99 protein-coding genes and 1 other RNA gene (1 of these 100 running past the window's edge) are annotated in these 115,343 nt (G+C 59.0%); 36 read left to right on the forward strand and 64 right to left on the reverse strand.

The features are described 5' to 3' along the window. Positions 1-55: 55 nt before the first annotated feature. The 7 genes from glgP to malQ (ABH15_RS10585) form a co-directional block, all read right to left on the reverse strand. Complete coding sequence (glgP, locus tag ABH15_RS10555; protein ID WP_128694366.1) at positions 56-2,305, reverse strand: alpha-glucan family phosphorylase; 2,250 nt, start codon at positions 2,303-2,305, stop codon at positions 56-58. A 105-nt stretch (positions 2,306-2,410) separates the two neighbouring features. After that, a complete protein-coding gene (gene malQ / locus ABH15_RS10560) occupies positions 2,411-3,907 on the reverse strand; it encodes a 4-alpha-glucanotransferase (RefSeq protein WP_128694367.1) in 1,497 nt (498 codons plus the stop codon). A gap of 61 nt (positions 3,908-3,968) precedes the next feature. Continuing rightward, positions 3,969-6,386, reverse strand: a complete 2,418-nt coding sequence (locus tag ABH15_RS10565) for a DUF3536 domain-containing protein (RefSeq protein WP_128694368.1) — start codon at positions 6,384-6,386, stop codon at positions 3,969-3,971. Positions 6,387-6,395: 9 nt separating this feature from the next. Beyond that, positions 6,396-8,276 carry a 1,4-alpha-glucan branching protein GlgB gene (gene glgB, locus ABH15_RS10570; protein ID WP_128694369.1) on the reverse strand — a complete coding sequence of 627 codons (1,881 nt, stop codon included), beginning with the start codon at positions 8,274-8,276 and terminating at the stop codon, positions 6,396-6,398. Beyond that, positions 8,273-9,439 carry a glycosyltransferase family 4 protein gene (locus tag ABH15_RS10575; RefSeq protein ID WP_128694370.1) on the reverse strand — a complete coding sequence of 389 codons (1,167 nt, stop codon included), beginning with the start codon at positions 9,437-9,439 and terminating at the stop codon, positions 8,273-8,275. The genes glgB and ABH15_RS10575 overlap by 4 nt, the downstream gene beginning before the upstream one ends. Further along, on the reverse strand, positions 9,421-10,929 hold the full coding sequence (locus ABH15_RS10580; protein ID WP_128694371.1) for an alpha-amylase: 1,509 nt from the start codon (positions 10,927-10,929) through the stop codon (positions 9,421-9,423). The genes ABH15_RS10575 and ABH15_RS10580 overlap by 19 nt, the downstream gene beginning before the upstream one ends. Before the next feature lie 60 nt (positions 10,930-10,989). Beyond that, positions 10,990-12,489 carry a 4-alpha-glucanotransferase gene (malQ, locus tag ABH15_RS10585; RefSeq protein WP_128694372.1) on the reverse strand — a complete coding sequence of 500 codons (1,500 nt, stop codon included), beginning with the start codon at positions 12,487-12,489 and terminating at the stop codon, positions 10,990-10,992. Between the two features lie 209 nt (positions 12,490-12,698). Here malQ (ABH15_RS10585) and ABH15_RS10590 point away from each other — a divergent pair, with 209 nt between their 5' ends. Continuing rightward, complete coding sequence (locus ABH15_RS10590) at positions 12,699-13,544, forward strand: GNAT family N-acetyltransferase (protein ID WP_128694373.1); 846 nt, start codon at positions 12,699-12,701, stop codon at positions 13,542-13,544. A gap of 67 nt (positions 13,545-13,611) precedes the next feature. Continuing rightward, positions 13,612-15,927, forward strand: a complete 2,316-nt coding sequence (locus ABH15_RS10595) for an Orn/Lys/Arg family decarboxylase (protein ID WP_128694374.1) — start codon at positions 13,612-13,614, stop codon at positions 15,925-15,927. A gap of 467 nt (positions 15,928-16,394) precedes the next feature. On the opposite strand, the gene ABH15_RS10600 is transcribed toward ABH15_RS10595, so the two are convergent. Next, positions 16,395-16,994 (reverse strand): flavodoxin family protein, encoded by a 600-nt coding sequence (locus ABH15_RS10600; RefSeq protein ID WP_128694375.1) that lies wholly within the window; start codon positions 16,992-16,994, stop codon positions 16,395-16,397. A gap of 24 nt (positions 16,995-17,018) precedes the next feature. On the opposite strand from ABH15_RS10600, the gene ABH15_RS10605 reads away from it, so the two are divergent. The 4 genes from ABH15_RS10605 to ABH15_RS10620 all read left to right on the forward strand — a co-directional run bounded on the left by ABH15_RS10605 (position 17,019) and on the right by ABH15_RS10620 (position 20,171). Then, entirely contained in the window at positions 17,019-17,423 is a 405-nt protein-coding gene (locus ABH15_RS10605) for a winged helix-turn-helix transcriptional regulator (RefSeq protein ID WP_277749832.1), read from the forward strand. Positions 17,424-17,578: 155 nt separating this feature from the next. Then, on the forward strand, positions 17,579-17,851 hold the full coding sequence (locus tag ABH15_RS10610; RefSeq protein ID WP_128694376.1) for an ACT domain-containing protein: 273 nt from the start codon (positions 17,579-17,581) through the stop codon (positions 17,849-17,851). Between the two features lie 12 nt (positions 17,852-17,863). Continuing rightward, on the forward strand, positions 17,864-19,228 hold the full coding sequence (locus tag ABH15_RS10615; RefSeq protein WP_128694377.1) for a PFL family protein: 1,365 nt from the start codon (positions 17,864-17,866) through the stop codon (positions 19,226-19,228). 538 nt (positions 19,229-19,766) lie between these two features. Continuing rightward, positions 19,767-20,171, forward strand: a complete 405-nt coding sequence (locus ABH15_RS10620) for a PaaI family thioesterase (RefSeq protein ID WP_128694378.1) — start codon at positions 19,767-19,769, stop codon at positions 20,169-20,171. A gap of 47 nt (positions 20,172-20,218) precedes the next feature. On the opposite strand, the gene gltA is transcribed toward ABH15_RS10620, so the two are convergent. Together gltA and ABH15_RS10630 are read right to left on the reverse strand one after the other, a co-directional pair. Next, positions 20,219-21,562, reverse strand: a complete 1,344-nt coding sequence (gene gltA, locus ABH15_RS10625; protein WP_128694379.1) for an NADPH-dependent glutamate synthase — start codon at positions 21,560-21,562, stop codon at positions 20,219-20,221. Further along, positions 21,555-22,415: a sulfide/dihydroorotate dehydrogenase-like FAD/NAD-binding protein gene (locus tag ABH15_RS10630; protein WP_241648090.1), complete on the reverse strand. Its 861-nt coding sequence runs from the start codon at positions 22,413-22,415 to the stop codon at positions 21,555-21,557. Before ABH15_RS10630 ends, gltA begins: the two co-directional genes overlap by 8 nt. Positions 22,416-22,651: 236 nt before the next feature. Here ABH15_RS10630 and ABH15_RS13700 point away from each other — a divergent pair, with 236 nt between their 5' ends. Next, on the forward strand, positions 22,652-22,819 hold the full coding sequence (locus tag ABH15_RS13700) for a hypothetical protein (protein ID WP_164913736.1): 168 nt from the start codon (positions 22,652-22,654) through the stop codon (positions 22,817-22,819). Beyond that, positions 22,820-23,146, forward strand: coding sequence for a YbjQ family protein (locus tag ABH15_RS10635; protein WP_128694381.1), 327 nt, complete (start codon positions 22,820-22,822; stop codon positions 23,144-23,146). It abuts the gene before it with no gap. 34 nt (positions 23,147-23,180) lie between these two features. On the opposite strand, the gene arcS is transcribed toward ABH15_RS10635, so the two are convergent. The 4 genes from arcS to ABH15_RS10655 all read right to left on the reverse strand — a co-directional run bounded on the left by arcS (position 23,181) and on the right by ABH15_RS10655 (position 27,433). Beyond that, entirely contained in the window at positions 23,181-24,815 is a 1,635-nt protein-coding gene (gene arcS, locus ABH15_RS10640; RefSeq protein WP_128694382.1) for an archaeosine synthase subunit alpha, read from the reverse strand. Continuing rightward, positions 24,802-26,253: a tRNA guanosine(15) transglycosylase TgtA gene (gene tgtA / locus ABH15_RS10645; protein WP_128694383.1), complete on the reverse strand. Its 1,452-nt coding sequence runs from the start codon at positions 26,251-26,253 to the stop codon at positions 24,802-24,804. Before tgtA ends, arcS begins: the two co-directional genes overlap by 14 nt. A gap of 5 nt (positions 26,254-26,258) precedes the next feature. Continuing rightward, positions 26,259-26,825, reverse strand: coding sequence for a TIGR00296 family protein (locus tag ABH15_RS10650; RefSeq protein ID WP_128694384.1), 567 nt, complete (start codon positions 26,823-26,825; stop codon positions 26,259-26,261). A 74-nt stretch (positions 26,826-26,899) separates the two neighbouring features. Then, complete coding sequence (locus ABH15_RS10655; protein ID WP_128694385.1) at positions 26,900-27,433, reverse strand: hypothetical protein; 534 nt, start codon at positions 27,431-27,433, stop codon at positions 26,900-26,902. 111 nt (positions 27,434-27,544) lie between these two features. Here ABH15_RS10655 and rnpB point away from each other — a divergent pair. The 3 genes from rnpB to ABH15_RS10670 all read left to right on the forward strand — a co-directional run bounded on the left by rnpB (position 27,545) and on the right by ABH15_RS10670 (position 30,051). Then, positions 27,545-27,867: RNase P RNA component (gene rnpB / locus ABH15_RS10660), an RNA gene on the forward strand. Between the two features lie 501 nt (positions 27,868-28,368). Further along, positions 28,369-29,484 (forward strand): PAS domain-containing protein, encoded by a 1,116-nt coding sequence (locus ABH15_RS10665; protein ID WP_164913737.1) that lies wholly within the window; start codon positions 28,369-28,371, stop codon positions 29,482-29,484. A 6-nt stretch (positions 29,485-29,490) separates the two neighbouring features. Further along, complete coding sequence (locus tag ABH15_RS10670) at positions 29,491-30,051, forward strand: DUF7504 family protein (protein WP_128694387.1); 561 nt, start codon at positions 29,491-29,493, stop codon at positions 30,049-30,051. Between the two features lie 553 nt (positions 30,052-30,604). Here ABH15_RS10670 and ABH15_RS10675 read toward each other — a convergent pair. Continuing rightward, positions 30,605-30,868 (reverse strand): hypothetical protein, encoded by a 264-nt coding sequence (locus tag ABH15_RS10675; protein ID WP_128694388.1) that lies wholly within the window; start codon positions 30,866-30,868, stop codon positions 30,605-30,607. Between the two features lie 153 nt (positions 30,869-31,021). Between ABH15_RS10675 and ABH15_RS10680 the strand changes: the two genes are divergently transcribed. Further along, positions 31,022-31,576: a CBS domain-containing protein gene (locus ABH15_RS10680; RefSeq protein ID WP_128694389.1), complete on the forward strand. Its 555-nt coding sequence runs from the start codon at positions 31,022-31,024 to the stop codon at positions 31,574-31,576. On the opposite strand, the gene tpiA is transcribed toward ABH15_RS10680, so the two are convergent. Together tpiA and ABH15_RS10690 are read right to left on the reverse strand one after the other, a co-directional pair. Beyond that, entirely contained in the window at positions 31,577-32,245 is a 669-nt protein-coding gene (tpiA, locus tag ABH15_RS10685; RefSeq protein WP_128694390.1) for a triose-phosphate isomerase, read from the reverse strand. Positions 32,246-32,307: 62 nt separating this feature from the next. Beyond that, entirely contained in the window at positions 32,308-34,866 is a 2,559-nt protein-coding gene (locus tag ABH15_RS10690) for a U32 family peptidase (protein WP_128694391.1), read from the reverse strand. A 108-nt stretch (positions 34,867-34,974) separates the two neighbouring features. On the opposite strand from ABH15_RS10690, the gene ABH15_RS10695 reads away from it, so the two are divergent. Then, entirely contained in the window at positions 34,975-35,811 is an 837-nt protein-coding gene (locus ABH15_RS10695; protein WP_128694392.1) for a pyrroline-5-carboxylate reductase family protein, read from the forward strand. 39 nt (positions 35,812-35,850) lie between these two features. Beyond that, complete coding sequence (locus ABH15_RS10700) at positions 35,851-36,480, forward strand: type I 3-dehydroquinate dehydratase (protein WP_128694393.1); 630 nt, start codon at positions 35,851-35,853, stop codon at positions 36,478-36,480. A 1-nt stretch (position 36,481) separates the two neighbouring features. Here the strand turns inward: ABH15_RS10700 and ABH15_RS10705 are convergent, their stop codons facing one another. The 9 genes from ABH15_RS10705 to ABH15_RS10745 form a co-directional block, all read right to left on the reverse strand. After that, complete coding sequence (locus ABH15_RS10705; RefSeq protein WP_128694394.1) at positions 36,482-37,489, reverse strand: chorismate synthase; 1,008 nt, start codon at positions 37,487-37,489, stop codon at positions 36,482-36,484. After that, positions 37,486-38,820 carry a shikimate dehydrogenase gene (gene aroE, locus ABH15_RS10710; RefSeq protein WP_128694395.1) on the reverse strand — a complete coding sequence of 445 codons (1,335 nt, stop codon included), beginning with the start codon at positions 38,818-38,820 and terminating at the stop codon, positions 37,486-37,488. The genes ABH15_RS10705 and aroE overlap by 4 nt, the downstream gene beginning before the upstream one ends. Next, positions 38,817-40,085 carry a 3-phosphoshikimate 1-carboxyvinyltransferase gene (gene aroA, locus ABH15_RS10715; RefSeq protein ID WP_128694396.1) on the reverse strand — a complete coding sequence of 423 codons (1,269 nt, stop codon included), beginning with the start codon at positions 40,083-40,085 and terminating at the stop codon, positions 38,817-38,819. Before aroA ends, aroE begins: the two co-directional genes overlap by 4 nt. After that, entirely contained in the window at positions 40,076-40,873 is a 798-nt protein-coding gene (locus tag ABH15_RS10720) for a prephenate dehydratase (RefSeq protein WP_128694397.1), read from the reverse strand. The genes aroA and ABH15_RS10720 overlap by 10 nt, the downstream gene beginning before the upstream one ends. Next, positions 40,870-41,709, reverse strand: coding sequence for a prephenate dehydrogenase/arogenate dehydrogenase family protein (locus ABH15_RS10725; protein ID WP_338323534.1), 840 nt, complete (start codon positions 41,707-41,709; stop codon positions 40,870-40,872). Before ABH15_RS10725 ends, ABH15_RS10720 begins: the two co-directional genes overlap by 4 nt. Further along, on the reverse strand, positions 41,699-42,685 hold the full coding sequence (locus ABH15_RS10730) for a 3-dehydroquinate synthase II (protein WP_128694398.1): 987 nt from the start codon (positions 42,683-42,685) through the stop codon (positions 41,699-41,701). Before ABH15_RS10730 ends, ABH15_RS10725 begins: the two co-directional genes overlap by 11 nt. Further along, on the reverse strand, positions 42,682-43,467 hold the full coding sequence (locus ABH15_RS10735) for a 2-amino-3,7-dideoxy-D-threo-hept-6-ulosonate synthase (RefSeq protein ID WP_128694399.1): 786 nt from the start codon (positions 43,465-43,467) through the stop codon (positions 42,682-42,684). The genes ABH15_RS10730 and ABH15_RS10735 overlap by 4 nt, the downstream gene beginning before the upstream one ends. 5 nt (positions 43,468-43,472) lie before the next feature. Continuing rightward, on the reverse strand, positions 43,473-44,264 hold the full coding sequence (locus ABH15_RS10740) for a 2-amino-3,7-dideoxy-D-threo-hept-6-ulosonate synthase (protein ID WP_128694400.1): 792 nt from the start codon (positions 44,262-44,264) through the stop codon (positions 43,473-43,475). A 371-nt stretch (positions 44,265-44,635) separates the two neighbouring features. Further along, positions 44,636-45,160: a multiprotein bridging factor aMBF1 gene (locus ABH15_RS10745; RefSeq protein WP_338323535.1), complete on the reverse strand. Its 525-nt coding sequence runs from the start codon at positions 45,158-45,160 to the stop codon at positions 44,636-44,638. 30 nt (positions 45,161-45,190) lie between these two features. Here ABH15_RS10745 and ABH15_RS10750 point away from each other — a divergent pair, with 30 nt between their 5' ends. Then, positions 45,191-46,429, forward strand: coding sequence for a proteasome-activating nucleotidase (locus tag ABH15_RS10750; protein WP_128694402.1), 1,239 nt, complete (start codon positions 45,191-45,193; stop codon positions 46,427-46,429). A 254-nt stretch (positions 46,430-46,683) separates the two neighbouring features. On the opposite strand, the gene ABH15_RS10755 is transcribed toward ABH15_RS10750, so the two are convergent. Beyond that, entirely contained in the window at positions 46,684-47,127 is a 444-nt protein-coding gene (locus tag ABH15_RS10755) for a DUF5804 family protein (protein ID WP_128694403.1), read from the reverse strand. 1 nt (position 47,128) lies between these two features. Beyond that, complete coding sequence (locus tag ABH15_RS10760) at positions 47,129-48,307, reverse strand: proteasome-activating nucleotidase (RefSeq protein ID WP_128694404.1); 1,179 nt, start codon at positions 48,305-48,307, stop codon at positions 47,129-47,131. Between the two features lie 36 nt (positions 48,308-48,343). Here ABH15_RS10760 and ABH15_RS10765 point away from each other — a divergent pair, with 36 nt between their 5' ends. Beyond that, positions 48,344-48,748: a DUF126 domain-containing protein gene (locus ABH15_RS10765; RefSeq protein WP_128694405.1), complete on the forward strand. Its 405-nt coding sequence runs from the start codon at positions 48,344-48,346 to the stop codon at positions 48,746-48,748. A 52-nt stretch (positions 48,749-48,800) separates the two neighbouring features. After that, positions 48,801-49,289 carry a DnaJ domain-containing protein gene (locus ABH15_RS14090; RefSeq protein ID WP_128694406.1) on the forward strand — a complete coding sequence of 163 codons (489 nt, stop codon included), beginning with the start codon at positions 48,801-48,803 and terminating at the stop codon, positions 49,287-49,289. A 2-nt stretch (positions 49,290-49,291) separates the two neighbouring features. Here ABH15_RS14090 and ABH15_RS14110 read toward each other — a convergent pair whose 3' ends face one another. Beyond that, a complete protein-coding gene (locus ABH15_RS14110; RefSeq protein WP_128694407.1) occupies positions 49,292-50,581 on the reverse strand; it encodes a GNAT family N-acetyltransferase in 1,290 nt (429 codons plus the stop codon). 338 nt (positions 50,582-50,919) lie between these two features. On the opposite strand from ABH15_RS14110, the gene ABH15_RS10780 reads away from it, so the two are divergent. The 4 genes from ABH15_RS10780 to ABH15_RS10795 all read left to right on the forward strand — a co-directional run bounded on the left by ABH15_RS10780 (position 50,920) and on the right by ABH15_RS10795 (position 57,690). Continuing rightward, the gene (locus ABH15_RS10780) at positions 50,920-53,202 is read left to right on the forward strand and encodes a response regulator (RefSeq protein ID WP_206633452.1); all 2,283 of its coding nucleotides are present in this window, start codon (positions 50,920-50,922) and stop codon (positions 53,200-53,202) included. A gap of 107 nt (positions 53,203-53,309) precedes the next feature. Beyond that, complete coding sequence (locus tag ABH15_RS10785) at positions 53,310-53,696, forward strand: rubredoxin (RefSeq protein ID WP_128694409.1); 387 nt, start codon at positions 53,310-53,312, stop codon at positions 53,694-53,696. 261 nt (positions 53,697-53,957) lie between these two features. Continuing rightward, positions 53,958-57,158: a tetratricopeptide repeat protein gene (locus tag ABH15_RS10790; RefSeq protein WP_128694410.1), complete on the forward strand. Its 3,201-nt coding sequence runs from the start codon at positions 53,958-53,960 to the stop codon at positions 57,156-57,158. 13 nt (positions 57,159-57,171) lie between these two features. Next, positions 57,172-57,690 carry an FKBP-type peptidyl-prolyl cis-trans isomerase gene (locus ABH15_RS10795; protein WP_206633453.1) on the forward strand — a complete coding sequence of 173 codons (519 nt, stop codon included), beginning with the start codon at positions 57,172-57,174 and terminating at the stop codon, positions 57,688-57,690. A 188-nt stretch (positions 57,691-57,878) separates the two neighbouring features. Here ABH15_RS10795 and ABH15_RS10800 read toward each other — a convergent pair whose 3' ends face one another. The 3 genes from ABH15_RS10800 to ABH15_RS10810 all read right to left on the reverse strand — a co-directional run bounded on the left by ABH15_RS10800 (position 57,879) and on the right by ABH15_RS10810 (position 61,590). Next, on the reverse strand, positions 57,879-59,327 hold the full coding sequence (locus ABH15_RS10800) for a hypothetical protein (protein WP_128694411.1): 1,449 nt from the start codon (positions 59,325-59,327) through the stop codon (positions 57,879-57,881). Positions 59,328-59,340: 13 nt separating this feature from the next. After that, positions 59,341-60,060 carry an ABC transporter ATP-binding protein gene (locus ABH15_RS10805; RefSeq protein ID WP_128694412.1) on the reverse strand — a complete coding sequence of 240 codons (720 nt, stop codon included), beginning with the start codon at positions 60,058-60,060 and terminating at the stop codon, positions 59,341-59,343. Positions 60,061-60,264: 204 nt separating this feature from the next. Further along, entirely contained in the window at positions 60,265-61,590 is a 1,326-nt protein-coding gene (locus ABH15_RS10810) for a hemolysin family protein (RefSeq protein ID WP_128694413.1), read from the reverse strand. Positions 61,591-61,817: 227 nt separating this feature from the next. Here ABH15_RS10810 and ABH15_RS10815 point away from each other — a divergent pair, with 227 nt between their 5' ends. The 6 genes from ABH15_RS10815 to ABH15_RS10840 all read left to right on the forward strand — a co-directional run bounded on the left by ABH15_RS10815 (position 61,818) and on the right by ABH15_RS10840 (position 66,045). Beyond that, positions 61,818-62,312, forward strand: coding sequence for a peroxiredoxin (locus tag ABH15_RS10815; protein WP_174719428.1), 495 nt, complete (start codon positions 61,818-61,820; stop codon positions 62,310-62,312). A 78-nt stretch (positions 62,313-62,390) separates the two neighbouring features. Then, complete coding sequence (locus ABH15_RS10820; protein ID WP_128694414.1) at positions 62,391-62,915, forward strand: DUF6141 family protein; 525 nt, start codon at positions 62,391-62,393, stop codon at positions 62,913-62,915. A gap of 59 nt (positions 62,916-62,974) precedes the next feature. Continuing rightward, a complete protein-coding gene (locus tag ABH15_RS10825; protein WP_128694415.1) occupies positions 62,975-63,592 on the forward strand; it encodes a hypothetical protein in 618 nt (205 codons plus the stop codon). Between the two features lie 31 nt (positions 63,593-63,623). Further along, the gene (locus tag ABH15_RS10830) at positions 63,624-64,448 is read left to right on the forward strand and encodes an N-formylglutamate amidohydrolase (RefSeq protein ID WP_128694766.1); all 825 of its coding nucleotides are present in this window, start codon (positions 63,624-63,626) and stop codon (positions 64,446-64,448) included. A 130-nt stretch (positions 64,449-64,578) separates the two neighbouring features. Further along, positions 64,579-65,832 carry a RecQ family ATP-dependent DNA helicase gene (locus ABH15_RS10835; RefSeq protein WP_128694416.1) on the forward strand — a complete coding sequence of 418 codons (1,254 nt, stop codon included), beginning with the start codon at positions 64,579-64,581 and terminating at the stop codon, positions 65,830-65,832. A gap of 27 nt (positions 65,833-65,859) precedes the next feature. Then, positions 65,860-66,045: a PspC domain-containing protein gene (locus tag ABH15_RS10840; protein ID WP_128694417.1), complete on the forward strand. Its 186-nt coding sequence runs from the start codon at positions 65,860-65,862 to the stop codon at positions 66,043-66,045. 68 nt (positions 66,046-66,113) lie between these two features. Here the strand turns inward: ABH15_RS10840 and uvrB are convergent, their stop codons facing one another. The 6 genes from uvrB to ABH15_RS10870 form a co-directional block, all read right to left on the reverse strand. Further along, the gene (gene uvrB / locus ABH15_RS10845; protein WP_128694418.1) at positions 66,114-68,054 is read right to left on the reverse strand and encodes an excinuclease ABC subunit UvrB; all 1,941 of its coding nucleotides are present in this window, start codon (positions 68,052-68,054) and stop codon (positions 66,114-66,116) included. Continuing rightward, positions 68,051-69,601 carry an excinuclease ABC subunit UvrC gene (uvrC, locus tag ABH15_RS10850; protein ID WP_128694419.1) on the reverse strand — a complete coding sequence of 517 codons (1,551 nt, stop codon included), beginning with the start codon at positions 69,599-69,601 and terminating at the stop codon, positions 68,051-68,053. Before uvrC ends, uvrB begins: the two co-directional genes overlap by 4 nt. Then, positions 69,598-72,405, reverse strand: coding sequence for an excinuclease ABC subunit UvrA (uvrA, locus tag ABH15_RS10855; protein WP_128694420.1), 2,808 nt, complete (start codon positions 72,403-72,405; stop codon positions 69,598-69,600). Before uvrA ends, uvrC begins: the two co-directional genes overlap by 4 nt. Before the next feature lie 198 nt (positions 72,406-72,603). Next, complete coding sequence (locus ABH15_RS10860) at positions 72,604-72,993, reverse strand: PRC-barrel domain-containing protein (RefSeq protein ID WP_128694421.1); 390 nt, start codon at positions 72,991-72,993, stop codon at positions 72,604-72,606. Positions 72,994-73,223: 230 nt separating this feature from the next. Continuing rightward, positions 73,224-73,463 (reverse strand): ChaB family protein, encoded by a 240-nt coding sequence (locus tag ABH15_RS10865; protein ID WP_128694422.1) that lies wholly within the window; start codon positions 73,461-73,463, stop codon positions 73,224-73,226. A gap of 280 nt (positions 73,464-73,743) precedes the next feature. Then, positions 73,744-74,691 carry a PAS domain-containing protein gene (locus tag ABH15_RS10870; protein ID WP_128694423.1) on the reverse strand — a complete coding sequence of 316 codons (948 nt, stop codon included), beginning with the start codon at positions 74,689-74,691 and terminating at the stop codon, positions 73,744-73,746. A 189-nt stretch (positions 74,692-74,880) separates the two neighbouring features. Here ABH15_RS10870 and ABH15_RS10875 point away from each other — a divergent pair, with 189 nt between their 5' ends. After that, positions 74,881-75,651, forward strand: coding sequence for a UbiA family prenyltransferase (locus ABH15_RS10875; protein WP_128694424.1), 771 nt, complete (start codon positions 74,881-74,883; stop codon positions 75,649-75,651). On the opposite strand, the gene ABH15_RS10880 is transcribed toward ABH15_RS10875, so the two are convergent. Continuing rightward, the gene (locus tag ABH15_RS10880) at positions 75,624-76,367 is read right to left on the reverse strand and encodes a helix-turn-helix transcriptional regulator (protein ID WP_128694425.1); all 744 of its coding nucleotides are present in this window, start codon (positions 76,365-76,367) and stop codon (positions 75,624-75,626) included. The genes ABH15_RS10875 and ABH15_RS10880 overlap by 28 nt on opposite strands. A gap of 215 nt (positions 76,368-76,582) precedes the next feature. On the opposite strand from ABH15_RS10880, the gene ABH15_RS10885 reads away from it, so the two are divergent. Both ABH15_RS10885 and ABH15_RS10890 read left to right on the forward strand, forming a co-directional pair. Further along, positions 76,583-77,692, forward strand: coding sequence for a TIGR04013 family B12-binding domain/radical SAM domain-containing protein (locus tag ABH15_RS10885; protein WP_128694426.1), 1,110 nt, complete (start codon positions 76,583-76,585; stop codon positions 77,690-77,692). Between the two features lie 2 nt (positions 77,693-77,694). Next, positions 77,695-78,336, forward strand: a complete 642-nt coding sequence (locus ABH15_RS10890; protein WP_128694427.1) for a metallophosphoesterase family protein — start codon at positions 77,695-77,697, stop codon at positions 78,334-78,336. Here ABH15_RS10890 and cyaB read toward each other — a convergent pair. Then, complete coding sequence (gene cyaB / locus ABH15_RS10895) at positions 78,326-78,853, reverse strand: class IV adenylate cyclase (RefSeq protein ID WP_128694428.1); 528 nt, start codon at positions 78,851-78,853, stop codon at positions 78,326-78,328. The genes ABH15_RS10890 and cyaB overlap by 11 nt on opposite strands. A 44-nt stretch (positions 78,854-78,897) precedes the next feature. Beyond that, positions 78,898-80,364, reverse strand: coding sequence for an AAA family ATPase (locus ABH15_RS10900; RefSeq protein ID WP_128694429.1), 1,467 nt, complete (start codon positions 80,362-80,364; stop codon positions 78,898-78,900). Between the two features lie 302 nt (positions 80,365-80,666). Between ABH15_RS10900 and ABH15_RS10905 the strand changes: the two genes are divergently transcribed. Next, complete coding sequence (locus tag ABH15_RS10905) at positions 80,667-81,392, forward strand: FKBP-type peptidyl-prolyl cis-trans isomerase (RefSeq protein WP_128694430.1); 726 nt, start codon at positions 80,667-80,669, stop codon at positions 81,390-81,392. A gap of 18 nt (positions 81,393-81,410) precedes the next feature. Here the strand turns inward: ABH15_RS10905 and ABH15_RS10910 are convergent, their stop codons facing one another. Next, a complete protein-coding gene (locus ABH15_RS10910; protein WP_128694431.1) occupies positions 81,411-82,436 on the reverse strand; it encodes an mRNA surveillance protein pelota in 1,026 nt (341 codons plus the stop codon). Beyond that, positions 82,433-84,319, reverse strand: coding sequence for a ribosome rescue protein RqcH (gene rqcH / locus ABH15_RS10915; RefSeq protein ID WP_128694432.1), 1,887 nt, complete (start codon positions 84,317-84,319; stop codon positions 82,433-82,435). The genes ABH15_RS10910 and rqcH overlap by 4 nt, the downstream gene beginning before the upstream one ends. 269 nt (positions 84,320-84,588) lie before the next feature. Between rqcH and ABH15_RS10920 the strand changes: the two genes are divergently transcribed. Together ABH15_RS10920 and ABH15_RS10925 are read left to right on the forward strand one after the other, a co-directional pair. Next, entirely contained in the window at positions 84,589-84,951 is a 363-nt protein-coding gene (locus ABH15_RS10920; RefSeq protein WP_128694433.1) for an EMC6-like membrane protein, read from the forward strand. Positions 84,952-84,957: 6 nt separating this feature from the next. Then, positions 84,958-86,730, forward strand: coding sequence for a ribosome biogenesis/translation initiation ATPase RLI (locus ABH15_RS10925; RefSeq protein WP_128694434.1), 1,773 nt, complete (start codon positions 84,958-84,960; stop codon positions 86,728-86,730). A gap of 151 nt (positions 86,731-86,881) precedes the next feature. On the opposite strand, the gene ABH15_RS10930 is transcribed toward ABH15_RS10925, so the two are convergent. From ABH15_RS10930 to ABH15_RS10995, 14 genes are all read right to left on the reverse strand, one after another. After that, the gene (locus ABH15_RS10930; RefSeq protein WP_128694435.1) at positions 86,882-88,441 is read right to left on the reverse strand and encodes a hypothetical protein; all 1,560 of its coding nucleotides are present in this window, start codon (positions 88,439-88,441) and stop codon (positions 86,882-86,884) included. Further along, on the reverse strand, positions 88,426-88,920 hold the full coding sequence (locus ABH15_RS10935) for a chemotaxis protein CheD (protein ID WP_128694436.1): 495 nt from the start codon (positions 88,918-88,920) through the stop codon (positions 88,426-88,428). The genes ABH15_RS10930 and ABH15_RS10935 overlap by 16 nt, the downstream gene beginning before the upstream one ends. An 18-nt stretch (positions 88,921-88,938) precedes the next feature. Next, a complete protein-coding gene (locus ABH15_RS10940; protein ID WP_128694437.1) occupies positions 88,939-89,547 on the reverse strand; it encodes a chemotaxis protein CheC in 609 nt (202 codons plus the stop codon). Between the two features lie 10 nt (positions 89,548-89,557). Beyond that, positions 89,558-91,492, reverse strand: coding sequence for a chemotaxis protein CheA (locus tag ABH15_RS10945; protein ID WP_128694770.1), 1,935 nt, complete (start codon positions 91,490-91,492; stop codon positions 89,558-89,560). 2 nt (positions 91,493-91,494) lie between these two features. Beyond that, entirely contained in the window at positions 91,495-92,520 is a 1,026-nt protein-coding gene (gene cheB / locus ABH15_RS10950) for a chemotaxis-specific protein-glutamate methyltransferase CheB (protein ID WP_128694768.1), read from the reverse strand. 2 nt (positions 92,521-92,522) lie between these two features. Then, positions 92,523-92,885 carry a response regulator gene (locus ABH15_RS10955; RefSeq protein WP_128694438.1) on the reverse strand — a complete coding sequence of 121 codons (363 nt, stop codon included), beginning with the start codon at positions 92,883-92,885 and terminating at the stop codon, positions 92,523-92,525. Between the two features lie 67 nt (positions 92,886-92,952). Then, on the reverse strand, positions 92,953-93,759 hold the full coding sequence (locus ABH15_RS10960) for a CheF family chemotaxis protein (protein WP_128694439.1): 807 nt from the start codon (positions 93,757-93,759) through the stop codon (positions 92,953-92,955). Positions 93,760-93,783: 24 nt separating this feature from the next. Beyond that, on the reverse strand, positions 93,784-94,956 hold the full coding sequence (locus ABH15_RS10965; RefSeq protein ID WP_128694440.1) for a hypothetical protein: 1,173 nt from the start codon (positions 94,954-94,956) through the stop codon (positions 93,784-93,786). Position 94,957: 1 nt separating this feature from the next. Then, positions 94,958-96,556 carry an archaellar assembly protein FlaJ gene (flaJ, locus tag ABH15_RS10970; protein ID WP_128694441.1) on the reverse strand — a complete coding sequence of 533 codons (1,599 nt, stop codon included), beginning with the start codon at positions 96,554-96,556 and terminating at the stop codon, positions 94,958-94,960. 1 nt (position 96,557) lies between these two features. Further along, positions 96,558-98,417 carry a type II/IV secretion system ATPase subunit gene (locus ABH15_RS10975; protein WP_128694442.1) on the reverse strand — a complete coding sequence of 620 codons (1,860 nt, stop codon included), beginning with the start codon at positions 98,415-98,417 and terminating at the stop codon, positions 96,558-96,560. Positions 98,418-98,421: 4 nt separating this feature from the next. Then, positions 98,422-99,168 (reverse strand): ATPase domain-containing protein, encoded by a 747-nt coding sequence (locus tag ABH15_RS10980; RefSeq protein ID WP_241648092.1) that lies wholly within the window; start codon positions 99,166-99,168, stop codon positions 98,422-98,424. 9 nt (positions 99,169-99,177) lie between these two features. Next, entirely contained in the window at positions 99,178-99,639 is a 462-nt protein-coding gene (locus ABH15_RS10985; protein WP_128694443.1) for a flagellar protein FlaF, read from the reverse strand. Between the two features lies 1 nt (position 99,640). Further along, positions 99,641-100,144 (reverse strand): flagellin, encoded by a 504-nt coding sequence (locus ABH15_RS10990; protein ID WP_128694444.1) that lies wholly within the window; start codon positions 100,142-100,144, stop codon positions 99,641-99,643. Between the two features lie 3 nt (positions 100,145-100,147). Continuing rightward, positions 100,148-100,951, reverse strand: coding sequence for a hypothetical protein (locus tag ABH15_RS10995; protein WP_128694445.1), 804 nt, complete (start codon positions 100,949-100,951; stop codon positions 100,148-100,150). Between the two features lie 662 nt (positions 100,952-101,613). Here ABH15_RS10995 and ABH15_RS11000 point away from each other — a divergent pair. Further along, positions 101,614-102,669 carry a polysaccharide deacetylase family protein gene (locus ABH15_RS11000; RefSeq protein ID WP_241648093.1) on the forward strand — a complete coding sequence of 352 codons (1,056 nt, stop codon included), beginning with the start codon at positions 101,614-101,616 and terminating at the stop codon, positions 102,667-102,669. Here the strand turns inward: ABH15_RS11000 and ABH15_RS11005 are convergent. From ABH15_RS11005 to ABH15_RS11015, 3 genes are all read right to left on the reverse strand, one after another. Beyond that, positions 102,661-103,893: a carboxylate--amine ligase gene (locus tag ABH15_RS11005; protein WP_128694446.1), complete on the reverse strand. Its 1,233-nt coding sequence runs from the start codon at positions 103,891-103,893 to the stop codon at positions 102,661-102,663. The genes ABH15_RS11000 and ABH15_RS11005 overlap by 9 nt on opposite strands. Positions 103,894-104,129: 236 nt before the next feature. After that, positions 104,130-104,978, reverse strand: coding sequence for a class I SAM-dependent methyltransferase (locus ABH15_RS11010; protein WP_128694447.1), 849 nt, complete (start codon positions 104,976-104,978; stop codon positions 104,130-104,132). A 94-nt stretch (positions 104,979-105,072) separates the two neighbouring features. Continuing rightward, positions 105,073-105,867 (reverse strand): formyltransferase family protein, encoded by a 795-nt coding sequence (locus ABH15_RS11015; protein WP_128694448.1) that lies wholly within the window; start codon positions 105,865-105,867, stop codon positions 105,073-105,075. A gap of 508 nt (positions 105,868-106,375) precedes the next feature. Between ABH15_RS11015 and ABH15_RS11020 the strand changes: the two genes are divergently transcribed. Beyond that, positions 106,376-107,083 (forward strand): class I SAM-dependent methyltransferase, encoded by a 708-nt coding sequence (locus tag ABH15_RS11020; RefSeq protein ID WP_128694449.1) that lies wholly within the window; start codon positions 106,376-106,378, stop codon positions 107,081-107,083. Positions 107,084-107,290: 207 nt separating this feature from the next. Here the strand turns inward: ABH15_RS11020 and ABH15_RS11025 are convergent, their stop codons facing one another. From ABH15_RS11025 to ABH15_RS11040, 4 genes are all read right to left on the reverse strand, one after another. Beyond that, complete coding sequence (locus tag ABH15_RS11025; RefSeq protein WP_128694450.1) at positions 107,291-108,631, reverse strand: oligosaccharide flippase family protein; 1,341 nt, start codon at positions 108,629-108,631, stop codon at positions 107,291-107,293. 187 nt (positions 108,632-108,818) lie between these two features. Continuing rightward, the gene (locus ABH15_RS11030; protein WP_128694451.1) at positions 108,819-109,988 is read right to left on the reverse strand and encodes a glycosyltransferase family 4 protein; all 1,170 of its coding nucleotides are present in this window, start codon (positions 109,986-109,988) and stop codon (positions 108,819-108,821) included. 4 nt (positions 109,989-109,992) lie between these two features. Beyond that, complete coding sequence (locus tag ABH15_RS11035) at positions 109,993-111,270, reverse strand: glycosyltransferase family 4 protein (RefSeq protein WP_128694452.1); 1,278 nt, start codon at positions 111,268-111,270, stop codon at positions 109,993-109,995. Continuing rightward, a complete protein-coding gene (locus ABH15_RS11040) occupies positions 111,270-112,220 on the reverse strand; it encodes a glycosyltransferase family 2 protein (RefSeq protein WP_128694453.1) in 951 nt (316 codons plus the stop codon). Before ABH15_RS11040 ends, ABH15_RS11035 begins: the two co-directional genes overlap by 1 nt. A 1,203-nt stretch (positions 112,221-113,423) precedes the next feature. Here ABH15_RS11040 and ABH15_RS11045 point away from each other — a divergent pair. Next, a protein-coding gene (locus ABH15_RS11045) for a hypothetical protein (protein WP_128694454.1) crosses the window boundary here: on the forward strand, positions 113,424-115,343 show its 5' portion. The gene runs 12 nt beyond the window's last position; only the first 1,920 of its 1,932 coding nucleotides appear in the window; it begins with the start codon at positions 113,424-113,426; its stop codon lies beyond the right edge, outside the window.

Genomic DNA, 115,343 nt, shown 5'->3' on the forward strand with positions numbered 1-115,343 from the left:
ACGAAAAAAGAGCGGCGGATCTGCCTCCACCAGGAGCGATCCGCCGCTGCCGCCTTCAGTCGGTCTCGCCCGGAAACTCGATCGCGTTCTCCGTGCTACTCCTGCGCTCGAGGTCCCATGCCGCCTTCTTCTCAAGGACTGCAGAGACCGCACGGTAATCGGCTTCGGCAGCCTTCTGGAGGGAGGGGTAGTACTTCCAGACGTACTCCTTGACCATCCGCCGTGCGGAGAACTGCGGACTGTTGCTCGTGATCGACTCCTTCATCATCTTCACCCAGTCGTGGGGGATGCCGTCGATCGAGCGGGAGTAATACCGCGGGATGACCTCTTCTTCGAGGATACGATAAATGGCGCCGGCGTCGACCTCGTCGCGGTTGCACGAGACCGCTTCCCCGCCGAAGGCCCAGCCGTTCCTGCCGTTGTAACCCTCCACCCACCAGCCGTCGAGGATGGAGAGGTTCAGAACGCCGTTTAAGGATGCTTTCATCCCGCTCGTCCCGCTCGCTTCCATCGGCGGCAGCGGATTGTTGAGCCAGACATCGACGCCGTGCACCAGGTACTGCGCCATCTGCTCGCCGTAATCCTCGACAAAGGCGATTCTGCCGCCGAACTCGGGTCTCTGAGCGTACTGGTAGATCTCCTGGAGGATGCGTTTGCCGTCGTTGTCCGAAGGGTGGGCTTTCCCGGCGAAGATTATCTGCACCGGCCTCCACGGATCGGTCAGGATCCGCTTTAACCGCTCGAGATCCTCGAAGATCAGGTTCGCGCGCTTGTAGGTCGAGAACCGCCGGGCAAACCCGATGGTGAGGATGGAGGGGTTTAAGAACGCCCCCTCGGCCACGAGGTTGATCGGCTCGTCCCGCCCTTCGTTCCACTTCACCCGTTTTCGCTCCCGCATCCGGTTGAAGAGCTTTGCCTTCAGCCACTGGTGCAGGTGCCAGATCTCTTCGTCCGGGATCTCGTCGGCGAGCTTCCAGATCGCCGGGTCGTCGTGCACCTCCATCCAGTCCGGGCAGACCGGGCCGATATGCCGGTCGTAGAGCTCCCGCACGCGGGGATTCATCCAGGTGGGGACATGGACGCCGTTTGTCACGTGATCGATCGGAACGCACCCCTCGGGCGCTCCCGGCCAGAGGCACTTCCACATGTCCCGTGCAACCACGCCGTTCATCCGGGAGACCCCGTTATGGTGCGCCGATGTCCGAAGAGCAAGCGCCGTCATATTGAAACCATGCCCGGGATTCTCCGGGTGGAGACCGAGCTGGAAGAAGGTATTCCTGTCGATCCCGAGGGACGGGTAGTAGCTCCCGAAGTAGCGGTCGATCAGGTCGAAGGGGAAGATATCGTGACCTGCCGGAACCGGGGTATGCGTCGTGAAGACCGAGGTGCCCCGCACGTATTCCAGGGCCTGTTCGAAGGACATGCCTATCTCGACCCGCTCTCGGATCCGCTCGAGCAGCGCAAACGCCGGGTGGCCTTCGTTGAGGTGCACCGCCGAGTACTCGATACCGAGCGCGTGCAGCACTTTCCGACCGCCTATCCCGAGGACGATCTCCTGCCGGAGACGCTGTTCCCTATCGCCGATATAGAGCTGCGAAGAGATCGTCCTTGCACCGGGGTCGTTGATCGGGATGTCGGTATCGAGGAGGTAGACGGGGACCCTCCCGACCTGCACCTTCCAGACCGCGACATAGATCGGCGGTTCGATATGCGGCACCTGGACGATGATCTGCTCGCCGCTCTCGTCGAGCACCCGGGTTATGGGAGCGGCCTCACGGTCGAGCGGCTCATTGATGCCGTCCTGCCAGCCGTCGGGACGGATATGCTGGTGGAGGTAGCCTTTCGAGTACATGAACCCGACGGCGACCATGGGGACACCGAGGTCGCTGCACTCCTTGAGGTGATCACCGGCCAGGAATCCAAGCCCTCCCGCATAGAACGGGAGCGAGTGGTGGAGGCCGTACTCGGCGGAGAAGTACGCGATCGTCGGAGCGTCGCTCTCGCCGAACTTCTCAGAGAACCACCCGCCGGTCGCATCCATATACCGGTGGAACCGGTGCATGATGATATCGTAGCGGTGGAGATACTCGGGATGTGCGGCGGCTCTGTCGAGGAACTCCTGCGGGATCTCCCGGAGCATCCTGACCGGGTTGTGGGCGCTCGCCTTCCAGGCCTGCTGATTCAGTTGTTTGAAGAGGAACCGTGCCTCCGGATTCCAGCTCCACCAGAGATTGTATGCAAGATCGACAAGACCTCCGATACGCTCCGGAACGTGTGAAAACTGCTCTCTCTTTGCGTTCTCCATGTCTGCTCTCCCCTGGTTGCACGCACTTCGGTACGCCTATAAATATAATTATACACCTTACAGTATTTTAGTGTAGATCACAGATCAGGGAAAATGCAGCAATTTTCACGCTCTTCCGTAGATGGCCGCCATGGCGGAGAGGCGGTGAGCAAGATCGTCCGATACCTGATCCGCCTTCACCCGCCACTCCCAGTTCCCTTCCGCTATACCCGGCCGGTTCATCCGTGCTTCTGCGCCGAGTCCTAGGAGATCCTGCATCGGGATGACCGCGGTCTCCGCGACCGACATCATGATAAGCCGTATATACTCCCAGTGGACAGCGTCAATCGAAACCTCCCTCCCACTGTAACTGAAGAACGCTCGCCGCTGCTCCTCTGTTGCCTCCTCCTCAAACCATCCCCGCACGGTATTGGTGTCGTGCGTACCCGTGTAGGCGACGGAACAGGGCGGATAATGGTGCGGACTGAACGGACTCCCCGCAGGGTCGCCGAGGAATCCAAAGATAAGAAGACGCATCCCGGGAAGGGAGAACCGCTGCATCAGTTCCCGCACCTCGGCGGTGATGAACCCGAGATCCTCGGCGATGAAAGGGAGGCAGGGGAGTGAACGGAGAAGATGGGTGAAGAAGTCCGCGCCGGGTCCTCCGACCCAGTAACCGTTCTTTGCTGTTTTTTCTGATGCCGGTACTTCCCAGTAACCGACAAAACCGCGGAAGTGATCGATCCTGACCTGGTCGACGAGGGAGAGGGTATGCTCGACCCTCTGTATCCACCAGCGATACCCCTGCGCCCGGAGCGCATCCCAGTCGTAGACGGGGTTGCCCCAGAGCTGGCCGTCAGGGTTGAAATAGTCTCCGGGAACGCCGGCGACGACGGACGGCAACAGGTCGTCTCCCAGCTTGAAGAGTTCCGGGTTCGCCCAGACATCGGCACTATCGTAGGTGACGTAGATGGGGATATCCCCGATGATCTGGATGCCCCGCTGCCGGCAGTACCGCTTCAACCACGACCACTGGCGAAAGGCAACGTACTGCAGGAACCGCTCCCGCTCAATACGGTATCCAAGCCCGGAAACGTTCCGTTCGAGCGCCTCCGGGTCGCGGTCGCGCAGTCCCGGCGCCCACTCGTTCCAGGGGCGCCCGCCGTTCTGCTCTTTGAGCGCAACGAAGAGGGCATAGTCGTCGAGCCAGTAACGGTTCGCATCGCAGAACGCCCCGAAGTGAGCATCCGTCCCGTTCTCCCGGAACCGGGCATAGGCACGGTCAAAGAGTCCGGACTTGTATCCGGCCGTGCCGCGGTAGTCCACCCGGTCTTCGGGAAACGCCGGCCAAGGTTCAATATCGGCCTGATCGAGGAGCCCGACCGCGACGAGCTGTTCCGGGCTGATCAGCAGGGTATTGAACGCAAACGCAGAGAGGCTCTGGTAGGGGGAGTTGCCGCCGATCGCGCTGATAGGATTTATGGGGAGGATCTGCCAGATCGTCTGCCCGGCACGGGCGAGAAAATCCGCAAACCGGTATGCGCGAGGTCCGAGGTCGCCGATGCCATAGGGGGACGGAAGGGACGATATCGGGAGGAGGACGCCGCTCTTCCGGATGGTCATACTTCCACCGCCGGTAGATGGGGCACGGATGCGGCTCTGTCTGCAGACTCTCCATGGTCGGTCATCGGATCTTCACCTTCAGGTATACCCCGAGGCGCTGAAAGGTATTAAGCCATTCCGCGGCAGCGGGGTTTCCCGCGCCCATCCGCTGCTGCATCTCTGCATACTGCTGCCGGTATATCGAGAAGAAGATCTTCTGGCTCTCACGGAGGTCTGGCCTGACCGGGATGCGCTCAACTGCTTCGATATGCTCCACGATGCTCCGAAGCGGCGGAAGATCGCCGGGTCTCCGCGCGAGGTTCGTCAGGCAGACGTCCAGCCGATCCGCCGCCGCCCGGTTCGTCGCCGGACTCTCCGGCCGCACCCCCCACGCCTCCATCGCCGAGAGCACCGCATCAAGGGCCTCTTGGTCGAGCTCCGGTCTGGTGAGCAGCGTGGAGAGATCTGCCTCCAGGATGAATCCGGCGTAGTCGGAAGGCGGCCGCTGTCCGAGTTCGCCGATGCGCGGGAGCAGCGTGCCGTGCTGCCGGGCAGTCCCCCTCGCGGCACGTTCCGCCGCCCGGTGCCGGGAGGCGAGAGTGCGATGCAGTATGGTCGTCTGTTCGTCACGAGTGAGGCTCAGGAGCGGATAGAGTGCATCGCCGAAGAGAGCGGCAAAGGTTGTGTGCACCTGATCATCTCCGCTCTCCCGGAGAGCCTCCGCCGCCTTCCGGAAGAGGCGGGCTGCCGCCTCATCGTCCGTATGCGGCCGTGCGCCGAGGACAAACCGGCCGGAACCGGTGGAGAGAGCGGCGCAGTCGAGCATGATGGTATCAAGGGTCACGGCGGAACGGAGAGAGAACGTCCCTGCCGTAAACCGCCGATCACCGGCCCGACATTCCTCCCCGGCCGTAAACGTGCCGGTATACTCGGCCGGCATATCAGGCAGGTCAGGATCGCCGGAGAGCGTGAGTGCGGCGAAATGAACGGCGACCCTTGATAGATCCATTCGGTACGGCCGGACACAGGCAGCATAGACCTCGGCGCCGTTCGTGAACGTTTCCGAGTTGCTTGGGGCGTTTCGAAGCGGTTCCACATACTCCTCCTCGAGATCAACGCCCGCAATCTCCCGGGCAAGGTGCATCGCCCGCGCCGCATGCCGCATCACCTGCACCGAACCGAGTTCGGAGATGTCGTCGAAGAACCAGCCGCAACTGGTGGCCATCAGCATCGCCTGCCGCTCCATCTCGAGGAGCTGGAGCAGCACTGCCGTCTCTTCCGGCGGAAGGCTTGCCGCTCCATGACGGGCGAGAAACTGCTCGGTATTCGCATCCGACCGATCCCTGATAAGGCTGATATAATCGTCCCGCATCTCCCAGGGGTATCGCACCAGCGAAGCTATCCGACGCAGGTAGATCTCACCGAGCCTTTCGCGGAGTCGAACGGTGGCCTCATAGAGGCCGACCCGCCACTCATGTGTCCCGTCCGGGTATTTCCCGGTGCCGCAGGAACACCCGCTCCGCCACCGCTCGATCCCGTGGATGCAGCTCCAGGAGGTATTCTCGCGGATCTCTACCTCACGAGTGGGCGGGAAACGCTCCAGGTACTCACCGTAGACAGTGAGGTTGGCCCGCCCCACCCGTTCGATCGTCCGGAGGCAGTAGGCGAGCGCCATCTCCGTAAACCGCCGGTGGTGGCCGTAGGTCTCCCCGTCCGTGGCGACGTGAGCGAGGCGGGGGCCCGGCAGGTCGGGGGATACGGCGTTCACCAGCCGTTCGGCGAACCGCTGACCGTCCGTGAGGAGATCGCCGAATGCGATCTCGTGCGAGATGGCACCGTCGTAGAAGAAAAGCGCGATCGACCGGCCCGAGGGGAGGGAGCAGTGGTAGGGCACGGTGGTGTCGAGACTGCCGCCGTCGACCTCCTCCCACTCGCCGCCATCCCGGGACCGGACCCGGTATGCCTGGTGGGGGGCGAGGATGGTGAAACGGATCCCCTCGCCGGCCATGATATCGAGCGTCTCGAGATCGACCGCGGTCTCGGGGAGCCACATCCCTTCCGGTCTCCGGCCGAACCGGGATGCAAAGTCCCGGACTCCCCAGACCACCTGCGTCCTTTTGTCCCTGGTGCCGGCGAGAGGGAGGATCAGGTGATTATAACCCTGGGCGATCGCCGGGCCGTGTCCGCCGAATCGTTCCTGCCCATCCCGGTCGGCGGCGAGAATACTCTCGTAGATATCGGGGCGACGGCGCTCCATCCAGGAGAGCAGCGTCGGGCCGGTGCTGAAACTGATCCGCCCGTAGGTGCTCACGATCTCCGTGATAAGCCCGTCATGATCGAGGATACGGGCGTCGGCGTTCGGAGCATAGCACTCGGCAGCGATGCGCTCGTTCCAGTCGTGATAGGGGTACGCAGACTCCTGCACCTCCACCGTCCCGAGCCACGGGTTCTCCCGGGGAGGCTGGTAGAAGTGACCGTGGATGCAGATATACCGGCTCATGCACCCCTCTCACTCATGCTTGAATATGAGTGTTGCGAGCGGCGGCAGGGTCAGCGCGAGGGAGTGGGGCTGACCGTGAAGGGGACCCGGATCGGCCGCAACACCGCCGAGATTCCCGACCCCGCTTCCTCCGTATACATCGGCGTCGCTGTTCAGCACCTCCCGCCAGAACCCTCCTTCCGGGACACCGATCCGGTAGCCGTACCGGGGCACGGGGGTGGCGTTGCAGACGACGAGGACGGTGCCGGCCGCCGGGCCGCCGGTTCGCAGGTAACTGATGACGCTCTTCTTCACGTCGCTGCAGTCGACCCAGGAGAATCCCTCCGGGTCGGAGTCCCGTTCATACAGTGCGGGTTCTGTCCGGTAGAAACGGTTCAGATCCTGCAGATACTTCCGAAGACCGGCATGGAGGGGGTATGCGAGAAGGTACCACGCAAGACCCGTATCATGGCTCCACTCCTCCCACTGCCCGAGCTCGCTGCCCATGAAGAGGAGTTTCTTGCCAGGGTGGGTGTACATATAGCCGAAGAGGAGGCGGAGGTTCGCAAACCGCTGCCAGGGATCACCGTGCATCTTGCCGATCAGGGAGGACTTTCCGTGGACGACCTCGTCGTGCGAGAGCGGGAGGACGTAGCGCTCGGTGAAGGCATACCAGATACTGAACGTCAGCAGATTATGGTGATACTGCCGGAATATCGGGTCGAGGCCGAGGTAGCGGAGGGTGTCGTGCATCCACCCCATATTCCACTTCAGGTCGAACCCGAGCCCTCCTGCCGGAACCGGGCCGGTGACATGCGGCCAGGAGGTCGCCTCTTCGGCGATGACGAGCGTATCGGGGTAATCCGTCCGTATTGCCTCGTTAAGCCGCCGGAGGAAGTCTATTGCCTCGAGGTTCTCCCTCCCGCCGTAGACGTTCGGCGTCCACTCCCCGGGCTTCCTCGCGTAGTCGAGGTAGAGCATCGAGGAGACGGCATCCACCCGGATCCCGTCGACGTGGTACTTATCGAGCCAGAAGAGGGCGTTACTGATGAGGAATGCACGAACCTCGTGCCTGCCGTGGTTGAAGAGGTTGCTCGTCCACTCCGGGTGAAGCCCCCTGACTTCATGGGCATGCTCGTAGAGGTGCGTACCGTCGAATGAGGCGAGCCCGTACTCGTCGACGGGGAAGTGCGAGGGCACCCAGTCGAGGATGATCCCGATTCCCTCGCGGTGGAGACGATCGATCAGGTACATGAAGTCCTGCGGCGTGCCGTACCTGCCGGTGGGCGCATAGTAGCCCACCGTCTGGTACCCCCACGACGCGTAGAAGGGGTGCTCCATCACCGGGAGAAGCTCAACGTGGGTAAACCCCATCTCCCGGACGTAGCCGGGGAGCTCCTCTGCAAGTTCCCGGTACGTCATGAACCGGTTCGGGTCGTCCTCCGGCCGCCGCCACGACCCGAGGTGCACCTCGTAGATTGAGAGCGGCGCACCGGTCGCGTTGCTATGGTGGCGGGAGCGCATCCAGTCCTCGTCATGCCATGTATATGCAAGATCCCAGACGACCGAGGCCGTCCGGGGCGGTGTCTCCCAGAAGAATGCATACGGGTCACCTTTCTGCACGCACCCGGCAGGGGTGGTTATCGCATACTTATAGAGGGCTCCTTTTCCTACGCCGGGGACGAAACCCTCCCAGATCCCGGACCCGTCCTCCCGGAGCAGAAGAGGATCGGCACCGTCGTTCCAGCCGTTGAAGTCACCGACGACCGAGACGGCCCGGGCGTTCGGTGCCCAGACCGCAAACTCCGTCCCCCTCCGCCCGTCGCTATCGACAGGCCGGGCGCCGAGCCGGGTGTAGAGCCGGTAGTGGTACCCCTGCCTGAAGAGATAGGTGTCGTAAGCACTGATCATGGTGCTTCAGCATCGCTCCGGATTCCGCCTTCAAGCAGCCGGCGATAGAGATCTTCCATGCTGCCCGCGATGGTGTTCCAGTCAAACTCCGCCTCGACCTTCTTCCTCCCGGCCGCACCGAGCGCCCGGACGGTCGCCGGATCCTGGATGACATGCTCGATTCCCCACGCTATCGAATCCGGCCTGACCGGCACTTTGACGCCGTCCGTGAAGTTCTCGATATTCTCGGCAAGCCCGCCGACCTCGGTCGCCACCACACACCGACCGGCACTCCACGCCTCGGTCAGCACGAGGCCGAACGGCTCGTTCCTGCTCGGGATGACGACGACATCCGCTGCGTTCAGGAGGCGCAGGTGGTCGGTATCAGAGATGTAGCCGAGGAACTGCACGGGAAGACCGGCAGCCATCGCCTCGAGGTGCTCGCGCATCTGCCCGGTGCCGGCGATGAGGAACTGAACGTCCCACCTTTTTTCGAGAATGTGCGGTATCGCCTCGATCAGAAGGTCGGGTCCTTTCTGGTAGACGAGCCGTCCGACGAAGAGGACGGTCGGAGCCAGCGGGTGGATGCCGTACTGCTTTTTCACCGCTCCCGGGTCCACATTCATCCGGTAGTGATCGGGATAGATCCCGTTCGGGATGACCGTGACCTTCCACTCGGGAACGTGGTAGAGCCACATGATCTCGGTCTTGGTATGCTTCGAGACGGTCGTGATCGTCTTTGCGATATAACCGGCATACCACTCTTTCGCCGAGACCTCGCCAAACTCCCACCATCCTCCGAACTGGCTGCCGTTTCGCCCATACTCGGTCGAGTGGTAGGAGAGCACCGTCTGCCGGTCTTTCAGGAGGTGCAGCGCTTCGGTGAAATGCCAGTCGTGGAAATGGAGGATATCGAACGGCGGCCGGTCGTGTTCGAGGAACTTTCCGGTCGCCTCGAGGCTCATATTCCGGCAGTAGTCGAGAATATTATCGCCGGTCGGCCGGCAGTAGTGGTAGTGAACGTTGTTTATCTGGCGGTCTTTCCCCTCACCGCGGGTGAAGAAGTGAACCTCGTGCTTCCGTGCGAGTTCCTCCGCAAGGTGCGTCGTCGCAGGCGCAAGACCCCCGACTTTGACCGAGAAGAGCGACTCCCAGCTGAAGAAGGCTATCTTAAGCGATCCCATGATTCCCGTATCCTGTTCTGTATTGCCGTGCGGAGTTCGTCGCGGTTCGTGCAGTCCCGGGCGATTGCGCCAAGCCGCGTATCGCCGATCACATCGGAGATCCACCGGGCAAAGTCGTCGCGCTCCCGGTGGTACGCGATCGCCTCTTCCGGTGCAAATTCGAGCATATCGGAAAGTTCCTGAAGGCTGTATGCGGAGTACCCGGCGGATCTCTCCTTCGAGGAGAAGTGGAAGGCCGCCTCGGGCGGAATCGACCGCAGAGTCCGGGCGGCATCCTTCGAGGCGGCGGCCGGGAGTGATGCCTCTTCAAGGTGCGAGAGGGCGCGCATGAATGCGGTAAAGGAGTCGAACGCCTCCTGCTGGCTGACCTGCCGATACGCTCTTCCGCAGCCCCCCGAATGCATCGTCATTGCATGGAAGTGGTCGGTCGCAGAGAGGCGCCGCCAGATTCGTTTGTCCGGAAGCCACCGACCTGCACACTCAAGGGCGTCGAGCGCCGACTGCTGAAACATATTCTTCTCCCAGATCGAAGATGCGTCGCCCCAGGTCTCGTCGGCAGACCCGGGGGTATCGGCGAGAGCGTCCACCACCACCGACGGGGTGGTCGGGGTGATGCCGTGATCGGCGAGTGCCTCAGGGAGCGAGCGCATGAACTCCTGAAGAGTATGTTCGCGTCCGCCTCTCGTCCGGAAAGCGGCAAGATCGATGGAGAGATGGATACAGTCCCCGGGCGACGATGCGATCCACCCGGCGAAGGTATCGGGGGTGAGCGGGTACCTGTCCCAGCCGGGATGGTGGAGCCGCTCTGTAATATCGTCGGAGAGCGGGCAGTGTTTTACCAGCACCGGAAGGCCGGCGTAGCGATACACAAAGCCCGGGTCCATCCCGGCGGACGTCGCCCCCCTTCCCTCGATATACGCCCCCCGCATACCCGTCGTGCGGAGGCTCGCCGCCATCACGGGGCTAAGCGGAACCCCGGCGGAGTCGAAGATGCGAGGCTTCTCGCCGCCGAGCGTCTCCATCAGTCCGAGGTGCATGCCTACCTGCTCGAGAAACTCGTCCTGATCGGAAAAGAGGCCGACGACACTCTGATAGTAGGTTCCGGCGATGAGTTCGGTCCTGCCGGCCGCGATGCAGTCGCGGAAGAGATCGTATGCCTCCGGCGCCCACCGTTCGAGCTGTTCGACGGTCGTTCCCGAGCAGCTCATGCTGCAAGGGACGCCCCGATCACGCCAGGTCTGCAGGATTTCGAATGCGGGCAGGTATGCCCCGGCGACCAGCTGCAGGAACCGATCCCTCCCGTCCCGGTCGAAAGAGCATTCTTCAGGATCTCCGGAGCGGGGATGAAAATCCGTGTTTACGGGATACGGATGGTGCATCGAAAATACGAAACAGACTCGCGCCACACCCGCCCCGCCGTTCCTCATAGGCATAGTGTTGTACAGCCCCATATTTAAGTTCTCCCCGCCATACACGGGCACAGAATCCATAACAGGCTCCGCTGCCCATCGTTTATGCCTCAATCTCCCCGAAATAAGCGTATCAGGCGATCATACCCGACGGTACACCTCCGCAAGCTCCCGCAGCCACTCAGCAGGTGCTTCTGCACATTTCCCGGCGGTCAACCGCCAGACCCAATTTTTCTCCACCGTTGCCGGGCGGTTCATCCGGGCGGCGTTTCCCATACCGAAGAGATCCTGAACCGGGACGATCGCCACCCGGGCGACCGAGGAGAGTGCCATCCTGACGAACTCGCGATGGACTTCGCGGCCCGGGATACGCCTTCCGAGATACCGGAAGAGAACCTGACGCTCCTCATCCCCGGCCGACTCATCAAACCAGCCCCGCACCGTCTCGTTGTCGTGCGTCCCGGTGTAGACGATGCAGTTTCGGATATGGTTGTGGGGAGCGTGCGGGCTCGTCGCAGGATCGCCGGCGAAGGCGTAGAGGAGAACCCGCATCCCCGGGAACCCGAACCGGTCGAGAACCATCTGGATGGCAGGGGTATTATCCCCGAGATCTTCGGCGATGATAGGGAGGCAGGGGAAGTGCTCGGCCAGACGGTTGAAGAACTCGGCTCCGGGTCCATCGACCCAGTAGCCGTTCTCTGCCGTCTCCTCTTCCGCGGGTACCTCCCAGTAGTCGATAAATCCACGGAAGTGATCGATCCGGGTGAGATCGTACAGGTCAACTGCACGAGCGATACGCCGTACCCACCACGTATAGTCCTGTTCTTTGAGGGCTGCCCAGTCGTAGACGGGGTTGCCCCAGAGCTGGCCGGTCCTGCTGAAACAGTCCGGCGGAACACCGGCGACGACCGTCGGCCGCTTCCGGTCATCGAGTTTGAAGATTCCGGGGTTCTTCCAGACGTCGACGCTGTCGTAAGCGACGTAGATCGGGATGTCGCCTATAAAATGGACTTTCCGATCCGCAGAGTAGCGGCGGAGAGACGCCCACTGCTCGGCGAAGATGCACTGGAGGAAGCTTTCCCGCTCGATCCTCTCTTCGAGCTGCTCTCGCATCCGTTCAAGCGCTTCGGGCTCTCGGTCGCGGAGCGGTGCCGGCCAGTTGCTCCAGGACTTTCCACCGGTATACCCTTTGAGCGCGACGAAGAGAGCATGGTCGCCGAGCCAGTCTCTGTTCTCCCGGCGAAAAGCATCGAAACGATAATCCCCGCCGCTCTCCCGGAACCGCTCGAACGCCGTATCGAAGAGACGGTTGCGGAACCCGGCCGCTTTCGCGTAATCGACGAAATTTGCCGGGAATACCGGGACGGGGTCGAGATCTTCCACGTCGAGGAGCCCGACTGAGACCAGCTCCTCGGGGCTGATGAGCAGAGTATTGAACCCGAACGAGGACGGGCTCGAGTAGGGAGAGTGAGCGCATTCCGGGCTCGTAGGGTTTATCGGGAGGATCTGCCAGTAGCGCTGACCGGTATCGGCAAGAAAATCCGAGAATCTATAGGCGGCAGGCCCAAGGTCGCCGATACCGAACCGGGACGGGAGCGACGTTATGTGCATGAGAATGCCGCTCCCCCGGGTGATGATCATGCTGCACCAGCCCTGCCGTCCCGGCAATCCCGGAGGGGACGGCCGGAGTCCGTGAATGCGATCCTGGAAGAGTGCATGGTATCACACCGGATACTCCCATAGTGCAATAAAGATTCCAGTCGGCACGGCCTCACCCTGCAGGCTGCCGGTGCTGCAATTGAAAAAGCGGATATACCGCTGGACTGAATACTTCATCAGGAGAGAGCTGCATGAGTAAAGAGCTTGTTGTACGGAGGATGGAGCCGCGGGAGGTCGATATCGCAGTTGCCTGGGCGGAGCAGGAAGGGTGGAATCCCGGAATACACGACGCGGAGTGTTTCCACGCCGCCGATCCGCGGGGCTTCTTCCTCGCCGAGCTCGACGGGGAGCCGATAGGATGCATGTCCGCCGTCGTATACAACGATACCTTCGCTTTCGGCGGATTTTATATCATCAAACCGGCTTTCCGCGGCAGGGGCTACGGAAGCCGGCTCTTTGATGCGGCGATGGCGCATGCGGCCGGTCGGAATATCGGCGGGGACGGTGTCGTCGAGATGCAGGAGAAGTACAAAGAGCGGTCGGGGTTCACGCTTGCGTACCGGAACATCCGGTTCGAGGGGATCGGCGGCGGCGGAGAACCGCCCGGCCTCGTCGACGTTGCCGATCTTCCCTTCGAGCAGGTGCTCGCATACGACACGGCGCATTTCCCTGCACCACGGCCGGCGTTCCTCCGGGCGTGGCTCAGCCAGGGGGACAGTATCGGTCGGGCGGTCGTCCGGGACGACGGGACGCTCGCCGGCTACGGCGTCATCAGGACGTGCTTCAACGGCTATAAGATCGGCCCGCTCTTTGCGGATACCCCCGCCGATGCGGAGACGATCTTCCACGGGCTGATGGCGTTCGCGCCCGGGGAGTGCGTCTACTTCGATACGCCGGAGCCGAATACGGCTGCGGTCGATATCGCCCGGAGGCACGGGATGGAGCAGGTCTTCGAGACGGCGCGGATGTATACGCGGTCGGTTCCCGACCTTCCCCTGCACGAGATCTTCGGCGTCACGTCGTTCGAGCTCGGGTGACCTCCCTGCCCCGATAGCAACCCTTATGTAGCCATTCCGGCTACCTCCTCTTCTCCGGAGAGGGACCATGGAGTATTTCGAGGAGTTTCCGATTCTCATCATCGACGACGAGCTGCACTCCGAGACCGCCGAAGGCAGAGCCTCGCGAGAGATCGTCGGAGAACTAAAAAAAGAGGATTTCACCGTCATCGAGGCGCTCACCGCCCGGGACGGCATCCATGCGTTCCTTTCGCACCCGCACGTCAGCTGCATCATCATCGACTGGGACTTAACCCCCGAACAGGGGGACGGGATGCTGACGGCGGCCGACGTCATCACCCTCATCCGTGAGCGGAACCGGAAGATCCCGATCTTCCTCTACACCGAGCGGCTCGCCATCAGCGCGATCCCGCTCGAGGTTATCTCGACGATCGAGGGGTATATCTGGAAGCTCGAGGATACGCCCGACTTCATCGCCGGCCACATCAAACGGGCGGCACGCACCTACCTCTCCGACGTCCTCCCTCCCTTCTTCAAGGCGCTCGTCGAGTATGTCGACGAGTACAAATATTCCTGGCATACGCCGGGGCATATGGGCGGGGTTGCGTTCCTCAAGACCGCGGCCGGCCGGATCTTCTTCAACTTCTTCGGCGAGAATACGCTGCGTGCCGATCTCTCGGTCTCGGTCGCGGAGCTCGGGTCGATCCACGAGCATACCGGCGTCGTCGGCGAGGCTGAGCGACGGGCTTCGGATGTCTTTTCCTCCGACCGCACCTACTTCGTGACGAACGGAACAAGCGGAGCGAACAAGATCGTCTGGCTCGGGACGGTGACGGCGGGCGATATCGTTCTCGTCGACCGGAACTGCCACAAATCGATTATGCACGCGATCATCATGACCGGCGCAATCCCGGTCTACCTCATCCCGTCGCGGAACGAGTACGGCATCATCGGCCCGATCCACGAGAGCGAGTTTCATCTGGAGACGATCCGAAAGAAGATCGCCGCCTGTCCCCTTACGGGCGACCCCTCGAAACACGCGATCCGGCTCGCCGTGATCACGAACTCCACCTACGACGGTCTCTGCTACAATGTCGAAACGATCCACGAGAACCTGAAGGATACCGTCCCATTCATCCACTATGACGAGGCATGGTTTGCGTACGCAAAGTTCCACCCGCTCTATGCCGGGCGATACGGCATGCACCCGGTGGAAGAGGGTGGCCCGACGGTCTTTGCGACGCAGTCGACCCACAAGGTCCTCGCCGCCTTCTCGCAGGGCTCGATGGTGCATATCAGGCAGGGGAGAGAACCGGTCGACCCCGGGCGGTTCAACGAGGCGTTCATGATGTTCACCTCAACCTCCCCGCAGTATATGATCGTCGCGTCGCTCGACGTCGCGACCAAGATGATGGCCGGCCACTCCGGCAAGTTCCTGATCGAGGAGGCGATTGAGGAGGCGATAGTCTTCCGCAAGAAGATGGTGACGGTCGGCGAGGAGATCGCCGCGAGCAGGCGGCCGGTGGAGAGGCTCTGGTGGTTCACCGTCTGGCAGCCGGACTGCATCATGGACGAGGAGGTGACGGTTCCGGTCGCCGAGGCCGCGGAGACGCTCCTTCGGAACACCGGAGGGTGCTGGACGCTCCGACCGGGGGACGAATGGCACGCCTTCGGCGGACTTGAAGAGGATTACATTATGCTCGACCCCATCAAGGTCACCATCCTCACTCCCGGCGTACGCGTGGGAGGAGGTATGGAGGAGTCGGGCATCCCCGCCACAATCGTGACGAAGTACCTCCGGAACCACGGGATCGTCGTCGAAAAGACCGGATACTACTCATTCCTGGTGCTCTTCACCCTCGGCATCACCAAAGGCAAGTCGGGGAGCCTCCTTGCGGAACTCTTCCGGTTCAAGGCGCTCTACGACGACAACCATCCCCTCACCGAGGTTTTCCCCGACCTCGTCCGCGACTATCCTGCCCGCTATACGGAGAAGGGTCTTCGCGATCTCTGCCAGGAGATGCACGAGTACCTGAAGGCCGGGGAGATAACCGGAATCGTCCGAAAGGTCTACGAAAACCTCCCGCAGCCCGAGATGACGCCTGCCGAGGCCTACCGGCACCTCGTCCGGGGCAGGGTAACGGAGGTTCCCGTCCGCTGCCTTGCGGGAAAACCCGTTGCAATGATGGTCGTCCCCTACCCGCCGGGAATCCCGGTCATCATGCCCGGGGAGCGCTGTTCGGCGGAGACGCGGGCGATCGTCGACTACCTCGCTTTCTGCGAGGATTTCGACAACCGCTACCCCGGCTTTGAGAACGAGATGCATGGGATTGTCGTCCGGGAGGAGGAGGGGCGGCGGTCGTACTACGTCACCTGTATCGATACGGACGGCGGCGATCGTTGACCGGGCAGGGCGGTGGGGGGCTCTGTGCGGACGTTCCCCCGGGTAAGGTTCCGATAAAGCGCCTTAGCGATCAGGAGATAATCCGGGGTACGAATCCCTGTATGAACGGATTCCATGAACCCGGAAGTACACTTTGATCCATTAAATCTGGAGGACCGTTCCAACCTTGAATCGACCGCAGCGCTGGTGATTTTCTGGGCGCGTGACCTGTACCGTACCGGCAGTGCAACCCGGTTTTATTCCATCCTCGATCTTTCCGAGAGTGAGCGGACGCGGCATGAGTGCGATGAGGCCTGTCCGTGGTGCGGGCAGGTGACCCTGAACAGGAAATAGTCCATCCGGCACCTTGCGGGCGAATGTACTGCCGCAGCCGGCAGCCCGTGCCAGGATCTCCCCCCCATGCTCATGATGTCCGGGAGCAGATTGTCGGGTTTTTGAAGAGGTATTGCAGGGAATAGTCTCGGAGGTTACCCCGGAAGGTTCATCCCGATGGCGTATGCTTTCTCCGTTAATTCAGGCCGCTCTGAAACCGGCGGCTTTACCCCTTTCTCACAGTCCGTGGCAATCATGATGTCCCTGACAGACATTCCTGTCATTGCCACCCCGCCTGCAAATGAGCGGAGTGCCGTTTCAAAGAGAGTCGGATCAGGCATGTTCTGCACAAAGATAAAGGATACAGGGTAGTGCCCGGAAAACCGAGGTGACAGATCCATTCCGATATACGGCACAAGCCTGTCCAGCCAGGCCTTTGTCATTGCCGGGACATATCCGAAATAAACAGGTGCAGCAATTACAAGGCCGCAGGATGACTCCATCATCCGGTACACCTGCTGCATATCATCCTGTACAATACAGCGGCTGTTGTTCTCCGTTTTGCACTGATGACAACCCCTGCAGTCATGAATCGTCAATTCATCCAAAAAGATTACCTGCGTTGCAATCCCCTGATCACGGAGTGCCCTTTCTGCCTCTTTTAAGAGAAAGTGGGTGCTGCCGTTCCTTCTCGGACTGCCCATAAGAAGCGTGACCGTCTTTTGATTACCGGTATCTGAATTTTTTTGCTCCATTGTTGCAGGAAATCTTGGGTGTACATGGCGAAAAATGGAGCAGTACTTAAAAAGTTTTATAGGATTAAAAAATGTACTAATGGGGAAATGGCCATTAATAGTGAATCAGACGCCCTGCCAATCCATGTTTACATCCGAGTAATTGGCGGTAAATGGAAGCCGGAGATACTCTGGTTCCTGCGTAAAGGACCAGTCCGGTTTGGTGAACTGATGAAGCTGATCCCCGGCATTACACAGGTTACGCTAACGAAGAATCTCCGTGAACTTGAGGCGGACGGTATAGTAATCCGCACTGTTTTCCCGGAGATTCCGCCCCGTGTGGAGTACAGCCTCACGGAGTTCGGAGAGTCGGTATTCCCGGTACTTGATGCGATCAGTGCATGGGGACGGAGGTTTTTCCGGTATAAAAAAGAGATTCCGGAAGAGTGATTATGAGTGGCTCTTCCGTCCGGGGAATAAGATATTACGGTAAAAATCATTGTACTGTTCTGGAACTTTCAGGCGTACTTTATACGGATGTGACACCGCGCAAAACCGTATTAATGCCGGATGAGCGCCAACAATAGTGAGGGATGAACCAGAGCATGAATAAAACCATTGTCACCGTCGTCGGTAAGGACACTGTGGGGATTATAGCACGGGTCTGCACGTATCTTGCGAATAACAATGTAAATGTCGAGGATATTTCGCAGACGATCGTGCAGGGCTATTTCAATATGATGATGATCGTCGATACGAGCGGGTCGGAAAAGCCGTTCGGTGAGATGGTTACCGAGCTCGAAAACCTGGGCGATGAGATCGGTGTGAAGATCCGATGCCAGCGTGAAGATATTTTTACAAAAATGCACCGCATCTGAGGGGGATTTTTCATGATCAATATCCTCGAGGTAAACGAGACGAACAAGATGATCGAGCAGGAGATGCTGGATGTCAGGACGATCACGCTCGGCATCAGCCTTCTTGACTGTTGCGACTCCGACCTCGACACTCTGAACCGCAACATCTATGACAAGATCACCCGGCTGGCAAAGGATCTCGTCTCGACAGGCCGTCAGATCGAGCTCGAATATGGCATCCCTATCGTTAACAAAAGAATCTCCGTAACTCCTATCGCTCTTGTCGGGGGAGGGGCCTGCACGACCCCCGGGGATTTTGTGGAGATTGCAAAGACGCTCGATAAGGCCGCGAGGGACACCCGGGTAAACTTCATCGGCGGCTACTCCGCTCTTGTCTCGAAAGGCATGACTCCTGCCGATGAAAACCTGATTCACTCCATTCCGGCGGCCTTATCCTGCACCGAAGGGGTCTGCAGCTCCGTCAATATCGGCTCGACGAAGACCGGGATCAACATGGATGCCGTAAAACTGATGGGCGAGATCGTCAGAGAAACGGCAGAAGCCACGAGGGAGAACAACTCGATGGGGTGTGCGAAACTGGTCGTCCTCTGCAACGCTCCGGATGATAACCCGTTCATGGCCGGAGCGTTCCACGGGGTTACCGAGGCCGATGCGGCCATCAACCTCGGTGTCAGCGGCCCGGGTGTCGTAAAGCGCGCACTCGAGAGGGTGCGTGGAGAGAACTTCGAGGTGCTCTGCGAGACGGTCAAGAGAACGGCTTTCAAGGTCACCCGTGCAGGGCAGCTTGTCGCCCAGGAGGCATCGGAGAGGCTCGGCATTCCGTTCGGGATCGTCGATCTCTCTCTTGCCCCGACGCCCTCCGTCGGGGACAGCGTCGCCGAGATCCTCGAGGAGATGGGGCTCGAGTCGGTCGGTGCACCGGGAACCACGGCCGCACTTGCCCTCCTCAACGACCAGGTGAAGAAGGGAGGGGTTATGGCGAGTTCCTTTGTCGGCGGGCTTTCGGGTGCATTCATCCCGGTCAGCGAGGACCAGGGGATGATCGATGCAGTGAACCGCGGTGCCCTGACGTTCGATAAGCTCGAGGCGATGACCTGCGTATGCTCGGTCGGCCTCGATATGATCGCAATTCCGGGCGACACACCCGCTTCGACGATATCCGGTATCATCGCGGACGAAGCTGCAATCGGGATGATCAACCAGAAGACGACAGCCGTCCGGCTGATCCCGGTGATAGGAAAAGATGTCGGGGACACCGTCGAGTTCGGCGGCCTCCTGGGCCATGCACCGATCCAGCCGGTAAACAGGTTCGGCTGCGCTGACTTCATAAACCGCGGCGGGCGGATTCCCGCACCGATTCATAGCTTTAAGAACTGATTGCCGGGACGCTGCCGCAACCGTTCCGGCACCCGGGCAGGATCTTTTTTACTCCTGATTCCGGTGGCGACCCGAATATATGCACGGCAGGAATATCCGATACGGAGCTCCGGCAGGGATGCGAAACGCAATAAAGGTCAAGCAAAGCTTAAATACCCGCAATCCGCGGGAGAGCCGCCAGGATCTCGACCCGCACAGAAGCCCTCAGACGGCCGATCTCGGGGCGAGCCAAGGGAGATATCCTCCCGAAAATTACCCTGCCGCATATCGCCGATATATCCCTCCTATCCTGCCGGTTCTCGGGAATCGGAGCGATATCCGCCGGTTAATTCCGATCACCCCGATCTACCCTCCGATGAGGGCACAAAATTCGAAAAAGAACGTCGATCTGCCCTTTGTTCGGGACGGGATGGGGATGCGTTCCCCTCGGCAAGTGGCCATCCGGATCCGTCTGCTCCGTGTGAACCGCTCCCCTGTCATCGGCGCACCGGCACGGACTGACAGCCTTATTACGGCCGCCCGAAAGAGACTACTGCATATGGTCGCACCAGACGATTCGGCACGGTTCTTCGCGGCCGATGCCTTTGCACACCATACCGGGATAGAATGCATGGAGGTCGCACCCGGCAGGGCGGTGGTGAAGATGGAGGTTCGGGACTACCACAGAAACAGCCACGGCACGGTGCACGGCGGGGCGCTCTTCACCCTCGCGGATGCGGCCTTCGCCCTCGCCTCGAACTCCCACGGCATTCCGGCGGCGGCGATCAACGCAGAGATCTCGTACCTCGCGGCCGCACGGGAGGGAACGCTCTACGCCGAGGCGGAAGAGTTCGCCCAAAACCCGAAGATTGCCTCGTACACCGTCAGGATAACGAATGATGCCGGAGAGCGGATCGCCATCTTCCAGGGGATGGTCTACCGGAAGACGCCCCGGAACGTGTGAACCGGCAGACTGCATAGCCGGAGCATGGAAAAAGAAAAGGCGGGGTGTTACTCTTCCCTGAGCATCCGGTTGATAGCGGCGGCGGCCTTCTTCGCCGTGCCCATCGCCTCGATCACCGTCGCTGCTCCGGTGGCGATATCGCCGCCGGCGTAGACGTGGGGGATCGAGGTCTTCCCGTTCTCGTCGACAACGACGTTCCCCTTCCGGGTCCGCTCGAGCCCAGGGATAAGCGAGACGAGGAGCGGGTTCGGGCTCGTCCCGATGGCGATGATGACCATATCGACGTCGAGGGTAAACTCGCTCCCTTTCTCCTCCTGCGGGGAGGGGCGTCCGCTTGCGTCGAGCTTGCACATCGTCATCTTCACGCACTCGATCCCGGTGACGAACTGGTCGCCGATGATCCGGGTCGGGTTCGTGCAGGTGGCGAACTCGATACCCTCTTCCTTTGCGTGGTGCACCTCGGCGAGCCGTGCGGGCATATCCTCCTCACGGCGGCGGTAGATGAGGGTGACCTTCGCACCGAGCCTCCGGGCGACCCGGGCGGCATCCATCGCGACGTTCCCGCCGCCGACGACCGCGACCCGCGCACCGTGCTTCACAGGCGTGTCGAAGACGGGGAACCGGTCGGCGTGCATCAGGTTGACGCGGGTTAAGAACTCGTTCGCCGAGTAGACGCCGGGCAGGTTCTCCCCGGGAATGCCCATGAACGAGGGGAGCCCCGCACCCGTGGCGAGGAAGACCGCATCGTACTTGAGGAGATCGGCAGCGGAGAGGCTCCTCCCGACGAGATAGTTCTTCTTCAGCCCGACACCCATCTCGAGCACCTGGTCGATCTCGGTCTTCACGATCTCTTTCGGCAGGCGGAACGCGGGGATACCGTAGGTGAGAACGCCGCCGGCCTCGTGGAGTGACTCGAAGATAGTCACTGCGTGGCCGGCCCGGGCGAGCTCGGCCGCGGCGGTGATCCCGGCAGGTCCAGACCCGACGACGGCGACCCGCTTACCGGTCGGCTCGGCTTTTTCCGGGGAGACAAGCCCGTTCTGCTGCTCCCAGTCGGCGACGAACCGCTCAAGGGCACCGATCCGGATCGCCGTCTCCTTCTTTCCGAGGATACAGACACCCTCGCACTGGGTCTCCTGCGGGCATACACGGCCGCAGATGGCTGGGAGCATATTCTGCTCCTTCACGATCGCCGCCGCCTTCCTGAAGTTGCCTTCAGCGACCTCGGCGATGAAACCGGGGATATCGATGCAGACGGGACACCCGGCGACGCAGAGCGGCTTTTTGCACTGCAGGCAGCGCTCGGCTTCGGCGATCGCCTCGTCGACGGTCATGCCGAGATCGACTTCCTTGAAGTCGCGGACCCGGACGTCGGCCGCCCGGTCAGCCATGGTGGTGGCCTCCTTCACCGCACCGGCAGGTGTGCTCGGCGAACCGCTCCACCGCCGCCTTCTCCTGATCCGTGTAGATCCGCTGCCGCTGCATCAGCTCGACGAAATCGACCTGGTGGGCGTCGAACTCGGGGCCGTCGACGCAGGCGAACTTCGTCTCGCCGCCGACGGTTACCCGGCACGACCCGCACATCCCGGTGCCGTCGACCATGATGGGGTTTAAGCTGACGAACGTTTTGACGCCGTAGGGAACGGTTGCGGCAGAGGTGACCTTCATCATGATCGCAGGCCCGATGATCCAGACACGGTCGATCGTCCGGTGGTCGAGCTCCCGTTTGAGGACGTCGGCGGCATATCCGTGGAACCCTTTGCTGCCGTCGTCGGTGGTGATGAAGAGTTCGTCGCAGATCTCCCGCATCTCGTCTTCGAGGATGAGGAGCCCGGCGTTCCTCGCCCCGATGATCCCGATAACGTGGTTTCCTGCTTCTTTCAGCTCACGTGCGATGATCGGCAGGCAGGCGATCCCGGCACCCCCGCCGACGACACAAGCGGTGCCGAAGTTCTCAATCTCGCTCGGTTTTCCAAGCGGCCCGACGACATCCGCAAGAGCATCGCCTGCTTTCAGGGTTGCCAGGTGCTGGGTCGTCTTCCCGACTGCCATAAAGACCACCCGTACGGCGTCGCCGTTCACGGCAGAGATGGTGAGGGGTATGCGTTCTCCCTGTTCGTCGATCCGCAGGATCAAAAACTGTCCTGCCCGTGCGTTACGCGCCACCTGTGGGGCGCGTATCCAGAATTCATAGATCCTTTCAGCGATCTCACTCGCCGTATTCACTGTATACAACCGTGTCACTCCTGTTAGTGCCTTGGAATCGTGGGTATTTATTGTGTCTTCTGCCTCTTTACTGCATCTGTCGAAGCATACCCGGGATAGAATCCATAACAAGCATCTCGGAGCCATTTTGTCGCTCTGAACCTGGAACAGAGCCCGGAAATTCGCTGTAGCATCAGGATCCTGTGGGGCGCCATCCGACCTTCACTGCCTCGTATGGAAAAGCCATTATCCGTCCGGAGCACCGATACTACAGTATGAAGAGTCAGGTGAAGTGGGGAGCCGCGCTGATCCTCCTCGGGGTCGTCATCGCGCCCTTTGCTTTTCCCTTTCTCCTCTTCTACGCCGTCCCCCTTATCCTGATCGGAATCGCACTCGTCGTCTTCCGGTCGCGTGAGGATCGGATCGAGCAGATACAGGAGTGAATGAACGTGCTTCTATCAACGACAGAATTCGTGCCGGGTTACGAGACCACCGTCATCGGCGTGGTCTACGGCAACACCGTCAGGTCGAAACATATCGGAAAAGACATCATGTCGGGCTTGAAGAGCATCGTCGGCGGCGAACTCGAGGCATACACCGAGATGCTCAGCGAGTCGAGACTCGAGGCCATCAACCGCATGGTGAACACCGCAAAGGGCATGGGCGCGGACGCCGTGGTCGCTATCCGGTTCACCACCTCCGAGACGATGCCGGGCGCAGCGGAGATGCTCGCCTACGGAACGGCGGTGAAGCTGACTCCGAAGAAATAACTTTTTTAAAAATCGGTAGAGTAAGGGGGCACCCTCACTCGAGCTTGCGCACCTTCCGCGCTTTGACGGCGACGCCGCGCTTCGAGCGGAGCATCTCCCCGGCGCTCATCATCGCCCTTCCCGTGGCAAGAGCGGACTCGCCGACGATCAGCACCTCGTCGCCCTCACGGATAGCCGGGTCGGCATCCGTCACGCCGGGAGCGAGGACGTCCCCCTGCGGCACGAAGTTGTCGATCGCCACCCGGTAGCCCTCCGGGATCAGCTGCCACCCTTCGAAGGTCGGCCGGAAGAGGCCTGTCCCGGGATCGAGGCTGAAGAACTGCTGCTTGCCTTTGAGCACCGAGACCTGTGGGCCTTTACTCCGGACACGGAGGCCTCGCATATCCATATCCGTCCCGAACTGCCACGAGATCGTTCCCCGCACCATATCGGGCAGTATACGCCGCTCTCCCTGGAGCGCCGCATCAAGCGCCCGGAGCGAGGGGGCACTCGTCGGGCGGTCGCTGCAGGTCACTTCGAGCTCGATCCCGAGCGTCTCCGCAGCCATCTCCGCCACCGTGAGCGCTCCGCCCTCGAGGTGCGCGATCACCCGGCGGTAGGCGTGCTTTGCGAGGTAGCGGGCGAGGATATCGGCGATGAATGCGCACTCCTCCCGATCCCAGTACCCGGTCACCGGCACGTCGTAGTGGCCGGCGGGGTAGACGCGTTCGAGCTCCCGCGGCACGAGGCCGAGGGGCGAGGTGACGATCAGCTCGTGGCCGCGGTTCGCCACCGCAGCGATGAACTTCTTATGGCTCTGGGAGAGGCAGTAGGGCTTCCTCGCAGAGCAGGGGAGGAGCACCGCGACGTCGGTCCGCGTAGGGATGAAACGCTCGATGACGCGCTCGGCATACCGCCGCACCTCCGGACGGTTCTGGGACTCGGCAGAGTTCGCCCGCATCGTGATATCCCGTGCGATCGGAAGGTGGCGCTCCATGAAGGCGTAGTTCCGGTCGAGGAACCGCAGAATGCCGACCTGGTTTGCGTCCAGCCGGCAGCGCATCTCCATCAGCTCGCGGAGCTGCCCTGCCTCGATAAACCGCCTGACAAGGGCAATCTCCCGCTCGAGCGCGAGGCGGTTATGCTGTTTGAGGTCGCCTTCCCGGCACCCGACGCAGCCGCAGAGCCCCTCTTCCATCGCCGACGCCGGGAACTCTCCTTCGGGAGTGCAGAAGACGCCCCGGGCGGTCGCAAGATCGACGCCCGTGAAATCGAAGAGATCGAACCCCGAGTAGATGAGTATGGCGGCCGTCGACGGCAGTGCCGCGGCCGGTGCGTACCATGCCGTATCGGGAACGACCTGCTCTTTGAGGGCGACGAGCCACTCGACGTAGTTCCGGGGATTTTGAAGCGCCGTATGCCAGTCCGCCGCCATCACGGCGTCGCCGGAGGATGCGGTATTCTCCGCGGCCGGATGGATGGCGACCGGCTGGCCGGCGCCCACCGCGAGATACCGGCGGACGAACGAAGGGTCGGCGGCGAGAGGCACGTTCGAGAACGCCCGGGCGGCGAGATCGGGGAAGAGAATTTCGGTCTCCACCGCGGCCGGGAGGGAGAGGCCCCGGTCGCCGTCTTCGAAGGTGCTGATTCGCGCAAGGCCGTCCCGCTTCTTCGCTTCATACCTGCTCATCGTACACCTCCGCGCCGGGCACTTCCTCACGGACAACCGTCGCCCAGGCTGCACCGCACCTGACCGTGAACCTGCTCTCGGGGTGGGCGGCCATCAGGCTTCGGATTCCGGCGCACCCGCTCCGCACCATCGCGTCGTCGTACTCCGGTATCTCGCTCTGGCCGACCGGGAAGGTTTCACCGAGTTCCGGAGGGTACGGGCCGAAGGGGGGCTTGAACCCGAGCACCGTATCGAACCCGGGGAGTTCTCTGCCGTCGAAGGAGATGAGCACCCGTTCACCGAGCGTGATACGGGGGATCATCTGGTGGTAGCGGAGCACCTCCGTCCGGAAGCAACTCTCGTCGCCCCGGTAGAAGAACCGGCGCTTTGAGGCTCGGTCCTGCACCTCGAGCTCCGGGGCATGCTTGAGGAGCTCACGGTAGCCGGCAAGAAGCCGCGGGTGACTCCTACACCGCTCGTCGACGAGCTCCCAGAGCGTGCCGTCCTGGATCGCCTGCCGTATCCGGGCGATCTCCGCGAGCGTGACGTAGAGGTTGTGGAGGGCGAGCAGCCGTTCGCGGTCGGGGGACTTTTTGAGCTCCTCGGCAGTGTGCGTCCGGCAGACCCGGCATGCACAGGGGAGTTCCGCAAGTTCGTCCACCTTCAGGCTCCCGTGCGTCGTGATGTAGCGTCCCTCGCGGGCGAAGAGTGCGTATGCCGCCGAGTCGAAGAGGTCGCACCCCATCGCGACGGCGAGTGCGAACATCGAGGGATGGCCGGCGCCGAAGAGGTGGATACAGGTCGCCGGGGAGAGGCCGCGTTTTGCGGCGAGGACGACCTCGACGAGTTCCTTGTAGCGGTAGCTCTCCATCAGCGGGACGACCGCGCCTATCGGGCAGAAGGTAAACCCGAGCTCCTGCACCGCTGCTCCCGCCTCTTCACGAAGGTCGGTGTAGATGCCGCCCTGGACGGGGCCGGCGAGGTGCGCCTCCGGAAAGAGCGCCTGCCCTTCACGGATCCGCTCCATCGTGACCGCAAGTTCCGCCCGTGCGGTCTCGCGATCGGTGCCGGGCGGCGTCGGTATATCAAGGGGGACGACAATATCGCTGCCGATTGCCTGCTGGAACTCGAGAGTATCCCGGTTCGTGACCTCGACCTCGCCGTAGACCGAGAGCTGGAACGAGCCTGAGTCGGTCATGATCACGCCGTCGAAGTCAAGCACGGCATGGAGCCCTTCGGCGAGCGCCCGCTCCCGGAACTCGGTGCTCCTATTGAAGATATAGGCGTTCGTGATCAGCGCCTCGACGCCCATCTCCTGCATCTCGCGGGGCGTCACGAGCGGGAGATGAGGGTTGACGACAGGCAGGAGTGCCGGCGTCCGGATCGTCCTCTCACCGACTTTGAGCTTGCCGATACGTCCTGCAATGTCTTTATGGATGATTTCAAAGCTGATTGCCATTCGAGTTAAACCGCCTGCTCCTCAAATATCTGCCCCTCGAAGGTAAGTACGTTGACATCACCACGCTTCCAGCAGTCAGGATTCAGCCCCGCTTTCTGACAGGTGTGATCGAGGAACTCTCTGCTCTCCCAGTTGTATTCGACCGGCACCTGGGGGAGCAGAAGGCCGCTCGTGCCCATGCCGCTGACGATCAGGCCGTGCTTCCCGATGACGACGTTCGCCGGCCGTTCCGCCGGCGGACAGGTGAGCGGTTCGGGCAGCGTGAGCACGGTCACTTCAAGTTCGAGCTCGGAAAGTTCCCGCCCGGATACCGCCGGGAAACGCGGATCTTCGAGCGCCGCCGAGACCGCGGCCTCGACGATGGCGTCACCGAGGGGGCGGATGGGGTAAGGCAGGCCGATACAGCCGCGTAGCGTTCCCTGCCGCTTGATCGTCACAAACACGCCCCGTTTTTCATCGAAGATCGGCGGGAGCGCCGGGGGCGTATACCGCTCTCTGTTGACTGCATGCTCGATGGCCTTGCGGGCAACCTGCAGAGCGAGTCTTCCTTCTTCCGGAGTCAGCATATCCATCAGAGTGGGTCGTATGCCGTTGAATATGTTAGTCTTTTGCGGAGCCCGTGCGGGCAGGGGAGAGGTGAGGAGCACTAGGCAGAAGAGACGGGTATGGTATGCCGGAGGATCGTCGGACCGGCACCCTCCGGCCGAATGACGAGACTCACCTCCGCATCCCGCACCAGGGGTTCCGGCAGGCCGATCAGGATATCAAACGCCTCGCCGGGTGCGTGGCTGCCGGCGTTCGTCCACTCACCCCGTCCGGGGAGCGGCGTGTCGGTGTAGGAGAGGATGGCGATCCGATCACGGGTCATGACGGTCACGGTCGTCTGCTTGATATCAAGAGGTCGATCGGCCGCTACCGGGACGACCGTCAGTCTGAGGACATCGATCAGGGGAGACGAGGTAGTATGAGGTGTCCCGATCCCGACGACGTCACCAACGATCGCAAGAGACGGACTGCCGACCGGAGAAACCGGACAGGATGCATCGATGCCGCCTGCAAGCGGAGCCGTACTCGCACCGAGAGCCATATACGAAAAGAGAGTAGTGACGGCGATGAACGCCCCGAAGACCAGAGCAAGTTCGAGCTCGGTGCTGGCTTCGGGTGTGCCTCGGAAAGTCATGGTAAAATCAAAACGTAAGACTTTAATACTGATATTTAATAGTTCCGCTACCCTGAAGTAACCCTCACGGTACCGTCACCAATATGTAGCTGGCGCACCAATTGTATAGGGGAGAGGGAGAGGGCGGCCGACGGTGGCACAAACGTGCTGCTGAGGAAAGTCCTCCCACCGACCGGGAACGCAGCCGCATGCAAGTGCGGGTGGCGAGAGTCACGGCAATGGCACAGAAACGACACGGCCCATCGTCAGTAATGAAACGATCGAGCCCTTCGGGGCGATACCTAACTCGTTGAACGTAGCGATGGGATACGATGAAACGGTGAATCCCTGCGGGTGCAAGCCAAAACAGGGCAAATGGATCGCCTGGTATCCGCCCGGGTATGGCGCTTAGCTGAATGCCGCCATGAACAGAAGGAGGCTTACTCCTCCCACTCCTCACACATTCGGTCTCTTCTTATCCGGGATTGCACTGTCCTGTAGCTTCTTTTCCGTACCCCGAGAGCAGCTATAACCCGTCTTGAGGGAATTGTAGACTACCACGCAGAACTTACGGCTGCCGGAAAAGCCGGATCTCAACCCACAGGCTTTCATCCACAACCTGCAAGGGGCTCCCCGGGCATGAGAGGGGAAGGGATCCGGGGTCTATACCGCGTGCGAAACAGGGAAAACTTTCGGCCGTCAGAAAGGAGAATAAGTAAAGCCTAAATAACCCTTCGCCACGATATCTCATGATGTCTCCTGGCCAGAATCGTCAAACAGATGCACCTGCTTCGGCGTATCCATATGTTCTCCTGATCACCGCCGCCCTTGCTATAGTAACTACAATTTTCTGCCTTCAAGCAGGAATCACGAACGTTTTCCCCCACCTCTACTACCTTCCGATAGTGCTTGCTGCCTACTGGTATCCCCGTCGCGGGGTATCTTTTGCTCTCGTGATGGCAGTCACATACTGTGCACTTGTTCTGTTCCTCGGCTATACCGACATTGCTTCGCTTATCACTGCCGTCATCCGTGCCGCTGTATTCATCGGCATTGCCGCAGTTGTCGCATACCTTGCAGGACGGCTCCAGAATGATATGAAAGAATACCGTGCACTCTTCGAGTCTACCGGTACGGCCATGCTGCTCGTCGGGCGTGACGGTATCGTCGCTCGTATCAACGGCGAACTCGTGCGTATGCTGGGATACTCCCGGGATGCAACAGCCGGCACTATCCGGTGGGAAGAACTCGTTGCACCCGATGGGCGGGAAGCGGTCGGTGCACTGCTTGCAACCCGGGATCAGCAAAGCGGCACTGCACCTTCTTCCTTCGAAATGCGGGCTCTTAAGAAGGATGGCACCATCTTCGACGCGATGATGACCGTTGCGCCGGCACCGACCATGGGAGGCTACATCATCTCGTTGGTGGATATCTCGGAGCGAAAACAAGCAGAAGTAGCGCTAAAAGCATCAGAAACACGGCTCCGAACGACTCTGGACAGTCTGCAGGCAGGTGTCGTAATCATTGAGGAGGAGACGCACAGGATAACGGACGTGAATCCGGCAGCCGAAAAGATGATCGGCGCTGCCCGGGAAGAGATCATCGGTCACGTCTGCCACCGGTTCATCTGTCCTGCAGAAGAAGGCTCGTGCCCCATCACCAATCTCGGACAGCGCGTGGATTGTTCCGAACGGGTTGTCGTAAATCTGCAGGGCGAAAAGATCCCTGTCATCAAGACCGTAGCGCAGATGACCATTGATGGACGTGCATATCTCGTCGAGAATTTTGTCGACATCCGTGACCGAAAAGAGGCGGAACAAGCCCTCCTTGCCTATGTAACCGAAGCGGCACTCCGTTTAAAGCAGCCAGTCGAACTGATCCGCGATAACCTTGCAGACATTCTCCAGCAGGTGCATGACGGTGAAACCGCTCGTGAGATTGTAGAGACAGAGATCAAGGTTCAGATCATGAATGCCGACCGGATCGTTGACAACCTCCGTGATCTCGACTGTGCTATCGCGCAGGAGCGGAAGGAGATCCCCGAAGCATTCAGAGCATTCCTGTCCAGGTGAAGAGGAATGACCGTCAACCATATCAGGTTCGAAAATCAGGAGAAGAAGATAATCCTGGCACTCTCTTCCGCAACCAGAATAAAAGAGAATAATATCGCTCTCACCCGGGAGATAACGGAGCAGGGCATCACCGTTATCTACGTCTGCGCAAACATGCCGTCTCAGTATCTCGCGGATCTCTTTGCGAAGCGGGATATTGATATCTCACGAATCGAGTTTATCGACTGCATCACCAAGTATGCAGTGGGCTCTGTCCCGGATACCCAAGCGAGGATCAAATTCATCAGCCACCCGGGCAACCTCACCGATCTCGGCATTGCCGTTACGGACTTGCTGAAGAGGCATTCCGGAGAAGAGAGCCTGGTGTTCATCGATTCCGTTAATGCAATGCTGATCCATACACCATCCGACAGCCTGATAAAATTTGTCCACTTCATCACGAGCAAACTCCGCCTTCTGGAAGTCAAGGGAGTCATCCTCGCAGTGGAAACCGGCCTTGATCCCGTTCTCTTCTCACATCTGACATCATTTACGGACGAAGTGCTCACAATCAGCGATGAGGGCTGAGATCATCCCGGCATTCTTTAGCAGATGACGGCAGATAAGGCGGGTCAGCCAGGGAGAGCGAGTACGCACGGTGTCCGTACCGGAGCGTAACCACCGTGAACGCTTGTGATCCGTCTGAAGGACTGCTCACCGGCATTTCATATCCCGGAGAACTCCGGGTCACACCCGGGAGGCCATCCCCCTGTCGGTGTATCCGGGATCTCCGGCCACCCGGGATAATGCCCCAGATACCCCGGTTCCGGTTGCAGTACAGGATCTCCCGAATCCTGCTCCATGTAAAACGAGCAACTCACGAAACCCGATGATGGAAGAAAAACATCTCTGAAAAGGCCGCAGCTAACCGGGATACGAATTTCGGGCAGGGGATACTCCAAAAATACAGAAGGTCTCTCGAAAGCTTTCACCGCCGTTCGGTATACTGCCGGATGATTACTTCACATGACCGAAGAGGTTCACCCAATGAGATGGTTTCAGCAGAGCCGGAAAGCAGGAGGCTCCGGGGTTTTGTCCCGGCACCGTTCACACCCGCAAAACTGTATTCGCCGGAAGTGTATCACACCTTCCTCACCGGCTTGAGCTCAATCTCGTCGAACGTCGTGACGTGATCGCCGACGACCTGGCCGGCCTCGCCCATCCGGATCAGCACGAAGATCTCGGCGTCTGCATTCTCCATCGAGACGGCGTCGCCGTGCTCGGCCTTGACGACGAATCCTTCGGACTCGAGCTCGCTCCTGACGGCATCCGCCGTTCCGTAGGCAGAGAGTATGTCGTGCACTTTCCGGAGGATTCGCTGCTGGTCTTCTTTGTCAACGGCCATGCCTTCTCCTATGCCCGTGCTCGTATAAATCTTGCGAGGCTCAAAGGCTCGCTGTACCGAGCCGTAGGGAGAGGGGTCGAGAAAAGCATATTCTCGCATCCCATGCATAATGGTGCATAACCTTTAGATATTGAAATTACCATTGCTAATATCATGGACATCCCCACACCGGCGGAACTTCGGGAGAAAAGAACGCATCTTGGGCTGAAACAGGCAGACGTAGCCCGTATGGCGGGAATCAGCCAGTCGATGGTCGCCCGCATCGAGGCGGGCAGCGTCGATCCGAGGGTCAGCACGCTGATCAAGATCGTCAACGTCCTGAAGACCGCAGAGAACTCAGCCATCACGGCCGCGGATCTCATGCATACCCCGGTACAGAGCGTTTCCCCGGCCGAGCCGATCAGCCTCGCCGTGGAGATCATGGGGAAGAACGGGATCTCCCAGCTCCCTGTGATCGAGGACGGCGTGCCGGTGGGATGCATCTCGGAGTCTGCCATCATCAACGCGATGGAAGAAGGCGGCCTCCAGAAGACGCAGAACCACAGTGTCAGAGACTTCATGGAGCCCGGTTTTCCGACCGTTCCGCCGTCCATGCCGATAGAGACGGTCGTCCATATCCTGCAGCAGAACCATGCGGTGATCGTGGCCGATAAAGGAAAGGTGCAGGGTGTGATCACCAAGCACGACCTGATATCGCTGATCGTCTGATCAGAGCAGCGAGACGAGTTCGCGGAGCACCTTCTCGGGGTCGTCCGCCTTGACGACGCTCGATGCCAGCAGAACGCCGTGGGTGCCGAGGTCGAGTGCAATCTTCACGCACTCGCCCGACTGGATCCCGGCTCCGGTCAGCACTTTTACGCCATCGTGTACCTTCCGGACAGCGGCGACCGAGTTTTCGATAATCCCCGGATCTGCCTTCGATACCGAGACCCCGCTCCCGATCAGCTCCGGCGGTTCGATCGCCACGTAGTCGGGGGAAAGAGCTGCCGCGGCGGCGCTGGTCGGGACGTTGTTCGTGCAGACGACCGTCTCGAGCCGGACTCTCTTTGCCGCGGAGACGGCAGCTTCGATATCGGCGAGGGTGAGCCGCCGCTCCGAGTGGTTGATAAGCGTCCCATGGGCACCCGCGAGTTTCACGGCCTCGGGGAGGATGTGGCCGGTACCGGTGCCGGGGCTGATGCCGTCGATATGCTGGGCGTAGACGGGAATGGCGTAGTGGCGGCTGAGCGGGTGGATCTCCATAAACGACGGAGCGATACCGATAGTCACGCCGCTCTCGGCACTCACGGTCTCGGCAGCGGCGGCGATGCGGTGCGCCCGGTCGCCGATGCCCTCCTTGTAGGTCTTCAGGTTGATCAGAATCAGAGGTGACTCCATTTCAATCACTTCTGACTGATAGGGCACTCATTTTAATAAACGATAGCCCCGGGGAGAGGGGGCTACTCCTCTGAGGTGCCCCGGAGGAAGTGACCGGCGGTGATTCCGCCGCACGACCGCTGCTTCACCGCATCTTTCAGGCGTGGAGCGACGCCGCCCGACTCGATAGCTGTCCGGTATAATCCGGCCATCTCCCGTGCATACCGCCCGCCCCTGCCGCGTGCATCGATTACGAACGAATCGAGACCGGCTCCGATCAGGGCGGGCAGGTGATCGATCAGGGACGTCTCGACCGCGTTTGCAAGGTATGTCCTCCCCTCGCCGTCGATTCTGATCGGAAAGATGCGGCGTTTCGTATCCCGGATACCATAGAAAGCATCCCCCGTTTCTGCCCCCGCAACCCGGAGCAGGCGGTCTTCGGTGACCATCGCCTCAAGGTTGCCCTGGACGATGAACCCGAAGAGCATGCCGGAGCCGGTCTGCCGCACTCGTGCGACGAGACCCGCAAGATCGGCGCCCGAGAGTTCCGGCGAGAGCGTGAGGTACCGGAAGAGCGGGCTCATCCCGCCGACCGTCCGGTGATTCCAGATGTTGAGGCCCGCCGCACCGTAGAGCGGGAGATCGGGCACGGCCTCCGCTGCCGCCGCAGCCGCTCCGCTGCCGCTCACCATAACTCCGCCAAGTCCCGCAGCCGCGAGGGAAGGGAGGAGAGGGACGGCCACGTCGAGAAAACCGCGGGGGGTGATAGGCGGCCACTTCCAGATGAGATCAGCCCCTTCGCTCCTGCAGACTGCCGCCGCTTCGGCAAGGAGGGGGAGGAAAACGCCGGAATCTGCCCTGACCTGCGGCTCAAAGAAGACGGCGCCGGCTCCGCCTGCCGCCCCGCCCCGAACCTCGTCGATGGTCGCGGCATAGACGGCGACGGCGGGGTGCCGCGGTTCGTCCGACGGCACGGGATCTGCAGTCAGTGCGGGGAGGAATTCCCGGAGCCGCTCCGCCGCCGCTCGTACCGCTTCATCATCCGGCCTGTACGCGGCGGCGAGGGCTGAAGCGGCATGATCGAGGAACGACCTCCGCAGCCGGTTCAGATCGCCGATGGGAGCAAAGAGCCCGCCCGGATAGTCAAGCCGGAGATTCCGGATCGTAAACACCGTCCCGCCCGTCTTCGTCAGCTGCGCCGCGATCTGGTCCCCGGTAAGCGGGCGGCTCCGCGCCGGCTCCATCGCAGCATCGGATCGCATGCAGAACCGAATCTCCCGCCCATCCGGGGCAACGACCGTCCCCTCGAAGACGGGGACACGCTCCTCCCAGGACACCCGCATATCGAGCGGAAGCGGCGGGAGTTCGCGGGCGATGATGCTCCGGGCGCGCTCTTCGAGTCCCGCCCGCTTTGTCAGGAAGACCCGGGTGCCCCGGCCGACCGGCACCGGAGACGGAAGCAGTATTCGATTGCCCCGGACAGCCGGAGGCGACCGAAGCACCAGCCCCTCGTCACCGCCAGGCCTATCCCGGCAGAATACCAGCCCGTCGCCCGGAGCGGGGATGAAGTCTCCATCGCGGAGCACCGTCGCTTCCCTTCTGCCGGGGTCGTACCCGGTCACCGTCCCGATGAGAAGACCCCGGTTTCCGGGGAGGTCTCTGCCCATGATCGACGCATCGCCGAGGATGTGCCCGGCGGTAAAACCGCGGGAGAAGGCGAGCGCCAGATCCTGCATATCGTCCGGAGAAGGCGACCAGGTCCCGGCGGCAATGGCGTCGAGCGCCTGCCGGTAGATGTTCACAACCGTCGCGACATACTCCGGCGACCGCATCCGCCCCTCGATCTTGAGGGATGCGATCCCGGATGCTACGATGCGGTCGAGGTGCGGGTAGACCGCAAGGTCCCGGGTCGAGAGAAGGTACGTCTCGTCGAGAGGCACCGGGCGGAGATCCACAGGCCTGCCGTACTCGTCTTTCCGGCCGGCAACCAGATCGTACTGCCTTCGGCACGGCTGGGCGCACATTCCACGGTTCCCGCTCCGTCCGCCGATAACCGACGAGAGGAGGCACTGACCGGAGTAGCAGTAGCAGAGAGCACCGTGAATAAAGACCTCAAGCCCGATCCCGTATGCTTCCGCCGCTTCCCGGATCTCCTCAATCTCGGCGAGGGGCATCTCGCGTGCGAGCACGACGCGGGAAAAACCGTGCCCGGCAGCATATGCCACCCCTTCCCGGTTATGGATCGTCATCTGGGTCGATGCGTGGAGCGCAAGATCAGGTGCGAGTTCCCGTGCGAGTTTGGCGACGCCGGCATCCTGCACCAGCACGGCATCGGCACCCATCTCGTAGAGCCAGACAAGGTAGGCGGCGACGTCGGCGAGTTCGGCATCCCGGATCAGCGTATTGACCGTGACGTAGACGGAGACATCCCGGAGGTGAGCGTACTCGATCGCCCGCGCCAGATCCTCCTCGGTGAAGTTCGCCGCATACCGCCGGGCACCAAACCGCGTTCCACTCAGGTAGACGGCATCGGCCCCTGCCGCGACCGCCGCGACGAGCGCGTCGAAAGAGCCTGCGGGGGCAAGGAGCTCAGGGAGCGATCCGATCTGTCGTGGCTTTTTTTGCGAGATCTCCGATATCATAGCTTCTCCGGAAAGTATGCAGGTACGTGTGAGGGGCGGCACTATATGCGTATGCCCGGCCGGAGAGGGGAGCAGGCCTTATGAGGAGAGAGGCTCCAGCTTGTACGTATGCGGAAGGGGCAGCCGCTGGTCGGTATCATCGGCGCAGGGCATATGGGGAGCATGATGGCGGAGAGATTCCTCTCCTCCGGGGTGCTTGAACCCGGCGAGATCGCCGTCGCTTCCCGGTCGCGGAGAGGAACCGACCCGCTCCGGGAACGCTGGCCGGATATCACGGTTCTCCCCGACAATCAAAGCCTCGCACGCCTCTGCAGTGTTATCTTTCTCTGCGTCAGACCACCCGATATCGACACGGTGCTCGGTGAGATCGCCCCGGCGCTCTCCGGGAACGAACATATCGTCTCTATTGCGGCGGGAATACCCCTTGAACACCTGGAGAGACGGTATACCGGCCCGCTCTCGCGTGCTATGCCGAACGCCACCTCCGAGACCGGCCGCGGGATCACGCTCGTCTGCTACGGACGAGAGGTATCGAGAGATGCGGCACTCCGGATAGAGAAACTCCTCTCCGCGCTCGGCAGGGTGATCGAGGTCAGCGAGGAAAATCTCCCCGCCGCCACCGTCGTCTCCGGCTGCGGACCTGCGCTGATTGCGGCGATCATCGATGAACTCGCCGCTGCAGCCAGGCGGCAGAGCAGCCTCTCTTCGGAGGAGGCCGCGATGCTGGCGCGGGAGACGTTCATCGGAACCGCCGTGCTTCTGCAGAAGACAGATATGAGCGCCGCCAGTCTGGTAGAACGGGTGGCGACGCCGGGCGGCATCACCGAGGTGGGTATATCGTCGCTCCGGGAAGACCTCCCGGCAGCCTTCGACCGCATGTTCGAGCGGGCGCGTGCACGAGACGACGCCCTTGCAGCCGATCGGAAGAGCGCTCCCGAAAGATGAACAGGCTTAATACCGAATACCGACTGTATACCTCCAGATATGAAGATCGTCGCCTCCATCAACGATCCCGATATGCTTGACCTGGCCGTTTCGGCAGGTGCGAACTTCATCGAGCTGCGCCTCGACCTGATCGAAGACGATCTTGTGAGTACCATCGAACTGATACGGGCGAGAACAGTCATTCCGATAATCGCCACGCTTCGGAGCAGAGACGAAGGTGGACGGTTTACCGGGGATGCGGATGCGTGGTTCGAGATTGTAGATCCGCTCATCAGGCACGTCGATATCGTCGACGTGGAGGTGAGATACCGGGAACATGCACCGGCCATAAAGACGCACGGCGTGCAGATCATCGCGTCGCACCACCGCCCGGAGATGCCGGACCGGCTCGAGCTCGATGCAATCGAGAGCGACCTCCGAGCGTTCGGGGATATCCCGAAGATCGCCGTCGGCCCGCAGTCGCAGGCCGACGTACTCGCCCTCCTCGCGTTCACCGCTGAAGCGCAAAAACCGATCTGCGTCAGCATCGTGGGGGACAAGTACCGCTATACCCGTGCCCTCCTCCCGCTCTTCGGTTCGGAGTTCGCGTACTGCCATGCCGGAACCCCGACGGCAAAGGGGCAATACCACGTCGAGGAACTCAAGCAGCTCCTCGAGATGCTCCAGTAACTCACTCTTTTCTTGCGGAGAACCCGCGGTACTTCTCCTGCTCAAGGAGAGCGTCGAGGATCACGAGCGCCGTCATGCACTCGGCGACCGGCACGATCCGCACGGCGATGCAGGGGTCGTGACGACCGCCGATCCGTATCTTCCGCTCGTCTCCGCCCGTATCGATCGTCGCCTGCTCCATCTCGATCGAGGGCGTGGGCTTGACGGCGATCCTTGCCACGATCGGCTGACCGGTGCTGATCCCACCGAGGATCCCGCCGGCGTTATTGCCGGCGAACCCGTCAGGGGTGATCGGATCGTTGTTCTCGCTCCCGCGCATCCGTGCTGCGGCGAACCCGGCTCCGATCTCGACGCCCTTCACCGCACCGATGCCCATAAGGGCGGCGGCGATCAGTGCGTCGAGCTTCGCAAAGACCGGATCGCCGAGCCCCGCCGGACACCCGGAGACGACGACCTCCACGATCCCGCCGACGGAGTCACCCTCCTGCCGTGCGGTGCGGATCGCCTCTTCCATCCCTTCGGGAGTGGTCTTTCCGTGGATCTCAGAGATCCGCCCGGCAACACCGATCCCGTAGCGCTCGAGGCATTTTGCCGCAACCGCGCCTGCCGCGACGCGGGAGAGCGTCTCCCGGCCGGAACTCCGTCCGCCTCCCCGGTGGTCGCGGATACCGTACTTCGCGGTGTACGAGTAGTCGGCGTGGCCGGGGCGGAAGATATCGCGGAGCGCGTCGTAGTCGCCGGACTCCTGATTCCGGTTGTAGACGACGAGAGCGATCGGCGTCCCGGTCGTGACGCCCTCGAAGGTGCCGGAGAGGATCTCGACTCTGTCCGCCTCTCTCCTGGGGGAGACCAGGCTGCTCGTCCCCGGCCTCCTCCTGTCGAGGCAGGGTTGGATATCCGCCTCGGTGAGGGCGATACCGGCGGGGCAGCCGTCGATGACGGCGCCGAGCGCCTTTCCGTGGCTTTCGCCGAAGGTCGTTACCCGAAAGTTTCTCCCAAACGTATTCATTGCATCATCTCCCGCACGCACGCCGCGTCAACGGCGATGCCGGTGATCAGGCGGAACTGCGCTGCGGCCTGGTGGACGAACATCTCGGTGCCCGGGATAGTCTCGCAGCCCATCATCCGCGCCTCCCGGATGAGCTTCGTCTCGGGGGGTGTGTAGACGAGGTCGAAGACCGTCATCCCCCGCTCGAGACGGTCTGCCGGAAGAGGGCTCCGCCTCGCATCTTCCATCCCGACCGGGGTCGTGTTGACGACGACGTCGGTGTCCCGCCCCTCGAACTCGTCGAACCCGCCCCACGCGCATCCGAACCGTTCCGCAAGAATCCGGGCTCGCTCGCGGGTCCGGTTCAGCACGGTCACCGCCATGTCGAGATCCCGGAGCGCGTAGACCGTCGCCGCTGCCGCACCTCCCGCACCGAGCACGACCGCTCTCGCACCCCGCCGGTGCTCGAGCGGCATCTTCACGCCGAGCCAGTCGGTGTTGAATCCGTGCAGCCTTCCGCCGCACTGGACAACCGTGTTGACCGCCCCGATTGCGGCGGCATCCGCGTCGACCTCATCGAGGAACGGAATAATATCCTGCTTGAACGGGATGGTGACGGAGAGCCCCCGGACGTCGAGGGCGCGTGCGAGCCTGACGATCGGTTCTACCGTAGGCCACTCGAACCGCGTATAGTAGTAATGTAACCCGTACTCCTCAAAGAGCCTGTTGTAGAGGGCGGGGCTCCTGCTGTGCGAGCAGGGGTTGCCGGCGATGCCGCAGATCCGGGTGAGCGGGTCGCGCTCTCGCACCGCCATAAGGTCCCCCGGAACGCTGAAGCCGCCCGGCATCGCCGGCACTGCGGTGAGCAGGGCGGCAAGCTTCTCGACAGTCTCCCCGACGCTGCATGAGCCGGTATCGATGCAGACATCAGCGCTTGAAAGGTATGCGAGCCGTCTCTCTCGGAGAACCTCGCGTATCTCATCCCGAAGCGGGAGCACCGTGAGCCCCGGCCGGTCGCTGCCCCGGATACGCTCCTCGATGACTGCAGGATCGGCCGTCAGCAGAACAACCGTCCCGTCCCTGCGGAGCATCGCCACGTTCGCCGGGTCGGTGACCGCCCCTCCGCCGGTGCTGACGACACCGTTGAAATTCCGGAGCGACGCGATAACCTCTCTCTCGATACGCCGGAACGCCGTTTCGCCCCGTTGCTCGAAGATCTCCGGGATAGCGATCCCCGCCTTCTCCTCGATCAGGGCATCGGTATCGGCAAACGGAAGGCCGAGGCGGTGAGCAAGCCGCCGTCCGACGGCCGTCTTCCCGGTGCCCCGATACCCGGTCAGGACGATCTTCATAGCAGCCCCGCTCCTCTGAGGGCGTCCCAGAACCCGGGGAACGACTTGCCGACGCACTCCGCATCCCGGATCGTCATCCCCCCGACCCCGAGGCCGAGGACGGCGAAGCTCATGGCAGTCCTGTGATCGTCGACCGGGTTGACCGTCACGCCGTGCAGCGGGGCGGGGGTGATGGTGATCCGGTCGGCGCCGACCGAGACGCCGGCCCCCATCCTCTGCAGGTTCTCTGCCGTGACCCGGACGCGGTCGCTCTCCTTGTACTGCAGGTGCCCGACCCCGGTGATCGTCGTCGGCGTCGCTGCCGTGGCCGCCACGACCGCGAGGGTCTGGACCGTATCAGGCGCGGAGGACATATCGATGGTGATGCCGAAGAGTTCGTCCTCCCGCGTGACGGTCACCGTATCGCCCGATGCCGCAACGAGGCACCCCATCGCTTCGAGCGCGTCGAGGAACCGCCGGTCGCCCTGCACCGACGCGGGGGAGAGGCAGTTTACGCGGACGGTGCCGCCGCAGATCGCTGCAACGGCGAAGAAGTAGGAGGCCGACGAGTAGTCGCCCTCGACGGTGTACTCCCTGCCGGTGTAGCGGGTGCCGCGCCGCACCCGGAACCGCGTATACCCATCCCGCCCGACCGTGGCGCCGAACGCCTCCATGACGTCGACCGTCACGTCGAGGTACGAGCGGGATGCAGGCATCTCCGGGACTTTGAGCTCGACGTCGCCGTCGGCGGAGGGTCCGGCCATCAGGATCGAGGATATGAACTGGCTGCTCATACTCGCATCGACGGCGGCCGTCCCGCCGGAGAAGCGCCCCTCGACCCGTATCGGGGGATAGCCGGATCTCCCGAGGTACGCGACCTCGCCGCCAAGGGCACGGAGCGCCTCGACGAGCGGTCCGAGAGGCCGTTCCAGCATCCGCCGGTTCCCGGTGAGCACCACCGGACGCGGCGAGACGAGGGCTATCGAGGAGAGGAGCCGGAGACTCGTCCCGGAGTTGCCGAGATCGAGCGTGACCGGATCTCCGCCCGGAAGCGCCCCGCCGGTTCCGTCGATGACGATCTCGTTGTCACCCCAGTCGACCGGGACGCCGAGGCTCCGGAGCGCCCGGGCGGTCAGGCGGGTATCCTCGGCGTCGAGCGGGCGGCAGATCCGGCTCCGGCCCGCAGCGAGCGAGGCGGCGATCAGCGCCCGGTGAGTATAGCTCTTCGAGGGCGGAGCAGAGAAGGTAACGTCCACCACGGGACTCCGGGAGATGTTTACGTCCATGCCGGCACCTCCCTTCGGGTGTAGCAGCCGAGCTCTTTGACCACGGTCATCCTTCTGAGGTCTTCCCTCGCCTCCTCCCACCCGGGTGCGAGATCGAAATCGATGAAGAAGACATACTGCCCCATCCCCCGCCGGGAGGGGCGCGACTCGATCCTCGTTAAGTTGATAGAGCGGGAGGCAAAGACCCCGAGAAGGTCATGGAGCAGGCCGGCCCGGTTCGCAGCCGGGTCGACGAGGATGCTGCATCTCGTGCAGCCTGCGTCGTCCCGCGGCGTCGCCGATATCCGGACGAACCGGGTGACGTTCTCGCTGCTGTTCTGCACATCCCGCCGCAGAACCGGGAGCCGGTAGATCTCTGCGGCGCTCAAGGAGACAACGGCTCCCGCATCCTCACGCTCGAGCATGGCAAGCGCACTCGCCGCGTTGCTGCTGGTATGCACGATCCCGACCCCGAGCCGGTCGAGGAAACCGCTGCACTGCTCGTGCGTCTGGGGGTGGGCGTAGATCACAGCAAGGTCGCCGGGATCGCATCGGGCTGCAAAATGGTGGCGGATCGGCATGTACGCTTCCTCGACGATGAAGACGTTGGCATCCTGAAGCCCCCTGAGGGTCGACCCGACACCGCCCGCTTCGCTGTTCTCGATCGGCACGAGGCCGTCCGACTCTCCGGAGGCGACCGCCCCGATGATCTTTCCGATCGTAGGGAGCAGCTCGATATCGTCGCCGTAGAGCCGGAGGGCAAGTTCGTGGCTGAAGGTTCCGGCAGGGCCGAGCGTTAGAACGGTCATCGCGTCACCATATACCTGATAAGATCGTCGGTCTCTTCCGTGGCGGTTTTCCCATAGGAGGCGTAGTGATCGGTGTTCTTCGCGAAGAACTCACGGAAGGCAGCAGGATCGCCCGCTTCCACGATGGTGCGGAGATGCTTTACGGCATCCTCGAACGCTGCCAGTACCTCGGGCACGGCCGGATTTTCCCGGAGCATATCGCCGTAGAGGTCGGCGTCCTGGGCGAGCAGCCGCCCGATCAGACCCATCTGGATCCGGTAGATCGGGCTTGTGAACGCAAGCGACTCCTCAACGTCCACCCCGGTACGCCGGATCGTATCGGCCGCACAGAGGGTTGCAAAGTGCGTCAGCCCCTGGATGACCGCCATCATCCGGTCATGCTCCTCGGGCGTCGCGAATGTCAGTACCGCTCCCTGCTCGCGGAAGACGCCGAGCAGGCGGTCGAGCGCCGCCCCGCCGCACCGTGCGGGAGTGACGATGATCGTCTGGTTTCGGAGCGACTCCGCACCGGGTCCGAACATCGGGTGCAGTCCCACGACAGCGGCTTTCGTGGCGAGCATCGCGCGGACGGGCTCCACCTTCAGCGAGGTGATGTCGCAGAGGATCTGCTCCTCCGTAAGCACCGGGGCAACCTCGCCGATAACCTCTATCGTCCTTCTTATCGGAACCGCGACCATGACCGCGTCCGCTCTCTCCGCCACTTCGCGGTTCGAAAGCGGCGTTTCCGGTCCCGATACAATGACGTCCCATCCGGCGGCAGCAAAGACGGACGCGAAGAACCGTCCCATCTTCCCGGTGCCGCCGATGATCCCTGCCAGCATGCGCTCACTTCTCAAGGATCGTCTCCTTCACCGCGATCCCGAAGTGGCGGCCGCCCTCCGTCGCCGACCCGAGGATCCGGTCGCCCTCTTTGAGGTCGACGACCGAGATCGCACCGCCGTCCTCGGCGACGAGGCGTATCGTCTCGGCGTTCTGGAGGATCAGGCCGACGCGGGCGTCGCCTGACTCGGCCTCGACGAGGAGGAGCGGCCGGCGTTCAATCTTCACCCGCCCGACCACCGCATCGGTCGTCCTGCCGCCGCGTTCCGCGACCGCGACGTGGTCTCCGACCTTCAGGTCGGCGAGGTACGCCGTCTTCCCGCCGGGAAGCATGATGTAGGCATGGACAGCACCGGCGTTGACACGGAACGGCCGGGGTGCCACGTAGGGGTTCTCGAGCGTCTCCGGGTGCACGAGCAGGAAGGCAGAGGAGGTGTTCCCGACGAGCATTCCCTGCCCGTCTGCGAGGAGCGAGCAGGTATCGACGCAGACCCGGTCGCCCATCCCGACCGGCCGGATGCCGGTGACGGTGAAAGGAATGAGGGCGGTGCTCCCCCCGGAGGCGGATACCAGCGATGCGACTTCACGGATGACGGCCGGATCGCGGGTCTTCAGCAGAATTCCCGCAACACCGCGCTCAAGGACGGTCAGCGCGATCTCCGCTTCGGCACGGCTCGTCACGGCCGCGATGATACGATCGGACGCCGCGACCAGATTCTCGAGCGGGATCACCGTCCAGTCCCCGGTGCTGACGATCACGTATCCCTTCCGCGAGAGCCTGACCGCCTCCTCTTCACTCTCCTTGTCCACGATCGCGACCTCGAAGACATCTTCCCCGGGGACAAGGTCGCCGCCCGGGGCGATCGCCGTCGTCCGGGCAAGTTCGCGGAGGTCTTCCGCACGGTCGACCACGAGGGCATCCGCACCGCTCTCGATGGCGGTCGTGGCAAGATCCTTATCCCACGGCCGGATATCGACCCAGAAGATCTTCATCCTTCCATCTCCAGCGCCCGGGCAGGGTCGGTTCCGTCGTGCACCACCCGGCAGATCGCCTGAATGAACTGGCGCGGATTATCGCGCTGGAACGCGTTCCTGCCCATGCAGACACCGGCGGCTCCTGCCGCCACGGCCTCCCGGATGGTCGTCAGTGTCTCGATGTCGCCGCCTTTCTCACCTCCCGCGACCATCACGGGAACCGAGCATGCATCCGTGATCTGGCGGAACGACGCCGCATCCCCGGTGTAGTTCGTCTTGATGAGGTCGGCACCGAGTTCCTCCGCCACCCGGACGCAGTGGCCGAGTGCCGTCGGAGAAGTCGGATCGATCCCTTCGCCGCGGGGGTAGATCATGATGAGGAGCGGCATTCCCCAGCGGTTGCACTCTTTCGAGACCTGCCCTGCGGACTCGATCATCCTTGATTCGTTCGGCGCACCGAGATTGATATGGATCGAGACCGCGTCCGCACCGAGAGCGATCGCCTCCTCGACGGTGCAGACGAGCACCTTGTCGTTCGGGTCGGGGTTCATCGAGGTGCTTGCCGAGAGATGGACGATGAGCCCGATATCCCGGCCGTGCTTCCGGTGGCCGCCCTTGACCATCCCTTTATGCAGGACGATGGCGTTTGCACCCGCTTCGCTGACCTCGGAGACGATCTCCGTCATGTTGCGGAGCCCTTCGATCTGCCCGAGCGTAAACCCGTGATCCATGGGGATGATCACCGATCTGCCCGTATTCCGGTTCATGATTCGTTCAAGCCGTATCTCTTTTCCTATCATCTCTCTCACCCTCTCAGGATCTCAACTGCTTCGTCTGCCCGCTTTCCTTCGTGTACAATGAGCGCCGCGGCCCGCATCAGCTTCTCCGGAGCGGGGTGCTGGAACGCGTTCCTCCCGATGGAGATACCGGCAGCGCCGCCTTCCATCGCCCCCTCGATCAGTTCGAGGATGGCCATATCGTCGGTCTTGGACCCGCCGGCGACGACCACCGGAACCGGGCAGCCCCGCGTGACCTCGCGGAAACTGTCGGGGTCGCCGGTGTAGACGGTCTTGACGATATCAGCGCCGAGCTCCGCCGCCACCCGGGCGGCGAGTTTGACGTGTTCGACGTCGTGCTCGTTCCCGATCTTCGTGCCGCGGGGGTACATCATCGCAAGCAGCGGCATCCCCCACTCCATGCACTCGATCGCCACCCGCCCGAGGTCTTCGAGCATGCGGGCTTCCGAGTTCGCACCGACGTTGATATGCACCGAGACACCGTCCGCTCCCATCTTAAGTGCGTTCGTGACGGTATTGACGAGCACCTTATCGTTCGGGTCAGGCCCGACGGCGGTGCTCGCCGAGAGATGGAGGATGAGCCCGACGTCTCTGCCGTGCCGCCGGTGGCCGTGCAGGGCAAGCCCCATATGCCCGATCACCACGTTTGCCCCGCCCCCCGCCACGAGGTCGATGGTCTTTCCGAGGTCAATCAGCCCCGGGATTGGCCCAACCGTAACACCGTGATCCATCGGTACGATGATGGTCTTTCCGGTATTACGATCCATGATACGTTCCATGCGAATTTCTTTTCCTCTCATAGACAGATACTCCTCATCCGGCACGTCAGCGATTCTGGTGTGAAAACGCTTCAGTTCCGGGGATAATAACTAAAGGTGCTAAAAAAGCGGAAATAACTGCAGACAGGCAGGCACCATCCGGTGGACGAGCGAACCTGCAGAAGAAGTGTGTCGCTTTGACCTGCACGGCGGATAGATCCTTCGCTACCAGTGATAAAAGCATTCACCGGCGAAAAAACATTCACCACGCATTGATAGTATCATATTTCGTCAATCTATAAATAGGTAAGCACGCAGGATGAGAATTGGCGAGGGGAGAAGAGACCGGGACTCGCCCCGGCAGATATCGACGCTGCCCTGCTTTTTCCGGATAAGAACTCTGTTCCTGCCGATCACTTCCGGATCTTCTTAAATGAGATGACATCTCCGACGGTCGTCGCCATCCTGCCGCCGCCGCGTACCTCGGTCTCGTCGGCCGCGGAATCGATCAGCTTGATGCCGAGCGCCCGCTCGAGTTTCCTCCGGACAGCGTCTTCCGGAATCAGATCGCCTTTCTCGATCTTCTTGATCAGGATTTCACGCTCTTTCGTAGCGTGAGCGAGATCCAGCGTCGACCATTCCTTCTCTTCCCGGGCAGCGCGAATCCGCTCGGCGTAATCGTCAACGATCTCGCCCTCAATCAGGTCGAAGACATCCCTCGGCCTTCTTCGGGGTTGCGGCGTCGAGGCTGCCGGCACTCCGGGCCTTCGCACAGGAGCTCCACCTCGCCGTGATTGCTGGATTTCCTTACCATATTTTGCACATTTGATGCATACACAGAGTTCTGCACCTTCAACCTGGACTGTCTTTGACGGTCCGTGGATAGGAGCGCCGCATAATTCACATTGCATAGTTCTCGCAAAGAACTTTATATCCATTTTACCCTATATAATTAATCGAGGAGACCTATGGGAGATATTGCTCGGCAAGCACCAGACAAGGATACCGGTGAAGATCTTTACCAGTACCTTCTTGAACGGATAACCAACCTCGAAAACCGAAATCTGGAGCTGCGGGAGCAGTTCCGGCAGATGGAGTCCGAAAAACGCTATATCGAAACCCAGAAGATCCGGTACGAGCGGGAGCTCCGGAAGCTCAAGAGCGAGATCGAGCAGCTGCGGAGCCCTCCCCTCGTCATCGGAACGGTCACCGATGTCGTAGACAACAACAGGGTCATTGTACGAAGCAGCGCTGGCCCGCGATTCCTCGTCCGCACATCGCAGCTCATCGATCCCGATCTCCTCAAGCCGGGTGTGCGGTGTACCTTAAACCAGCAGTCCCTCGCCATCGTCGACGTCCTCCCCACGAGCTACGACTCGCAGGTCTACGGCATGGAACTCGTAGAGTCCCCTGACGAGCGTTACGAGAGTATCGGCGGCCTGGAACCGCAAATTGTAGAGATCCAGGAAGCAGTCGAGCTCCCGCTCACAAAACCCCATCTCTTCGAGCAGATCGGCATCGCACCGCCGAAGGGCGTCCTCCTCTACGGCCCTCCCGGAACCGGGAAGACACTGCTCGCGCGGGCGGTCGCGCATCAGACAAACGCGCACTTCCTCCGTGTCGTCGGTTCGGAGCTCGTCCAGAAGTACATCGGCGAAGGGGCGCGGCTCGTGCGCGAGCTCTTCGAACTCGCCAAGCAGAAAGCGCCGTCGATCATCTTCATCGACGAGATCGATGCGATCGGTGCGCACCGGAACGACTCGACGACCTCAGGAGACCGCGAGGTGCAGCGGACGCTCATGCAGCTCCTCGCCGAGATGGACGGGTTCGAGAACCGCGGCGACGTCAAGATCATCGGCGCCACGAACCGGATCGATATCCTGGATCGCGCCCTCCTCCGGCCGGGCCGGTTCGACCGGATCATCGAGATTCCACTCCCCGACTTCCACGGACGGCTGTCGATCATGCATATCCACACGAAGGGCATGAACCTCGGCGAGAACGTCGACCTTGCGGAGGTCGCCCGTCTCACCGAAGGAAAGAACGGTGCCGACCTCCGGGCGGTCTGCATGGAGGCGGGTATGTTCGCGATCCGGAGCGAGCATGAAACCGTCACGCAGGACGACTTCATGAAGGCGATCGACAAGCTCTCCCTGGACTTCGACAAGCATCACATCAACACCTCGTACGGTGCGATGTTTGCCTGAAGAACTCCTTTTTCTCTCCCCCATATCTTTCTCCCGCAGCGAAAGTCCGCGAGCCTGTGCAGTCGATAGTCTCCGGCAAAGACGATACCTCCTGACCGCATTCGCCGGCTGAAAACGCCCGCAGAGGCCAGAGCGGCCCGCGTAACGATTATATCCGGATGCATAACATTGATACCGGAGAATAGAGGTTTATTCGGCTGATGCCCCCTCGCGGGCAATTCCGGGACGGCCCCGCCCGGAAGAGGATACGGCTCTCAAAGCCCGGCGTGCTCGCTCTCCGAGCACCAGACCTCGAGGACGTCGTCCATGCCCTCGAAAGCCTCGCCGTAACTCTCCCGGTCTCTGCCGGGATCCATCTTCACCGACTGAACGAGCCGGCCGTCCAGGATACCGTAGAGCAGGCGGTATTCCCAGGGAGCGGCAAGTTTCGTATCCCGCTCGTAGACCTGTTTTGCGAGCTCGAACGAGCAATACGTCTCGTCCGTTAACCGGAAGAGCACCACCTCGACGTAGCGCCTGATATACCAGCGGATCTCCGAGATGATAGAGAGGCTGCTTGCGAGGGACGCCGTCCTGATCAGCACCCCGAACTCGAGGCGCGAGGGGTGATAGAACCGGAGCACCCCCCGGCTGGTCTCGGATTTCAAAAGGGTGGAGTAGAGGTCGACCCCATCGGCCTGAACCAGCAGCACGTCCATATCAGATGTACATCCGGGTATCCTGGGCCTGGGCCTTGTGCTCCTCGCGTTTTACTTTCTTGATCGCAGCGGTGAAATCATCCTGCTCCACCGCTTCCGCGTCGCGGCGGACCGCTATCATACCGGCTTCGCGGGCGACTGCCTGCAGTTCCGCACCGGTGGTCTTCTCGGTCTGGCTGACGATCGCTTCGAGGTCTACATCCTTCATCGTCATCTTCGCCGTGTGGATCTTCAGGATCTCGCGCCGGGAGTCCGCATCGGGAAGAGGCACCTGTATGATCCGGTCGAACCGGCCCGGCCGGAGGAGGGCGGGGTCGAGCATATCGATCCGGTTGGTTGCAGCCATGATCCGCACGTTTCCACGGTTGCCGAACCCGTCCATCTCGGCAAGGAGCTGCATGAGCGTCCGCTGCACCTCTGCGCTTCCACTCGTTCCATCGTGCATCCGCATGCTACCGATCGCATCGATCTCGTCGATGAAGACGATCGATGGTGCACGCTCCCGTGCAAGGATGAAGAGCTCGCGCACGAGCTGTGCTCCTTCACCGATGTACTTATGCACGAGCTCGCTCCCGGACATCCTGATGAACCGGGCATTCGAGTTGTGGGCGACCGCCTTTGCGATCAGGGTCTTCCCGGTTCCGGGCGGGCCGTAGAGGAGGATGCCCTTCGGAGGCTCGACGCCGATCCGCTCGTAGATCTCGGGTTTGGTCAGCGGGTACTCGACCGCCTCGCGAACCTCTTCTATCTCTTCCTTGAGGCCGCCGACCTGCTCGAACGTGACGTCCGGCTGCTCTTCGAGTTCCATGACGCGGATCCGGGAGTCGAAGACGTTCCCGATGATCTTGACGATGGAGAGCGTGTTATTGACGGCAACCTTCGTGCCCGGTTTGAGGGTGCGGTGCAGTTTTTCGTTCACCGACGTGACGTATTCCTGATTGTTGCCCTGCTGCCGGAGATATACTTCACCTTTGTCCAGTACATCGACCACAACGGCAACAAACAGCGGCACACGTTTCAACTGGCCGTTCTCTTTCCGGAGCTGGACGAGTTCCTTCTCGGCCAGCTCGTTCTTGAGTTTGAAATCCAGGAGCTGCGCCTTCAGATCCTGAATCTGGAGTGCGAGCATGTCGTGCTCACTGCCAGGGTTGTTGCCAATGGTTTCGTCCATGGTACTCATATAGTTGTTTCTCCAACCACTTATTACTGTGGTCGCATGATTCTGAAGGGAAGAGCTATTTCAAAAGGGTCGGGCAGGGGAGAGCTCCTCGTCAGCCCTGCGCCGATCTCATTTCTCTCCGGTGTTGATCCGGAAACGGGCATCGTCATCGAGAAAGGCCATCCGCTCGAGGGCGAGAGTGTTGCCGGTCGTGTCCTTGCATTCCCGTACGGGAAGGGATCGACGGTCGGTTCGTACGTCATCTATGCGCTGGCGCAGAACGGCCGGGCTCCTGCTGCTATCATCAATACAGAGGCTGAAGCGATCATCGCCGTCGGGGCAATCATCGCCGGGATTCCCATGATCGACAGCCTCCCCGCGGATCTCTCCGATCTTCCGGGCGGCAGCATCGTGACGGTCGACGGAGACACCGGCGAGCTCGCCTGCGACGATGCCACGTGAGAAGTATCGGGCGAAAGGCTGATACCATCACGGGTGTCACCGAAGGACCACGATGAATACGTACCGGCCGAAGACTGCCGAGACCTACTACGACGTCCTCGGCATCAGCCGTGAAGCGAACGCGGATGAAATCAAAGCCGCATACCGGAGCCTCGCCAAACAGTATCACCCCGATATCAGCACCGCCCCGGGCGCCCAGGAGAGATTCCTGAAGGTTCAGGAGGCATATGACACCCTCTCCGATCCCGAGAAGCGAGCCGAGTATGACAGGCTCCTTGCGGCCGGTACTGCCTATTCCCCATACCGCACTCCGGGCGGGGGTGCGTCCGCCGCATACCGGCAGGCGAAATCCCGGACTTATTACTATCACTACTCTCCGAACGAAGGCTTTTCATCATCAGAAAGACCCGGAGAGGCCACTCCCATAAGCCGATCCTCTCTCGCGCTGATCCTGCTCAGCGGCATCCTGATGATCGTCGTGCTCGTGTTCCGGGTGCTGCTCGGAATCCTCTTTGCCGGAAATAGGAAAAACGAGCGGTGACGTTACGGCATCCGCTTCATCGGACTGACGTTCGAGCCCTCCATGTTGCCGCCCGCAAAGGCGTACCGCTCCCGGATTGTGGGCGGCAGCTCCCGCTCGCTGATGAGCGCAAAGCCGAAGGATGCGTAGAACGAGACGAGATCGTTTGTCGAATGCATGTACAATACGTCGTTCCCACAGGCGGAGACGAGCGCTTCAACGGCCTTCTTCGCGTATCCCCGTCCCCTGAACTCTTCGGGAGTGAAGACACCGTCGACCTCCCTCCCGTCCGGATGCCGCCGGCACCGGGCGAGGCTGACGAGGTTGCCGTCAAGGAAAACGCCGAAGATCCGGTCGGTCTCCTTATTCGCCTTCTGTTGGTGATACCCCTTCCAGATCGCCTCTGCCTTCGGAAACTCCTCCGGTGCAAGTTCACGGGCTTCCACAGCGAGTGACAGAACGGGGTATTTTACAAGAACCGGACGACGGGCTCGTTTTGCCACGTCGGCTACCGTAGTTCCGAGAGGAATATCTCTGAAGTAGTCCTGCTCGCCGTACCGGGAGATGAGGATCAGAGAGGCATCCTCTTCCTCGGCGAGATCGGTGATCTCCTGGCTCGGGTTTCCGAACCGCACGATCGTCCTGACGGAGAGTCCTTCGCGCGCAAGTTCCGCCGCAAGCCCGGAGAGCTTTCTCTCCGCCTCCTCGATCCCCGCGACCAGTTCCTCTTTTGTCTCTGCGCTCCTGATGACATGAACAAGGATAAGTTCCGGGATATCCTCTATTCGTCCGACAAAATCGATCACCATCCGGGAAGGCCTCGAGAAATCGACCGGACAGAGCACCCGTGAGAAGATATTCGTCCGGCACGCCTCCGGAGCCGCGTCCCGGTAGCGGGTGATCAGGATATCGACGGTGCTTCGGCGAAGGACGTCGGATGAGACGCTCCCAAGGAAGTATCCCTGGATGATCCCCTTACCCCGTGCACCGATAACAATCAGCGGAATCTGTTCGCCGGCAGCACGTGAGACAACTGCTCCGGCGATGTCACCGTCCCGGACGATATCGAGGATAACTATCGGCTCAAGGCCGAGCTCCTCCACCCGTTCGCTCTGTATCGCCAGTCGGCGCTCTGCATGCTCCGCAGGCGTCTCGAACGTCTGACCGGAGAGCCATGTCCGCATCGACGCACTCTCCGCATCAAGGGCATGGAGCAGCATCACTTCCCTGACTCCGGGGATCTGTCCAAGGCACTCTACAGTTCTCATCGAGTACTCGGAGAAATCGGTCGGTACCAATACCCTCTCAAACATGATGATCTCCGCACCGGATATCTGTTCATAGGGCGGTTGCTCATTAAAATATACCCATTTCGACCGCCCCGAAGGACGCCCATCCGCGACCGGGGGCAGACCAGCCCACCGCTTCAGCTTCCGCCCTAAAATGCCTTAGATCGACCCTTAAGCGCATTATAACCGGCAACTTCACTGGAGAGCAATAACTACTTAATGCTCAATAACGATAGTATAAAGAATACGTTGATGTGTATATCCGGTTTTTTTTGCGGACGGGCGGGTGATTCCGCCAGATAAACAGAGCGTGACAGATGGTTTTTTTTGGAAATAGGCCTGGAGCAACGATAACGGTATCAGTGCTGCTGGTGGATGACGACCCTTCCCTGCTCGAAGCTACCCGCATCTTCCTTGAGAGGAAAGAAGGTTTCTCCGTCAGATGCGCACTCTCGGCACGAGAAGCGCTCGAGGCTGCCAGGAAGACCCGCTTCGACGTCATCGTCTCCGGTTACGATATGCCGGAGCAAACCGGAATAGAACTGCTTCAGGAACTTCGGACGCGAGGGGACGAGACCCCGTTCATCGTATTCACCGGCAAGGGCAGAGAGCACGTCGCAATCGAAGCCCTCAACAGCGGAGCAGACTTTTATCTTCAGAAGGACGCCGACGTTCCGGCCGTCTTCGCCGAACTCGAGCAGATGCTCCAGAAGGCGGCCCAGCGCGGCTGGACCGAGGCTGCCCTCAAAGCGAGCGAGGAGCGCTACCGTGCCGTCGTCGAGAGCCAGACGGAACTTATCAGCCGGTTCAGCCCCGACTGGATCATCCTCTTCGTTAACGAGGCCTACTGCAGATACTTCGGAAAACAAGGTACTGAGATTATCGGGCACCGGTTCAGGCCGGCGATCCCGAGGGAAGAGCAGGCGCTTGTCCGGGATCACTTCGCCTCGCTCACCCCCGACAATCCCGTCGCCTCCCTCGAACACCGTATAATCATGCCGGATGGAGAGATCCGCTGGCAGCAGTGGAGTGATCGGGCAATCTTCGACTCTCACGACCGGCTTCTCGAGTACCAATCGGTCGGCCGCGACGTGACGGAACGAAAAATCGCAGAGGAGGCACTTCGGCAGTCCGAGGCGCGCCTCTCAAAGATCATCAACCATCTGCCGGAACCGACATTTGCTATCGACAAAAACGCACGGGTCATCGCCTGGAACAGGGCACTTGAGGACCTGACCGGCGTAGCTGCCGGCGAGATGGTCGGTGCAGGCGGGTACGGGTATGCAGTTCCCTTTTATGGGGAGAAGCAGCCGGCACTGGCCGATTATATCCTCAGGCCCGATGCGGCGGCCCTGCAGCGGTACACGTTGATCACGGAGAAAGAGGACGAACTGGCTGCGGAAGTGACATTCCCGCTCCCGCAGTGGAACGGACGTATCTTCTGGATCAAAGCGACACCTCTCTACGACAACAACGGCTCGGTCGTCGGTGCTATCCAGTCAGTCCGCGATGTTACCGAGATGAAGCGGGCAGAGGCCGAGAGAGACCGGTTACTTGACGAGATTGAAAGGCGAAAACGCCTCCTCGATACGATCTTCGACGTGACGCCCGTCCAGTTTTACGTTTACGACAGGGATCTGCGGTACCTCTACGTCTGCTCGAAAGGCGCTGAAGAGCGGAACGTAAAACCGGAAGAGATGATCAGAAAGACCTGGCGTGATCTCGGCATGCCGATAGGGATCATGGAACCGATCGAACGGCAGCTCCGGATTGTACTCTCGACCGGCTCTCACCTGCAGGGAGAGTATACCTATCCGACCGCGAGCGGCGACAAGGAGTACCTGTACGAGCTGACACCGATCTACGGCAGCGACGGGGGGGTCGAAGCGGTGGTCTCGACGGTGATCGATATCACCGAGAGAAAGAAGGCAGAAGAGGCGGTCATGCAGACCAACCGGAAGTTAAACCTCCTCAACAGCGTCACGCGGCACGACGTCCACAATCAGCTCACCATCCTGATCGGTTACCTGCACCTCTCATGCGAGCATACCGACGATCCGCTTCTGCAGGAGTTCATCGGCAAGATGCAGGGGGCGGCAAAGACAATTCACCGCCAGATTGCCTTCACCACCGATTATCAGGATATCGGTGTCCAGTTCCCTGCCTGGCAGAACCTCCCCGACGCCGTCGCCCGTGCAACGGCCTCGCTTGATACGGGAGCGGTCACGATATTCGTAAACGTACGCGGCATCGAGATCTTTGCCGATCCGCTCCTTGAGAAAGTATTCTACAACCTTCTCGACAACGCCACCAGGCACGGCGGCCCTATCACCCGGATCCGCATATACGACAGGATAACCGATTCCGGGCTGAAGATCATATGCGAGGACGACGGAAGCGGGGTGCCTGCGCATAAGAAAGAACAGATCTTCAAGCGGGGTTTTGGGAATAATACCGGGTACGGCTTATTTCTGGCGCGGGAAATCCTCTCCATCACTCATCTTTCGATCGAAGAGACCGGCACGCCCGGGATCGGTGCACGCTTCGAGATCTCTGTCCCGAATGGTTCGTATCGCTCAACCAGCTCGGGCGACGCCTGCATACCGGCACGTCTGCCGGAGCACGACCCCGCCGGGTCTCACTGATACCCACCCTCCCCGACAGCGCTCTTCTGCCGTGCCGGAACAGGACAGGGCCAAGGGTTATGGTATGCGAGTGCATGTATGCCGTGATCCCACGCGAAGGTGACACGATGGAGAAAGTGAAACGGTATCGGTGCAGGATATGCAACTACATCTACTCCCCCGTCCGGGGCGAGCCGCACCGGGGTGTACCCGCCGGCACGGCGTTCGAAGATCTGCCTGACGATTACATCTGCCCGGTCTGCGGGGCGACGGGTAAAGGCCCCGTCGGAAAATGGGGTTTTGTTCCCTGGGAACCGACGAAGTACATCTGTAAGATCTGCGGGTATATCTACGATCAGAAACGAGGTGAGCCCCGCCGGGGCTTTCCGGAAGGCACGGCGTTTGAAGATCTTCCGGAGGATTACACCTGCCCGATCTGCGGTATGGATCCGAGAATATCCGAGTTCTACGGGCCGGTCGGCAAGGCGCAGTTCGACCCGATCCTCGACGTATAAGAGAGGGGTGCGGGTGCCGTCACCCCCGACCCTTTGCTTGCCGGGGCATACTTTTCTTTGCGCCTTTTACAGGACAGCACAGAACCCGGGCTCTCCATCTTCCGGATACCCGTCAAGTGTTACAGCAGGGTTTTTGCAGATCTTCCAGCGGAAAGTACGGTCGGACAGGGAGCTTCATCGCATTGTCGGACAAAGAGAGAGAACTCATTAAGGAGCAGGTGTACCCAAATATAAGCAATCGCTCAGGGGTATGCGAGGCATATGGATATATTCGGCAATATTCTGGGGCAGGGAAAGAATCCAAATCCATGGATCAATAAAGGGAACACTCAGGCGGAAGCGGGCAACTATCTCGAAGCAGCCAAGAGTTATGAGAAAGCCTTAAAGATCGATTCTGAAAACGCACCCGTCTGGTACTCGCTCGGAACGGTGCTCTCCTGCCTCGGGAGGTACGAAGAAGCGGCCGAGTGCCTCAGGAGAGCCGCAGAGAAGAACCCGGAGGATCTCGGGACGCTGCGCACGCTCGGCCACGTCCTCGCGAGGCTCGGCATCTACCAGGAGGCCGCAGACTGTTTCGGCACCGTCGCCCTGCGCGAACCCGCCGACACCGCGGCATGGTATGAGCGCGGGGAGATGCTTGAACGGCTCGCCCGGTACCGGGAAGCAAGAGAGGCTTTTGAACGGGTGCTCGACAGCCACCCCGAGAACACTGTCGCACGCCGTCGGCTTGCCCTGCTGCTCGACCGGCTCGGGGAGTACGGTTCTGCGGCGGAGGAGTACGACCGGCTCGTGAAAGCCGATCCGGACGATATCGATGCGCTCGCGAGACAGGGCGCCGCGCTCGAGCGGTCGGGCGATCATACCGGCGCGGTTGCCTGCTTTGACCGCGTGCTTGAGAAAAAACCGGAGGATACGGATACCCTGTACCTGAAGGCCCGTGCATACGAAGGTGCCGGCCGATTCCGCGAGGCTGCCGGCTGTTACGGTGCGATCACGACTCTCCGCCCCGAAGACGTGCCCGCCTGGTACCAGCGGGGGATCAACCTTACGAGGGATGGCGACTACCGCGAGGCGGCCGCCTGCTTCGACAAGGTCGCCCTGCACGACCCCGACCAGGTCCTGGTTCGCTATACGATGGGGCTTGTCTATGACACCCTCGGCCAGTACGACCGCGCTGTCAAGGCATTCGATCAGGTTCTGAAACACGACCAGACGAAATTCCACGTATGGTACAACCGCGGCATCTCGCTCTTCAGGCTCGGCCACTACGCCGAGGCGGTGCGGTCGTTCGACCGGGTGATGGAGAAGAAACGGGACGGCGGGGTAAGATGGAGCGGAACCGGCAGCGACCTGAGCCTCTTTGACCGCGATGAGGCCGTCGCGTCACAGAAGAGACCCGCGAGCTACGATGCACGGGACCGGGTCATGCTGTACCATCGCGGCGTGGCACTCCTGCATCTCGGCCGCTACGAGGAGGCAGAGGAGAGTTTTGCCCGCCTGCTTGAGATCGAACCCGAAAACATCCGTGTACTGGTGAACAGCGGTGTTGCACACCTCCACCTCGGGCGCTACGAGGCGGCGGATGAGTGTTTCAGGGCCGCCCTTGCAGGCGAGCCGCATAACGCCGTTGCCATGGCGATGCGGGCGGATGCGCTCATGAACCTCGGCAGATACGAGGAGGCTCTCGAGTGCCTCGATCATGTCCTGAAAGAGGACGGCGAGAGCGTGATGGCGCTTCAGGAGCGCGGAACGGCACTGATGCACCGTTCCAGATACCACGAGGCCGTCGAGACCTTCAATGCGCTTCTCCGCATCAATCCGGGCGACGGTGCAGTGCTGAAGAGCAAAGGAAAGGCTCTCCTCCAGCTCGGACGGTATCCGGATGCACTCCTCTGCTTCGAGCAGGTTCTGGAAAAGAGTCCCGACGATCTCGGAAGTCTCCTCGAGATGGGAACGGCGCTCGAGAGGCTCGGCAGATATGAGGATGCTCTCTCCTGCATCGACCGGGTGCTGCAGGTAGATACCGACGATACCGGGACGCTCCTCCGGAAAGCAAGAATCTGCGAAGAGCAGGGACGGCTTTCGGGTGCGTGCGACTGCTACCGACGCCTCTCCGAAGAGTCCCCGTCGGATTCGGGGTACCTGCTGAACCTGGGGATGGTACTTGCAACGCTCGGGCGATTTACCGAAGCATCGGACTGCTTTACGCAGGTCACAAAAGCCGAACCGGACAACCTCTTCGCCCTGCTCCACCGCGGATTCGTGCTGCTGCACCTCGGGGAGTACGCAGAAGCGGCAGAATCGTTCGAGCGGATTGTGCAGGAGAACCCGGGCGACGCCGGTGCAACCTTCGCCCTCGCGACGGCGCTTCACCGGCTCGGCATGGATCAACGCGCCATCGAGTGCTGCGACCGGGTGCTCGCCGCCGATCCGGCGAACGCAGCAGCGTTGAAGATACGTGCCGGCTCGCTCGAACAGCTCGGGAGGCACGAGGAGGCGGCAGCCGGATTCGAGCAGTACCTTGCCGCGACACCGGGCGACCTGCGTGCCCGGATGGCGTACGGCATGGCGCTCGAGAAGGCCGGGAAATACAGCGACGCCATCAAGAGTTACGCACAGGTGCTCCAGGAAGACGATACGAACAATGAAGCCTGGCATATGCTGGCGAACGCGCTCGTCCACATGGGACGCTACGAGGATGCACTCGAGTGTTCGGACAGCATTCTCGAGATCAACGCCGAAGACCGGTCTGCATGGCAGCAGCGGGGCGAGATATACTCCTGGCTCGGCAGGTACGGTGACGCGGAGCAGTGCTACGAGAAGGTGCTCGCCGCCGATCCCGGGGACCTGGCCTCGCGCCGCGGCCTTGCCGATGCGCTCGAAAAAGCGGGGAAGTACAGAGAGGCGCTGGCCGAGTATACGGCAATCCTCGACCAGGAACCGACGAATATCGATATGCTCTACGCTAAGAGCACGGCACTCATCCGCCTCGGTCAGTATGCCGACGCAATAAAGCCGGTCGACAAGATCGTCGTGCTCCAGCCCGAGAGTGCGGCGGCGCTCTTCATGCGGGGGACGGTCCTTGAGAAGATAGGCAGGTTCGACGATGCCCTGAAGAGTTACGAGACCGCGCTCCAGGTCGATCCGGGGAACGCCGTTATCTGGAACGCAAAAGGTATGCTCCTCGATACCTTCGGGAGGTACGCCGATGCAGTGGCGGCATTCGACCGTGCGGCGGCTCTCTGCAGCGACGACGTCAGCATTCTCTTCAATAAAGCGATCGCCCTTGCGCACCTCGGCGAGAACGACGCCGCACTCGGCTGTCTCGACCGGGTGATCGCGGCAAATCCGAATCATGCACAGGCGCTGTACCGCAAAGGCAGGGTCCTCGATCGTCTCGGCAAGTATCGCGAGGCGGCGGACTGTTTCAGTCGTGCCGTCGAGATGAATGGTTATCAGTAGTGGGGTGTTTGGAATGCAGTGGAAGAATCCGGTGACGGCAGCGTTTCTGGTCTGCTGTATGGTTGTGCTCGCAATGGTAAGCGGATGCATGGGGAGCAGCGGGGCGGCGACCGCCAAGAACGGCGATACCGTCAGAGTGGAGTATACCGGGACGTTGGCGAACGGCACCGTCTTCGACAGTTCTGAAGGAAGAACGCCTCTCGAGTTTACTATAGGGACGGGAGCGGTGATTCCGGGTTTTGATGCGGCCGTAACCGGGATGCAGGTCGGGGAGTCGAAGACGGTCACCATACCCGCAGATCAGGCGTACGGCGAATACCGTGAAGACCTGATCCTTAATCTCGACCGGAGCAGGTACCAGAGCTCGACCGCTCCCACGGTCGGGCAGCAGCTGCAGATCAGCACCGCGGACGGCAGGCTGATCAGTGCACGGGTGATCGACGTCAACGAGACGACGATCACCGCCGACGTCAACCATCCGCTTGCCGGGGAAGACCTGACGTTTGCGATCACGTTAGTCGAGATCGCCTGATCCCCTTTCGGGCACTTTTTTTCAGAAGGGTAACGCTGCATATCACCAGCTCAACGCTCTGTCAAGCGGAGATGGCGAATACAGGAGACCGGAGTACGCTGGTGCGCTTACCCGGCTTCGGGGAGAGCCGCTGAAGAGAGCAGCACCGGTGTACGACCCGCAGGGCATTCTATGGAAAGTCATGGCCTTCAGGCCTGAAACTCGACTCTTCCCCACTTCTTATCGATCCGGCCGAGGAGCAGATACGCTGCAATACCGAGCAGAGCAGACAGGCCAAGCTCGGCCAGCAGCATATCGGGAGAGAACGAGAGGACGATAAGCACGATGAGCGCGGGCGCCACGGCCAGCGCGTAGACGGTCATCACTCTGTAGTCGAACATCAGGCTGTTCGTAAAGATACCGGTCATGTACGCCGTCAGCACTCCCGTGTACCCCGAAACCATGAACATGGTGAAGAGGCTGACAGGAAGCAGCGCGAGTTCGCCCCTGGAAAGAGCGATCAAACAGAGGTAGATTACCGATATGACGGTGTTGAGGACGACAAACAGGATGAGCTTCGCCTTGATCACGTCGGTCATGGTGACGGGCAGTATCCGGTAGTTTGCGTTGTTGTCGATGTTGTTCAGCCATCCGTAGACCAGAGACGCGAAGAACCCGATGATGACGGCGTAGAAGACCGTGGTAAACGGCAGGCCGATCACTTCGCCGTCGCTCACGAGGATCATCACGTTCGAGAGCATCCAGAGCAGGCCGGAGAGAAACAAGAGGGGGAAGACGAAGGAGAAGAGCACCGATCCGAGCCCTCCGCTCCGCACAAGATCGATCCACTCTTTGGCCGCCAGCGCGGAGTAGCGCCCGGCCGGCCGGAATCTGTCCCGGACACCGCCAAAGTTGCTTTTGTATCGCTTCTCAACAGGGTGCGGCGTCTCCCGGATGAAGTAGAGCGAGAATGCGGAGAGAACGACAAAGACGGCCAGCGACAGCACAATATCGGACACCGACCCGCCGACGTATGCCCCGACGGTCGGGACGAACCTGCCGATACCTGAGAGTGCGCTCGCCTGCCCGAGAGACGCCGCGTATACCAACCCGGTTATGGCGAATACCATCACGGCAAACAGCACTTTGCTTCGCACGACGACCGTGGAGAGAGCGAAGCTCCCTGAAACGCCGAGCAGGAACGAGAGGATGAACGTCAGCGCCGCCAGGGGGAGATCGACGGAGAGGCCGGTGACGAACGTGGAGGTGTACAGGCCGAAGAGTACGGGCAGCACGTTCATGCAGACGTAGTAGAGAATATCCTTGAAGTAAAAATACGCGAAGACTTTTTTGTTGGATATCGGCAGGGTGCCCGGAATGGTAAGGAGCAGTCTCACGCCCGGCATGCGGCGTTCCAGTATCGTCTCCTGAAAAAGAGCCATGCCGCCGACCAGCATGCCGGAACCGAGGACGCAGACCTGTCCCAGCGTGACGAGCTCGTACGAGGAGAGCGACATGCGCATCGGCATGAGCATCAGTCCCATGAGTCCCGCCAGAACCAGTATAAAGACCGGGTACATGAGGAACGAGCTCCTGAACATGGACGACTGAGCCCGGTATTCCTCTTTGAGCAGCAGCCAGAAGAGGTTCGCGCTCATGGGCATACCCCTCTCATGCGCACTCCTCCTGTACCAGCCTCATGAAGACGTCCTCCAGGCTCTCCCGGGATTTCTTGAGCTCCGAGAGCTTCCCGCATGCTATCAGCCTGCCGTCGTACAGGATACCGGCGCGGTCGCAGAGCTTCTCGGCGATCTCGAGGATGTGGGTAGAGAGGAACACCGTCCCACCTTCTTTTACGTAAGACCGCAGGTAGTCCTTCATGGCGTGCTGCACGATCGGGTCGAGGTCGAGGAACGGCTCGTCGAGGAAGAGCAGCTTCGGCTCGTGTACCAGTGCAGCCGATACGATCACCTTCTTCTTCGTACCTTTGCTGAGATCCTTGCAGAGCACATCCTGTTTCTGTCCGAGATCGAAGAACTCGATCCAGTGATCGATCCGGGACGCATGATCGCTCACATTCCGAATGCTGCAGACCAGGTCCAGGTATTCCCTGACGGTCAGGAAACTCGGTGGATACTCCGACTCCGGCACGATGCCTACCGCCTTTTTAACGCCGATGGGATCCTTCGCAACATCGATGCCCATCACGTTCGCGGTTCCCGAGGTGGGTTCGAGAGATCCTGTCAGTACGCCGATCGTCGTCGACTTGCCCGCGCCGTTCGGCCCGAGGAGGCAGAACGATTCGCCTTCGGCAACCTCAATGCAAAGATCGGAGAGCGCCTCGAGTTTTCCATACTGCTTTGTCAGGTTCTGTGTAACGATCGCCGGCATGAAAGAGATCATGCCCTGTTTTACCTTTAAATGGTAAATAATTAGCCATATGCCCTTACTGTCGAGAGAAAAACAGACATGAGGCATTCCGCAGATCTCTGATCGCGTAATACTCTTCATATTCCTTCCGGAGCAGCCGCACGATCTCTGCAACGCCACGGTTATACTGGCGGCAATTACCGTCGCCCCCTCCGGGATGCGGGGTTACGCTCCACCCTCCTCCGATCCGCTCCGCTCTGCAACAGATTTCACGAGCACCTTATCGACCCGGTATCCGTCCATATCCATCACCTCGAAGCGGAGATCGTGCCACTCGAACGCATCGCCCGTGACCGGGGTCCGTTCAAGGTAGGTCATCACAAACCCGCCGATGGTCTGGTAATACCCGCGCTCCTCCCCGGGAAGCAGTCCGATATCAAAGATATCACGGAACTCCTCGACCGGGAGCATGCCGTCGAGGAGCCACGACCCGTCGGGGCGCTGCACGGCCGCGAGTTCGACCGGCTGCTCCGCAGAGGGGATCTCGCCGACGATCGCCTCCAGAATATCGTGGAGCGTGATCAGCCCCTGAAAACTCCCGTACTCGTCGGTGACAAGGGCGATCTGGGTTCCCAATATTTTAAACTGCTCGAGCACCCGTAATGCCGGGATGCTCTCCGGCACGAAGAGCGGCTCCTCGAGCGTCTGCTTCAGGCCGGGCATCTCTCCCCGTGCCGTGCGTGCCCAGAGATCCCTGACCGAGACGATTCCGATGACGGTATCGAGGTTCTCCCGATATACGGGGAAGTTTGAGTGCCCGCTCTCGATCATCTTCGTCCAGTTCTCCTCCTCCGGATCGTCGATATCAAGGCCGACAACCTCCGGCCGGGGCGTGATGAGCGAACTGACCCTTCTGTCGGCCAGACGGAAGACCCGGTCGACCATATCCTGTTCGGCCTCTTCAAAGACCCCTGCCCGGGTGCCCTGCTCGATCAAAATCCGCACATCCTCCTCGGTCACCTCAGGGCCTGCCGGTTTCCTGGCGCCGAACAGCAGCAGCACCGCCTCAGTCGAGAGACTGAGCAGGCGGACGACAGGTGATGCGACGATCGAGAGGAGGCGCATCGGGCGGGCGACGAGCGAGGCGATCTGCTCGGCGTTGGCGAGTGCCAGGCGTTTCGGGACGAGCTCTCCTATAACCAGCGTCAGATACGTGATGACGAGCACGACGATACCGATGCCGAGCGTCCCGCTGTACGGCGCGGTGATCGGATACCCTTCGAAGAACGACGCGAGCAACCCGGCAAGGGTCGCACCACCGAAGGCGCCTGCGAGAATGCCGATGACCGTGATGCCGATCTGGACGGTGGAGAGAAACGATGTCGGCTCTTCTGCGAGCTCGAGCGCAATTCGGGCATTCGTATCCCCTGCCGCCGCCTGCTGCTGCAACCGGATCTTCCGCGCCGAGACGATGGCGAATTCGCTCATCGAGAAGATGCCATTTGCAAGGATCAACAACAGGATAATGATGATATCGGTGGTGGCAGGCATAGTGTAAGGGACAGTTGCTCTTGCGGGTATTAAGTGTTTATTCAGGCATTCCTCAACCCCCGGCCCGGCGGCTGGATATCCTTCCTCCCGTTTTTGCCGTCGCTCCGGTTCTGCCGGGTGGGTAGACTGAGTACGAAACCCGGATACCCGCGAATGTGCATCGTGCCGCGCCATTCCCAAAGGTATTATAACAATTCCCGGCATGAGGTCTGTGAGGTGGAGATTGGATGGTGGATATCGGAGAACCGGCACCGGACTTTGTACTCACCGATCAGAACGGCGATCGGTTCACTCTCTCGGATTATCAGGGCAGGCGGATCGTTCTTTCATTCCACCCGCTTGCGTGGACGAGCACCTGCACGGGGCAGATGAAAGCACTCGAGGAGCACTGGCAGGAGTTTGACTCCCTTAATACGATCGCCGTCGGAATCAGCGTCGACTCGGTACCCTGCAAGAAGGCGTGGGCACGGGACATAGGGCTTGAGATGACAACCCTGCTTGCCGATTTCTGGCCGCACGGCGCCGTAGCCCAGGAGTATGCTACCTTCGATGCCGAGAGGGGCGTCGCGTACCGTGCAACCATCATCGTCGATGAGTTCCAGCGGATTATGTTTACAAAGCGTTACGCACCGGCGGAGACCCCCGACATAACAGAGGTGATAGCGGCGCTGCGCGAGCAGGAACTTGAACGCATCGAGGACATTCAGGTTCCGAAGATCTGACCCAGCATCGGAGGATGATGAGAGCAGCCTCCCTCGACCTCCCGATGCCCTTATCGCGTCACCGGCCGAGGGTGTATCATGGATACGCGGGAATCACCGAAAACATACTTCTCGGAGGTGCAGCATTTTCGCCAGCCGCTGCTCTGGCTCTTTCTCCTTGCCGTTGCGGTGCTTTCCCTGTATGCCGTCGTATCCCAGATTGTCTTCGGAATACCGTTCGGAACCCGGCCCGCATCGGACGTCCTCCTCGTCGCCATCTGGCTGATCTTCGGTCTCGGGTTCCCCCTCTTCTTCGCCCTCCTCACCCTCACCGTGGAGGTGCGTGCCGACGGCCTCTGGTACCGGTTCTTTCCGCTGCACCTCTCCTTCCACCGGATAGCCTGGGATGAAGTGGCGGAATGTGAGGTGCGTACCTACCGGCCGCTCCTCGAATTCGGCGGCTGGGGTATCCGCTACGGCGGGAGAGATAGAAAGGCATACAACGTCAGCGGAGACCGGGGTGTCGAGTTCCGGCTGAAGAACGGAAAGAGCGTGCTCTTCGGCTCGGCACGACCGGAGGAGTTCGCGGCGGCAGTGCGGACGAGGCTGCAGAAGCGGCACTGACAGCGTCACCCGGGCAGGCGGGCGAAACCCTTATGCCTTTCCTATGAGTTTCAGGAGCTGTGCCTCTGACGCGATCGGGTCTGCTCTTCGCAGCGGTCATTCTTGCCCTGTATGCCGGTATCACCGCAGCTGTGCTGACGTCGCCCTATGGAGATCCGCTCAATGTCATGGTACGGCTCCTTGCCCTCTGGGGCTTCATCGCTCTCTCCATCGCGACGATTCTGACCCCGTTTCTCCGGGATATCCGGCGGGTGTTCGGCAGGCCGTTTCTTGCGGTCCACCATACCTTTGCCGCCGTCGGCATCCTCCTCCCGACGCTCCACCCGGTGGCCGCTGCCATCAACGCGGCAGACCTGGCCGTCTTCATCCCGGTCTTCAGCCCCTGGACTACCTTCTGGGTGCTCGCGGGGAGGCCCGCGCTCTATATCCTCTACATCGCCCTCGCAGGCGTGCTGCTCCGAACGTATATCCGGGAGTACTGGCGGTGGGTGCACGGCCTGATGTACGTCGCGCTCGTCCTCGCCGTCGTTCACGGGAACCTGATCGGGACCGACTTTCAGAGCCCGATCGTGCGATGGACTATCAATACGCTCTTCGTCCTCACCATCGCAACCTTCGTTATCCGGCGGTGGCAGATGATGACGCGGGCGAAGAAGAGAAGACCACAGAGTGCCTGAAGGGTCACCGACCGGGAAGGACGAGTCTCCCATGAAGCGACGCTACCCGTTCCTGCTGTCCATCCCCCACAGAGGGGAAGTGATCCCGCCCGAGGTGCAGGGCCGGACCGCGATCACGAGGAGGGACATCCTCTACACGGGCGACCCCGAGACCCGGCGGCTCTATAACTTCAGGAAGCACGTCGCAGCCTGCAGCACGACCGAGATAGCCCGGCTGATCGTCGACCTCAACCGGGCACCCTACTACGCCCCGTTCATGAGCCCCGACGGCATCATTAAAAGGGTCACTCACGAGGGCGTGCCCGTCTACCGGGAGGGGATGTACCCTGACCGGAGGCTGATCCGGGAGCTTCTCGCGAAGTACTACTACCCCTATCACCGGGATCTCCTGGCGGCGCTGAAGACCGGGAACATCCGGCTCGCGCTCGACTGCCACAGCATGCTCCCGTATCCGCCTCCCATGGCAGGGGGCGAGAAGCGCCCCCGGCCGCTCTTCTGCCTCAGCAACGGAGGAGACCTGCAGGGAAAGCCGACACGGAGCGGCACCGTCACCTGCCCGCCCGCGTGGCTCTCGGCACTCGCCGAAGCATTCCGGGAGGAGTTCCGGGGCGAAGGGGATGTAGCGCTCAACAATCCCTTCCGCGGAGGGTTCATCTCCCAGGCACACTACCGGCATACCGGCGTCCCCTGGATTCAGATCGAGATCAATCGCGGAATCTACGAGAGCGACGGCATCTTCGAGCCTGAACGAGGTTCTGTCGACAAATCCCGGATCCGCGACCTCTCAGGCAGGATCTTCTCGGCGATCGCGTCCTTCTGGAACAGTCTGCCCGATGAAGAAACAGGCACCGATTGAGCGGTCGGGCACTGTGATCCACTGCTCACGTAAAACGCTCTCATGCCCTTTGAAGTCGGAAATTCACCACAAAATACGAGATCCTGCCGGGCAGGAGATACTATGTCGGATGGGGATCAATAATAGAGTGATGGCTCCGATCCGCCTGATCCTCGAGCGATACTTCGGACACCGCGAGTTCCAGCCCTATCAGGAAGAGATCATCGGCGATCTCCTCAAAAAGCGGGACGTCCTTGCGGTGCTGGCAACCGGCGGGGGCAAGTCACTCTGCTACCAGCTGCCAGCCCTCCTCGGTGACGGGACGACGCTCGTCGTCTCGCCGCTCATCGCGCTCATGAAGGATCAGGTGGACGAGCTCCAGGCACGCGGCGTTGCAGCCGAGTCGCTGAACAGCTCGGTCTCTTACACGAAGCTCCGGCAGATCACAACCGATCTTGCGGAGAACCGGATCTCGCTCCTCTATCTCTCCCCGGAGCGGGCGGTGAGCCGGGAATTTTTAAAAGCCATTGCAGACGTCCGGATCTCGCTGATCGCCATCGATGAGGCGCACTGCATCTCCATGTGGGGACACCAGTTCAGACCGGAGTACAGGGATCTCCGCCTCCTGAAAGAGCGATTCCCGGACACACCCGTCGTCGCCCTGACGGCGACCGCGACCCCCGATGTCCGGGAGGATATCATACGGCAACTCAATCTCTGCGACCCGAAGGTCTACGTCGGCACCTTCGACCGCAAAAACCTCCGCTACTCCGTCGAGCGCCGGGGTGCCGACGTCTACTCCCGGATACGGGCGTACCTGCAGCAGCACCCGGGAGAGGCCGGGATCGTCTACTGTGCGACCAGAGACCAGACGGAATCGCTCGCCCGCAGGCTCAAAGAGGACGGATTTTTAGCCCTCCCCTACCATGCGGGCCTCAGCACACGGATGCGGTCCCGGGCACAGGAGCAGTTCCTCGCCGGAGAGATACCGATCATCGCTGCAACAACAGCCTTCGGGATGGGGATCGATAAGCAGGACGTGCGGTTTGTCATGCACGACGGCATGCCCCGCGACCTCGAGGCCTACTACCAGGAGACCGGAAGAGCCGGGCGGGACGGAAAGCCGGGCGACTGTATCCTCTTCTACGACGAAGAGGATGAGCGGCGGATAAGGCAGCTGATCGCCCGCGATTATAGCAGCGAGCTGCAGCGGGAGATTGCACGAAAGAAACTCGATGCATTCTCCGGGTACTGTAAAACGACGGAGTGCCGGCGAAGGTGGATCCTCTCATACTTCGGCGAAGAGAACGGAAAAGAGAGATGTGGTGCCTGCGACAACTGCACCCAAAAAAGGAGAGCGAAAAAAAGCGGTTCCCGTGCCGCACCCCGGGCAGGCATCATTTAATACCGGACCTGACAGAGAGTACTGCTCATGAAGAAGTTGACACGCTCACGAAACGACCGGATGGTTGCCGGCGTCATAGGCGGGCTCGGGGAATACTTCAACGTAGATGCAAACCTCATCCGGGTGTTATGGGTCATCATCACCGTCTTTACGGGTTTCATCCCCGGGATCGTCGCCTACCTCCTCCTCTGGCTCATCCTCCCGCAGGAGTAGAGCGACCCGGCTCCGAAGAGGGGTTTGACGGGATCCCCGCAGCCCTCTCCGGGATATAAACCGCCCGATCACTCGGGGAGAGCGGGAACACCATGCTCCCGCAGTTTTTTGATCGTCTCCCGCACCGCAATAGCCCGTTCGAAGTCGAGCCTCTCCGCGGCCTCCCGCATCTCCGCCTCGAGTTCGATGAGCAGATTCGGGATCTCGCGTTTCGGGATATGCTTGACATCGGTTATCTCGACGACTTTCTCCCGGATCGGTTTTTTGATCGTCTGCGGCGTGATCTTGTGCTTCCGGTTGTAAGCGAGCTGTATCGCACGCCGCCGCTCGGTCTCCGCCATCGCCCGCCGGATGGAATCGGTCACTGTATCGGCGTAGAGGACGACCCGCGAGTTCACGTTCCGGGCGGCTCTGCCGATGATCTGGATCAGGCTCCGGGCATCACGGAGGAACCCTTCCTTATCGGCGTCGAGGATCCCGATGAACCCGACCTCCGGGATATCGAGCCCTTCACGCAGGAGGTTGATCCCGACGAGGACATCGTACCTGCCGAGACGGAGCTGGCGGATGATCTCGGTCCTCTCAAGCGTATCGATCTCGGAGTGGAGGTAGCGGGTCTTGATCCCCTGCGCCGCGAGGTGCTCGCTCAGCTCCTCGGCGAGTCTCTTCGTCAGCGTGGTGAGGAGGATCCGGTCGCCCCGCTCGATCGTCGAGCGGATCTCGCCGATGACGTCCCTGATCTGCCCCTCAATAGGCCGGATCTCAACGGCCGGGTCGACAAGGCCCGTCGGCCGGATGATCTGCTCCGCGACCTTCGATCGCTCGAGCTCGTACTCGCCCGGCGTCGCCGAGACGAAGATGACGGACTGCATATACCGCTGGAACTCGTCGAACTTCAGCGGCCGGTTGTCGAATGCGGACGGGAGCCGAAACCCGTACTCCACGAGCGACTTCTTCCGCGAGTAGTCGCCGTGATACATCGCCCGGAGCTGGGGGAGCGTCTGGTGGCTCTCGTCGATCACCATCAGAAAGTCTTTCGGGAAGTAGTCGAGCAGGCAGTAAGGTTTCTCGCCCGCAGCCCTGCCGTCGAAGTGGCGGGAGTAGTTCTCGATCCCCTTGCAGCTGCCCGTCTCCTCGATCATCTCGAGGTCGTAGAGCGTCCGCTGCTCGAGACGGTGCGCCTCGAGCATGCCGAGGTTCGGGAGCCAGGCATCGAGTTCTGTCCTGATGGATGCGACCGCCCGCATCTTCTCCTGCTCCGGGATGACGAAATGGCGTGCCGGGTAGACGTAGAAGTACTCCATCTGCTCGAGGCGCTGGCCGGTGACGCGGTCGACCTCGCTGATACGGTCGACCTCGTCGCCGAAGAGCTCTATCCGGATGATGTTGTTGAAGTACCCGGGGACGATATCGACGGTATCGCCCTTCACCCGGAACCTGCCGGGCGCGAGCTCGACATCGTTCCTCTCGAACAGGATGTCGACGAGCCTTCGGAGGAGGTCGTCCCGCCGGAGGCGGTCACGCACCTTCACCTCGAACCCCATGTTGTAGAAGTGCTCGGGGTTGCCGAGACCGTAGATGCAGGAGACCGAGGCGACGACGATGACGTCCCTCCGGGAGAGGAGAGACGCCGTCGCCGCAAGCCGCATCTGCTCGATCTTTGGGTTGATCTGGGCATCCTTCTCGATGTACATATCCCTCTTCGGGATGTACGACTCGGGCTGGTAGTAGTCGTAGTAGGAGACGAAGTACTCCACCCGGTTCTCCGGGAAGAAGTCCCGGAACTCGTTGTAGAGCTGGGCGGCGAGCGTCTTGTTATGGGCGATCACCAGCGTAGGCCGCTGCGCTTCTTCAATCACGTTCGCTATCGTAAACGTCTTCCCGGACCCCGTGACGCCGAGCAGCGTCTGGAACTGCTCGCTCCGGGCAAGCCCGGCGGAGAGTTTCCCGATAGCCTCGGGCTGCGAACCTTTCGGGGTAAAGTCGTCGGTGAGGTGAAATTCGGTCATGATACCATCGCCTTCTTCCGGAGCGTCTTATGATACGCCAGTGCGAACCGGTGCGCCTCGTCCCGGATCTCCTGGATGAAGAGGGACGCCTTCTCCCGCCGGTTCAGGGGGAGGGGATCCGACTCTCCGGGCACGTAAATCTCCTCCTCACGCTTGGCGATCCCGATTATCGGGATCACAAGGCCGAGGTTCCCGAGCTCCGCCGTCGCCGCCGAGAGCTGCCCCTTGCCGCCGTCGATGACGATCAGGTCGGGGAGCTCCCTGCCCTCGTCCTTCTGGCGTGCGTACCGCCGCCGCACGACCTCGGCCATCGCCGCGAAGTCGTCGATCCCCTTCACCGAGCGGATCCTGAACCTGCGGTAGTTCCTCTTGTCGGGCCTCCCGTCCCGGAACTGCACCATCGACCCAACCATCGCCGTCCCGGCGAGGTGGGAGATGTCGAAGCACTCGATGACGGTCGGGATCTTCGAAAGGTTGAGGAGCTCCCGGAGCGCCTCGAGTTTTATCCGGTCGCCGAAGAACCCGATCTCGATATTCTTCCGAACAAGGTCGAGGAGTTTCTTCTTCTCTCCCCGCTGTGGAACGGTCGTCCGCACCCGATTCCCCCGCAGGTGCGTAAGGTACCCGGCGATAGATTCGTCGACGGGCTCCGGGAGGATCAGTTCCTTCGGCGGTTCACGCTCCGCGTAGTACCTGGCGAGGAACTCTTCAAGGAATCCCTCGGCGTACTCGAAGACGAACTCGTGCTTCTCGGCGAGCATCCCCGTATGGACGTTAAAGAGCATGAGGTAGACCGTGCCCTCGCTCACGATGTAGTTGATCACGTCCTCGTCATAGGTCTTCTGCCGCTGCACGTTCTGCCGTTCGGTAAGCCGTTCGAGCGCGGCGATCTGGTCGCGAAGCTCGAGCGCTTTTTCGAACTCGTCGCCTGCCGCCCGCTCGGCCATCTCCACCCGCAGGTGCTGGATCAGCCCGACGATGTCCCCTTTCAGCACCGCCTCCGCCCGCCGGACGCGCTCGCCGTACTCCTCTTCCGTAATCTTCCCGATGCACGGAGCGCTGCACGAGCCGATGTGCGACCGGAGGCACGCCCGTTTCGGGAGCTGTCTGCACGACCGCAGGCGGAATGTGGTTTTGAGGAGCCGCAGAACCTCGTCACGCTCCCGGGCGGAGACGAACGGCCCGTAGAACGACCCGGTACCTGTCATCGTCCGGCTGATATGGATACGCGGGAAGGGCTCGTCGGTGACCCGTATATAGGCGTAGCCCTTCGAGTCCTTGAGATCGATGTTGAACTTCGGCCGGTGCTTCTTGATGAGGGTATTTTCGAGGAGGAGCGCCTCGACCTCGGTATCGGTGACGATGAAGTCAACGGAGACGGCGGTTTCCACCATTCGACGTGTCTTTGCGTCGAGATCGCGCTTTTGGAAGTAGCTCGAAACCCTCTTCTTCAGGTTCTTCGCTTTCCCCACGTAGATGACAGCGCCCTCGCTATCCGAGAAGAGGTAGCAGCCGGGGTCCTCCGGAATCCGCGCACGATCGATCATTGTCCTGCAAGAACCTTTCTGAGATACTCTCCAGTATAACTTTCGTCGACGGCTGCGACCGCTTCGGGCGTTCCGGTCGCGACGATCTCGCCTCCGCTTTCACCGCCCTCTGGCCCGAGATCGATAATGTAGTCGGCCGACTTGATGACGTCGAGGTTGTGTTCGATAACGACCATGGTGTTCCCGCGGGCCACGAGGTCGTCGAGGACGGCGATCAGGTTCTTCACGTCATGGAAGTGAAGCCCGGTGGTGGGTTCGTCGAGGAGGTATATCGTCTTCCCGGTTGCCCGTTTCGCAAGCTCGCGGGTCAGTTTGATCCGCTGCGCCTCGCCGCCCGAGAGCGTCGTCGAGCTCTGCCCGAGTTTGATGTAGCCGAGCCCGACCCGCGAGAGCGTCTCGAGTTTGTTCCTGATCGAGGGGATATTCTCAAAGAGCGCCATCGCCTCCTCGACGCTCATGGCAAGGACGTCGGCGATTGATTTCCCGCGGTACCGCACCTCGAGCGTCTCCCGGTTGTACCGTGCTCCCTTGCACTCCTCGCAGTCGATGTAGACGTCGGGGAGGAAGTTCATCTCGATCTTGATGAGCCCTTCGCCCTGGCACGCCTCGCAGCGTCCGCCCTTGACGTTGAAGGAGAACCGACCCGGCTTGTAGCCGCGGACCTTCGCCTCCGTCGTCTCGGCGAAGACCTTCCGGATCTCGTCAAAGACCTTCGTGTAGGTGGCGGGGTTCGACCGGGGCGTCCTCCCTATCGGGCTCTGATCGATGACGATCACCTTGTCGATCTCGTCGTCGAAGGCGAGATCGTCGAACGCGCCCGGCGACTCCCGGGACGCATGGAGCCGCTGCATCAGGGCGCGGTAGAGCGTCTCGTAGACGAGCGTCGACTTCCCGCTCCCCGAGACGCCGGTGACGGCGGTCAGCGCCCCGATAGGGATAGCGACGTCGATATCTTTGAGGTTGTTCTCCCGGCAGCCGCGGAGCCGGATGAACCGGTCGCTCTCCCGGCGCTCCTCCGGCACTTCAATAGCAAGCTCGCCGGCAAGGTACCTCCCGGTCAGGGACTCGGGATCCGCCGCGATCTCTTCGGGCGTGCCTGCGGCGACGATCTCTCCACCGTGGAGCCCGGCTCCCGGCCCCATATCGACGACGTAGTCGGCGCTCCGGATCGTATCCTCGTCGTGCTCGACGACGATCAGGGTATTGCCGAGGTCGCGGAGGCGCCGGAGCGTGTCGAGAAGCTTGTGATTGTCCCGCTGGTGAAGCCCGATCGAGGGCTCGTCGAGGACGTAGAGCACCCCGGTGAGGTTCGAGCCGATCTGGGTCGCAAGCCGTATCCGCTGCGCCTCGCCGCCGGAGAGCGTGCCCGCGCTCCGGGAGAGAGTGAGGTAACCGACCCCGACCGTCTCGAGGAAGGCGAGACGGTCGACGATCTCCTTTAGAACCTGCCGCGCAATCTCGCGCTGGCTCTCGGTGAGATTCAGGGTCCTAAAGAACTCCCCTGCCCGGGTGATCGAGAGAGCAGTGACGTCGACGATGGACATCCCGTCGATCTTGACGGCGAGCACCTTCTCCTTCAGCCGTTTGCCGCCGCACCGGGGGCACGGCGATATCCGCATGAACCGCTCGAGGTCTCTGCGGCGGTACTCCGACTGGGTCTGGTGGTAGAGCCGCTCCGCCTGGGGTGCGAGCCCCTCCCAGGTTCCTGCGTGCGACCAGTGGGCATCTCCGTTCTTCATCTCCATCGAGAACCGGATCCGCTCTGGAGACCCGAACATCAGGGCGTTGTACTGCCGCTCGGTCAGATCCTGTATCGGGGTGAAGACATCGAATCCGAAATGTTTTGCAACGCCGCCGAGATACTGGCTCCGGTAGCCGTCGAGGAAGTTCCGATACAGCGCCACCGCACCGTCGGCGATGGATTTCGTCTTGTCGGGGATGATGAGAACGGGGTCGAACTCCATCTTAATCCCAAGGCCGTTGCACTCCTCGCAGGCGCCGAAGGGGCTGTTGAAGGAGAACATGCGAGGCTGGAGTTCCTCAAACGCGATCCCGCAGAGCGGGCAGGCCATCAGGGAGGAGTAGACCTCTTCGCGCCCGTCCTCGTCGACAGCGATGATGAGCCCCTCAGACTTTGCAAGGGCATTTTCACATGCCTCGACGAGACGGCTCCTATCGGCCGGATCGAGCCGGTCTATGACGATCTCGATATCGTGCTTCCGGTACCGGTCGAGCGTGATCTCATCGTCGGTTCGGTAAAACTCCCCGTTCACCCGCACCCGGGTATACCCTTCCTTGTTGAGATCCTTGAAGAGCTGCTGGTACGTGCCCTTCTTCTGCCGGACGACCGGAGCGAGGATGGTGATCGTGCCGTTCATCCCGAAAGCGATCCGGTCGGCTATTCTCTCCGGCGACTGCGCCTCGATCGGAATCCCGTGGGTCGGGCAGAAAGGCGTCCCGATACGGGCAAACAGAAGCCGCAGGTAATCGTAGATCTCGGTAACGGTTCCGACGGTACTCCGGGGGTTTTTGGAGGTGGTCTTCTGCTCGATGGAGATCGCCGGGGAGAGCCCGTCGATGCTGTCGACGTCCGGTTTGCTCATCAGGCCGAGGAACTGCCGGGCGTATGAGGAGAGCGACTCGACGTACCTCCGCTGCCCTTCAGCGTATATGGTATCGAACGCAAGCGTCGACTTTCCGCTCCCCGAGACGCCGGTGACGACGATCAGGTTGTCACGGGGGAGCTCGACGGTGATATTCCTGAGGTTGTGTTCCCGTGCACCTTTGATGACGATATTCTTCATTCTGCAGCAGTACCATGTTAGCGCCGGGATATAATAGTGGTATTGACGGGGCGCGAAAGTGTACCACATTCACAAAATACGCGAGAATTAAAGAGAATTTAGGAGCGGCACCGGATCTACCCGGGAGGAAACCGGGTCAGAGACCCAGGCGGTTCGGTACTGCGGCCGCCCGGCCTCATAGCATTCACCCGGACAGCTTTAGATCGTCGCTGACTCCCAGTACGGCCTGAATCCGTAGTACTGGTATACCCGCGACAGCCAGCCCAGATCGTGTATTCCCTCCCAGGCATCCCGGTCATAATTCGGGGCGCTCTCAAGCGTCTCCCGGGTGACATCAACAGTGATGGCGTCATCACCCGTCATCCCGGAATACGCTTCCCAGGGAACCGGAATGAACTTCTCGCCGATGCCGAGGATGCCCCCAGTCGAGAGGACGAGAAATGCAACCCGCCCGCTCTCCATATCGAGAATCAGATCATGAACAGTGCCGAGAACCTTCTGATCGGGGTTTTTCACCGTTTTACCGGTGATAACCTTCGATCTGGTGATCTGTGGCCGCATCACCGTTTCCATTTCCATTGCCGTCATATTATCATCACCATGCCTGTCCTATGAAGAGACAGTTACAACCTCCCGGAACATTTAAAAGTATCCCCTGTACGGGTACTCTCACGCAGCATGCACCGGTGCATCTCCGGCTTCACGACATCGGAGAGAGACTCCAAAAGCCGCCGAAAGCGGGAGGAAAACGGGCGGGGCAAGCAACAGCCTGATCTCCATCGCTCTCAGCCTCGGATAGACGTTTTGGGAGAGCGGCTTTACTCCCCTTTCTTCTTCCACTCGCCGGTTCTCGAATCTTTCGCGTACTTCTGCTCGACGGCCGCCCAGGCAACCTTATGAGCGACCGTTTCACGTGACTCATCCGGATTTCTACGCTCATTCGGGTCTGCGTACTGCTCCCAGGCGCTGTTGAACGCCTCCCGATAAATATCCTGTCCATGCTCGGGGAGTTCTTCCTGCACGAGTTTCGGCAGATCGCTGTTCTTCTCATACGGCATCGCATAGCACCTCCATCAGGTCTCGGGGGGATACATCGCCGCAGCGTAAAAAGGTTTCAGGTAGAAGGGGGCAAGCACGTGCCCGGAAGGAGACCAAAGAGCTACGGAGTGAAAAATATGCCGGGAGGGGAAGAGAGGTGTTGTCCCCATCCTGCGAACCACAAAGGACTGACCGGAGTCTGCATGCAGATTAGGAACAGAGTATGGATACCCGGGAGAACGGCCTGTGACTACATACTCCCTCCCGACCGGTCGTGCTTCCGTAGAAACTCCCGACCCTTCATCGACGCAACCCGGCCTCTGTCCGGTTCGGTGATGACCGCATCGATGGCAAGCGCTGCGAGTTGCTCGATATTCTCATCAAAAGATCTCCGATCCTCCTCACCACCCCCTCCGGCGCAGGGGCTGGCAATATGGAGCAGTGTGCCGGATGCCCCGCAGGAGCCACACTACGGGTCTTGAGCTGCACGGGAGAGCCGTCTCTTCCCTGGTATACCAGCGGCATGGATCGGAAGGCGGGAACAGACTCCTCATCCGCGACATCGCCCGGCGAAGAGATCGCCCCGGGGCTCCGGAAGTCGTCGATCGACTCGAGCATCAGGATTCGTTCGAGGAGAGAGCCGGTAATCTCCGACGGCCGATACCCGAGAAGGTGCCGCAGGGAGGGGCTCGCGGCCGTTACCTGCATCTCTGCATCAAGCATGCATACCATATCGCTGCGGTCTGCGGTGAAGAAGGGGGAGCGCCGCTCGCTCTCATGGGGCGCTTCTCCGGACGGCTTTCTGCACGGGACAACCCGGTACTCATCACAACGGGCATATCGGCGACTGCTGCCGAAGAGTTGGAGGCTTGCGTACTCGATCGCGAGATCGGGGGTGTTCTGGTTCTTAATACACGCCCGAACGCTCCGGATCTCTTCGCCGAAGAGCGACGCGGCGATGACCCGTTCCTTGAACATCTCCCCATGCTCGAGTCTCGGCGCAATGCAGAGAGCGACAAAATCGATCGCATTCATCCCAAGGGTATCGATCCTGTTGAAATCAAAGAGCCTCTCCATGCAGCGGTTCATCCATACGACCGTCTGATCCTGATCGATCAGGACGATCCCATCGCCGAGCCGGTCGAGATACCAGAAGAGCAGATGCTCATGCGTGCAATCCGGGCACGGCACTCCGATCGGGATCTCCCGGGAACCCTCCCCGCAAACCGTAGAATGGTGCATATTCATGCCTGCTGCTCCGGCTCAAGCATACTAATCCGGAGATAGCATTTAAAAATAATAAATATAAAACCGTTGCGTATAATAATACTGGATTAATTCAGAGATATTGGAAAAATACAATCGGATAAAGCGATCCAGTACCATTGGATCTTTCTAACCGGATTGGAATATTTTCGGAAACTTGCATGTACCAGTATGCAAGGGTTAAACCTTCTCTATTCGATCCTGATAGTCTCGCTATCAGGAGGCCTGAAAGTACAGTTCGCCTACGAACTCCTTGGCTACGCCGTCCCTCTCAACCAGGTGGCCGCGGCATTCCTGGTGACGTATGCGGCATATGCCTTCGATAGAGGCGTCGACAACAAGGAAGACGAGGAACGCGGAAAATTGTTCAAAAAGGTGCTTCTCTGGTCGGCCATCCTCTGCACCATCGCTTCGCTTATTCTCTTTCCGAACCCCGCTCTCCTCATTCCGTTTCTCATTGCCTATCTCTACGCCAAAGGCATCCGGGGATTCAGACTGAAAGGCGGCGCAGGCGTGAAGAACGCCGTGGTCGCGTTCACGTGGTCTCTGCTGATGGTAATCTTACTCGGAATCTTCTCGATTCCTGCCATGCTACTGTACATGTTCTTCTTTTCAAAAAGTTTCGTGAACACCGTCATCTACGATGTACGGGATATCGAGAACGATGCCCGTGCCGGGATTCAAACCATACCAACACGGCTCAAGAAGCCACAGCTTATCACGCTCCTCGTTACGGTCACCGTCATGGCGCACGGGGCCGTCCTGTATGCCTACTCGTGCGGCCTGCTTGCGAACGTTGACGTCATACTGATAAGCTCGCTCCACAGCATCTTCTATATCCTGCGGTACTGCAACGACTGCGAGATGTTACGAAACACGCTGGTAGACGGGGAGTGGATACTCTACCAGGGTATTCAGATCTTCCGCGACTGTTTCATGTAATGCTCGATAAGAGCATTACCAAACGCTATTGCCCGGGGCGATGTCGAGATGGCATCCCGGGTAAAATCATAGCTTCCCGACTTGTAAAAGAACCCGAGAGAGACGAACCGGTCGGTCACGGCAGCTGCAATCGGCGGCACCTCATCGATGATGTAGAAGTTGATGGTCTCCGATTCGCGAGCAGACGATGGGATCCTCCCGTAGATCTCTTCAGTGACGACGAGAGAGATGGTGTCTATCGAATTGATCATCTGGCCGAAGAAATCGACATAATCGGGGAACATGAGCGGGGATATGCCCCGGATAGACTTCGACTTCCTGATATTTTCAAAGAAGACCTGATGGGGTTTGAGGACATTGGAGGGTTCGGAGGTGATGAGCTCAAAGTCCCCTATCTCGTGCAGGCGCATGAAGAACTCGTCGGGGAACGCGATCGTGTGGTCGGGGAACGCGTTGAAGAGTTTTTCGAGAGCGTTGACGTTATCTTTGAAGGTTTCGAAGATTACCAGGTAGGCATGCCCCCGATCGGTCAGGCAGACATCGCCTCCCCGCACGTCCGCAAACCCCGCCTGCTTGAGGTGGTTGAAGGTGAAAGCAAATGTCGAGGGCGGGATATGCTCCTTGATCTCCTCCTTCGACTCTCCCCTGACGAGGGCGTCCAGTACTTCAATCCTGCGCTCGCTCGCAAAGATCTTCATGAAGTCGATAATCTTCATTATTCTGCATCAGTATGCGTCAACGCCGTACATTAATCTTATTATTCCAGGCAGCCCGAAGGGCGCTCCAATCTGTAGCCCAAATATCATCTGCCGTCAGTGTACGCAACCGTTCCGGGCTGTCCGCACCCCTCTCTCCCCTCACCCAATGCCAGCACTTTTTGGTGAGTCACACCCCATAGTATCGCGAGCATCCAATGGAGGAAGGTACATCCATGAAGGTGAACTGGCGTCATATACCCCCGGCAAACAACTCATACGCGGCCCTCTACGCTGCCTGCGAACTGGCGGGGTACCGTCTCGATCCGGTGAGCGAGCCCTCCGGCGATATCACCTGCTACAGTCTCACCTCCATCTCCGAGCGCACCTACCGGGACGAGATCGCGGACGCGGACTGCATCACCATCGTCGGCGGCCCGCACGCGTCCGCCTGCTACAGTGACGTCGCGGCCTATGCGGATTACGTCATCGTCGGCGAGGGCGAGTATACGCTGCCGCGGCTCATCTCCGCACTCGAGCGGGGGGACGAGATTCCACCCGGTGTCGCCACGAAATCGGGCTATACACCTGCCGACCATACCGTGCTCCTCGATGCCTACCCTCCCTTTACGACGGTCTTCGGCTATACCGAGATCAGCCGCGGGTGCCCGTTCGGCTGCGGCTACTGCCAGACACCGCGGCTCTTCGGCAGGTGCATGCGGCACCGGTCTATCGACGAGATCGCAGCCGCCACCGCCCGGTTCCGGGACGTCCGGCTCGTCACCCCGAACGCCTTTGCCTACGGTTCCGACGGGATCCACCCCCGGTTCGACCGGGTGGAGCGCCTGCTGTCACGCCTGAAGAACCGTATCTACTTCGGTACGTTTCCCGGAGAAGTGCGGCCCGAGTTCGTCACCGACCGATCCCTCGAGCTCGTCGTGCAGTACTGCGCCAATACCCGGCTGCATTTCGGTGCCCAGTCGGGGAGCGACCGGATCCTCCGGCAGATCCGGCGCGGCCATACGGTGGACGACGTTCTCTCCGCCGTCGATTGCTGCAGGGAGCATGCACTCGCCCCGACGGTCGACTTCATCCTCGGGCTTCCCGGAGAGGACGAGGAGGACGAGATCGCGACGGTCGACCTGATACAGTCGGTCACGCGCTCCGGTCAGGCACACGTCCACTACTTCATGCCGCTCCCGGGAACCCCGCTTGCCGCGGCGGAGCCCCACCCGCTGCTGCCGGAAACGCAGAAGATACTCGGTCGCCTCGCGCTTGCAGGGAAAATAACGGGTTCATGGATGGAACATGAGATAAGGTTTTTTAGACAAAGTTCTCATGTATAGACATGATGGATGTGCTACTCCTAGCAGATCTGCACGGTCAATACGGGAAACTCGAGAGTTTCCAGATTTACGACTACGATGCAGTCATCATAGCAGGCGATATCACCAATTTCGGTCCACTTGAGCCTGTAGATTCAGTGCTTTCCAGCATCGAAGTACCGTGTTTTGCAGTCCCGGGGAACTGTGATCCCCGCGAGATCATCGACGTCCTCGAACACTCCGACGCAGTCTGCCTCCACAACTCGTGGATGGCGCTCGGGAAGGTCACCCTTGCCGGCATCGGGGGTTCGAACAAGACGCCGTTCAGCACACCATTTGAACTGAGCGAAGAAGAGATCGGCACGATTATGACACGTCTCGTCGGAGCGATGGAGAAGAACGTTCACAACGTTCTGCTCGCGCATGCTCCGCCGTACGGGGCGCTCGACAGCGTCGGCGACGACCATGTCGGCAGCCAGAGTATCAGAGAACACATGAACCGTTTCGACCTCATATGCTGCGCGCATATCCATGAGGCGCGGGGGGTCACCGATATCGACGGCGTCAAGGTCGTCAACCCAGGCCCTGCCTCAGAGGGATATGGAGCGCTCATCCACTTCGGATCGGAGCCAAAAGATATTAGAATAGAATTGATCACTGTTTAGAGAGGATCATCTCAAGATACGACGTGTGGAGCGGTGGACCCTCTACACCGAGTTCTTTTGCAAGAATATTCACCAGGTCCGCAGCGTTCTCCCCATCCTCTTCTGCAAGCACTTCAATCTCGATGAACGTGCCGAGTTTCTCGACGGCATCGAGGGTGACGGTAGCACCCCGTATCCCGAAGAACTCGCGATCTTTATTCACCTCTGCGGTTGCCACGAACCCGACGCGGCCGAGTATCTCTTCGACGGTAGTACCTGAATCAACCTGCAGGTTGAACTCTTCGCGTGCCTTCGTACCCTTCAGCCGGATCTTCGGGCCTTTGTACGTGACGCTGCACGACCCTTCCGTATACCTGACTCTGAGAGCCTCGTCGGTCTCGCCGAAGTCACGGTGGGGGGCATTGTAATAGACGTCTCGTTCATGCCCCGAACCGCACATCTCTCCCCCGAGCGCAATGAGCCGTGCCCTGACCTCGTCGAGACTCGGGACGGCGTACTTCACTTCCACTTCAAGCACTGCTCAAACACTTCCGTTTACGTCTTCGCCCTCCAGCCATAATATCACGCACCATCCGCCCGGCCTTCCGTGGCACGGAGGATCAGGTGCAGGAGCTCTTCCGCAGCAGCACGGGCGTCGCTGCTTTCCGTCTTTTCTGCCGAGACTACCGCCTGCCGTGCCAGTATACGGGCGGTGTCGTACGCACCGACCTCGTAGTATCGCCGCCCGAGCTCGTGTGAGAGGGCAAGCGCCCGGGCATACTCGCCGGCCGAGAAGAGATGGCGGACAAGAGAGACGAGGGCATGCTGCCGCCCGGGCAGGCGCTCAAGGAAGCGCTCGGTGCAACACGCCGCCCTGCCGTGCAGGAGGAGCCGCTCAGCCTCAGGAACGAGGGACGTGCAGTACTCCCGGATCAGAGGATGCGCAAAGTCGTACCCATGCCTCCCCACGCTCCGAAAGAGCGTGCTCTCCGGAAGCGAGGTCTCGACCTCTGAAAGACTCATCCGCTCCTCCGTGAGCATACACGCGGCGACCGCCGGGTGAAACGGCGGATTGAGAACCGCGAGAGTCTTCGCCCGCCCCTGCTGCAGAGGCTCCGCTTCGGCATAGATGGATGCCGCAGGGTTCCGTAGCTCCGGGAGGAGGACCCGGACGGCCTTCTCGTCCAATGTCAGACCCCGCCACCCGGCCAGGGCGAAGAAGACCATGAGCCCGAGCGGATCGGCGATCGTGTGTGCAAGGAGCTCGGAGACTTCGTCCGGCACCGCACGGTCGAACCGCCGCCGGGCAAGGTCACCGACCCCGGGCGCTTCAAGGCCACCGAGGCGGATCTCCGTCCCCCTCACACCTCTGAGCGCCTCCAGCACCTGCGGGTAGCGGAGACGGTCGCCGGAGTCGCAGGCGAGAACAAGAGCAATGCCCGGCGGACGCTGCCGGATGAGTTCCAGCGTGAGGAGGAGGTCGGGCTCCGGAGCCCACTCCAGGTTATCCAGCAGGAGGACAAACACACCGCCGTTCCTGCTCATCGTCTCCCCGAAGGCCTTGATGGCAGCGGGATACGTAGAGAGCACCCGGTCTGCCGGAACGTCGCCGACGTCCGCAAAGACACCGATGATCTCCTCCCCGACCCGTGCAAGCAGACCGACCGGATCAATGCGTGCAACGTACCGGTCGACGATATCCGAGGCCTGCCGGATCGCCGGGTCGGAGCCTGCGGCGGCAGGGCCGCTCTGCCGGATCGCCGTCAGGATATCACGGTAAACGGAAAAGACCATATCGGTCGTCTCGTAAAACTCCCGGTGCACCGAGAGGTGCTCTTCGCCTCCCGGCAGGGCCGCTCCCGTAGCCCAGTTCAAAAGCGAACTCTTCCCGGATCCTGCCTTTCCCGATATCATCGCCACCTGACCCGCCTCCCGTGCCAGGGAGAGCGTCTCCATAATCCGCACGCGCTCCGGTTCCCGCCCGGCGAAGAGTTCCGGCGGGCACGGCGCGTACGGGCTCCGGGAAAGACCCCTGATAACCGGTTCCATCGTTCGCTCCTCCTTGCGTCCGACCTGTCCTGGCTCTGCACCTACTTCAAGCTGATGCAGAGATGTGGACAGAACAGAACAGGTATCCCGTGAGAGCGCCGGAGCGTGAGCCGGAGAATATCCGGCCGGGATGATGGATTCAGTCGAATAGACCGTTCTGCACGACGCTTCCGGGGATCATGGAATCACCTATAAATACCATTCGCAACAAATGAAATGGAACATCGAAGCAGTGCATGATACCGGACGTATGGTGCACTTGCGGGAATCCGTTTGAACATAGTATCACCAGGGTGAATTGTATGGCAATTGAAGAAGGAAATTTTGTTAAGCTCACCTACACCGGGAGTGTGGGTGACAATGTCTTTGATACCACCTCCGAAGAGACCGCAAAAGAGGAGGGGATGTACAACCCGCAGGCCGAGTACGGCCCCGTCACCATCCGTGTCGGCAGCCACCACGTGATCATCGGCCTCGAGGAAGCCCTGGTCGGCAAGGAAGTCGGTGACGAGGGCGACGTCGAGGTGCCGGCGGAGAAAGCATTCGGTGAGCACGATAAAACCGCCGTCCGGTCGATACAGACCTCCCAGTTCCGGGAGAAGCCGAAAGTGGGGATGCGGATCGAAGTCGAGAACCGCGAAGGTGTTGTCGTCAACGTCATCGGCAAGAGAGCGCTCGTCGATTTCAACCACCCGCTCGCCGGCAAGACACTCACTTACCACTACAAGATCGAAGAGAAGGTCGAGGATGCAAACGAACAGATCCGCGGCCTTATCAAGCTCTACACCGGCAGAACCGACATCGAGTTCTCCGTTACGGACGGCACGGCCGAGTTCCTCCTCCCGCCCGCGATCACCTACGACCGCCGCTGGATGGTCTGGAGAGGCACCCTGATCCGCGAGATCTTCGAGTACATGAAAGATATCAACGAGGTCGTAATGAAGGAAGTCTTCAAGCGGCCCGAGCCGAAAGAGATGCCGCCCGCAGAAGCTATCGTAGAAGCAGAGAGCGAAGAGACCGGGGAGTAACTCCTCACAATCCTTTTTTCACTCGATCTTATACCGCAGGAGCGCAGCAACACCGCCGAGAGCCAGGAGGCGCTGCCCCGGTTCGAACTCGGTGCTCAGCACCACCACCGATGCGTTGACGAACTCGGCACGCTCGATGGCGACGGCGGCGGCCGCGTCACGGAGCAGGGTGTCGATGACAAGGATCGTCTCGACGGCACCGTAGTCGATCGCCTTTTCGACCTCCCCGATACCGTAAGCGACGGCGCCGTCCTTGGCAATCCGTGCCAGCACCTCATCCATCATCCGGACCTCGCGGGCGAGGTGGAGATCGCCTGCGAGCTGGTCGAGAACACCGAGGCCCACAACCTCCTGTACAGCACCGCGGCCGACGCGCCGCGTCTCGACGACGACCATACGGTCGGCACGCTCCGGAGCCTCCCGCCGGAGGAATGCGGCAAAATCATCCTTGACAAAGCCAGGACCTGCGATGATCAAGGGGCCGGTCACATCCCTGACGTACTCGAGGGTCTTTTCGAAGAGTCCCGACCGTGCATCCTGGTCCGCCCCCTTGCTCCGCCCGAGGGTGATGGTGGTGACGGGCTCGGGGCCGAACTGCCGGAGACGGAATATCTCCGCTTCACCCTCCTCCATGCTCACGACGTGCACGACACCATAGATCGATGCCGCAACCGCCCGCTCGACCCGTGCAAGGTCGACCGGCCGCCACTGCTTGATGACCGAGAGCTCGTATCCCGGTTCGACGTTCAGGGTATGGTACATGCCGGCATCCATCCCGCTCTCGATAATACCGGTGATGCGGAGACGGTTTGCGTGGTGGTGAAACTCGACCTTCTCCACCCGCACTCCGAGCCGGACCGGCCGCTTCTCCGCTTTCTCGGGACGGAGTTTATCGCTTGCCGCTTCCACGCTCCGGAACGTCGTCGCAAAGACGAGGTCGCCCGGGGCAATCAGGTGCAGAAGATGCCAGATGTCGTCGAGCGTCTCCGGGAAGAGCCGAATCTCGCCGTAAGAACGCTTGATCTCGAGATATTCCGCCTTCATGCCTCTATGATATCCGATCCGCCCGGCGGCACGAACCCCGCGACCGCTTCGGTGTTCAGCACGCTTTTCAGGCCCGTCCACTCATCCTCCGAGAGCTGCTGGCGCAGAGCGCGAACGACCTTCTTCGCGGTATCGTTCGGCTCGAACTGGCCGGGCAGCAGGTTGATGCGCACCTTCGTCCGGTCTGCAACCGCATCCGGAGGCCCGCCGATGACCGCCACCTCGGGCGTCATCTGCAGGCCGATAGAGACGCCGAGCGGCACGTTCCGGAAATAGGTCCGCTCCCCGCGGATGATGAAAGCGCCGCGGGCAACGAACTCGCCCGACTCAGGCGTCTTGCTCACCTGGTCGGGACGCGCCGCGTACACGGTCGCCGCAAAGTGGCCGGCTTTCCAGGCGTTCGAATAGGATGCCGCAAACTGCGCCACCTCGTCCATATGCGCCGTCGTCCCCTTGACGATGACGATACTCGCTCCGTGGACATCGGCGTGGACGAACGTGTCCCCGCCCTCCATATACCGCTTGACGAGTTCCTCGTTCTGTGAGGCATCCCTCCCGCCGAGGACGAGGACGTTATCGGTCGTATAGAACCACCGGAACCGGTGGAACCAGCGTTTCTTCTGCACCGCAAGCGTGGCTTTCCGGGAGGGCTTCTGCACGATCGCCCGCGCCATCGCGGCGAGAGCCCCGGCCTTCTTCTTCTTGAACTTCTTGATCTGGTCGTAGTAACGGCCGACGTTCTGTTCGGGTGTCTCGTGGATGAAGATCTTCACCCGCTCGCCGATATCCACCTCGACCGCCGCTTCGGCAGGGTAGACGGCACGGATCACCTGCGCCGCGGGGTGGTTGCTCCCCTTCAGGATCTCCTCGATCTCCTGCCACGACCGCTGCCTGCTCGCATTCTCGAGTGTTGTAATGACGTCCGCGACGAGCGTGTAGTTCTCATAGAGCCGTTCCACGACATGCTCGTAGCGTTCGATCTTCTTCTCAAACCCGGTTATAGCCTCGAGCTGCCGCTTTCTGATATTCTCTTCCTTTGTCAGGCGCGGTTTGCCTGCCTTCACCTCTTCCTTCCGGGCTGCAGGATAGAATGCACCCAACGCCTCGTTGAACGTCTCGAACCGCTGAAGAACAGGCGCGTTCCCGATCGGGATAGGCCAGCAGCCCGACGGGGTGATGACCGGCTCGCGCCTGGTCGCGACCTGATCGAGAAGGTCTAAAAGAGCCGCATGCAGCGCCGCCGCGTCTGCCTCTCCTGCCGGGAGCATCTTATCCACACCCGCTCGCGAGCAGACCTCTTCCGCATACTGGCCTCCGAGCATGCAGGCGACGGCGAGCGTCCGGACGATGTCGCGGTCGGACTCGCGGAGCATCGCCGCAAACTCCTCAAGCGAAAGCTCCGAGCAGTCGCTATTCGCGAACTCGTATGTCGCACCCGGAATGACCTCGCGGGCCTTGAACCGGTGGTGCCAGAGGGGCTTGATGATCGTCCAGTCAGCATCGCAGAGGATCACGTTTCCGTCGTCGAAGAGTTCGAAGGCGAGGTGATACGTCGTACCCCTCTTCCCGACGGCAAGGGCGAAGGTTCTCTCAAGGCCGAGCTGCTCTACCCCGAGCACCCTGCCGCCCTCAAGGTGCTTTCGAAGCAGCATGGCAAAGCTCGGGGGGTTCTTCGGCGGTGTCGGAAGCTCGCCGACCAGATGGGCGCGCCTCCCCGGCTCAGCCAGGAAGAAATATTTCGCCTTCTCCTCGCCGTTCAGCCTGATGCCAACCGATTTATCGTCGAACTGATAGATCTTTCCGATCCAGAGGGGTATCCGGGCGTTCAGCTCCGAAACGATCGCCCGGATATCCACCCCGCTCATTCCCTGAAGTGTTGCCATTGGTTCCGGAATACTGTACGGGCCTTGTCCTTAAAATAACCGCCGGGCCTGTGGTAACGGAGGGCACGGCAGGGTTTTTTGATCTTCGGCCGTCTGATTCGTGCAGGGACTCACCTTTATAACCGGAGAAGACCCTATTCTATAGTGATTCAGCGTCCGCCCTTCGGTGAAAACCCGGGACCAGCCGGACAGCAGCACCGAACGAGGCCGGACCGATTCTGAAATATCCATCTGCCGCGTGCAGGAACATTTCATCCACTGGTGTCATAATGAGTGATGAAGCGATAGAGAATAAGAGCGGAAAAGGCGGTGTGAAGACCCGTGCGGAGAAGCGGGCCGAGCACGAGAAGCGCATCAGGCGTACGCTCGTCGCCTGCTTTATGGGAATTATTACGGGAGGGCTCGCGTTCTACCTTGCCGGCACCCCTGACCCGGCAACCGGCCTGCAGCAGAACGCCATCATCGGACTGATTCTCCTCCTTGCGGGTATCGTGTTTCAGAAACACGTCTTCATGCTCCTGAAGATCGACTACATGGAGCTGACCGGGAAAGACTGGTTCTATCAGGGGTTCATGGCATTCGCCCTCTGGTTTATCACCTGGACGCTCCTTCTGACAGCAAACGTACTGTGATGCACCATGCGTATAGCAGTCGTTCATAGGAACCGGTGTCACCCGGTCAAGTGCGGGAAGGAGTGCATACTCTACTGCCCCCGCGTACGGACGGGCGATGAGACGGTTCTCATCGGAGAAGACAACAAGGCCGTCATCTCGGAGGAACTCTGCGTCGGATGCGGTATCTGCGTCAAGAAGTGCCCGTTCGAAGCGATCGATATCGTCAACCTCCCCGAGAAGCTGAGCCAGCCGACGCACCGCTACGGTGTGAACGGGTTCGTGCTCTACGGCCTCCCTATCCCGATCGAAGGGAAAGTCACGGGTATCCTCGGCGCGAACGGTATCGGGAAGAGCACATCGGTGCAGATCCTCTCCGGCCTTCTCGTGCCGAACCTCGGGGAGCCGGGCGGCAGTGTGGACTGGAAAGATGTGCTGAAACAGTACGCCGGTTCCGAGCTCTTCGACTACCTGCAGATGGTCTCGCAGAAGAATGTCAAAGTCTCGCTCAAGCCGCAGTACATCGACCATATTCCAAAGGTCTTCTCCGGCACCGTCCGGCAGCTGCTCTCGGCCACCGATGAGCGGGGAATGCTCGAGACCTATATCGACGGGCTCTCGCTCCGGGCGATCCTGGATCGGCCCATTACCGCTCTTTCCGGCGGGGAGCTCCAGCGTGTCGCTCTGACCGCGTGCCTCGCGAAGGACGCCGACTTCTACTTCTTCGACGAGATCACCCCGTTCCTCGACATCTACCAGCGGATGGCCGCGGCAAACCTCATCCGCGAGCTCGCCCAGGATCGTCCCGTCATCATCGTCGAGCACGACCTCGCCATCCTCGATATGCTTGCCGATACCGTGCATATCGCCTACGGCCAGCCGGCGGTGTACGGTATCATCACCTACCCGAAGGGTGTCCGGGTCGGGATCAATCAGTACCTGGAAGGGTATCTCCCCGAAGAGAACGTCAGGTTCCGCGAGTATCAGGTGCTCTTCGAACGGCGGGCGCACGCAAGCGACGCACAGCGCGAGATGCTGCTCGAGTTTCCGACGATGACGAAGAGTTTCGGGGCGTTCTCCCTCCAGGTCGACGGCGGCGAGATCCGGGCGGGTGAAGTGCTCGGCGTGGTCGGCGCGAACGGTATCGGTAAGAGTACGTTTGCAGAACTCCTCGCGGGCACGCTCGAACCGGATACGGGCTCGATGGACCAGCGGGTCAGGATCTCCTACAAGCCCCAGTATATCAAGGGGAACACGGAGGCTACGGTCGAAGAGCTCCTCCGCCAGTGCACGACGAAGTTCGACTCGTCGTTCTACCAGCACGAGATCATCGAACCGCTCACGCTCGCCCCCATCCTGCAGTCGTCGGCGAGCTCGCTCTCCGGCGGCGAGCTGCAGCGGGTCGCGATCGCAATCTGCCTCTCCCGCGACGCCGATCTCTACATCCTCGACGAACCGAGCGCCCACCTCGACGTCGAACAGCGGGTGAAGATCGCACGGCTCATACGCAAGCACGCCGAGGGGAGAAACTCGAGCACGCTCGTCATCGACCACGACATCTACCTGATCGATATGATCAGCGACCGGATACTGGTCTTCGACGGCGAACCCGGCGTCCACGGAGAGGCGACGGGGCCTTTCGAGATGGCGGACGGCATGAATATCTTCTTAAAGCAGCTCGGTATCACCTTCCGCCGGGACAAGAGCGGCAGGCCGCGGATCAATAAACCCGGTTCGTTCCTCGACCGGGAGCAGATCTCCGTCGGCGATTACTACTACTCGGATATCTCGAAGAGCTGAAACATCCATACTTTTTTCAGGGACTCTTCGCAGAGCAGACCCCCATAAGACCCGAAAGCACTGACCCGCACGAATCGCCGTACTCATGACCCGGATCGCAGAAATGTGGCGAGAGGAGTTCGGGACTCTCCGGAAAGGAGGAGTTTTCGTCCTAAAGGCCCTGGGGAGCGGCGCTCCTGTTCAGCGCCTTCATGTCAGCCGAACTCCGGTCGATCAGGCTGTGGAGTTCGTTCCTGTCGACCTCCATCCCACCCGGAACGTAGCGATCGATGAGGTCGTGGACGCCGGACTCGTTGAACTGTCCGGTCTCATTCGGGTCTTCTCCGAAGATTCCCCGCACCGAACCGCCGATGCCCTCGATGAAGTTCGTATCCGGCACTCCGGTCTGGTTCCTGACGAGACTGGCCACCTCCGACGGCATCTCGTCGGGGAGATCCGGGAAGACCGGCGAGCCCGTCACCTGAACCGCGAACCCGTTGATCGACCGCTGTAGCGTCCACGCCGAGTCTCCGAGGGCTTCGTTCGCCACGGCGGCTAGCGCTGCAAAGATATCCGCACCGGGAAGTGCCTCACCGCCGGCATCCATCCGCGTCTCCTCCGGCAGCGGGGCCGTGCCGGCATTCTGGCAGGCTACGGGCGTCGCGAGAACCGTTGCCTGTGAATTGTCCCCTGCACCGGTGCTCCGTACTGCCACCCCCTCTGCCGGGGCACTGATGACGAGGGGGCTTGTCTCCTCGACCGGTGGCAGGTACCCGACGGCTCCCGGAACGACGAACCAGCACCTCCCGGCCGTATCGATGAAGACGCTCTTCACGATATCGGAACCGATGCCGTCCCCGGCAGTCAGATGCATCCCGACGCCGTCGCCGTCCCAGCCGAAGATACCCCGGTCGGTCGCGAGGAACAGCATGCCATGCGGCGTTGCGGCGAGATCGTTGATGCCGTTCAGCGGTTCGCCGAGGTCGTCGACGTCGAGGATCTGCTCGATCGTATCCGGCGGCGAGAAGCGGAGAACCTCTGTCCTGTTGAAGATGTATACCCCGCCAAAGGGATCGGGGCGGACCTGCTGCATCCGGTCGAGCGGTCTGCCTCCGTCCGTCACCTGCCGGAACCGGTCGGGTTCCGCGCCTCTTTCAAGCACCCAGACACCTTCGCCGGACGATCCTGCCACGAGCGACCCGGTGCCGGCGTCGACCGCCATGCTCACGATCTCCCGGCACCCGAGTCCAGCCTCGCCGTAGGGCTTGTACCAGACCCACGTACCGTTCACGCAGCAGTGCAGGCCCGAGTGACCCGTCGCAACCCAGATTTCGGCATCCCGCCGGGTGATATCGTTGATCTGAAGGTTTTTGAGGAGCTGCTGATCCCGGATCGTCTCATAGCCCGTGCCGTCCGAGATCTGGAGGCCGCCCGGGTACCCGAGCCAGAGCCTCCCGCGGTGATCGAGCTCGACGGCCGTCACCATATCCCGAAGAAGCCCTTCGCTGCTGTTCCGGTTCATCTTAACGGCGTGCCAGGCTCCGCCGGCGTCGTAGACGGAAAGACCCCGATCCGTGGCAAAGATCACCTCGCCGGACGGGCCGTTGATCATCTCCTTGACGCCGTCGGAGAGTATCAGCAGATCGGATTGAGGAGTAAAGAGAACAACGGCAGCAGTTGCCGGGTTCACGCAGAAGAGGAGAAGGAGAAGAGCGATTAGAGATCGAAGCATATGCCGTCAGCCCGCTTCACCGTTGTCCGGCCGCCTTCAGCCGGCCGGTAGATGACCGATCGTCCGAACTTTCCTCCCGTCTCCTCGGCGTCGATCCGCAGGCGCCTGCCCTGCAGGAGCGACCGGATCGCCTCCACGTTCCGCTCGCCGATATTGAGACTGGTGCCGGAGTACTCGAACATGCTTGCTCCACCAACGAGCCTCGCTACGATCGAACCCCTGGTACAGCCAAGCGCCTCCATCTCGCCGAGCAGCGCACAGAGCGCGGTATCCGCAAACTTCCCCGGCCTGTCGGTGGGAGACCCCCGGCTCTCCGGCAGCATGATATGCGCAAGTCCGCCTACCGAGCGCCTGGCATCATGGAGAATCAGCGCAACGCAGGAGCCAAGCCCTACGGTAGCCATAGGGAACGAGCCGACCCGGTAATCACCGATACCGATGACGACGGCATTCTCTTCCACAAAGAATCGTTTTTCCATCGAGATCAGGCACCAGGATTACGTCGCGACGAGCGCTTCGAGCAACCGGATAATTTCACGGAGTAACTCGGGGTTCGGGAGCAGGAAGATGCTTCCGTAGACGGGAGGAGCATCGCTCTGCAGTTCGGTACTGAAGATGACGACTTCGTTGACATCGGCCGCCATCTGGGCGATGATCGACTGGAAGGCTGCATGAGCCATATCGACTGCGAGCGCCGGGGGAGACGGGAGCATGACGATGCCGAGCAGCTCGGCAGTGGAGTCAAGGAAGGCGGAGATCATGATGTTTCCGATCTCGATGACAGCACTCTGGTCCATCTCGGTGAGTTCCCGGTCGCTTCCGGCCGTCCCGAGCATCATGTTCGTCAGCTCGATAACGGCGCTTACCGGCATGCTGACGACGATGTAACCGCCGTCTGCAAGATCTCCCTGGATCTGAAAGACAACCAGAGCCGAGATCTCGTCGCCGATGTACTGGTATACATCCGCGATATCCACGACCTTGACCTCCGGGACGGTCATCTCCACCGGGCTCATCAGCATCTGGGCGAGTGTCGTCGCGGCATGGGCCGCACCGATGTTTCCAAGTTCGTTCAATGCATCCGTCTGATAGATATCTAGTTCCATAGAGGTTCACCTACACCATTGTATTCACATCGAGAACGGGCACGACATCCCCGTCACCGGGAATAGTCACGCCGCTGATTCCCCGGCAACTGCCTACCAGGCGGCTGAGCGGTTTTACCACGACTTCCTGCTGACCCTCGACGGAGTCAACGACGATACAACACTTCTTGCCGTTATTCTGCAGCACGACAAGTGTATCACCACTTTTTGTCGACACGCCGAACATATCCTCAAGTCTGTGCATGGGAAGGAGGTTATCCCGAAGCAGAATCGTCTCGGTCGACCCGATATGATGAACGGCATCCTGACGTGCCGTCGCTACCTCGACGACGTTGCTGACCGGGATCGCGCATCGCATGCCGTTGATATGCACCATCATCACGTCGACGATGGCCATCGTCGGCGGCAGGACGAGTTCGAACTTCGTCCCTTTTCCGACGACGGACTCCACCCGGATCGTTCCTTTGAGCGCCTCGATCGAACGTTTCACTACGTCGAGCCCGACGCCCCGTCCACTGATATCGGTTATCTTCTCGGCGGTCGAGAAACCCGGCTGGAATATCAGGCCTATCAGCTCCTCTTTCGACGCCGCCCGTGCACTCTCGGGGGTCATGAGCCCTTTCTCGACTGCCGAACGGCGGAGCTTCTCCGGGTCCATTCCTGCGCCGTCTTCCTCGATCTCGAGGATGACATTATCACGGTCGCGGCGGGCTGTCAGTTTCAGGAGCCCTTTCCGCGGCTTACCTGCGGCCTCTCTTACCCCAGGCGACTCGATGCCGTGGTTGACGGCGTTCCGTATGATATGGAGAAGCGGGTCGTTGAGCCCGTCCATCATACTCCGGTCGAGTTCGGTATCGCCTCCCTCGACGACGAACTCGACCTCTTTCCCGTCGTAGTTCGCAACGTCGCGGACGACGCGTGGGAGCCGGCTGAATATCCGCTCGAGCGGGATCATCCGGATACCCATCATGAGGTTCTGGAGGTCGGAGACCGAGCGGCCGACCATGCTGAGTGCTTCGTCGAACTCTTTGATCCCGTGCTTCCTCGCTATCAGTTCGAGGCGGCCGCGGTTGATGACGAGATCCTCGACGAGGTTCATCATCTGGTCGAGCCGCTGGATGTCGACCCGGATATTTTTTATCTCCCGGTTTTTGTCGCTCTTCCCGGCCTTCTGCGGGGCTTGCACCGGGTCATCGGGCAGCGGCGGCTCATCGGCCGCCGCCTCGGACGGGTCGTACGGGGTGACCGTCGCACTCACGACATCCGCTCCCGACGCAACGGTCGCCAGCGCCTCGTCGCCGGCGTCGCTCGCGACGAGCAGCGAGAACGACCCGTCGAACCGGCCGTCCTCGAGGAGATCGCGAGACGGCGTCGTCTCGAGGATACTCCCGAGTGCTTCGAGGTTCTGAAGAATGATAATGGCACGAACGTCTTTCATGCCGCAGGCAGGGTCGAGCGTGACCGTGACGTCATAGCAGGGAAGCGAACCGGCGGCAGCGGCCACCGGACTGCTTACAGGCTCCTCGCCGGGTGCGGACCCGGCCGCCGGGGGTGCATCGGGCTGGTCGCCGATAAAGGCCTTGAGACTTGCGATCAGACTCCCGGACTTCTCGGAAGCTGGACGTTCCCCCGCCTCGATCTCGTCGAGCATCTCCTCGATGACATCGGTGCAGCAGAGGAGAAGGTCGGCGAGTGCCGGCGTTACGTCACGCTGCCCGCTCCGGATGAGCTGGAAGATATCCTCCATAGCGTGGCAGAGGTGCTCCATCTCGTCGTAGCCCATGGATGCGGACATACCCTTCAGCGTATGCGCCGATCTGAATATCTCATCGATAGCGGCCGCATCTTCCCCGTGCTCGAGGGCAAGGAGACTGTTCACAATAACTTCGTGGTTCTCCCGCGACTCATCAACAAAGAGTTTCCGGTACATCTCCTCATCAAGCATCGTCATCTGTCTACCTCCTCGAGCGCTTTTGTGATCTCACGGGCGATCCCCTTGAGCGGTACAACTCTATCCACGCAGCTGCGGCTGAGTGCCGACCGTGCCATCCCGTAGACGAGGCAGTCATCCTCGGCACAGACCATCGTGACACCGCCTGCCGCCTTCACCGCGAGCGTTCCCTCTCCCCCGTCGTGACCCATGCCGCTTAAGAGGACGGAGACGACGCGAGGGCCGAATACGTTTGCTGCCGAGACGAATGTCTTGTCGACGGCAGGCCGCACGGCGTGAACCTGCGGGGCTTTCGAGTGGACGATCCGGCCGTGGTTTCGCCCCATCTTCCCGGGAACGGCCGATATAATGGAGTGGAACCCGGCTTTCGATACCACGGCCGTTCCGTTCTTGAGTACCTCCCCGTTTTCGGTCTCCTTGACGTGCAGCGGCGATACCCGGTTGAGCCGTTCCGCCAGGGGTGCGGTGAACCCTTCCGGCATATGCTGCGTGACGATGACGGCTGCACGGATATCGGAGCGGAGTCCCGAGAGCACCTGATCCAGCATATGCGGCCCTCCTGCAGACGAGCCGATCAGGACGACGACCTCGGCATCCTCCTCCGATACGGAGGAGATTCCGGAGAATACCGGAACCCTGACGAGACTCTTGATCTTCTCAACGAGCTCCCGCTCAACCCCTCGAACCTGGTGGATGTCGCGGGGTTTGAGCATGAAGTCGTCGGCGCCGAGCTGCAGCGCCTTATGGGTCATATCGGCGTGCCGGGACGTCAGGGTGGAGAGGACGATGACCTTCGGCCGCTGCTCCGCGTCTTTGAGCGCCCCGAGCACCTCAAGCCCGCTCATGCGGGGCATCTCGATATCGAGCGTGACGACGTCGGGAGAGAGTGTCCGGATCTTTTCAAGTGCGTCGATGCCGTTCACCGCAGTTCCGACAACCTCGATACCCGGGTCGTCCTTGAGCATGTCTCGAAGGAGTGTCCGGATAAACAGCGAATCGTCGACGACCAGAACCCGGATCATGCTCATGCACTGAGAACGCTCTTCACTTCTTCAAGGACTTTCGGAGCCTGGAACGGCTTGACGATATACCCGCGGGCACCGCTTTTGATCGCAAGCTTGACCATCTGCTCCTGCCCGACGGCCGTGCACATGATGACCTTTGCACCGGGATCTGCGGTCTTTATCGCCTTTAACGCCTCGATACCGTTCACTTTGGGCATAACGACGTCCATGGTCACGAGATCGGGCTTGAGTTCCTGGTACTTTGCGATAGCCTCGGCACCGTCACCGGCTTCGCCGACGATATCGTGTCCGCCCGTGAAAAGAATATTCTTCAGAAGCGTCCGCATGAACATCGTGTCGTCTACAATCAGAATCCTTCCCATTGCGCACCTTGTTCAGTATTTGTGTAGTACGCTATATAGACCTTATTATTCCGTAACTACCGAGAAATTAGTTTGTTGAAGATTTTACCGCATCGGAGATGTGACGGACGCCCTTTGCGGTCAGCTGGATCTCTTTTCTGACACAGATGACCTCGGCGACACCGAGCGAGAGGAGCTTTTCATAGATTGCATCGAGCTCTTTCTGGGAGATCTGGAGCATATTCTCTATGGCGTGCGAATCCATCCCACTGTAGACCAGCATCGCAACCTGTGCCGTAACCGGGTCGAGCGCTTCGGCGGGCTCGGAGTCCTGCGTGGCCTCTTTTAAGAAATTATACAGAACCTGCAGCGTCGTGAGCGGGCAGAGGACGAAACTCGTCACCACCTCGTTATCGATGAGGTGATCGATCTTGACCACATCGAGTTCCTTCTCCTGGATCTCGCGTGACGTAAGACTGATGCTCGCCACCTCCCCGAGGGGAATGCAGACCTGCTTATTCGGGCTTACAAACCAGATCCCGGTCTTGAGGACGGCAATAGCACCCTTCTCCCACTGGGCGTTCTGAACCAGCACGCCTCCTCGTATCGCCGGCGACATGAAGAATGCGTTCAGCCGGTAGGCGCTGCAGGACATGATGACGAACTTCTTCACAACCTCGAGGACTTTATCGACGGATGCTATCCGATACGTCCGTTCGGATTCGCCGCCGGTCGTTATGGAGACCTGATTCTTCTTCTGCTCGAGGTCGACTATCGATTTATAAAGGATCTCCGCCGAGACGGGCGCCCCGATCGTGATCCGATCTTCTGCGATGCCCATCCGGGTAGGGACCCACGCCCCTTCATGTTCAACCTTAATCGGAACTTCCTTCATAGCATCCACCTCGTCCCGGTGACGTCAGTGTTTCGGCCTCATCGCCCGCAGCAGATCCTCCATCTCATCGGCGAGCTCCTTCCCGCTGAACTTCATGCCTTTCAGATCCCGGAGGAGACTGACATCTTCGACCGCTTTCCGTTTCTTGACGTCGGATTTGAGCTCTGCGAGGAGATCGTCGTCGGCAAGGCCTCCCGAAGCAAAGGAGACCATATCGAAATCCTCGGGTTCCTCTTCCTCCTCGACCTCCTCCTCGTCGGGCTCCTCGGGCTCCGGGATGAAAGCCGCGAGCCCTCCTGCCCCCGAACCGCTCTCATCCTCGATCTCGATCTCATCGAGGTCTATCTCATCGAGATCGCCGAGTTCCCCGCCGAGGATGTCGCCGACTGCGTCCGATTCAAGCCCTCCGAGCATATCCACCGGGAGTGCGGCCTCCGGTGCGGGCATGCTCGCCAGCCGCGCACGCTCTTTTGGAGCAGCCGGTGCGGAGGGGAACCCTTCCGACGGCTCGCTCCCAAGATCGAAGTCGGGCGGCAGATCGAGATCATCAAGTTCGTCCTGATGCGCCTTGAGGATATCGGAGACAGCACTCTCATCCTCAGCAGAGAGCGCCGAAACCTGCCCGGTGCTGAACTTCGAGGCGATCCGCGAGACCTCGCCGTCGAGATCGAGATCGTCGAGCGATGAGGTGTCGAGCTCATCAAGAGCGCTGAGCGGATCGTCCACCCTCCCTCTTCCAGCGGTGGGCGCTACCACGCTCTCCGGCTCCTCGATTGGATCATGGATCGCCTTATCGAGCATCTCGTCGATCTTGCCGAGCTCCGCCCTCTTCTCGTGCTCGGGCGCACGGCTCTTCACGACGGTCTTTTTGAGAGACGCAATGAATGCCGCGAGGATAGCCACGACCTGCTGCAGGGCTCCCCGTATATCGGGGATGCGCCGGGAAGCCTTCGCACTGGCTTTCGTCGGTTTCGGTGCGTGTGCTTTTCGCCGCCGCATCGCCACCCGCACCGAGGCTGCGAGCCGGGAGGGGTGGAGATCGGCGACCGGCAACGCGCCGGTGCCAAGCAGCATCAGAAAGCCAGCCAGCACGGTTCCGGCGATGATCACGATCGGCGGGATGTCAAAGAGGATCAGCAGCGACCCTGCGGTGACCGTTACCAGAAAGAGTACCGGGCGGCGAAACTTCTCTTTCATGTCAAACAGCTCCGAATGTAGGTATGTTGAAGAATATCCCCACCAGGATTGGGGCGATCACAAAGATAATACCGGTGATGGTGCAGAGCAGGCTCCCGAAAAAGTAGTACATGTACCGGTCTCCGCCGGCGACGATCTTGCCGGCGAGGGTGTTGCTGATCGTCAGGAGCACGCAGATCGTCACCACGTACGTCGACATCTCGGCCTCGGGGAAGTCGGTGAAGAAGTTCATCGCCCCCGCCATGCTGCCGCTGATCGAGGAGGAACTCCCCGAGAGGGCGCTTGTCGCCTCATTGAACGTCTCGAGCACCGCCGTCACGGCTTTCGACATGGTGAGGAGGATCTCAAAAAGGAAGACGAAAATACCGACCATCGCCCCGTGCATGGGGATGAGCAGCACCACGAACCCCTTCACGAGCATATCGCGCTTGCGCCGCAGGAGAACCTGCTCAAGCATCGACGAGCCGACGATCTTGCCGATCCTGTCGGCGGATCCGCCGAGAGAGACTGCATCGCGGAAGATGTTCATGTACTTGTAGATGAGATTGCTCCCGGTCTCGCCGATGAACCGCTTCCAGCTCCCCCCCTCGTCGATGCCGAGGTTGAGCTTCGAGGTGACGGAGTTGATGAACGGTTCGAGGTTCGTTAAGGATTTCTTGTCGATCTCCTGCAGGGCGTCCGCGGTCGTGATCCCTTTCCCGCCCATGACCGACCCGAGGCTCCGGATAAACGTGGAGAAATCCTCGTCGCGGTTAACGACATTGTCGTCGTCGATGTACCCGATGATCCCGAGCGGCATGATGAGCAGCCCTACGAGCAAGAAGATGACGCCTGCGTTCACGCCGATGATGATCAGGATCAGGCATATCGCCGCCACCACGGGAAGAACCATCCGCTCCATGCGTCGTATCGTCGCCTGCTCCCGCGAGCAGACATCGGCGAGACCGTGGGTCTTCTGATCGTCGGGAACCGCCTTGTACATGATCGCGAGCCCGAACCCGGATATGGCGACGATGATCATATACGAGGTGTTGAGCGCCGACTCGATCCCGTCGGGAGCGTAGATCGCGACCGAGATCATGATGATGATCGCAACGAGCGTGCCGGAGAGGAGCATCGCAAGGTAGGCATCTCCCCATTTCTTTAACATCTCGACACCCTGCTCGAAGGTGTTCCGGTAGATCTCCCGAACCGTCGAGAGTTCGGTCCCGATGAAGTCGTCGTCGGGAACACCCGAGTCGATGGAGTTTGCGTAGCGGTTGAGCATGCTCTGGAGCGTCTCGTTCCTGCACTTCTCGGCGATGACGCGGAGCCCGTCCGCATAACTGTACCCCCACCCCTTCACGAGGCGCTCGACCTTCGCGATGTACCGGGTCGGGACGTACTCGAACCGTTCTGCCGTATAGCCGAAGATCTCGGGACGGGTGACCGACGCCGTGGTGATCGCCGCCATGTAGGTGTACATGAAGAGGAGGTCCTGCCCCATCTTCTTGTTCTCAAGAAGCCTCTCCTGCAGGCTCCCGAGGGATTTGAGCTGATCCTCAAACGGCAGCTGGCCTTTGTTCGCCTCACGGAGCCGGTCGGTGACGTCCTCGAACATCTCATACCTCGATGGTGAGCAGTCCCTGCTTCTTGATCTTCGTGGTCATATGGAAGAGATCCCAGAACTGGGTGTACCCCGCCTTATGCAGCCGTTCGAGGATCTTCGCCCGTTTTTCGACCTCGTTGTACATCTCGGCGCGTTTATTCTCCGGGATGCCGAGCATAGAGGCGATCTTGTTCTCGAGGAGGTAGCTGCTTCCCTTGCCCGTGAACGTGAACGAGTCGGTGACCGGATCCCAGACGAACGCCGCAAGGAACGAGAAACCCTGGGTCTCGGGATCGAACCCCACGAGCTCGTTGATGCTCAGCATCCGCCGCACCGTCCCTCCCCCGGGGAGTTTCACCGCGCTCTGGATGATCACGAGGTTTAAATTATCCACATAGGTCTTTGGAATAAGGATCGGGTCTCCGCAGAGACGCTGGATCAGTTTCTCGACCGACGCCGCGTGGAAGGTGCTCATCACCGGGTGGCCGGTCTGCATGGCCGAGAAGGCGACGCTCCCCTCGATACCACGGATCTCACCGACGAGGATCTGGTTCGGACGCTGACGGAGGGCGGCTTTTAAGAGATCGAACATCGTGACATCTGACCCCTCGCCTTCCCCCTTCCCTTTTCCTTTCGCGACCTCGCGGCTCCAGTTCTTGTGCGGCACCGTGAGCTCGGGGGTATCCTCGATCGTGACGATCTTATTCTCCGGCGAGAGGAACGTCGTCAGCGCGTTGAGCGACGTCGTCTTGCCGCTCGCGGTCTCCCCGCTCACGAACATCGACATGCCGTACTCGAGGCAGATCCAGAGGTAGCCGGCCATCATGTAGTCGCAGGCGCCGCTCTCGATCACCTGCAGGATGCTTAACGGCACCTCGTTGACCTTACGGATCGTGAAGTTGCTGCCGTGCTTGCTGATCTCGGTGCCGTAGACGATGTTGATACGCGACCCGTCCGGGAGCGTCGCATCGACGATCGGATTTCGGTAGGTGAGCGGCTTTTTAATCCGTTCTGCGAGCTTGATGACGAATTTGTCGAGTTCTCCCGAATCCTGGAAGCCGACGACCGACTTTAAGCCCTTGAAGATCTTATGCTCGATGAAGATTGGCCCGACGCCGTCGCAGGTGATATCCTCGATGTACTCGTCGCTGAGGAAGGGTTTGAGCGTCCCGAGTTCGATCTTGTCCCGCACCATGAGGTACTCGAGCGCCTTGTACTCCTGCTGCGTAAGGATGATCCGCCCGTCCGCCATCTGGGGTACCGCGGCCTGGTGCTTCTGGATCTTCCCCTTCGCACCGATATCGGAGTTGAGAAACTGCTTGATCCTGGCTTTCAGGTCTTTCGGCGTCCCTCCGGCAAGCCGTGACTCGTCGATCGCCTCGCCGGGCTGCTTGACGTAGATGACCTGGCTGATGAACTTCTTTAAGACCTCCGCCCGCGCCTTCTCGGTCACCGGTTCCTCCTCCATGGCGTCGATCATGTCGATCAACTTCTGCTCCACGTGGGGGAGGAAGTCCTTGACACTGTGGAGAAACGACGGCTCTATCGGAATGTACCAGTTCCGGACGTCGTTCGGGTCGGGGAAGATGTGGACGAAGGTCGTATCGTTGACCGGATAGATGATATTCGGGTTTTCCATCGACTTTAGGTCTCGCTTCAGCTCCGAGAGGAAGAGCGGGATCCCGACGGTGTTGACGGGGAGGATATGGAGGTACTCGAGGAGGTGCGGGCTGTCCTTGACGTACTCGCGGGCATTGGCCGGCAGCATCCGGTAGAGGGCGCAGGACTCGACGTTGTTGTAGCAGTCGTTTCCTTCGTCGATGAACTCCGGTTCGAAGGGGAGGGCAACCGATGCCGTGAGCGATGCCGTCATGGATCTACACCTTTGCGACGGAGACCGGGATGATCTTGATCCCGTATCCGGGGTGGACTTCGAAGCTGACGATGTTTCCGGTCGTCTTACGCGCTCCCCTGACTTTCACGACCTCGAGCATCATCACGTACTTGCCGCCGACGAGCGCCTTCTTCATGAAGAGGTGGGCGTCGCAGATCGACCGTATCCGGACGAGTGCGTCCTCGACGAAGGCGTAGGTATGCAGCGTGATCAGGATCGTCTTGCCGTGGTCGACGAGGTGCTTGCAGTTCGTGAAGAAGGTGAGCACCGTATCCTGCTGCGCGTACTCGGTGAAGAGCGTCAAGGAGTCGATGATGATCACTTCAGCGCGGCTCCGCTCGATGAACCCGATCATCCGCTCGAGGGTGCCCTGCATCTTCTCCTTCGTCCACTCGAACCCGACGACGTGCATCGGAAAGACCCGGAGGTAGCCCCAGGCGAAGTACTCGGAGATGTCGAGGCTCATCGACTCCATCTGCGAGAGGAAACTCTTGCTCGTATTCTCGGTCGAGAAGAGGTCGACGTTGAACCCCTGCTTGAGCGCCCCCCAGACGATCTGCTGGGTGAGCACGCTCTTGCCCGTATCGTTCTCGCCCTCGATCAGCGAGAGCGACTGGAGCGGGAGACCGTCGGCGATCTTCTTGTCGAGTTCGGAGTTCCCGGTCGAGAGGATGGTCTGCCCATGCATCTCGCCGTATCCATCGTCGCTGTCGTAACTGCTTGCGGGCATGTCGTTCACCTAGATATATGCGGAGTCATAGACGCCGTTCCCGGTCGTGACCTGCACCCAGGTCGGGTCGTCGCCGCTGTAGGGCACGGAGAGGTTCAGGACCTCCCCGGGATCAAGCTGGTTCGGGTGGATCTGATCGGGGCTGATGGCAACGACGGTCCAGTTCGTCCCGTAGGGGTTGTAGATCGGAGAGCCGCTGGTGACGAGGTAGACGTCCATATGGGCAAAACTCACGATCGGCTCGTTCCCGCTGTTCTCGACCTCGACATAGAGCACCTTTCCTGCTGCATCGAGGGACGTGGCAGCGACATCGATATTCGTCCGCATCCGCATCTCCTGCTGGATGGCAAGGTCGCCCTGCGCCATGACGACGAGCTCCGCCGTGCCGAGGGTGCCCCCGACGAGGATATACGCCGTGATGACCAGCAGGAGAATGCCGATCCCCGAAGCGACGAGCGATCCGACGCTCATGTCAATCACTTACCGTAAACTCGGTCGACCGCGAAAGACCCGTCATCAGGACGAACTGGAAGTAGGCAACACTGCCGGAGGCGTCCGGAAGATCGGTCGTCTGCCCCGTGATGTGGAGGGTCTCGCCGGCATCCCAGTAGCCGTTCGCACTGCTCTCCGCGATCGCGTACGTCCACTCCCCATCCGCCACCACACCGGCCGTATACGACAGCCGATCGAAATCACCGACCGCCCCGAGGAAGACGTCGCTATCCTCGAGGTCGGTCTCCGCGATCCGCTGCGTTCCGACGTTCTTGATCCAGATCTCGGCCTTCTCCGACGCAGCACTCGCGTAGGTCGTCACGATCTTCACGTCGACCCGCAGCCGCTCGTCCGCCTGGTGCGTCGAGGAGGCGATGGTGTCCGAGAGCGTGTAGATGACCGGGAAGATAGCGTTAATGAGTACGCCGGCCGAAATGATCGCGGCCATCAGGAACATTGCGGTGGTGAAGGTTTCGCTCGACATCCATCATATCCTGTCCAGCATCTCGAGCCATTCGTCACCAGTATACTTGTCTTTCGGCGTAACTTTTCCGTCCCGGCCCTTTTCGCCGGACTGCATCCGCTGGACCATCAATACCTCGATCATATCGCGGTCGAGCGAGGAGTCGCCGGGGTCGAGGATCCGGTTCAGGACGTAGAGCTCGGAGACGAACTCGTTCGGCCCGATCTCCTGGAGGTCACCGCGGGTGGGGGGTATCATCCGGATGATCTCTTTGATCTGATCGGCGGAGCCTTCCGCGATGTAGCCCATCGTCAGGTAGGCGTCGATCATCATCTCGAACCGCTCGTGCCCGAACTTCTTGCAGCTCTTGTGCGTCCAGTCGAAGAGCTGATGCACCTTCTGGAGTTTCAGCTTCTCGGGGGGCTTTGGCGCGCTCTCGGCGGGCGGGGCGAACTGCCCTGCGGGAAGGCCGAACGCTTCGGGGGGCGAAAGCACGGGCTCTTTCTGCATGCCGGCAAATCCGTTCGCGAGATCGAACCCGAGCGGCTCGTCCGCATCGTGCTCCTCGATCTCGTGCTCCTTCCACGCCTCCGGTTCGTCCTCTCTTCCGCCCTCCGGCAGCATCGGAGCGGATGGTATTCTGCTGAAAGCAGTATTTGAGAAGGGATTGTCGAGTTCGTTCATCCGTTCGCGGATATCGATGAGCAGGCGCTTTAAGGATGTCTTCATGAAGTCGAGCTCTTTCTCGAGGTTATCGAGCCGGACCTCAGGGTCCTCAGTCGACGCTCCGCTGAGGATCTTATCGATCTGTGCCTGGTCTACCCCCATGGTGAATGATTATATCAACGACATGGTTAATAAGGCTTTGCACTGCAGTTACGTGACGGGAGAGGGTTTTTGGGTAAAATGTGGGATCTAGAGAGGCAATTCGGGATACCTTGCTGTACGGTGAAAGGGTGGGAAGCAGATGCTACCCGGTGCAGATGGGCTGATTGCATCAGGTAGAGAATCAACCTGACAGTTCCGACACTGATTCTCTGCCAGGCGGAAATATTGTAGCAGGGGGCAAGACATATCGATCTTCTTCAAGCACCCCCCGAGGGATTATCTGCCGGTATAGGAGGAACGAAATGGAACGCGCCATCCCATGTCCGCTGCCGGAGCGCTACCCCTGCTATGAGCAAAGCACTTGGAATACGGCTCATCACATGAACGGGCTGCATGTGCGCTTGAAGGAGACCCAGCCGCGAACATCGCTGCCATCCACAAGGTCGCCAGAATAAACAGCATAGCCCCAGTCCGGATTGGTGAGGCATGGGAAAGAATAGCAGATCTCATAAGGCTGTGTGAAAAATAATGATCACTGTATATTCGAGTAGTTATACGCCACTTCCCTCTGCGGACCGTCACCGAGGTTCGGGAATTGATAACGAGACAAGCACAGCCGGCAATGCCTCCCGATTGCAATAGTCAGGTGTGAAAATAAGAGTATGAGCATACATTCAAACGGTGCAATGCTGGAACTGCTCCGGGAAGATCCTGCAATCTGGGATCTCTTCACCAGGAAAGAAGAGTACGCTCCCGGCCTCCGCGATGAGTTCGATCGTTTCCCATACTACCTGAGCTCGCACAGGAATATTTTCAAGCCTTGCGTCTCGGAGTATCTTCACGACCGCGGCTACCGGGTCGAGTACCCGGACGGGCAGCCCTTTGCCATCTGCCTGACCCACGATATTGATTCAATCTATCGGCCTTCCCTCTTCAAAGGATACGACGCTCTGCAATCCTTAAAGGTGGGAAATCTCCGGAAAGGCATCGACAGCATTTCGCAGATCCGATCAAAGAAACTCCCCTGGTGCAATTTTCAAGAGATCATGGCACTCGAGGAGCAGTACGACGCAACGTCCAGTTTCTACTTTCTCGCCCTCGCTCCCGGGGATAAGGATTACCGCTACGACATCAGGGATCTTGAAACGGATATCGGAACGATCGCCGATGCGGGCTGGGAGGTCGGCCTCCACGGCGGTCACCAGGCATACTGTGACCTGCAGCAGTTGCAAGCCGAGAAAAAGCGGCTGGAGAAAGTCCTCAACCGGCCCGTCATCGGCTACCGCAACCACTATCTCAGGTTCCGGGTTCCGGAGACCTGGAAGCACCTTGCCGAGGCAGGGTTCAGGTACGACACCACCTTGGGCTATCCCGACTGCGTCGGCTTTCGGAACGGGATGTGCCACCCCTTCAGGCCTTACGACCTCACCGCCGGACGTGAGATCGACATCATGGAGATCCCCCTAACGATCATGGACACCACGCTCGACCGATACATGCGCCTTGATCCCGGGAGAGCGTGGGAGGTTACCCGCTGCCTTATCGACGCAACCGAGCGTTGCGGAGGCGTCGCCACCATCCTCTGGCATAACACCTTCATGGGAGGAGAGCGGTTGAAGTTGTATGAGAAGGCGCTGCGGTACTGTGGGGAGAAGGGCGCATGGATGACGAGTGGGGTAGAAATTCAGGCCTCAATAGGAGAGCGGCAACTACTCTGACTTCATTGCAGATCGGATAGTGCTGAGCAAGTAGGATTTCCCTAAGGAGGAGAGTACATAGAGTGCTACAGAGGGATCATCTTTAGAGAACTCAGCGAAGATTCTCTTTTTCCCTTTCAAATCCTTTAACCAAAGGGAGATACCCCTATGGTAATCGGGATACCCATTCTTGCGGTATAAATACATGCAATTACTGAAATCCTCCAGAACTTTAAGATACACCACTTCGCCATCTTCGATGGGACTTTCGGTGTACTGTATCGCTTCAGCTCCCGTAAGATCAGCATAGGCAATCCATGGAAGGCTTACGCCGCATGCCGGCGTAATCCCGATCCACGACCAACTCCTGGGATTTATTTCGATCAACCAGAACTTTCCCGTCGAAAGATCTTTTTTGAATTCGAATTCAGCAATCCCAGTGTAACCCAGATCGCGCACCATTTCCTTGACACATACGATAATCTCATCGGGCACTCTCTCCCCCTGGCCTACCACACAATTCCCAATATCTGGAGGATACCCTCTCACCTTCCTTCCGGTAAAGAGACCAAGAACTTCGTGCTGCCTGTTGGCATAGATGCCCACGGTGTACATCCGATCTGCCATCCCAGGTATATATTCCTGAAAGAGGAAGTAGTCCAAATAACTGGCATGGCGAGTGATAAATTGATGAAATTCGGAGGTATCGTGGATCACGGTCATCCTGTGGGAATCTAGAAGTCGACAAATATCCGGATGATCTGCACAGAGGTTTGATGAGCGGCGAGCAATGGGTTTCGCGATTAGAGGAAAAATATTCCCATCCGCATTGAGGACCTCTTCAAAGGAGTAGAGACGTGGCACCAGATAGCCCCGCTTCATAGCCCATCGATAGAAGCGATCCTTGCTAATGAGAAGGTCAACAACCGACCCATCCGCAACACAGGGGATGTACCATCGCTCTAACTCCGACTTATGCTTGGCGATGGCGGCAGCCCATTGGTCATTGGTGGGAAAAAGGACGGGCTTATGGTCGAAGTCACACCCCCTCTCGATCAAAAAATGTATGAATGCCTCTTCATCACAAAGTGGATCAGGGCATGGCCAGTACTGCGCGTACCTTGAGGCGGTGCCTACGCTCCGGAACGTATCAAGGGCATAAACAGGAACATCATGCCGGCCAAGTTCCTGAATGATGCTCAGACCATTATAATGGCAATTGAAAATAAGAGCGGGAGGCATCATAGCGGATTGAGAACTCCTAGAATACTTGCACAGGAAGCATTACTGATTTTTGTTTTCATCGTGTATTTTTGCTGTATTAGGCTCTGTAGAACTGCCCTTACACTGTGATAGGGAATACTACCCCAAAACAATAGAGAGGAATGTGCAAAGCCCCTTAGGTGAGGTGAATTCTCCATCCCCTTCCAGATCGCATATCCTGTTTTGGATGAGTAACTATAGCCTTCAAGTAAGGACATCTACGAGGCTTTTTTAACTAACGTTATAAATACCGTGTTGACCCTTTCGGTTCTTAAGTTATCTCTTTCTTGCCTGGCCTTACTAATCTTTGCATAAGCCTGCTCTTTGACAAAAGAGAGAGAATAAAGCCTATTTAATCTAAAGAATGCTATTATTTTGCTAACAAAGAGATTATACAGGGGCACAGATCTAAAGATTTGAATAAGATCCATATTCTGTTGTTCTGCAACATTTCTCCAATAATCTGGATTTCGGTAGTAGCAATATGCCTCCTTTACATATGATGATTTTATCTTTCTTATTTCACCTGGAACAATGAAATCTCTGATAATCACAATACCTCCAGGCTGCAAGTGAGAACAGAGCTTAGCCATAAAATGAGAAATCATTTCATCGTTATACAGGTACAAGACCCCACTGACTACCGTGACATCGACCATTTCTGGGGGGGTGAAAGACTCAAAACTTGCGTTGGAAACATTAATCTCGGGAATATCTTTGCACCTATCTTTAAGCTTTGTGTACAGTCGAGGCGCTGGCTCAATAGCATAAACAGATTTCAAGTGCCGTGCAAGAACTACACTAAACCTACCCAGCCCCGCACCAACATCTAATCCAATATGTGTATCATTTTTACGATTATATTGACAATATTCGACTAAAATATCAGATAATAATCTAGATTCAATAAAATTTTCAAAGGAGGCAATATATTTATTTTTTAGGGACGTTGAACTTTCTAAAGAGCATAACCCTTTGGCGTCCCAATAATTTACAATGCTTTTTAATAACTCTTGACTACCGCTCTTTTGGGCGTCAGAGATTTGTGTATCGCTAATTTTAGTCATCTTGCCATCTCAGAATATGTAATATTCTAGTCGAAATTCCAAACACGACTGCACTGTTGGAAATTTATTTTGTTACGACAACTCATGGCCCATATTATAGTCCCTTCTTCAATACAGGTTCATAACGCTTAGGTTCCAAGCCAATAAACTTCCTTATTTCGTTTAGAGATGTATAGAATAAGTATTCCCAATAAGTACAGCGTAGGTAAAAAGGGCTTTGCGGATTTTCGAGATACATGTCATTCCTTCCTGCAATTTCAAGTGCCTGTACGATTACTTCTCCAGTGATGGCTGCCCTTTTATCATTTAATGTTTTTGGAGTCTCATTCGGCTCCAGAATCACTCTTTTTTGAGCTAATATCTTTCCTGAATCAAAAGTATCCTTAAGTACATGAACCGTAACACCACTATACTTTTCTTCATTTATTAGAGGAGCAAATGTAACGTTCCCTCCCCGATATTCTGGTAGATAACTTGAGTGACAGTTCAAGCCTTCAACTCTAGCTAATTGTATAACTTCATTCGGGATTTTAAACATCCAACCATTTGACAAAAGGATATCAAAGTCGTACATTTTAAGTTGAGGTAAATGATGAAGAATATTTTTTTCAGAAGTGAGGATTAGAGGAAATCCATACACGTCTGCTAATTCTTGCATTGAGGCATATCTGCGATTCATTTTTTTCCTCTCAATACCAAATAATTTAACTGAAAACCTAATCAAACCAATAAAATCACATTTTAATTTATCTATCAAACCGTTTGACTGTGGCACTGGTATATACCCAATTGCTATTACTATTTCGTGACTCGTTTTTGATATTGCATCAAGACCTAAACAAGTTTTGAGATTGTTTTCAGTGCCCAAGTATGCTATTCGCAATTTCATAGGGATAGCCCTCCTTGAAAAGTGTGCTGTCTATGATAGGAATTTAGAATCGACATGATAGCATTTAGCGGAAGATAATTTATCAATTGCTACCAATCATTGTTATCATTTGTCATCATGCTTAGATGTGGACAGAGGGAGCTGCCTCGAAGGTCAATTTCACATCCGTGTTCGCGACACAGTATGGCCTCCAATGGCAAATGCGTTAGTTTTCAGAACAGGATCGGAGTCCTAAAAAAGGCTCAACCTCCTCTGCCCACGCCCTCTGCTCAGGCTCCGACAAGAAGAGTATTTTCATCAGTTGAGCCTATGGCCGAGACGGCATCATAGGTGTTTTCACAAACAGTAATTCTCTTTCATAGGAATAGATTAAGTATTCCAGAATCCAACAAAAAAGTTACCTCAGAAAATCAATCATCAACCTGAAATCTTTACTGCGGAAAACCACATGAGGCCTAAAAAGACCTCAAACCAGATGAAAATCGATATGCAGATAGTGGGATGATATATGACACCTAAGTTGGGTAAAGTTGACAATATAAATATTTCCAACGAATTTTACGAAAATCTAGGAGATTTGCCAAAACAAAAGAGATTATCTCAGTTGGATCAGTACAGATATAAGTATGTGTCCGCATACTTATGCGGAGAATCGGTGTTAGATGTTGGTGCATATTATGGAGACTTTTTAAAACTTGGGCAAAAAATGGGCTATGAAATTAAAGGGACCGAAATCAATGATCTTCGAGTTTCAATTGCTAATGAAAATTTAGGCGGGAATTATGTCAGAAAGGATTTTTTACATGGGAAATTATCTTCATTTTCAGACTCTTCAGTAGATACTGTCGTATGCATGGAAGTACTTGAACATCTTGAAGACGATAAATTTGGTCTTTCAGAGCTTTTTAGGGTCGCAAAAAGGAGAGTTATTATCACAGTACCTTATAACGAGAAGGTCAGAACCGTTCTGTGCGTACATTGTAATAGATACACTCCATTATCCGGCCACTTGCACCAAATGTATGATGAAAGTAGTTTCGATGATTGTATCCCTGAATCATGGGAAAAGATAAAAACATGTACATTTGGCAATACTTTAACAAAATTTATTTATGCGACTGTGCCAATAAGGATATCACTAATTGATTTTGCTCTATCAAGGATTTATAAAGATAAAAATAATTGGATCGTTCAGATATTTGATAAACAGCAGTGAGAAATGAAAGAATATTGTGAATAACTCGCTCTCTACCCCCCTTCACCTCTTCTGCCGTGCTGCATAGTCCCCCAAGATTTCCCCCCTGGGGTTCTCCTGCGGTAGCTTCGCCCCAGGCCACCGCAGCAACCAGCATATTGTAACTCACATTGCGAGACCTCCCTATATCTCCCCCGGCAACTCTCTCTTGCGGTCGAGTGACCGGAATTATTCAGTGCGATATGACCCCACTAACTGGGTGAAGTTTGAAATTGCCTTTAAATTTAATATAATTAAAAACAGATACATTGCAAACATAATTAGTGCATAGATAGTCACTGTCATTATTACAGGTAATCCAAACAATTGACTGACATAAAATCCGACAAGAATTCCAAAAACGCGAGTAATATCCCACATGAGCATCCAATGATTGTACCCATATATTGTCAACTTTGATGTCGGAGATACAACAAACTGTGGAATGACCATCAGAGCTAGCGGGAGACAATACCAACCCGCATCTATCCAGACCTCCCCAAAAATGATAGGAACAACAATTGGAGCAAGGAGCGCAGGAATACCTATCAATGGAACAGCGATGAGTGATAGGTGCCTGACCGTTGTTATGTAAAGAGGCTTCAATTCAAGCGAATCTTCTCGAACCATCTTTGATGCTTCACCGAGGAAGGCCTGTGCCAGTGAAGTTGAGATAACGGATCCGGGAAGCACCAGCAGACTCTGAGCAAGCGCATACAGGCCGACAGTTTGAGAGCCGTATATTGCCAGGAGCATGAGAGCGGGAACCTGCAATGATAGGGTATTTACAATTGATGCAGGGAGATTAAAGGCCGGAAAACTCCAATATTCTTTTGCAACCGACTTGATGCCGTCAATAGATATCTTTCTCAGGCTATCCCACTCAGTTTTCCACATAGCTCGGGAGAAGGTACTTACTCCAAAAACTTGCGAAACAATCTGCCCGATTATCAATCCTATTGGCCCATAGGAAATAAAACCAAGAAGTATTTTGCATGCTGCCCCACTTGCACTCTGGTTTATCTTCGTGTACGTAATTCTCCGATAATCTCTCTGTCGTATTGCCCAGTGGTTAAGGATTGTGTACAGTCCCATACCGAAGAAACCGAGAATAAGCAGCCACAAGTACTGTACGAGAGATTCTAAATGAAAGACGGTAACCAGAATATCCCCTGCAAATAGTATGACAAATGTAAATCCAATCGATGTGACGATCAGTAATAGAAGACACAATGCAAAGAGATTTGCAGCAGTTTCATCCTGCTTTGGCAAAGGGTACGCAAACTCGTACCGAAAAGAGGCAGCAACAACTACTATCGATAATATTGAGGAATACACTGCGAGGACACCCAGATCCGAAGGACTATACAGCCGTGTAATGATGGGCAGCGTCACAATACCTATCAGTTGAGCCAATACCGTCCCGCTGCCGAGGACAAGAACACCTTTGTATAGCGGATTATTCGAGATGAATCGGATAAGTGCTTTAGCAAGGGGATTATTCTTCATTGATATGTTGAATATCTGCATTTGACGCTCCCCATCGGGACTGTTGTCACCTATATGCCTTTAGAGCTTGGATATTGTCCCGTATCACAAACGTGGATCAAGTGAAATAACCTTCATTCCATTGTCATATCATGATTCGCGAAACTCCATAGATCAACTTACTTAACTTTTGAGCATCTCCCTACCGCCCCACATAAATGCAGAAAATCTATGCAAAATCGCCACATTTATCTTCCCGCACCTTTAGGATGTCCTCCAGACCCTTCGCCTTCACTGACCAGTCAAGGTGCTCCATAGCATAGCAGCGCATCTTTTGTGGGTGATATGGATCAGCATAGGTTTCTGATGCAAATTTAATGACTTCCTTAACATCTACGGATGTTTCATCAGCAGGAAGGTACAGAAGATCTGGAAAATTATTGGAAAAATCAGGATCAGGTATGCCATAGATAAATGGAATTCCTCTAGCACAGTACTCTCGGGCTTTAAGGGTTGATGCTTCGCTTAGACCAATTCTATGGACCCCCAAACTCCCTACAGCAATATGGCACTGATCAAAAAGGCTATCAAGTTCTCTTCCACTCATGAATCCATGAAATATCACTTTATCAACGATCCCGAGATCTTCAGCCAGCTGTCTTATAGAAGGGAGTTCTGGCCCATCTCCGGCAACGTGGAGCGTGACTTCAAAGGTGCCGGAATAAACGGCAAGCCCATGTAACACACGATCCAGTCCGTGCCAGCGGCTTACGTTAGCAACGCAGAGGAGACGGAGTTCATTGCCAGCAAATGGCAATGGCTTTCTGACCGAAACTGAGGCGACATCAAATCCGTTCCCTATAGTGATACAAGGTTTCTTGGGATCACTGGAGCGGCTCACTTTATATTGCGTAATCTCATTGGTGACGCCGACAATACCATCTGAACTCCTGATCAGATACCGTTCAAGCTGCCCGACCCCCATGATGACCATTCTCGAGCGCTTCTTCATTTCTAGTTCTTTGTAGAGAAATCCATGGAAGTCGTAAAACACTCTGATACCCAAGATCTGTAGGAACGGTATTAGAAACGCGGTTCCGACACCTCTCATAATAACCGTATCAATTTTTTGTGAGTATATAAACCGCAGTGTTTGAAGGCATGCCCTCAGAGAATAGAGCGCCTGTTTAATCGTGTTTTGACTTGCTTCTCTTTTGCACCCGAGCATTACGATATTTTCATCTTCCGCTTGGTTCGTATCTCCACCCGCAAAAATCAGGTACGTCTCCGGAATCTTCCTGCGAATTTCCTTAAAAAGATGGTAAGCCCTTGATACAGGCGCCTTCCTGCAGTCAAATGGATAATCCCAGAGAATCAGTAATACACGCGGATTTGCCATAATTTCACTGTAGGGTGATCGTCTTTACGATATCCGCGTACCGTTCAGCGATTACGCGCCAGTCATAGGCCTCAGCTGACTTACGGGCGTTTTCAGAAATTTTCTGCCGGAGCACATCATCTTCGATGAGCATACGGATCTTTTGCTCGAGCTCAACAGCACTCTGTGGTTTTACAACCAGACCGTCAAATCCGTCAGTAATTACCTCAAGTATACCTTTTGTTTCGGTACCGATCACCGCTTTACCATGGCTCATACCCTCGAGCAGTACGACCGGCAACCCTTCTTGGAAACCGGAAGAATCCACAATTGATGGTATAGCGACTACATCTGCGAGCGCGAAGTACTCCGGTACTACAGCATGATCAACCGTGCCAACGAATTTGACATACGATTCGAGCTCGCTCTGCCGGGCAAGGGTTACTAGTTGCTCTTCCAAAGGCCCGCTCCCGATAATAATAAGCAATGCATCTACCTTATTGTGAACAAGTTCAGCCATTGCCTGAATGAGATACTCACATCCCTTCACTTCAACAAGCCGCCCAACAAAAAGGATGACAAAATTTGCACTGATTCCGTATTTTTCTCTTAAGAAGCCCTTACTCATATAGTCTTGAGTTTCAGGGACATTAACTCCCATTGGGGCAATCTGAAGCTTCCCACTAATCTCCGGACGCAGTTTCGGATCAATAAAGTCAAGTAGTTCCCGTGCTCGGTGCTCACTGACAGACACCACAGCATCAGAATTCCGGAGAGTAAAATTCGCGATTGAGCGACCAAACGGCACTTTTTGTATCAATGTTACTTCGGACGAGTGAATGGTCAGAATATGCTTTACTCCAAACATCTTCTTGCATACTGCCACAACGAAACCCTGCGGAACCAACCAGTGCGAATTTATGACCTCGATCTGTAACTTCCGAATAGTTGCTGCCGTGCTGAGTAGTTCAGATAGCAAAAAGAACGGGACCTGAAGTTTTGCAAGAAAGCTTTGTTTGACATTGTAGGCGATACCCCCATCTCGCGAGAGATACTGAAGTTGAAAGGGATAGAAATATGGAAAACGAAAAACAGGTAGCCCATTCAGAGATTCAGCCTTCGCGCTTCCCTCAACACGAGGGCATAGTACAGTGACACAATTACCCCGACTCAATCGTGCTGCTAATTCATAGATGAAATGTCCCTGCAGATCTCCTATAAATCTTGGAAAAGAGCTGGATAGGATTAGTAGTCTCGGTAATCTCTGATCTGATGGTTGAGTAGAATCAGAAGTGGCATCCATCAGTACCACCCTCCGTTCTTCTCCGCTTGCATATCGAACAGCATTGCAAAGAGCATAAACTGCGCCCCAAACCCGAAGACAAGCAGTGCTATGACTGCCGGTACAAATATCGGGTATCCCTGAATGAACTTGAAATACAGGGCGTAGAGCCCCACCAGCACTCCAAGCAACGTGAATGCAACCCCGAACAGATAGTAAAAGACCAGCGGGTGGAAGCTCATAATGATGTACTTCGTCTTCAGCCGCCAGAGGAAGTCCTTCAGCAGCAGCCATGAGAGCCGCATAATATAACTACCATACTTGATCCCCGAACGTTCAAGGCCGTACCGAGCGGGGTGCGGCACGTTTTTCACCCTGAAGCCGTAGACGTTCAGCCGCACGAGAAGATCGTTACAGTAGCCATAGCGGGGATAGATCGCATCGAGCGGAATCGTCTCGAGCGCCCGGCGTGAGATGGCGGTATACCCATTCTGGGGATCCATCATCTGCCAGTAGCCGGACGCGATCTTGGTGAGCAGCGTCAGGACGGAGTTGCCGACAAACCGCCAGGTGCTCATGCCCTGCCGGAACACCGGATTGATCAGCCGGTTCCCGACGGTGTAATCCGCCTTCCCGTCGACGACCGGGTCGAGGAGCTTCGGGAGGAACGCCGGATCCATCTGGTTGTCTCCAGCCATGACCGCAATGATATCCATCCCATCCGCGAGTGCTGCCTGGTAGCCAGTGACGATCGCGGCACCGACCCCGGCGTTCTCATCGTGGGAGATAACGGCGATCCGGGAGTCCTGCACCGCACACACTGCGATCCGTTCACGCGTCCTGTCCCGGGAGCAGTCATCGACAACGTAGATCCGGTCTACGCACGCCGGCATGGATGCCAGAGTGGGCTCGATCAGGAGCTCCTCGTTATACGCCGGAACGACGACTGCGATCATTCTGTCCCTGTACATGGTCGTGTGTCCCGCAGGAAGACGCGTGACGGCTTTGATCCCACTAGAGAACTCTTGCAGCTGCTAGGTCTCGCCGGTCGGATCGCCCTGCAATGGTACTGTACATTTCAGAGTTTTCATTAATAAGCGTGTTGCATTTAGGAAAATTTATGGAGGCACATTTCAGGACATTTTAGTTTTGTTAAACCGGCATACAGGTATATTACGATTGATCTCTACCCCGGGATCCCCGCTAGCACTTGTATAGCCAGACACAGCAGCGGCGTTCCAATAGAGCAAAGTCTAGGAAGTGCAACCCCAGAGGGATATGGAAAATCTCCTTTCAGAGGTCCGGCACATTCTCGAGTGACCCTCTAAGTCAGAGAATTATCAAGCAACCGGTCGCCTGCCACGCACATCTCGGCTCACGACCAGGGGTCAGGTCAAGTAAAGCATAAATATCAGGGATTAGCGCTAGATCCAGCCGAATTCCGATCCGCACAGAAGCCCTCAGACAGCCGATCTCGGGGTGAGCCATGACATCCACCCTCCAGAAATTACCCACACTCATATGGGCAATATGGCCCTGCGATCCTCTCTTTTTTCGGGAATCAGAGCGACATAATTCACCAGATTGTCGTGGCAAAATCTGACCCCCGGAACCTTCGATAAAATGGAAAAAGAACGGCAATATGCCCTGCTTTCAGGGAGGAAGGAGGGCGAGTACCCTGCCACCTCCTCGATGCACGTGGGAAACAGCAGTGATACACGCCAGTCATCCTGCAGGGCGTTCCAAGAAACCATATTTTTCCGATGTAGGTGCAAACCGTTACGTGTACCTCATGTACATTTACACAACCGGAGAAAGAGCCCAATAAAGACAATAGGGTTTCGACCGACCGGATGGAATGGAAGAACCGCGCGATATCCGTCGCTCTTTGGAAAAACTCATGCCGCTACAGCCCACGCACCGGAATCTCCTGGATACATGCATCGAAACCTGAATCCCTCCCCGGTGCAGAACCAGTCAGCGATGTCGTATCGTCGTGCAGGGATGCAAAGAATTTTTCCTCAGTCAGTGGTAGCAGGCTGTGCATCTGCAGAGTCCGGTATTTAAGAACACCTATCTTTGAAAAGAATAGAAGTCACACCTATTATGAAAACAAAGATCATACATACTTCATCTGCAGTCGGCACCCCCGCCCTCTGCCCAGGCGGATACGTATGACAGTCACAGGCAAGCACACAAAGAAGAAGGCACAGAAGCACGGCAATACCGGCTCTCAAAATATTGATCGTGTCACGGAGACAGACGCCGGCGTTATCGCATCGTTTCTGAAGAACCAGACGATCCCGATACTGATCTTCCTCTTCGCGCTCTTCTTCATCCTGACCTTTTCAAATCCAGCCCTCTTTATGAACGACGAGTGGATCACGGTCAACCAGCTCCACCAACTCGACGAAGGCTCCCATCTCATCGTCAACGAAGGGAAGTACGGAACGTTCCAGAACGGCACACCAGGCCTTTACTTCCAGGAACGGCACAACCTCCTCGGCTACTCGCTGCTTCTCCCCATCCTCTCGCTTCCCGCTCTGAAACTCTTCGGACTCTTCGGCGACCAGTTCAGGCTGCTCATCGTGCTCCTCTGGTCGATGCTGCCAGTCGCTATGGCGCTGCTCGTCGAGATGACTCACCCGGAGTGGACGCACTGGAAGGGCATCAGGTGGACGTGGCTTGCCATAGGAGCAGGCTTTGTCGGTTTCCTCGCGAACTTGCTCCTCTACTATCCCTGGCCGTTCACCGCACTCGATGCACCCCGTGAGGTAGCGGCGGCGGTCTTCACAAACCACCTCATCTTTGCCATGCTTGCCGTGATGATCTACCTCATCTGTAGGACGGTATTTGAGGATACATGGTTCTCTATCTTCGGGACGATCGCCTGCATTTCCTGCTCGTCCTATATCTTCTGGGCTGCAAACGCGAAGGATCACATCCTCGTTGTGGCACTGGTGGCCGCCGTGATCCTGTTCATGATACGGTACATCCGGTACGGCGGGTTCCGGGATGCCGCGCTCGGGTTTGCATTCATCGGGCTGTTGGCATGGGGGCGCGCGGAGCTCGGGTTTACGGTGTTTCTGTTCACCCTGATCTTTTATGGATGGTCGCAGTATCGCGAAATCCGTGGAACCGGTCGATCGCCATCGGATGTGATTCCATTCATTGTTGCTCCGGCGTGCGTTGCTCTCGGGGCACTGCCCTCGTTGCTGAATAACATCTACGTGACAGGAAGCCCTCTCATTCCACCTCACTATGTCTATATGAAGATGATGTGGAGCAAGCAGAGCTCTGCCACAATAGGCGCCGAGAGCATAAGCGACATTTCACAGTCGGTTCCTGCCCCAACCGGGGGACTTGGTGGATTTTTCGGAACGGTCGTGAGTTACTTCTCGCCCTCGGTCTCAACTATCCCACAGGACTTTTTCGGGATATTATTTGCTCCCGCATCAGGAAATATGAGTCTGATAGCCGTTTCTCCGCTGATTTTCTTTGCCATTGTAATCTTACCAATTGCCTATATCAGTCATAGGGATCAATTCGGTGAAAAGGAAAAGTCAATTATTGGTTTGCTCATAATGGTCAGTATAGCGATCTGGCTGGCGTATATGCAATCGTGGCATGGCCTGAATGCAAGTCAAGGAGTTTTGCCTGACATCCGCTACTTTGCTCCGTTTTATCTCTTGGCCGGATTGCTAGGGTTGCTTGCAGTGAAGTCATTTCTTGCAGGCACCAGTTGGAGGCATATTTCACTTTACTATGTGCCATCTATAGCAATACTGACGCCAGCCGTACTCATAATCATGCTTCTCATACAACCATACGGAGGTTATTACGCAGGATACACGGCATTCTTCACCCAGATGACATTCAGTCTGCTGGTAATATCATTTATTGCTGTCTACCTTAAACATACAAAGAGAATTTCTCCTCAAGGACTGTATGCCTCGATCATACTTGTGCTTACGGTGCCCTTGGTATGGCAGATGATGATGCTATTTCTCTATTCTGTTTCAAAGTTCAATGGATATCCCCTATGGGTGCCGATAGTCGATGCATTATACAATTCATGCATAGGAGTTATCGAA

The sequence above is a fragment of the Methanoculleus taiwanensis genome (genome assembly GCF_004102725.1).
Taxonomy (GTDB): Archaea; Halobacteriota; Methanomicrobia; order Methanomicrobiales; family Methanoculleaceae; genus Methanoculleus_A; species Methanoculleus_A taiwanensis.

Bases quoted from the DNA above. Each gene is read 5' to 3' on its own strand.
- glgP (WP_128694366.1), bottom strand. From the start codon at position 2,305: ATGGAGAACGCAAAGAGAGAGCAGTTTTCACACGTTCCGGAGCGTATC.
- malQ (WP_128694367.1), bottom strand. From the start codon at position 3,907: ATGACCATCCGGAAGAGCGGCGTCCTCCTCCCGATATCGTCCCTTCCG.
- ABH15_RS10565 (WP_128694368.1), bottom strand. From the start codon at position 6,386: ATGAGCCGGTATATCTGCATCCACGGTCACTTCTACCAGCCTCCCCGG.
- glgB (WP_128694369.1), bottom strand. From the start codon at position 8,276: ATGATCAGTGCTTACGACACCTATCTCTTCAGGCAGGGGTACCACTAC.
- ABH15_RS10575 (WP_128694370.1), bottom strand. From the start codon at position 9,439: ATGGGATCGCTTAAGATAGCCTTCTTCAGCTGGGAGTCGCTCTTCTCG.
- ABH15_RS10580 (WP_128694371.1), bottom strand. From the start codon at position 10,929: ATGGATTCTGTGCCCGTGTATGGCGGGGAGAACTTAAATATGGGGCTG.
- malQ (WP_128694372.1), bottom strand. From the start codon at position 12,489: ATGATCATCACCCGGGGGAGCGGCATTCTCATGCACATAACGTCGCTC.
- ABH15_RS10590 (WP_128694373.1), top strand. From the start codon at position 12,699: ATGAGTAAAGAGCTTGTTGTACGGAGGATGGAGCCGCGGGAGGTCGAT.
- ABH15_RS10595 (WP_128694374.1), top strand. From the start codon at position 13,612: ATGGAGTATTTCGAGGAGTTTCCGATTCTCATCATCGACGACGAGCTG.
- ABH15_RS10600 (WP_128694375.1), bottom strand. From the start codon at position 16,994: ATGGAGCAAAAAAATTCAGATACCGGTAATCAAAAGACGGTCACGCTT.
- ABH15_RS10605 (WP_277749832.1), top strand. From the start codon at position 17,019: ATGGCGAAAAATGGAGCAGTACTTAAAAAGTTTTATAGGATTAAAAAA.
- ABH15_RS10610 (WP_128694376.1), top strand. From the start codon at position 17,579: ATGAATAAAACCATTGTCACCGTCGTCGGTAAGGACACTGTGGGGATT.
- ABH15_RS10615 (WP_128694377.1), top strand. From the start codon at position 17,864: ATGATCAATATCCTCGAGGTAAACGAGACGAACAAGATGATCGAGCAG.
- ABH15_RS10620 (WP_128694378.1), top strand. From the start codon at position 19,767: ATGGTCGCACCAGACGATTCGGCACGGTTCTTCGCGGCCGATGCCTTT.
- gltA (WP_128694379.1), bottom strand. From the start codon at position 21,562: ATGGCTGACCGGGCGGCCGACGTCCGGGTCCGCGACTTCAAGGAAGTC.
- ABH15_RS13700 (WP_164913736.1), top strand. From the start codon at position 22,652: ATGAAGAGTCAGGTGAAGTGGGGAGCCGCGCTGATCCTCCTCGGGGTC.
- ABH15_RS10635 (WP_128694381.1), top strand. From the start codon at position 22,820: ATGAACGTGCTTCTATCAACGACAGAATTCGTGCCGGGTTACGAGACC.
- arcS (WP_128694382.1), bottom strand. From the start codon at position 24,815: ATGAGCAGGTATGAAGCGAAGAAGCGGGACGGCCTTGCGCGAATCAGC.
- tgtA (WP_128694383.1), bottom strand. From the start codon at position 26,253: ATGGCAATCAGCTTTGAAATCATCCATAAAGACATTGCAGGACGTATC.
- ABH15_RS10650 (WP_128694384.1), bottom strand. From the start codon at position 26,825: ATGGATATGCTGACTCCGGAAGAAGGAAGACTCGCTCTGCAGGTTGCC.
- ABH15_RS10655 (WP_128694385.1), bottom strand. From the start codon at position 27,433: ATGACTTTCCGAGGCACACCCGAAGCCAGCACCGAGCTCGAACTTGCT.
- ABH15_RS10665 (WP_164913737.1), top strand. From the start codon at position 28,369: ATGGCAGTCACATACTGTGCACTTGTTCTGTTCCTCGGCTATACCGAC.
- ABH15_RS10670 (WP_128694387.1), top strand. From the start codon at position 29,491: ATGACCGTCAACCATATCAGGTTCGAAAATCAGGAGAAGAAGATAATC.
- ABH15_RS10675 (WP_128694388.1), bottom strand. From the start codon at position 30,868: ATGGCCGTTGACAAAGAAGACCAGCAGCGAATCCTCCGGAAAGTGCAC.
- ABH15_RS10680 (WP_128694389.1), top strand. From the start codon at position 31,022: ATGGACATCCCCACACCGGCGGAACTTCGGGAGAAAAGAACGCATCTT.
- tpiA (WP_128694390.1), bottom strand. From the start codon at position 32,245: ATGGAGTCACCTCTGATTCTGATCAACCTGAAGACCTACAAGGAGGGC.
- ABH15_RS10690 (WP_128694391.1), bottom strand. From the start codon at position 34,866: ATGATATCGGAGATCTCGCAAAAAAAGCCACGACAGATCGGATCGCTC.
- ABH15_RS10695 (WP_128694392.1), top strand. From the start codon at position 34,975: ATGCGGAAGGGGCAGCCGCTGGTCGGTATCATCGGCGCAGGGCATATG.
- ABH15_RS10700 (WP_128694393.1), top strand. From the start codon at position 35,851: ATGAAGATCGTCGCCTCCATCAACGATCCCGATATGCTTGACCTGGCC.
- ABH15_RS10705 (WP_128694394.1), bottom strand. From the start codon at position 37,489: ATGAATACGTTTGGGAGAAACTTTCGGGTAACGACCTTCGGCGAAAGC.
- aroE (WP_128694395.1), bottom strand. From the start codon at position 38,820: ATGAAGATCGTCCTGACCGGGTATCGGGGCACCGGGAAGACGGCCGTC.
- aroA (WP_128694396.1), bottom strand. From the start codon at position 40,085: ATGGACGTAAACATCTCCCGGAGTCCCGTGGTGGACGTTACCTTCTCT.
- ABH15_RS10720 (WP_128694397.1), bottom strand. From the start codon at position 40,873: ATGACCGTTCTAACGCTCGGCCCTGCCGGAACCTTCAGCCACGAACTT.
- ABH15_RS10730 (WP_128694398.1), bottom strand. From the start codon at position 42,685: ATGAAGATCTTCTGGGTCGATATCCGGCCGTGGGATAAGGATCTTGCC.
- ABH15_RS10735 (WP_128694399.1), bottom strand. From the start codon at position 43,467: ATGATAGGAAAAGAGATACGGCTTGAACGAATCATGAACCGGAATACG.
- ABH15_RS10740 (WP_128694400.1), bottom strand. From the start codon at position 44,264: ATGAGAGGAAAAGAAATTCGCATGGAACGTATCATGGATCGTAATACC.
- ABH15_RS10745 (WP_338323535.1), bottom strand. From the start codon at position 45,160: ATGGATATAAAGTTCTTTGCGAGAACTATGCAATGTGAATTATGCGGC.
- ABH15_RS10750 (WP_128694402.1), top strand. From the start codon at position 45,191: ATGGGAGATATTGCTCGGCAAGCACCAGACAAGGATACCGGTGAAGAT.
- ABH15_RS10755 (WP_128694403.1), bottom strand. From the start codon at position 47,127: ATGGACGTGCTGCTGGTTCAGGCCGATGGGGTCGACCTCTACTCCACC.
- ABH15_RS10760 (WP_128694404.1), bottom strand. From the start codon at position 48,307: ATGAGTACCATGGACGAAACCATTGGCAACAACCCTGGCAGTGAGCAC.
- ABH15_RS10765 (WP_128694405.1), top strand. From the start codon at position 48,344: ATGATTCTGAAGGGAAGAGCTATTTCAAAAGGGTCGGGCAGGGGAGAG.
- ABH15_RS14090 (WP_128694406.1), top strand. From the start codon at position 48,801: ATGAATACGTACCGGCCGAAGACTGCCGAGACCTACTACGACGTCCTC.
- ABH15_RS14110 (WP_128694407.1), bottom strand. From the start codon at position 50,581: ATGTTTGAGAGGGTATTGGTACCGACCGATTTCTCCGAGTACTCGATG.
- ABH15_RS10785 (WP_128694409.1), top strand. From the start codon at position 53,310: ATGGAGAAAGTGAAACGGTATCGGTGCAGGATATGCAACTACATCTAC.
- ABH15_RS10790 (WP_128694410.1), top strand. From the start codon at position 53,958: ATGGATATATTCGGCAATATTCTGGGGCAGGGAAAGAATCCAAATCCA.
- ABH15_RS10795 (WP_206633453.1), top strand. From the start codon at position 57,172: ATGCAGTGGAAGAATCCGGTGACGGCAGCGTTTCTGGTCTGCTGTATG.
- ABH15_RS10800 (WP_128694411.1), bottom strand. From the start codon at position 59,327: ATGAGCGCGAACCTCTTCTGGCTGCTGCTCAAAGAGGAATACCGGGCT.
- ABH15_RS10805 (WP_128694412.1), bottom strand. From the start codon at position 60,060: ATGCCGGCGATCGTTACACAGAACCTGACAAAGCAGTATGGAAAACTC.
- ABH15_RS10810 (WP_128694413.1), bottom strand. From the start codon at position 61,590: ATGCCTGCCACCACCGATATCATCATTATCCTGTTGTTGATCCTTGCA.
- ABH15_RS10815 (WP_174719428.1), top strand. From the start codon at position 61,818: ATGGTGGATATCGGAGAACCGGCACCGGACTTTGTACTCACCGATCAG.
- ABH15_RS10820 (WP_128694414.1), top strand. From the start codon at position 62,391: ATGGATACGCGGGAATCACCGAAAACATACTTCTCGGAGGTGCAGCAT.
- ABH15_RS10830 (WP_128694766.1), top strand. From the start codon at position 63,624: ATGAAGCGACGCTACCCGTTCCTGCTGTCCATCCCCCACAGAGGGGAA.
- ABH15_RS10835 (WP_128694416.1), top strand. From the start codon at position 64,579: ATGGCTCCGATCCGCCTGATCCTCGAGCGATACTTCGGACACCGCGAG.
- ABH15_RS10840 (WP_128694417.1), top strand. From the start codon at position 65,860: ATGAAGAAGTTGACACGCTCACGAAACGACCGGATGGTTGCCGGCGTC.
- uvrB (WP_128694418.1), bottom strand. From the start codon at position 68,054: ATGACCGAATTTCACCTCACCGACGACTTTACCCCGAAAGGTTCGCAG.
- uvrC (WP_128694419.1), bottom strand. From the start codon at position 69,601: ATGATCGATCGTGCGCGGATTCCGGAGGACCCCGGCTGCTACCTCTTC.
- uvrA (WP_128694420.1), bottom strand. From the start codon at position 72,405: ATGAAGAATATCGTCATCAAAGGTGCACGGGAACACAACCTCAGGAAT.
- ABH15_RS10860 (WP_128694421.1), bottom strand. From the start codon at position 72,993: ATGACGGCAATGGAAATGGAAACGGTGATGCGGCCACAGATCACCAGA.
- ABH15_RS10865 (WP_128694422.1), bottom strand. From the start codon at position 73,463: ATGCCGTATGAGAAGAACAGCGATCTGCCGAAACTCGTGCAGGAAGAA.
- ABH15_RS10870 (WP_128694423.1), bottom strand. From the start codon at position 74,691: ATGAATATGCACCATTCTACGGTTTGCGGGGAGGGTTCCCGGGAGATC.
- ABH15_RS10875 (WP_128694424.1), top strand. From the start codon at position 74,881: ATGCAAGGGTTAAACCTTCTCTATTCGATCCTGATAGTCTCGCTATCA.
- ABH15_RS10880 (WP_128694425.1), bottom strand. From the start codon at position 76,367: ATGAAGATTATCGACTTCATGAAGATCTTTGCGAGCGAGCGCAGGATT.
- ABH15_RS10885 (WP_128694426.1), top strand. From the start codon at position 76,583: ATGAAGGTGAACTGGCGTCATATACCCCCGGCAAACAACTCATACGCG.
- ABH15_RS10890 (WP_128694427.1), top strand. From the start codon at position 77,695: ATGATGGATGTGCTACTCCTAGCAGATCTGCACGGTCAATACGGGAAA.
- ABH15_RS10900 (WP_128694429.1), bottom strand. From the start codon at position 80,364: ATGGAACCGGTTATCAGGGGTCTTTCCCGGAGCCCGTACGCGCCGTGC.
- ABH15_RS10905 (WP_128694430.1), top strand. From the start codon at position 80,667: ATGGCAATTGAAGAAGGAAATTTTGTTAAGCTCACCTACACCGGGAGT.
- ABH15_RS10910 (WP_128694431.1), bottom strand. From the start codon at position 82,436: ATGAAGGCGGAATATCTCGAGATCAAGCGTTCTTACGGCGAGATTCGG.
- rqcH (WP_128694432.1), bottom strand. From the start codon at position 84,319: ATGGCAACACTTCAGGGAATGAGCGGGGTGGATATCCGGGCGATCGTT.
- ABH15_RS10920 (WP_128694433.1), top strand. From the start codon at position 84,589: ATGAGTGATGAAGCGATAGAGAATAAGAGCGGAAAAGGCGGTGTGAAG.
- ABH15_RS10925 (WP_128694434.1), top strand. From the start codon at position 84,958: ATGCGTATAGCAGTCGTTCATAGGAACCGGTGTCACCCGGTCAAGTGC.
- ABH15_RS10930 (WP_128694435.1), bottom strand. From the start codon at position 88,441: ATGCTTCGATCTCTAATCGCTCTTCTCCTTCTCCTCTTCTGCGTGAAC.
- ABH15_RS10935 (WP_128694436.1), bottom strand. From the start codon at position 88,920: ATGGAAAAACGATTCTTTGTGGAAGAGAATGCCGTCGTCATCGGTATC.
- ABH15_RS10940 (WP_128694437.1), bottom strand. From the start codon at position 89,547: ATGGAACTAGATATCTATCAGACGGATGCATTGAACGAACTTGGAAAC.
- ABH15_RS10945 (WP_128694770.1), bottom strand. From the start codon at position 91,492: ATGCTTGATGAGGAGATGTACCGGAAACTCTTTGTTGATGAGTCGCGG.
- cheB (WP_128694768.1), bottom strand. From the start codon at position 92,520: ATGATCCGGGTTCTGGTCGTCGACGATTCGCTGTTTATCCGGACACTC.
- ABH15_RS10955 (WP_128694438.1), bottom strand. From the start codon at position 92,885: ATGGGAAGGATTCTGATTGTAGACGACACGATGTTCATGCGGACGCTT.
- ABH15_RS10960 (WP_128694439.1), bottom strand. From the start codon at position 93,759: ATGAAGGAAGTTCCGATTAAGGTTGAACATGAAGGGGCGTGGGTCCCT.
- ABH15_RS10965 (WP_128694440.1), bottom strand. From the start codon at position 94,956: ATGAAAGAGAAGTTTCGCCGCCCGGTACTCTTTCTGGTAACGGTCACC.
- flaJ (WP_128694441.1), bottom strand. From the start codon at position 96,556: ATGTTCGAGGACGTCACCGACCGGCTCCGTGAGGCGAACAAAGGCCAG.
- ABH15_RS10975 (WP_128694442.1), bottom strand. From the start codon at position 98,417: ATGACGGCATCGCTCACGGCATCGGTTGCCCTCCCCTTCGAACCGGAG.
- ABH15_RS10980 (WP_241648092.1), bottom strand. From the start codon at position 99,168: ATGCCCGCAAGCAGTTACGACAGCGACGATGGATACGGCGAGATGCAT.
- ABH15_RS10985 (WP_128694443.1), bottom strand. From the start codon at position 99,639: ATGAGCGTCGGATCGCTCGTCGCTTCGGGGATCGGCATTCTCCTGCTG.
- ABH15_RS10990 (WP_128694444.1), bottom strand. From the start codon at position 100,144: ATGTCGAGCGAAACCTTCACCACCGCAATGTTCCTGATGGCCGCGATC.
- ABH15_RS10995 (WP_128694445.1), bottom strand. From the start codon at position 100,951: ATGGGGGTAGACCAGGCACAGATCGATAAGATCCTCAGCGGAGCGTCG.
- ABH15_RS11000 (WP_241648093.1), top strand. From the start codon at position 101,614: ATGAGCATACATTCAAACGGTGCAATGCTGGAACTGCTCCGGGAAGAT.
- ABH15_RS11005 (WP_128694446.1), bottom strand. From the start codon at position 103,893: ATGATGCCTCCCGCTCTTATTTTCAATTGCCATTATAATGGTCTGAGC.
- ABH15_RS11010 (WP_128694447.1), bottom strand. From the start codon at position 104,978: ATGACTAAAATTAGCGATACACAAATCTCTGACGCCCAAAAGAGCGGT.
- ABH15_RS11015 (WP_128694448.1), bottom strand. From the start codon at position 105,867: ATGAAATTGCGAATAGCATACTTGGGCACTGAAAACAATCTCAAAACT.
- ABH15_RS11020 (WP_128694449.1), top strand. From the start codon at position 106,376: ATGACACCTAAGTTGGGTAAAGTTGACAATATAAATATTTCCAACGAA.
- ABH15_RS11025 (WP_128694450.1), bottom strand. From the start codon at position 108,631: ATGCAGATATTCAACATATCAATGAAGAATAATCCCCTTGCTAAAGCA.
- ABH15_RS11030 (WP_128694451.1), bottom strand. From the start codon at position 109,988: ATGGCAAATCCGCGTGTATTACTGATTCTCTGGGATTATCCATTTGAC.
- ABH15_RS11035 (WP_128694452.1), bottom strand. From the start codon at position 111,270: ATGGATGCCACTTCTGATTCTACTCAACCATCAGATCAGAGATTACCG.
- ABH15_RS11040 (WP_128694453.1), bottom strand. From the start codon at position 112,220: ATGTACAGGGACAGAATGATCGCAGTCGTCGTTCCGGCGTATAACGAG.